At 74.1% G+C, this 112240-nt stretch carries 105 protein-coding genes (1 of these 105 cut by a window edge); 57 read left to right on the top strand and 48 right to left on the bottom strand.

Annotated elements, in window-relative coordinates; translation table 11 throughout:
- Positions 1-498: MBL fold metallo-hydrolase (locus tag ACL03H_RS18030; protein WP_412812427.1), on the top strand; the 498-nt coding region annotated here is incomplete at its 5' end.
- A gap of 106 nt (positions 499-604) precedes the next feature.
- Here the strand turns inward: ACL03H_RS18030 and ACL03H_RS18035 are convergent.
- The 5 genes from ACL03H_RS18035 to ACL03H_RS18055 form a co-directional block, all read right to left on the bottom strand.
- A complete protein-coding gene (locus ACL03H_RS18035) occupies positions 605-1534 on the bottom strand; it encodes a hypothetical protein (protein ID WP_412812428.1) in 930 nt (309 codons plus the stop codon).
- A 93-nt stretch (positions 1535-1627) separates the two neighbouring features.
- Positions 1628-2332 (bottom strand): GntR family transcriptional regulator, encoded by a 705-nt coding sequence (locus tag ACL03H_RS18040; protein ID WP_412812429.1) that lies wholly within the window; start codon positions 2330-2332, stop codon positions 1628-1630.
- An 87-nt stretch (positions 2333-2419) separates the two neighbouring features.
- Positions 2420-3415 carry a hypothetical protein gene (locus tag ACL03H_RS18045; RefSeq protein WP_412812430.1) on the bottom strand — a complete coding sequence of 332 codons (996 nt, stop codon included), beginning with the start codon at positions 3413-3415 and terminating at the stop codon, positions 2420-2422.
- Between the two features lie 52 nt (positions 3416-3467).
- The gene (locus ACL03H_RS18050; RefSeq protein ID WP_412812431.1) at positions 3468-4664 is read right to left on the bottom strand and encodes a CaiB/BaiF CoA transferase family protein; all 1197 of its coding nucleotides are present in this window, start codon (positions 4662-4664) and stop codon (positions 3468-3470) included.
- A 16-nt stretch (positions 4665-4680) separates the two neighbouring features.
- Positions 4681-6066, bottom strand: coding sequence for an MFS transporter (locus ACL03H_RS18055; protein WP_412812432.1), 1386 nt, complete (start codon positions 6064-6066; stop codon positions 4681-4683).
- A gap of 365 nt (positions 6067-6431) precedes the next feature.
- Here ACL03H_RS18055 and ACL03H_RS18060 point away from each other — a divergent pair, with 365 nt between their 5' ends.
- From ACL03H_RS18060 to ACL03H_RS18070, 3 genes are all read left to right on the top strand, one after another.
- Entirely contained in the window at positions 6432-8129 is a 1698-nt protein-coding gene (locus ACL03H_RS18060) for a thiamine pyrophosphate-binding protein (protein ID WP_412812433.1), read from the top strand.
- Between the two features lie 105 nt (positions 8130-8234).
- The gene (locus ACL03H_RS18065; protein WP_412812434.1) at positions 8235-9431 is read left to right on the top strand and encodes a CaiB/BaiF CoA transferase family protein; all 1197 of its coding nucleotides are present in this window, start codon (positions 8235-8237) and stop codon (positions 9429-9431) included.
- Positions 9432-9479: 48 nt separating this feature from the next.
- Positions 9480-10898, top strand: a complete 1419-nt coding sequence (locus ACL03H_RS18070; RefSeq protein ID WP_412812435.1) for a xylulokinase — start codon at positions 9480-9482, stop codon at positions 10896-10898.
- Positions 10899-10902: 4 nt separating this feature from the next.
- Here ACL03H_RS18070 and ACL03H_RS18075 read toward each other — a convergent pair whose 3' ends face one another.
- Positions 10903-11682 (bottom strand): isocitrate lyase/PEP mutase family protein, encoded by a 780-nt coding sequence (locus tag ACL03H_RS18075; RefSeq protein ID WP_412812436.1) that lies wholly within the window; start codon positions 11680-11682, stop codon positions 10903-10905.
- A gap of 154 nt (positions 11683-11836) precedes the next feature.
- Between ACL03H_RS18075 and ACL03H_RS18080 the strand changes: the two genes are divergently transcribed.
- Positions 11837-12391 (top strand): glycerol-3-phosphate responsive antiterminator, encoded by a 555-nt coding sequence (locus ACL03H_RS18080; protein ID WP_412812437.1) that lies wholly within the window; start codon positions 11837-11839, stop codon positions 12389-12391.
- A gap of 1 nt (position 12392) precedes the next feature.
- Here the strand turns inward: ACL03H_RS18080 and ACL03H_RS18085 are convergent, their stop codons facing one another.
- The 5 genes from ACL03H_RS18085 to ACL03H_RS18105 form a co-directional block, all read right to left on the bottom strand.
- The gene (locus ACL03H_RS18085; RefSeq protein WP_412812438.1) at positions 12393-13772 is read right to left on the bottom strand and encodes an FGGY-family carbohydrate kinase; all 1380 of its coding nucleotides are present in this window, start codon (positions 13770-13772) and stop codon (positions 12393-12395) included.
- Positions 13772-15250, bottom strand: a complete 1479-nt coding sequence (locus ACL03H_RS18090) for an FAD-binding oxidoreductase (RefSeq protein WP_412812439.1) — start codon at positions 15248-15250, stop codon at positions 13772-13774. Before ACL03H_RS18090 ends, ACL03H_RS18085 begins: the two co-directional genes overlap by 1 nt.
- Entirely contained in the window at positions 15247-16023 is a 777-nt protein-coding gene (locus ACL03H_RS18095) for an SDR family oxidoreductase (protein WP_412812440.1), read from the bottom strand. Before ACL03H_RS18095 ends, ACL03H_RS18090 begins: the two co-directional genes overlap by 4 nt.
- A 498-nt stretch (positions 16024-16521) precedes the next feature.
- Positions 16522-18567, bottom strand: coding sequence for a hypothetical protein (locus ACL03H_RS18100; RefSeq protein ID WP_412812441.1), 2046 nt, complete (start codon positions 18565-18567; stop codon positions 16522-16524).
- A 42-nt stretch (positions 18568-18609) separates the two neighbouring features.
- Complete coding sequence (locus ACL03H_RS18105) at positions 18610-19851, bottom strand: ATP-grasp domain-containing protein (protein ID WP_412812442.1); 1242 nt, start codon at positions 19849-19851, stop codon at positions 18610-18612.
- Between the two features lie 481 nt (positions 19852-20332).
- On the opposite strand from ACL03H_RS18105, the gene ACL03H_RS18110 reads away from it, so the two are divergent.
- Positions 20333-21292, top strand: coding sequence for an aldo/keto reductase (locus ACL03H_RS18110; RefSeq protein WP_412812443.1), 960 nt, complete (start codon positions 20333-20335; stop codon positions 21290-21292).
- Between the two features lie 104 nt (positions 21293-21396).
- Here ACL03H_RS18110 and ACL03H_RS18115 read toward each other — a convergent pair whose 3' ends face one another.
- From ACL03H_RS18115 to ACL03H_RS18135, 5 genes are all read right to left on the bottom strand, one after another.
- On the bottom strand, positions 21397-21873 hold the full coding sequence (locus tag ACL03H_RS18115) for a nuclear transport factor 2 family protein (protein WP_412812444.1): 477 nt from the start codon (positions 21871-21873) through the stop codon (positions 21397-21399).
- 270 nt (positions 21874-22143) lie between these two features.
- The gene (locus ACL03H_RS18120) at positions 22144-22563 is read right to left on the bottom strand and encodes a pyridoxamine 5'-phosphate oxidase family protein (RefSeq protein ID WP_412812445.1); all 420 of its coding nucleotides are present in this window, start codon (positions 22561-22563) and stop codon (positions 22144-22146) included.
- A gap of 514 nt (positions 22564-23077) precedes the next feature.
- Positions 23078-23566, bottom strand: a complete 489-nt coding sequence (locus ACL03H_RS18125) for a DUF2127 domain-containing protein (protein WP_412812446.1) — start codon at positions 23564-23566, stop codon at positions 23078-23080.
- A 322-nt stretch (positions 23567-23888) separates the two neighbouring features.
- Positions 23889-24782: an LLM class F420-dependent oxidoreductase gene (locus tag ACL03H_RS18130; RefSeq protein ID WP_412812447.1), complete on the bottom strand. Its 894-nt coding sequence runs from the start codon at positions 24780-24782 to the stop codon at positions 23889-23891.
- Between the two features lie 61 nt (positions 24783-24843).
- Complete coding sequence (locus tag ACL03H_RS18135) at positions 24844-25728, bottom strand: oxygenase MpaB family protein (RefSeq protein WP_412812448.1); 885 nt, start codon at positions 25726-25728, stop codon at positions 24844-24846.
- A gap of 473 nt (positions 25729-26201) precedes the next feature.
- Between ACL03H_RS18135 and ACL03H_RS18140 the strand changes: the two genes are divergently transcribed.
- The 6 genes from ACL03H_RS18140 (at position 26202) to ACL03H_RS18165 (ending at position 33086) form a co-directional block, all read left to right on the top strand.
- On the top strand, positions 26202-27434 hold the full coding sequence (locus ACL03H_RS18140; protein ID WP_412812449.1) for a TetR/AcrR family transcriptional regulator: 1233 nt from the start codon (positions 26202-26204) through the stop codon (positions 27432-27434).
- A gap of 249 nt (positions 27435-27683) precedes the next feature.
- Complete coding sequence (locus ACL03H_RS18145; RefSeq protein WP_412812450.1) at positions 27684-29321, top strand: acyl-CoA carboxylase subunit beta; 1638 nt, start codon at positions 27684-27686, stop codon at positions 29319-29321.
- A 9-nt stretch (positions 29322-29330) separates the two neighbouring features.
- The gene (locus ACL03H_RS18150) at positions 29331-29624 is read left to right on the top strand and encodes an acyl-CoA carboxylase epsilon subunit (RefSeq protein WP_412812451.1); all 294 of its coding nucleotides are present in this window, start codon (positions 29331-29333) and stop codon (positions 29622-29624) included.
- A 112-nt stretch (positions 29625-29736) separates the two neighbouring features.
- On the top strand, positions 29737-31503 hold the full coding sequence (locus ACL03H_RS18155; RefSeq protein WP_412812452.1) for an acetyl/propionyl/methylcrotonyl-CoA carboxylase subunit alpha: 1767 nt from the start codon (positions 29737-29739) through the stop codon (positions 31501-31503).
- A gap of 103 nt (positions 31504-31606) precedes the next feature.
- Positions 31607-31801, top strand: a complete 195-nt coding sequence (locus ACL03H_RS18160; RefSeq protein WP_412812453.1) for a hypothetical protein — start codon at positions 31607-31609, stop codon at positions 31799-31801.
- A 262-nt stretch (positions 31802-32063) separates the two neighbouring features.
- On the top strand, positions 32064-33086 hold the full coding sequence (locus tag ACL03H_RS18165) for an Acg family FMN-binding oxidoreductase (protein WP_412812454.1): 1023 nt from the start codon (positions 32064-32066) through the stop codon (positions 33084-33086).
- 25 nt (positions 33087-33111) lie between these two features.
- Here the strand turns inward: ACL03H_RS18165 and ACL03H_RS18170 are convergent, their stop codons facing one another.
- Positions 33112-33696: a TetR/AcrR family transcriptional regulator gene (locus ACL03H_RS18170; protein ID WP_412812455.1), complete on the bottom strand. Its 585-nt coding sequence runs from the start codon at positions 33694-33696 to the stop codon at positions 33112-33114.
- A gap of 135 nt (positions 33697-33831) precedes the next feature.
- Here ACL03H_RS18170 and ACL03H_RS18175 point away from each other — a divergent pair, with 135 nt between their 5' ends.
- Positions 33832-34353: a 2'-5' RNA ligase family protein gene (locus tag ACL03H_RS18175; protein ID WP_412812456.1), complete on the top strand. Its 522-nt coding sequence runs from the start codon at positions 33832-33834 to the stop codon at positions 34351-34353.
- On the opposite strand, the gene ACL03H_RS18180 is transcribed toward ACL03H_RS18175, so the two are convergent.
- On the bottom strand, positions 34347-34889 hold the full coding sequence (locus ACL03H_RS18180; protein ID WP_459561777.1) for a MarR family winged helix-turn-helix transcriptional regulator: 543 nt from the start codon (positions 34887-34889) through the stop codon (positions 34347-34349). The two genes, ACL03H_RS18175 and ACL03H_RS18180, sit on opposite strands and share 7 nt — an antisense overlap.
- 171 nt (positions 34890-35060) lie before the next feature.
- On the opposite strand from ACL03H_RS18180, the gene wrbA reads away from it, so the two are divergent.
- Together wrbA and ACL03H_RS18190 are read left to right on the top strand one after the other, a co-directional pair.
- Positions 35061-35672 carry an NAD(P)H:quinone oxidoreductase gene (wrbA, locus tag ACL03H_RS18185; RefSeq protein ID WP_412812457.1) on the top strand — a complete coding sequence of 204 codons (612 nt, stop codon included), beginning with the start codon at positions 35061-35063 and terminating at the stop codon, positions 35670-35672.
- A 243-nt stretch (positions 35673-35915) separates the two neighbouring features.
- Positions 35916-36872, top strand: a complete 957-nt coding sequence (locus ACL03H_RS18190; protein ID WP_412812458.1) for a ring-cleaving dioxygenase — start codon at positions 35916-35918, stop codon at positions 36870-36872.
- 10 nt (positions 36873-36882) lie between these two features.
- Here ACL03H_RS18190 and ACL03H_RS18195 read toward each other — a convergent pair whose 3' ends face one another.
- Entirely contained in the window at positions 36883-37281 is a 399-nt protein-coding gene (locus tag ACL03H_RS18195; protein WP_412812459.1) for a hypothetical protein, read from the bottom strand.
- A gap of 245 nt (positions 37282-37526) precedes the next feature.
- On the opposite strand from ACL03H_RS18195, the gene ACL03H_RS18200 reads away from it, so the two are divergent.
- On the top strand, positions 37527-38378 hold the full coding sequence (locus ACL03H_RS18200) for a helix-turn-helix domain-containing protein (RefSeq protein WP_412812460.1): 852 nt from the start codon (positions 37527-37529) through the stop codon (positions 38376-38378).
- 77 nt (positions 38379-38455) lie between these two features.
- Here the strand turns inward: ACL03H_RS18200 and ACL03H_RS18205 are convergent, their stop codons facing one another.
- The gene (locus ACL03H_RS18205) at positions 38456-39274 is read right to left on the bottom strand and encodes a hypothetical protein (protein WP_412812461.1); all 819 of its coding nucleotides are present in this window, start codon (positions 39272-39274) and stop codon (positions 38456-38458) included.
- A 456-nt stretch (positions 39275-39730) separates the two neighbouring features.
- Here ACL03H_RS18205 and ACL03H_RS18210 point away from each other — a divergent pair, with 456 nt between their 5' ends.
- The 3 genes from ACL03H_RS18210 to ACL03H_RS18220 all read left to right on the top strand — a co-directional run bounded on the left by ACL03H_RS18210 (position 39731) and on the right by ACL03H_RS18220 (position 41916).
- Positions 39731-39916: a hypothetical protein gene (locus tag ACL03H_RS18210; RefSeq protein WP_412812462.1), complete on the top strand. Its 186-nt coding sequence runs from the start codon at positions 39731-39733 to the stop codon at positions 39914-39916.
- Between the two features lie 147 nt (positions 39917-40063).
- On the top strand, positions 40064-40738 hold the full coding sequence (locus tag ACL03H_RS18215) for a GntR family transcriptional regulator (protein WP_412812463.1): 675 nt from the start codon (positions 40064-40066) through the stop codon (positions 40736-40738).
- 5 nt (positions 40739-40743) lie between these two features.
- Positions 40744-41916 (top strand): MFS transporter, encoded by a 1173-nt coding sequence (locus ACL03H_RS18220; protein WP_412812464.1) that lies wholly within the window; start codon positions 40744-40746, stop codon positions 41914-41916.
- 155 nt (positions 41917-42071) lie between these two features.
- On the opposite strand, the gene ACL03H_RS18225 is transcribed toward ACL03H_RS18220, so the two are convergent.
- The 6 genes from ACL03H_RS18225 to kstD all read right to left on the bottom strand — a co-directional run bounded on the left by ACL03H_RS18225 (position 42072) and on the right by kstD (position 48654).
- Complete coding sequence (locus ACL03H_RS18225; RefSeq protein ID WP_412812465.1) at positions 42072-43286, bottom strand: acetyl-CoA C-acetyltransferase; 1215 nt, start codon at positions 43284-43286, stop codon at positions 42072-42074.
- A gap of 237 nt (positions 43287-43523) precedes the next feature.
- Positions 43524-44393, bottom strand: a complete 870-nt coding sequence (locus ACL03H_RS18230) for a MaoC/PaaZ C-terminal domain-containing protein (protein WP_412812466.1) — start codon at positions 44391-44393, stop codon at positions 43524-43526.
- Between the two features lie 9 nt (positions 44394-44402).
- Complete coding sequence (locus ACL03H_RS18235; protein ID WP_412812467.1) at positions 44403-45455, bottom strand: 2Fe-2S iron-sulfur cluster-binding protein; 1053 nt, start codon at positions 45453-45455, stop codon at positions 44403-44405.
- A 9-nt stretch (positions 45456-45464) separates the two neighbouring features.
- Positions 45465-45794 (bottom strand): hypothetical protein, encoded by a 330-nt coding sequence (locus ACL03H_RS18240; protein WP_412812468.1) that lies wholly within the window; start codon positions 45792-45794, stop codon positions 45465-45467.
- A complete protein-coding gene (locus ACL03H_RS18245) occupies positions 45791-46936 on the bottom strand; it encodes a Rieske 2Fe-2S domain-containing protein (RefSeq protein ID WP_412812469.1) in 1146 nt (381 codons plus the stop codon). Before ACL03H_RS18245 ends, ACL03H_RS18240 begins: the two co-directional genes overlap by 4 nt.
- Positions 46933-48654: a 3-oxosteroid 1-dehydrogenase gene (gene kstD / locus ACL03H_RS18250; RefSeq protein WP_412812470.1), complete on the bottom strand. Its 1722-nt coding sequence runs from the start codon at positions 48652-48654 to the stop codon at positions 46933-46935. The genes ACL03H_RS18245 and kstD overlap by 4 nt, the downstream gene beginning before the upstream one ends.
- Before the next feature lie 133 nt (positions 48655-48787).
- Here kstD and ACL03H_RS18255 point away from each other — a divergent pair, with 133 nt between their 5' ends.
- The 7 genes from ACL03H_RS18255 to hsaB all read left to right on the top strand — a co-directional run bounded on the left by ACL03H_RS18255 (position 48788) and on the right by hsaB (position 55240).
- Entirely contained in the window at positions 48788-50389 is a 1602-nt protein-coding gene (locus tag ACL03H_RS18255; protein ID WP_412812471.1) for an FAD-binding protein, read from the top strand.
- Positions 50376-51164 (top strand): 2-keto-4-pentenoate hydratase, encoded by a 789-nt coding sequence (locus tag ACL03H_RS18260; RefSeq protein ID WP_412812472.1) that lies wholly within the window; start codon positions 50376-50378, stop codon positions 51162-51164. The genes ACL03H_RS18255 and ACL03H_RS18260 overlap by 14 nt, the downstream gene beginning before the upstream one ends.
- A 259-nt stretch (positions 51165-51423) precedes the next feature.
- Positions 51424-51549 carry a hypothetical protein gene (locus ACL03H_RS18265; RefSeq protein WP_412812473.1) on the top strand — a complete coding sequence of 42 codons (126 nt, stop codon included), beginning with the start codon at positions 51424-51426 and terminating at the stop codon, positions 51547-51549.
- A gap of 164 nt (positions 51550-51713) precedes the next feature.
- A complete protein-coding gene (hsaA, locus tag ACL03H_RS18270) occupies positions 51714-52892 on the top strand; it encodes a 3-hydroxy-9,10-secoandrosta-1,3,5(10)-triene-9,17-dione monooxygenase oxygenase subunit (protein ID WP_412812474.1) in 1179 nt (392 codons plus the stop codon).
- A gap of 19 nt (positions 52893-52911) precedes the next feature.
- Entirely contained in the window at positions 52912-53790 is an 879-nt protein-coding gene (gene hsaD, locus ACL03H_RS18275) for a 4,5:9,10-diseco-3-hydroxy-5,9,17-trioxoandrosta-1(10),2-diene-4-oate hydrolase (protein ID WP_412812475.1), read from the top strand.
- Between the two features lie 17 nt (positions 53791-53807).
- Positions 53808-54707, top strand: a complete 900-nt coding sequence (gene hsaC / locus ACL03H_RS18280) for an iron-dependent extradiol dioxygenase HsaC (protein ID WP_412812476.1) — start codon at positions 53808-53810, stop codon at positions 54705-54707.
- Complete coding sequence (gene hsaB, locus ACL03H_RS18285) at positions 54704-55240, top strand: 3-hydroxy-9,10-secoandrosta-1,3,5(10)-triene-9,17-dione monooxygenase reductase subunit (protein WP_412812477.1); 537 nt, start codon at positions 54704-54706, stop codon at positions 55238-55240. The genes hsaC and hsaB overlap by 4 nt, the downstream gene beginning before the upstream one ends.
- A 68-nt stretch (positions 55241-55308) precedes the next feature.
- Here hsaB and ACL03H_RS18290 read toward each other — a convergent pair whose 3' ends face one another.
- Both ACL03H_RS18290 and ACL03H_RS18295 read right to left on the bottom strand, forming a co-directional pair.
- Positions 55309-56874 carry a FadD3 family acyl-CoA ligase gene (locus ACL03H_RS18290; protein ID WP_412812478.1) on the bottom strand — a complete coding sequence of 522 codons (1566 nt, stop codon included), beginning with the start codon at positions 56872-56874 and terminating at the stop codon, positions 55309-55311.
- Between the two features lie 4 nt (positions 56875-56878).
- Positions 56879-58021 (bottom strand): steroid 3-ketoacyl-CoA thiolase, encoded by a 1143-nt coding sequence (locus ACL03H_RS18295; RefSeq protein ID WP_412812479.1) that lies wholly within the window; start codon positions 58019-58021, stop codon positions 56879-56881.
- 228 nt (positions 58022-58249) lie between these two features.
- Here ACL03H_RS18295 and ACL03H_RS18300 point away from each other — a divergent pair, with 228 nt between their 5' ends.
- Entirely contained in the window at positions 58250-59476 is a 1227-nt protein-coding gene (locus ACL03H_RS18300) for a cytochrome P450 (RefSeq protein WP_412812480.1), read from the top strand.
- On the opposite strand, the gene ACL03H_RS18305 is transcribed toward ACL03H_RS18300, so the two are convergent.
- The gene (locus tag ACL03H_RS18305) at positions 59477-59884 is read right to left on the bottom strand and encodes a RidA family protein (RefSeq protein ID WP_412812481.1); all 408 of its coding nucleotides are present in this window, start codon (positions 59882-59884) and stop codon (positions 59477-59479) included.
- A gap of 115 nt (positions 59885-59999) precedes the next feature.
- On the opposite strand from ACL03H_RS18305, the gene ACL03H_RS18310 reads away from it, so the two are divergent.
- Complete coding sequence (locus tag ACL03H_RS18310) at positions 60000-60383, top strand: winged helix-turn-helix transcriptional regulator (RefSeq protein WP_412812482.1); 384 nt, start codon at positions 60000-60002, stop codon at positions 60381-60383.
- Positions 60384-60493: 110 nt separating this feature from the next.
- Here ACL03H_RS18310 and ACL03H_RS18315 read toward each other — a convergent pair whose 3' ends face one another.
- The 5 genes from ACL03H_RS18315 to ACL03H_RS18335 all read right to left on the bottom strand — a co-directional run bounded on the left by ACL03H_RS18315 (position 60494) and on the right by ACL03H_RS18335 (position 65088).
- Positions 60494-60934 carry a nuclear transport factor 2 family protein gene (locus ACL03H_RS18315; protein WP_412812483.1) on the bottom strand — a complete coding sequence of 147 codons (441 nt, stop codon included), beginning with the start codon at positions 60932-60934 and terminating at the stop codon, positions 60494-60496.
- A 75-nt stretch (positions 60935-61009) separates the two neighbouring features.
- Positions 61010-61879 carry a TIGR03619 family F420-dependent LLM class oxidoreductase gene (locus ACL03H_RS18320; protein ID WP_412812484.1) on the bottom strand — a complete coding sequence of 290 codons (870 nt, stop codon included), beginning with the start codon at positions 61877-61879 and terminating at the stop codon, positions 61010-61012.
- Positions 61876-63048: a thiolase domain-containing protein gene (locus tag ACL03H_RS18325; RefSeq protein WP_412812485.1), complete on the bottom strand. Its 1173-nt coding sequence runs from the start codon at positions 63046-63048 to the stop codon at positions 61876-61878. The genes ACL03H_RS18320 and ACL03H_RS18325 overlap by 4 nt, the downstream gene beginning before the upstream one ends.
- Positions 63048-64103 (bottom strand): thiolase domain-containing protein, encoded by a 1056-nt coding sequence (locus tag ACL03H_RS18330; RefSeq protein WP_412812486.1) that lies wholly within the window; start codon positions 64101-64103, stop codon positions 63048-63050. Before ACL03H_RS18330 ends, ACL03H_RS18325 begins: the two co-directional genes overlap by 1 nt.
- A gap of 16 nt (positions 64104-64119) precedes the next feature.
- Complete coding sequence (locus tag ACL03H_RS18335) at positions 64120-65088, bottom strand: Zn-ribbon domain-containing OB-fold protein (RefSeq protein WP_412812487.1); 969 nt, start codon at positions 65086-65088, stop codon at positions 64120-64122.
- 100 nt (positions 65089-65188) lie between these two features.
- On the opposite strand from ACL03H_RS18335, the gene ACL03H_RS18340 reads away from it, so the two are divergent.
- Both ACL03H_RS18340 and ACL03H_RS18345 read left to right on the top strand, forming a co-directional pair.
- Positions 65189-66253 (top strand): LLM class F420-dependent oxidoreductase, encoded by a 1065-nt coding sequence (locus ACL03H_RS18340; RefSeq protein ID WP_412812488.1) that lies wholly within the window; start codon positions 65189-65191, stop codon positions 66251-66253.
- 52 nt (positions 66254-66305) lie between these two features.
- Positions 66306-67832 (top strand): acyl-CoA synthetase, encoded by a 1527-nt coding sequence (locus ACL03H_RS18345; RefSeq protein ID WP_412812489.1) that lies wholly within the window; start codon positions 66306-66308, stop codon positions 67830-67832.
- 135 nt (positions 67833-67967) lie between these two features.
- Here ACL03H_RS18345 and ACL03H_RS18350 read toward each other — a convergent pair whose 3' ends face one another.
- A complete protein-coding gene (locus ACL03H_RS18350) occupies positions 67968-68765 on the bottom strand; it encodes a crotonase/enoyl-CoA hydratase family protein (protein WP_412812490.1) in 798 nt (265 codons plus the stop codon).
- A gap of 85 nt (positions 68766-68850) precedes the next feature.
- On the opposite strand from ACL03H_RS18350, the gene ACL03H_RS18355 reads away from it, so the two are divergent.
- Both ACL03H_RS18355 and ACL03H_RS18360 read left to right on the top strand, forming a co-directional pair.
- On the top strand, positions 68851-70509 hold the full coding sequence (locus ACL03H_RS18355) for an acyl-CoA synthetase (protein ID WP_412812491.1): 1659 nt from the start codon (positions 68851-68853) through the stop codon (positions 70507-70509).
- Entirely contained in the window at positions 70509-71612 is a 1104-nt protein-coding gene (locus ACL03H_RS18360; RefSeq protein ID WP_412812492.1) for an NAD(P)H-dependent flavin oxidoreductase, read from the top strand. The genes ACL03H_RS18355 and ACL03H_RS18360 overlap by 1 nt, the downstream gene beginning before the upstream one ends.
- Before the next feature lie 34 nt (positions 71613-71646).
- On the opposite strand, the gene ACL03H_RS18365 is transcribed toward ACL03H_RS18360, so the two are convergent.
- The 3 genes from ACL03H_RS18365 to ACL03H_RS18375 all read right to left on the bottom strand — a co-directional run bounded on the left by ACL03H_RS18365 (position 71647) and on the right by ACL03H_RS18375 (position 75649).
- Positions 71647-73248, bottom strand: coding sequence for a long-chain-fatty-acid--CoA ligase (locus ACL03H_RS18365; protein WP_412812493.1), 1602 nt, complete (start codon positions 73246-73248; stop codon positions 71647-71649).
- Between the two features lie 70 nt (positions 73249-73318).
- A complete protein-coding gene (locus ACL03H_RS18370) occupies positions 73319-74443 on the bottom strand; it encodes an acyl-CoA dehydrogenase family protein (RefSeq protein WP_412812494.1) in 1125 nt (374 codons plus the stop codon).
- 27 nt (positions 74444-74470) lie between these two features.
- Entirely contained in the window at positions 74471-75649 is a 1179-nt protein-coding gene (locus tag ACL03H_RS18375; protein WP_412812495.1) for an acyl-CoA dehydrogenase family protein, read from the bottom strand.
- A 356-nt stretch (positions 75650-76005) separates the two neighbouring features.
- Between ACL03H_RS18375 and ACL03H_RS18380 the strand changes: the two genes are divergently transcribed.
- The 13 genes from ACL03H_RS18380 (at position 76006) to ACL03H_RS18440 (ending at position 89224) form a co-directional block, all read left to right on the top strand.
- A complete protein-coding gene (locus ACL03H_RS18380; RefSeq protein ID WP_412812496.1) occupies positions 76006-76215 on the top strand; it encodes a ferredoxin in 210 nt (69 codons plus the stop codon).
- 25 nt (positions 76216-76240) lie between these two features.
- Positions 76241-77383, top strand: coding sequence for a Zn-dependent alcohol dehydrogenase (locus ACL03H_RS18385; protein WP_412812497.1), 1143 nt, complete (start codon positions 76241-76243; stop codon positions 77381-77383).
- Between the two features lie 28 nt (positions 77384-77411).
- On the top strand, positions 77412-78293 hold the full coding sequence (locus tag ACL03H_RS18390; protein WP_412812541.1) for a 3-oxoacyl-ACP reductase: 882 nt from the start codon (positions 77412-77414) through the stop codon (positions 78291-78293).
- Positions 78294-78339: 46 nt separating this feature from the next.
- A complete protein-coding gene (locus tag ACL03H_RS18395; protein WP_412812498.1) occupies positions 78340-79848 on the top strand; it encodes an aldehyde dehydrogenase family protein in 1509 nt (502 codons plus the stop codon).
- A gap of 1 nt (position 79849) precedes the next feature.
- On the top strand, positions 79850-80599 hold the full coding sequence (locus tag ACL03H_RS18400; RefSeq protein ID WP_412812499.1) for a glucose 1-dehydrogenase: 750 nt from the start codon (positions 79850-79852) through the stop codon (positions 80597-80599).
- Between the two features lie 78 nt (positions 80600-80677).
- Positions 80678-81472, top strand: coding sequence for an MlaE family ABC transporter permease (locus tag ACL03H_RS18405; RefSeq protein WP_412812500.1), 795 nt, complete (start codon positions 80678-80680; stop codon positions 81470-81472).
- 4 nt (positions 81473-81476) lie between these two features.
- A complete protein-coding gene (locus tag ACL03H_RS18410) occupies positions 81477-82349 on the top strand; it encodes an MlaE family ABC transporter permease (protein WP_412812501.1) in 873 nt (290 codons plus the stop codon).
- Positions 82350-82353: 4 nt separating this feature from the next.
- Complete coding sequence (locus tag ACL03H_RS18415) at positions 82354-83712, top strand: MCE family protein (RefSeq protein WP_412812502.1); 1359 nt, start codon at positions 82354-82356, stop codon at positions 83710-83712.
- On the top strand, positions 83709-84746 hold the full coding sequence (locus tag ACL03H_RS18420; RefSeq protein WP_412812503.1) for an MCE family protein: 1038 nt from the start codon (positions 83709-83711) through the stop codon (positions 84744-84746). Before ACL03H_RS18415 ends, ACL03H_RS18420 begins: the two co-directional genes overlap by 4 nt.
- Positions 84743-85762, top strand: coding sequence for an MCE family protein (locus ACL03H_RS18425; RefSeq protein WP_412812504.1), 1020 nt, complete (start codon positions 84743-84745; stop codon positions 85760-85762). The genes ACL03H_RS18420 and ACL03H_RS18425 overlap by 4 nt, the downstream gene beginning before the upstream one ends.
- Positions 85759-86934: an MCE family protein gene (locus ACL03H_RS18430; protein WP_412812505.1), complete on the top strand. Its 1176-nt coding sequence runs from the start codon at positions 85759-85761 to the stop codon at positions 86932-86934. The genes ACL03H_RS18425 and ACL03H_RS18430 overlap by 4 nt, the downstream gene beginning before the upstream one ends.
- Positions 86934-88058, top strand: coding sequence for an MCE family protein (locus tag ACL03H_RS18435; protein ID WP_412812506.1), 1125 nt, complete (start codon positions 86934-86936; stop codon positions 88056-88058). Before ACL03H_RS18430 ends, ACL03H_RS18435 begins: the two co-directional genes overlap by 1 nt.
- A complete protein-coding gene (locus tag ACL03H_RS18440) occupies positions 88058-89224 on the top strand; it encodes an MCE family protein (RefSeq protein ID WP_412812507.1) in 1167 nt (388 codons plus the stop codon). Before ACL03H_RS18435 ends, ACL03H_RS18440 begins: the two co-directional genes overlap by 1 nt.
- Positions 89225-89370: 146 nt before the next feature.
- Here the strand turns inward: ACL03H_RS18440 and ACL03H_RS18445 are convergent, their stop codons facing one another.
- From ACL03H_RS18445 to ACL03H_RS18460, 4 genes are read right to left on the bottom strand one after another with little or no spacing between them, the layout of a single operon-like run.
- On the bottom strand, positions 89371-90456 hold the full coding sequence (locus tag ACL03H_RS18445) for an acyl-CoA dehydrogenase family protein (protein ID WP_412812508.1): 1086 nt from the start codon (positions 90454-90456) through the stop codon (positions 89371-89373).
- A gap of 15 nt (positions 90457-90471) precedes the next feature.
- Positions 90472-91467, bottom strand: coding sequence for an acyl-CoA dehydrogenase family protein (locus ACL03H_RS18450; RefSeq protein ID WP_412812509.1), 996 nt, complete (start codon positions 91465-91467; stop codon positions 90472-90474).
- Positions 91464-92624, bottom strand: a complete 1161-nt coding sequence (locus ACL03H_RS18455; RefSeq protein WP_412812510.1) for an acyl-CoA dehydrogenase family protein — start codon at positions 92622-92624, stop codon at positions 91464-91466. Before ACL03H_RS18455 ends, ACL03H_RS18450 begins: the two co-directional genes overlap by 4 nt.
- Positions 92625-92637: 13 nt before the next feature.
- The gene (locus ACL03H_RS18460; RefSeq protein ID WP_412812511.1) at positions 92638-93495 is read right to left on the bottom strand and encodes an enoyl-CoA hydratase; all 858 of its coding nucleotides are present in this window, start codon (positions 93493-93495) and stop codon (positions 92638-92640) included.
- 152 nt (positions 93496-93647) lie between these two features.
- Between ACL03H_RS18460 and ACL03H_RS18465 the strand changes: the two genes are divergently transcribed.
- The 3 genes from ACL03H_RS18465 (at position 93648) to ACL03H_RS18475 (ending at position 96380) form a co-directional block, all read left to right on the top strand.
- Complete coding sequence (locus ACL03H_RS18465) at positions 93648-94829, top strand: acyl-CoA dehydrogenase family protein (protein ID WP_412812512.1); 1182 nt, start codon at positions 93648-93650, stop codon at positions 94827-94829.
- Positions 94826-95605, top strand: coding sequence for an SDR family oxidoreductase (locus tag ACL03H_RS18470; RefSeq protein WP_412812513.1), 780 nt, complete (start codon positions 94826-94828; stop codon positions 95603-95605). Before ACL03H_RS18465 ends, ACL03H_RS18470 begins: the two co-directional genes overlap by 4 nt.
- Before the next feature lie 151 nt (positions 95606-95756).
- Entirely contained in the window at positions 95757-96380 is a 624-nt protein-coding gene (locus ACL03H_RS18475) for a TetR/AcrR family transcriptional regulator (RefSeq protein ID WP_412812514.1), read from the top strand.
- Between the two features lie 58 nt (positions 96381-96438).
- Here the strand turns inward: ACL03H_RS18475 and ACL03H_RS18480 are convergent, their stop codons facing one another.
- From ACL03H_RS18480 to ACL03H_RS18495, 4 genes are read right to left on the bottom strand one after another with little or no spacing between them, the layout of a single operon-like run.
- Positions 96439-97500, bottom strand: coding sequence for an NAD(P)H-dependent flavin oxidoreductase (locus ACL03H_RS18480; protein WP_412812542.1), 1062 nt, complete (start codon positions 97498-97500; stop codon positions 96439-96441).
- A 5-nt stretch (positions 97501-97505) separates the two neighbouring features.
- Positions 97506-98252: a CoA-transferase subunit beta gene (locus ACL03H_RS18485; RefSeq protein WP_412812515.1), complete on the bottom strand. Its 747-nt coding sequence runs from the start codon at positions 98250-98252 to the stop codon at positions 97506-97508.
- A complete protein-coding gene (locus ACL03H_RS18490) occupies positions 98249-99115 on the bottom strand; it encodes a CoA transferase subunit A (RefSeq protein ID WP_412812516.1) in 867 nt (288 codons plus the stop codon). Before ACL03H_RS18490 ends, ACL03H_RS18485 begins: the two co-directional genes overlap by 4 nt.
- A 12-nt stretch (positions 99116-99127) precedes the next feature.
- Positions 99128-99874, bottom strand: a complete 747-nt coding sequence (locus ACL03H_RS18495; protein WP_412812517.1) for an enoyl-CoA hydratase family protein — start codon at positions 99872-99874, stop codon at positions 99128-99130.
- Between the two features lie 115 nt (positions 99875-99989).
- Here ACL03H_RS18495 and ACL03H_RS18500 point away from each other — a divergent pair, with 115 nt between their 5' ends.
- The 4 genes from ACL03H_RS18500 to ACL03H_RS18515 all read left to right on the top strand — a co-directional run bounded on the left by ACL03H_RS18500 (position 99990) and on the right by ACL03H_RS18515 (position 104157).
- Positions 99990-100772: an SDR family oxidoreductase gene (locus tag ACL03H_RS18500; protein WP_412812518.1), complete on the top strand. Its 783-nt coding sequence runs from the start codon at positions 99990-99992 to the stop codon at positions 100770-100772.
- 16 nt (positions 100773-100788) lie between these two features.
- Positions 100789-101697: an SDR family oxidoreductase gene (locus ACL03H_RS18505; RefSeq protein WP_412812519.1), complete on the top strand. Its 909-nt coding sequence runs from the start codon at positions 100789-100791 to the stop codon at positions 101695-101697.
- A 20-nt stretch (positions 101698-101717) separates the two neighbouring features.
- A complete protein-coding gene (locus ACL03H_RS18510; protein WP_412812520.1) occupies positions 101718-102884 on the top strand; it encodes an acetyl-CoA C-acetyltransferase in 1167 nt (388 codons plus the stop codon).
- 244 nt (positions 102885-103128) lie between these two features.
- A complete protein-coding gene (locus tag ACL03H_RS18515; protein ID WP_412812521.1) occupies positions 103129-104157 on the top strand; it encodes an MBL fold metallo-hydrolase in 1029 nt (342 codons plus the stop codon).
- Positions 104158-104198: 41 nt separating this feature from the next.
- On the opposite strand, the gene kstR is transcribed toward ACL03H_RS18515, so the two are convergent.
- Positions 104199-104819 (bottom strand): cholesterol catabolism transcriptional regulator KstR, encoded by a 621-nt coding sequence (gene kstR / locus ACL03H_RS18520; protein WP_412812543.1) that lies wholly within the window; start codon positions 104817-104819, stop codon positions 104199-104201.
- A gap of 158 nt (positions 104820-104977) precedes the next feature.
- On the opposite strand from kstR, the gene ACL03H_RS18525 reads away from it, so the two are divergent.
- Genes ACL03H_RS18525 through ACL03H_RS18535 form a run of 3 tightly spaced genes read left to right on the top strand, consistent with a single transcriptional unit; the run spans position 104978 to position 108013 of the window.
- Positions 104978-106219 carry a glycosyltransferase family 4 protein gene (locus ACL03H_RS18525; RefSeq protein ID WP_412812522.1) on the top strand — a complete coding sequence of 414 codons (1242 nt, stop codon included), beginning with the start codon at positions 104978-104980 and terminating at the stop codon, positions 106217-106219.
- Positions 106220-106221: 2 nt separating this feature from the next.
- A complete protein-coding gene (locus ACL03H_RS18530; RefSeq protein WP_412812523.1) occupies positions 106222-106938 on the top strand; it encodes a class I SAM-dependent methyltransferase in 717 nt (238 codons plus the stop codon).
- Positions 106931-108013 carry a prenyltransferase gene (locus tag ACL03H_RS18535; RefSeq protein WP_412812524.1) on the top strand — a complete coding sequence of 361 codons (1083 nt, stop codon included), beginning with the start codon at positions 106931-106933 and terminating at the stop codon, positions 108011-108013. Before ACL03H_RS18530 ends, ACL03H_RS18535 begins: the two co-directional genes overlap by 8 nt.
- 84 nt (positions 108014-108097) lie before the next feature.
- Here the strand turns inward: ACL03H_RS18535 and ACL03H_RS18540 are convergent, their stop codons facing one another.
- Positions 108098-108787: a class I SAM-dependent methyltransferase gene (locus ACL03H_RS18540; RefSeq protein ID WP_412812525.1), complete on the bottom strand. Its 690-nt coding sequence runs from the start codon at positions 108785-108787 to the stop codon at positions 108098-108100.
- A 108-nt stretch (positions 108788-108895) separates the two neighbouring features.
- Between ACL03H_RS18540 and ACL03H_RS18545 the strand changes: the two genes are divergently transcribed.
- Complete coding sequence (locus ACL03H_RS18545; RefSeq protein WP_412812526.1) at positions 108896-111076, top strand: acyl-CoA dehydrogenase family protein; 2181 nt, start codon at positions 108896-108898, stop codon at positions 111074-111076.
- A gap of 146 nt (positions 111077-111222) precedes the next feature.
- On the top strand, positions 111223-112240 hold the 5' portion of the coding sequence (locus ACL03H_RS18550; RefSeq protein ID WP_412812527.1) for an acyl-CoA dehydrogenase family protein. It continues 32 nt past the right edge of the window; the window shows 1018 of its 1050 coding nt (coding positions 1-1018); the start codon lies at positions 111223-111225; its stop codon lies off the right edge, out of view.

Genomic DNA, 112240 nt, shown 5'->3' on the forward strand with positions numbered 1-112240 from the left:
ATCGACCGGATCCGGGAGCTCATCGCCGGGCGCCGGGTGGTGGCCGTGATCGCCACCCACGCCCACGACGACCACGTCCGGCTCGCCCCCGAGCTCGGCGAGCTCGTGGACGCGCCGGTGTTCCTGCACCCCGCGGACGCGCCGGTGTGGCGGCTCACCCACCCCGACCGCGATCCCGACCGCTTCCTGGACGACCGGCAGAGCATCGAGGTCGGCCGCGCCGAGCTCGTCGTCCTGCACACGCCGGGGCACTCGCCGGGCTCGGTGTGCCTGTACTGCCCCGACCTCGGCGCGGTGTTCACCGGGGACACCCTGTTCGCGGGCGGGCCGGGCGCCACCGGGCGTTCGTTCTCGGACTTCCCGACGATCACCCGATCGATCCGCGAGCGCCTGCTCCCGCTGCCCGAGCGCACCCGCGTGCACCCCGGCCACGGCGAGAGCACCACCATCGCCGAGGTGGCCCCGCACCTCGACGAGTGGATCGCGCGCGGCCACTGACCGCGCGTCCGCGCACCGCGGCGCTCCTCTCGCGGGACGGCTCGATCCATGCTGAACGGCCCGTTCATCCGATCCGTCGGACGAACGGGCCGTTCAGCGCTCGGCCTCAGCCGATGGGGGCGTGGGCCCAGCCGACGGCGGTCTTGGCGCCCTGCTCGTTCTCGACCCAGACCTCGCTCTCCAGGTGGCGTTCGCCGTCGTGGTCGATCTCGCCGAGCACGGCGCCGCGCGCGGTGACCACCTCGTCGACGTAGAACGGGCGCACGAACTTCACCGACAGGTGGCCGCCCCCGATCCAGGCGTCGCCGTGGAAGGAGCCGAGCAGCTGGGCGAGATACCCCACCTGCTGCATCGCCTGGGCGACGGTCCGGTCCATCCCGGATCGGCGCGCCCCGGCCGCATCGGTGTGGATGTTGGAGAATCCGCGGCCGCCCCAGGAGAACACGTACATCTGCTCCTGCGAGATGTGCTTGCGCACCGGACGGATCGGCGTTCGCGCCGCCAGGTCCCAGGACGCGCGGGCGGCGGGCTCGACGTCCAGCGCCTCACCGGTGACCAGTCGCGGCGGGGCCGGCGCGGTGCTGCGGCCGACGACGTCCGCGGCGTGCACCCGCATGATCTCGGTGCCCCGGTGCCGGAGCAGCAACCGCCCGTCGGCGCCGCGCGCCTCGGCCTCCATCACCACGTAGCCCTTGCCGCGGCGCACCTCGGTCTCGACGTAGCGACCGCTCAACGTCACCACCTCGCCGAGGGCGACCGGGGAGTGCAGCGAGAGCTCCTCGTGGGTGTGCAGGCCTTGCGCGGTGTTGCCGTCGTAGCGCGCGTAGAACAGGAACAGCAGCTCGTTCGACAGCACGATCGGGCTGACCGCCGGGCGGCCGCGCGCGTCGGTCAGCCGGACGCCGGGATCGTCCTGGGCGAAGGCGTAGTTGTTCACCACGCGCTCGTCGACGACCATCTCGAACGGGCCGAACTCCTCGGGGATCTCGATGTTCTCGAAGGTCGCGGTCTTGGTTCCGGTCCACCACTCGTTCATGTTTCGCTCCTCGATGGGCGTGCGCCACCGCCGCTCCGGGCGTGCGGGAGCGCGATGGGGGGTGTTCTCGGGCGCGGCCTCGGCCGCGCGGGATCAGGCGTCGAGCCGGACGACGAACGGGAATTCCGGCCGGGTCCAGCTCGAGGCGTGCTCGACGGGGCGCCCGGAGCCTTCGTGCGCGGTCCGGTGCGCCTCCACGAGCGGGGCGCGCTGCGGAACTCCCAGCAGCCCCGCCAGCTCCTTGGTCGCGGCGCAGGCCGTGATCTCCTGCTCCGCCCAGCTCACCGCGATGCCGCAGCGCTCGGCGAGCGTGCGGTACAGCGAGCCCTCGATCAGCTCGGTGCGCGCCAGGCCCGGGGCGGCCGCGACGGGGACCCAGGACTCCTGCACGGCGGCGGGCGTCCCGCCGACGGTGCGCAGCCGCACCAGCCGGACGGTCTCGGCCGTCTCGCCGAGTTCGAGCACCCGGGCCACCGCGGCGGGCGGGACCTGCACGAGGCGCCGGATCTCGGTGGTGACGACGTCCTCGGAGACCTCGTCGCCGAAGGGCACCAGCCGGTTCAGCCGCCGGGACCGGGCGCGCTGCGGGGCGACGAAGCTGCCCGCCCCGCGCCTGCGCACCACGAGGCGTTCCCGCACCAGGGCGTCGAGCGCCTGGCGCACCGTCATGCGGCTGACCCGGTAGCGCTCGGCCAGTTCCTTCTCGCTGGGCAGCCTGGCTTCGGGCGGGAGAGCGCCGGCGGTGATCTGGTCGAGCAGATCACCTCGGATGACCTCGTACATCGGGCGCGTGGCCACGGCGGTGAGCTCCTCGGGGTCGTGGGATGACCGGCGCGAACGCAAGCCAGGGTAGCCCGCCCTGATCGCGCCGTTGCGGCTCGTCGCTCAGCTCGCCGGGACCTCGGCCCGCGCCCAGCCGATCGTGCTGAGGGCGCCGTCCGCGCGGCGGACCCACACCTCGACCTCGACGCCGAGCCGATCGTCCGCCAGCTCCCGCACGGCCGTGACGGCACCGCCCACCTCCAGCTGCTCGAAGACCTCGACGGGCCTGATGAACTTCACCCGCAGCCAGCCGCCGGTGAACAGGTCGGCGCCGAAGAAGCGGGTCAGCATCCCGGTGATGAGCCCGCACTGCTGCTGGCCTTGCACGATCGGGATGCGCAGCCCGCCCGCGCGGGCCACCGCCAGGTCGCTGTGGGTGTTGCGGACGTACTCCCCGCAGCGGGAGAACACCGAGGCCTGCTCCTGCGTGATCGTCACGTGCAGGAACGGCAGCGGCGCCCCGGGCCGCAGCGACGGAGTGCCCACGACCGCGGTCGGCGCGTCCTCGTCGAAGGTGCCGTCCACGGTCCCGGAACCGCCCGCGCCGCTGGTGCTGCCGCGCCCGGCGACGTCCCCGGGCCGGGTGCGCAGGATCTCCACGCCCCGGTGGCGCAGGATGCCGCGGCCACCCGCCCCGGTGGCGCTGGCCTCCATCACCACGTAGTCCTGGCCGCGCTTGGTGAACGACTCGACGTAGGTGCCGTCCAGCGTCACCTCCTCGTCGAGGTGCGCCGGCCCGTCGAACCAGAGCTGCTCCTCGGTGTGCAGCCCGACGGTCCGGCTCGCCGCGTACACCGTGGTGAACAGCTGGACGAGGTCGTTGGAGAGCAGTCCCGCGTGCGCGATCCGCCCGCCGAACGGGCTCGGACCGAAGTGCCACGGGTGGTAGTCGTCCTGGGTGAAGGCGTAGCGCTTGATCTTGTGGTCGTCGACCACGAGGGTCACCGGGCCGAGCCGCTCGGGGATCTCCAGGTTCTCCGGGACGGGTTCCTTGAGCCCCGCCTCCGGATCGACCCCGTGCGCCACCACGCGGGGATCGGTCAGGTCTCGCCAGGTCATGCTTCCTCGATTCTCTCGCCGGGGGGCGGGTGCGCCGCCTCGGTCCGGGTGGTCAGATCACGCCCGCGGCGCGCAGCTCGCCCAGCCGCCCGGGACCGAAGCCGAGCAGCCGGGAGTAGACCTCGTCGTTGTCCTCGCCCGGCAGCGGCGGCGCCTTGCGCACGGCGCCGGGGGTCGCGCCGAGCTTGAGCGCCATCCCGGGCAGCACCAGCGTGCCCAGCTCCGGGTGCTCGACCTCGATCATCATGTCCCGCGACCGGATCTGCTCGGAGTCGGTGGCCTGGGCGACCGTGTTGACCGGGGAGCACGGCACCCCGGCCGCGGCCAGCAGCTCGCCGAGTCGCTCCGAGGTGTGCAGCCGGGTGAAACCGCGCACCACGTCGTCCACCGCCTCCACGTTCGCCAGCCGCGAGTCCTGATCGGCGAACCGCGGGTCAGCGGCGAGCTCGGGCCTGCCCATCGCGGCGGCGAGCCGGGGGAACAGCGCGTCCGTCCCCGCGTGCAGGTACACGTGCCCGTCGGCGGTGGGGTAGGCGTTGGCGGGCACCGTGATGTGGTCCCGGTTGCCGGTGCGCCCGGTCTCCTCGCCGAGCATCCGCCACGCCGTCGGCAGCGTGCCCATGCAGGAGAACAGCGCGTCCAGGCAGGCGATGTCCACGTGCTGTCCGAGGCCGGTCCGGGCGCGGGCCGCCAGCGCCATCATCGCGCCCATCACGCCGTGGAACGCGGCGATGTGGTCGGCCACGAACGCCCCGGCCATCGTCGGCGGACCGTCCGGGGAGCCCGTCGTGCTCATCAGTCCCGAGGCGGCCTGCGCGATCGCGTCGAACAGGGCGCGGTCCCGGTCGGGACCCGTCTGACCGAAGCCGGAGATCGAGACCAGCACGGTGCGCGGGTTGAGCTCGTGCAGCCGCTCCCAGCCGATCCCGATCTTGTCCAGGGTGCCGGGCCGGAAGTTCTCCACGACCACGTCGCTGCCGCGCACCAGCTCCTCCAGCACCGCCAGCGCCTCCGGGTGCCGGGTGTCGAGGGTGATGCCGTGCTTGCTGCGGTTGTAGTTCAGCGTGTAGAGGCTGTGCCCCCGGTGGTGCGGGACGTGGCGGCGGGAGTCCTCCCCGCCCGGCCGCTCCACCTTGATCACCTCGGCGCCCATGTCGCCGAGGATCTGGCAGCACAGCGGGCCGGCGATGAACCGCGACAGGTCCAGCACGCGCAGTCCGCTCAGCGGTGGCGCCTGCTCCTCGGTCATGCTCGTTCCTCCCTCGTCAACCGCGGGCGGCGGCGCGGTGCTCGGTGTCGGGGGCGTCCAGGTCGCGATCCTTGGTCTCCGGGGCCAACCACGCGCAGATCAGCGCGATCAGCACGAACCCGCCGGTGATCGCGGCGACCGGCCACGGATCGCCGCCGGTGGCGATGAGCAGCGCGGTCGAGGCCGCGGGCCACACCCCGATCAGGATTCCCGGCAGCTGCGCGGCCAGCGAGATGCCGGTGTAGCGGACCTTGGTGCCGAACAGCTCGGCGAAGAACGCGGGCTCCACCCCGTACATCGGCCCGACCGAGAGCACGTAGAACCCGACGTAGACGACGTACATCAGCGCGACCGAACCGGTGTCCAGGGCCCAGAAGAACGGGAAGACCAGGACCAGCCCGGCCACCGCGCCGAAGGCGAACACCGAGCGGCGGCCCCAGCGGTCGGCGGCGAGTCCGGAGGCGGCGTAGCCGAACAGCGCGAGCACGGCGGCGACGGTCCCGGCCAGCAGCACCTCGGTCTCGGGCAGGTCGGTGTAGTTCGTGGCGTAGGCCAGCCCGATGGTGAGGATCAGGTACCCGGCGAACACCTCGCCCAGCCGCATCCCCATCGCCAGCAGCAGCGGCCTGCGGAAGCTCCGCAGCACCTGGCCGAGCGGCAGCGGCTCGGCCTTGGCGGAATCCTGCTCCAGGCTGCGCTGGGCGGCCTGGAAGGACGGCGTCTCGGTGAGCTTGAGCCGGATGAACATGCCGAGCGCGATGAGCACCCCGCTGAGCAGGAACGGAACGCGCCATCCCCAGGACATCAGCTGCTCCTCGGGCAGCGTGGAGACCCAGGCGAAGATCGCCGTGCTCAGCACCAGCCCGACCGCGTTGCCGATCTGCGGGAAGGTGCCGTAGAGGCCGCGCTTGCCCGGCGGGGCGAACTCGACGGCGACCAGCGAGGCACCACCCCACTCGCCGCCGACGCCGAGGCCCTGCACGAGGCGGCACAGCACCAGCAGCACCGGTGCCCAGATCCCGATCATCGCGGTGGTGGGCAGCAGTCCGATCAGGAAGGTCGCGGTGCCCATCATGAGCAGCGTCGTGACCAGCGCGGCCTTGCGGCCGATGCGGTCGCCGAGGTGGCCGAACACGATGCCGCCCACGGGCCGGGCGAAGAACCCCACTCCGAACACGGCGAACGCGGACAGCGTGCCGAGCAGCGGATCGTCGCCGGGGAAGAACAACCGGCCGAAGACCAGCGCCGAGGCCGTCCCGAAGATGAAGTAGTCGTACCACTCCACGGCGGTCCCGACGAGGCTCGCGAACGCCGCGCGCCGGGCCAGGCCGCGCCGCCCGGGCTCGGTGCCGGTGGCGCCGTCCGGGGTGGGCGGTGGGGTGGGTTCAGGGGGACTGACCATGTGCTGACTCCGTTGTCGCTGCGGTTCGAGGCGCTCGGGCGGTGCGGCTGCCGAGCCGGGGGAGGCGTCGGCGCATCGTCGGCGTGCGCCGGAGTACTCGATGGTGCACCGGAGAAGGCCGGAATAAAAGACTAGACAACTAGTCATTGAAGCGTATGGTGAGGACCCGGCGCCCAGCGCTGGTCGACGGACCCGACCCGGCGCGGACCGGGCGGAACCGGACCGAGAACACCCCGACGCGGCGGGACGATCCGCGATCCAGATCGAATCGGGCCGAGCCGGAGCACCCGGCGGCCCTCGATTCCCAGCGAACCCGCCTCCTGCCCCGGCGGAGCCGCGCAACGCGAAGTGGAAGGGATGCACGGATGTCGGAGAAGCTCACCGGTGGCCGACTGGTCGTGAGGATGCTCGAATCGCTCGGCGTCACCCACGTCTTCGGGGTGGTCGGGGGTCAGACCCTCGCGATCACCGACGCGATCATCGACACCCCGTCGATCGAGTTCGTGCACACCCGGCACGAGGGCGCGGCCGCGGTCATGGCCGACGCGCACGGCCGCCTCACCGGGCGGCCCGCGGTCGCCATCGCCACCACCGGGCCGGGGGCGACGAACCTGCTCACCGGAGTCGGCGGCGCGTTCCGCGACTCCAGCCCGGCGATCATCATCACGTGCAACAACAACGGCGAGAACATCCACAAGGACGACGCCCAGAACGCCGACCACGTGCAGATCTTCGCGCCGTTCACCAAGTTCTCCCGGCTCGTCGCGCACGGCTCCTCGATCAAGCAGGCGATGGAGGAGGCCTACGTCAACGCGATGACCGGCAACCCGGGCCCGGTGCACCTCGACTTCGCCCGCGACACCATCGAGCAGCCGCTGGCCGAGGTGCCGGAGGTGCCTGCGGTGCACCCGGTGCGGTCCTGGGTGGGGGAGCGGCCGGTCGCCGCCCCGGAGCGGGTCCGCGCCGTGGCCGAGCGGCTGCTCGCGGCCGAGCGACCGGTGATCTGGCTGGGCAACGGCGGCAACCGCTCGCGCGGCGGGGACGACGTGCTGGCCCTGGCCGAAGCGCTGAACATCCCGGTGATCACCACCTTCAACGGCATCGGCGCCGTGCCCACCTCGCACCCGCTGGTGTTCGGCGCGCTGTCCAGGATGGGGACCAGCCTCAGCTCGCGGGTGGTGGCCGAATCGGACCTGGTGCTCGCGCTGGGCAACAGCCTCAACGCGGTGTCGACCGGCCGCTGGCGGCTGCGGCTGCCCGAGGTGGTGCAGGTGGACGTGGACCCGGCGATGATCGGGCGCTACTACGCGGAGAGCACCACCGGCGTCGTCGGCGACCTCACCGCGTTCAGCCGCGACCTGCTCTCCGCCACCGCCGACCGCGCCGAGCAGGCCCGCGCGGGCCGCGCGGGATGGGTCGCGGGACTCCAGGACGCCGATCGGGACTGGTGGGCCCTGTCGGAATCCCGCGACCCGGTGACCCCGGGCGCCGTGGCACCGCCGGTGGTGGTGCGGGCGCTGCGCGAGGTCACCCCCGCCGACGCCGTGCTCATCCCCGACGCGGGCAACCCCGGGGTCTGGTCGTTCCTGTGGGAGATGGACCGCCCGCACCGCTACCTCAAGCCGGTCGGTTTCGGGAACATGGGCTTCGCGCTGCCCGCCGCCATCGCCTCGGTCGCGGTGGAGCCGCAGCGGCCGGTGCTGGCGCTGATCGGCGACGGGTCCCTGGGCATGAGCCTCGGCGAGCTGGAGACGCTGGCCCGCGCCGGCGGACCCGTGGTGCTGGTGGTGCTCAACGACTCCAGCTACGGCAACATCCGCCAGGAGCAGGAGCTGCACTTCGACGGCCGCACCACCGGGGTCGACTTCGAGGACGTCGACTTCGCGCAGGTGGCGCGGGGGATGGGCGTGCGGGCGGAGCGGGTCACCGAGGTCGGCGCGCTCACCGCGGCCGCGAAGGACGCCTTCGCCGCCGGGGTGCCGTTCCTGCTGGACGTGGTGCTCGACCGGGAGGCGAACGCCTGGACCTACCCCGCGTTCGCCCCGCACCGGCCGCAGGGCTGACCGGACCACCGCTCGCGAGGCGGCAGGATGGGCCAGGCCACCGCGCAGCCGGTGGCCCAACCCGCCGGGCAACGCGGCCCGGCGGCACGGAAGGGGAGGGCACAGATGTCATCCGGATCACCCGGTCCGCTGGACGGGGTCAAGGTCCTCGACCTGTCCCGGTTCATCGCGGGACCGATCTGCGCGCAGGTCCTCGCCGACTTCGGCGCGGAGGTCGTGAAGGTCGAGCGCCCCGGTGGTGAGGACGCGCGCCAGCACGAGCCCTACTACCGGGACGAGAGCGTCTACACGATGCTCTACAACCGCAACAAGCACGGCGCGACCCTCGACACCCGCCACCCCGAGGCGCTGGCGGTGTTGGAGGACCTGGTGCGCTGGGCCGACGTGGTGGTGGAGAACTACCGGCCCGGCACCATGGAGCGGATGGGTCTCGGTTACGAGCGCCTGGTGGAGCTGAAGCCGGACGTGATCCTGGTGTCGGTCTCCGGCTTCGGCCAGACCGGCCCGCTCGCGGAGCGGGCGCTGTTCGACGCGATCTCGCAGGCCTCCTCCGGGCTGATGTCGATCACCGGCGAGCCGGACGGGAAGCCGACGCTGACCGGGACCTACATCGCCGACTACGTCACCGGCTACCAGGCGGCCATCGGCGCTTTCGCCGCGCTGGCGCACAAGCAGCGGACCGGTGAGGGGCAGCAGGTCGACGTGGCCTCGCTGGACTCGATGTTCGCCACCCTCGGCACCCGGCTGATCGCGCACCTGATGCTGGACCTGGACATGCCGCGCAGCGGTTCGCGGGACCTGCTGACGGCGCCGGTCAACGTCTACCGGGCCACCGACGGCGACATGTACGTGCAGGCGGGCACCAACGGCCTGTTCCCCAAGCTGTGCCGGACGATCGGGCGCGCCGACCTGCTGGAGGTGCCGGAGTACCGCACGGTCGCCGGGCGGATGGCCGATCAGGAGGTGCTGGAGCGGGCGGTCGCGGAGTGGACCGCGACGCGCGGCTGCGCGGAGATCGCCGAGGTGCTCGGCGAGGCGGGCATCCCCTGCGCGAAGGTCGAGACGGTGGCCGAGGTCGCCGCGTCCCCGCAGATCGCCGCCCGCGAGATGATCGTGGACGTGGAGCACCCGGAGCTCGGTGCGCTCCGGCTGCCGGGCAACCCGGTCAAGATGGACCGGAGCCCGCCTACCCACCGCAAGGCCCCGCCCCGGGTGGGGGAGGACAACGAGCACGTCTACCGCGACATCCTCGGCCGCAGCGAGGCCGAGCTGGCGAGGCTGCGGGACAGCGGTGCGATCTGAACCCGGGCGGCGACCCGAGCCCGGTCCGGTGGCCATGAGCGGGTGCCGATGAGCGCCGGGGTCGTCGCCGTCGACGTCGGGACCTCCGCGATCCGCGCCGCGCTGGTCGACGCTCGCGGCGCCGTCCGCGCCCGCGCCCGGGTGGAGCGGCCCCCGGGCGGCGGCGAGCTGTTCGACGCGGAGCGGCTGTGGGCGGACGTGCTCACCGCGCTCGGTGGCGTGGAGCCGTCGCGGGAGGTCGGGGCGCTGGTGGTCTCCGCCCACCTGGGCGTGGTCGCCGTCGACGAGCGGCTGCGCCCGGTGGATCCCGCGGGCGGCTGGTCCGACCCGCGGGGGCTGGCCCAGCTGCGCTCCGTCGACGAGGAGCTCCGCCGCGGCGTGCTGCGCGCGGCGCGGCGCCCCGCGCTCACCGGCGGGGCCCTCGCCCGCGCGTTGGCGCTGCGGAGCGATCCCGGCCTGGCGAGCCGGGTCCGGCACCTGCTGGCGCCGAAGGACTTCCTGGTCGCCAGGCTGACCGGCGAGATCGCCACGGACGCGGTGCACGCGGCCTACACCTCGCTCTCCGACGTCCTCGGGCGGCGGTGGAACGCGGCGGCCGCGGCGGCCCTGGGCGTCGACCCGGACTGGTTGCCCCGGCAGGCGCGGCCCACCGAGGTCGTCGGCCGGGTGCACCGCGCGGCCGCCGAGGCCAGCGGCCTGCCCGCCGGAACGCCCGTGCTCGCGGGTGGACCGGACGGGTCGATCGGCATCGGCCTGCTGCTCGGATCGGACACCGGCGCCGTCGCCGACGTCGCGGGCACCACGGATGTGGTGGGACGGCTGCTGGCCGATCCCGGCACCGCACCGGCGGAGGCGCTGCTGAACCCGGCACTGCTCGGCGAGCGCTGGGTCGCCGGGGGCGCCACCGGGATGACCGGTGGCGCGGTGGCGGGCTGGCGCCGCCTCGTGGGCGGGGTCGAGGAGGACGCGCTCGCCGCGATCGATCCCGGCTGCGCGGGCCTGCTGGTTCTCCCGTCCACCACGGGCAGCCGGTTCCCCCGGTGGCGTCCCGGCGACCGGGGCGCAGTGCTGGGCCAGCGGCCCGAGCACACCGCTGCCCACCTGGTGCGCGCCGCGCAGGAGGGCGCGGCGTTCGCGGTCCGCGAGGGCGTCGATCTGCTGGACCCGGCCGGGACGCTGCCGATCGTGCTGGCGGGTGGGCTCACCCGCTCTCCCTCGGCGGCACGGCTGCGCGCCGACGTCCTGGATCGCACGACCCTGGTCTGCTCCGATCCCGACGTCACCCTGCTCGGCGCGGCGGCCCTCGGGCTGGTCGGCACCGGTGCGGCGACCGGCCTGGACGAGGCGCGCGCCCTCCTCGGCTGCGAGCTGCGCGCGGTCGAGCCCGATCCGGACCGGGCGGAGCGCTACCGCGAGCTGCGCACCGCCTGGCACGCCGCCCGCGAAGCCGCCGCGCTCCCCGGATGAGCGCTCAGTTCAGCTGGCGGGTCCCCTCGGGCAGACCGCCTCCGGCGTAGACGTCCTCGGCCAGCCGGGCCAGGGCGGTGAGGGCGACGTTCTGGCTCCACGGTCCGTAGGAGACCCGGGAGACGCCGAGGCGGCGCGCGGTCTCCAGGGGGACCGAGCCCGGGACGCCGATGAGGTTCACCTTGCGCTCGCCGAGTTCCGCGACGAGGCGGGAGATCTGGTCCTCGGAGAGCTTCCCCGGCACGAAGAAGTTCGACGCCCCGGCCTCCAGGTAGGCCCGGCCCCGGGTGATCGCGTCGTCGAGCACGGCCTCGGGATCGCGCTCGCCCGCCCGCAGGAAGGCGTCGGTGCGCGCGTTGAGCACGAAGTCCACGCCCGCCGAGCGGGCGGCGGAGACGGCCGCCTCCACGGCCCGCACCGAGTCCTCCAGCGGCTTCATCTGGTCCTCGAGGTTCGCCCCGACGGCGCCGACGTCGATCGCGCGGGCGACCGTGCCGCCGGGATCGCCGTAGCCCGCCTCCAGGTCCGCGGTCACCGGCAGGTCCCCGGCGACCCGCACGATCAATCCGACCTCGGCGATCATCTCGTCGCGGGGGATGCGCTCCCCGTCGGGGTAGCCGCGCGCGGCGGCGATGCCGTGGCTCGGCGTGGCCAGCGCCGTGGTCCCCGGCGTCTCGGCCACCACCTTCGCGGTGATCGCGTCCCACGCGTTGACGACGAGCAGCAGTTCCGGTGCCGCGTGCAGCTCCTGGAGCCGCGCGGCCTTCTCAGCGGTCGATGCCATGCGGATCAACTTATTGCCCGATCCGCCCGACCGCACCTCCCGGGCGTCAGCGCCCGCGAGACCGTCCGGGGCGGCGGGTGCGCCCGGTTGCGTCGCGGTGGCCCCGGCGGAGGAGGTGCGCCCCGCGGCCGGGTCCGTGTGCGATAGTGCCGCCGTGCGTGATGTCCTGCTGGATTCCCCCGTCGTGGCGAGCGTGAAGGACGAGGCGGGGATGCGCGCGGTCGTCGACGCCGAACCCGCCGTGGTCTTCCTCCTCTTCGGCTCGATCCTCACCCTGCCGGACCTCGTGGACCGGCTGCGCGCGGCGGGCAAGGTCGTGCTGGTCAACGTGGACATGGTCGAGGGCCTGGAGGGCCGGGACGTCGCCGCGGACTTCGTCGCCGAGCGCACCCGCGCCCACGGCGTCCTCAGCGGCAAGGCGCCGATCGTCAAGGCGGCGAAGGCGCGGGGCCTGCTCGCGGTGCACCGGTCCTTCCTGGTCGACTCCTTCTCCTACCGGGCCCTCGGCAGGCAGCTGGCGATCTCCCGCCCGGACTTCGTCGAGATCCTGCCCGGCTGCGTGCCCCGGGTGATCAGCTGGCTGCGGGAGGACACCGAGGTGCCGATCATCGCGGGCGGCCTCGTCTGCGACAAGGAGGACGTGCTCGCCGCGCTCGGGGCGGGGGCGATCGCGATCGCCACGTCCAACGCGGACGTCTGGGCGATGTAGCTCACCGGCCGGTGGTCGCCAGCCAGGCGAACAGCGGGTCGGTGTGGGTGCGCAACCGCCGGTGCACCTCGCCGAGTTCCCGGTACCGCTCGTGCGCCGCCGGATCCGGGCGGAACTCCTCGCCGGGGTGGACCATCGCCGCCACCGCCTCGTCGAACCCGCCGAACGACCCGAGCCCCGCGCCCGCGCAGATCGCCGCGCCGAGCGCCGCGCCGCCCGGCGCGCGCCGGGCCGGCCGGGCGAAGGCGTCGGCGATCACCTGCACGAGCACGTCCGACTCCGCCCCGCCGCCGGAGACCAGCACCCGCTCGAACCCGGTGCCCAGCTCGGCGGCCATGTCCCGCACGTTGGCGCAGGTGGTGAGCGCGATCGCCTCCAGCACCGCGCGGTACAGGTGGAACGGCCCCTGCCTGCCGTCGAACCCGAGGAAGGCGCCCTTGCGGAACGGCTTGTCCACCGGGGCCAGCCAGTCCAGCACCGCGATCAGCCCGTCGGACCCGGCGGGCACCCCGGCCGCCCCCTCGTTGAGCCGGTCCTCGGAGCCGAGCAGGTCGCGCAACCAGCTCACCGTCCACATGCCGCGCCGGATGCCGTGGCTCTCGTAGAGGTACTCGTGCGGGCGGCAGGCGAAGTTGGTCCAGAACGCCTCCGCGTCGCGGACGCCGTGCGCCCCCGCCGTCATGCCCGCGATGTAGGTGCCCATCGACAGCAGTGCGGTGCGGTCGTCGCCGAGGCCGCTGCCCAGCGCCTCGACCGCCTTGTCGTTGGCCGTGGCGAACACCGGCAGCCCCTCCGGCAGCCCGGTGCGCGCGGCGGCGTCGGCCGTGACGGTGCCGAGCTGATCGCCCGGCAGCACCAGGTCGAACAGCATCCGGCGCGGGATGCCGGGATCGTCGACCCAGTCCCAGCTGCCGAGGTCGATCGGCCACTCGCCCCGGTAGTTCGCCGCCGTGTCGCGGAACTGCCCGGTCAGCCGAGCGGTGATGTAGCCGGAGGAGGTGGTGACGTGGCGGACCGCCGGGTCGACGTGCTCGTAGGGGCGCGAAACGCGCTCGTCCATCCAGCTCAGCACCGGCTGCGCGAGGGTCCCGTCGGCGCGCAGCAGCGCCCGGCAGGACCGGATCGTGCACAGCCCGACGCCGCGGATCTCGCCCGGCTCGCCGTCGAAGTCGCGCAACGCGGCGCGGGTGGCCGCGCCGATCGAGTCCCACAGGTCGTCGTCCGGGTGCTCGACCACGCCGGGGCGCGGGGAGTCGCTGGGCCGCAACGGGACCCGCGCCCGGGCGTGCACCGCGCCGCGCTCGTCGAACACGGCGACCTTGGTGCTCTGCGAGCCGTTGTCGATGCCCAGGAGGTAGCCGGTTCCGCGGCTCCTGGCCATCACCGGGCTCCGAGGGGGAAGACGGTGCCCGGGTTCATGATCCCGCGCGGGTCGTAGGCGTCCTTGAGCCCGCGCAGCACGGGGTAGGCGCTGCCGTGCTCCCGCTCGGTCCACGGCGCCCGGTACTTCCCGATGCCGTGGTGGTGCACCATCGATCCGCCGCGGGCCAGCGTCTCCTCGACGATGATCGCGTTGAGCGGGAGGTGGTACTTGCGGATCTCCTCGCGCGGCTCGCAGTTGATCCGGTAGTCGTAGACGAAGTACATGTTGGTGCCGGTCTGGTAGCTGTGCGAGGAGTGCCCCCCGAGCGTGGTGAGGTCCTCGAAGTGCGGGTACTCCCGCGTGATCCGGTCGATCACGGCGTCGTAGATGTCGGCGATGGCCGACCAGTTCGCCGAGATCTCCGTGGTGTAGCCGAGCCGTCCCTCCGCCAGCATCGCCTCCTGCTCGGCGCGGATCTTGTCCGGCCCCCAGTTCAGGTCGCCGAACCACTCGCGGATCAGGCTCGGGTCGACCCGCTCGTGCTCGTGCCGCTGGACGAGCCGGTCGATCTCGGTGCTCGTGGCCTCGGCGATCGCCGCCGGTCCTTCGGCGAGGAGGACCGCGACGCACTTCCCCTTCGCGAAGTGGGAGAAGTGCTGGGCGGCGTCCTGCTCCGAGTAGACCCGCGCCACCGAGGGTCGGTAGCCAGCGGTGATGATCTCGCGCAGCAGCTCGATCCCGGTGCGCACGTCGTCGAGCAGGTAGCCGTGGAACCTGTGGTTCTCCGGCTGGTACCGGAACAGCTTCACGGTGACCTCGGTGACGAAGCACAGCGCGCCCTCGTTGCCGATCACGACGTGCCGGATGTCCGGCCCGGCGGCGCGGCGCGGCACGTCCTTGATCCGGGAGATCGAGCCGTCCGGGAACACCGCCTCCAACCCGGTGACCAGGTCCTCGATCCCGCCGTAGAGCGTGGAGAACTGCCCGATCGAGCGGGTGGCGACGAGACCCCCGAGCTGCGCCAGCGGCTTCGACTGCGGCGAATGCCCCGTGGTGAGGCCGTGTTCGCGCACCCGCTCCTCCAGCGCGGCCAGCGGCACCCCGCACTGCGCGGTGGCCTGCATGTCGATCGGGTCGACGCGCACGATCTCGTCCATGCCGGAGCCGTCCAGCACGACGGTGCGCTCGTGGGTGGTCTCCAGCCCGCCCTCGGTGCCGGTGCCTCCGGTGCGCGGGACGACGTGCACGGCGTGCTCGGCGCAGAACGACAGCACCTCGGAAACCTGCCCCGCGTCGGCGGCGCGGACGACGGCCAGCGGGAACGGCCCGTCGTAGATGCCGTGCACCGCGGTGTACTTCTTGAAGCGGTCCACGCTGGCTTCCCGCAGCAGCCGCTCATCCGTGTCCACCCGCTCCGCGCCCGCGATCTCGCGCAACCGGTCGATGATGGCGCCCTCGTCCATGCGGTCCTCCGTGCTCTCGGTCTTCCGGTTCATCGGGTCAGGTAGCCGCCGTCCACGCTCAGCACGTGCCCGTTGACGTAGTCGGAGGCGCGGCTGGCCAGGAACACCACCGCGCCCATCAGGTCGCCCAGCTCGCCCCAGCGGCCCGCGGGGATGTGCTCCAGGACGCGGCGGTTCCGCTCCGGGTCCGCCCTGGTCCGCTCGGTGAGCGGGGTGGCGAAGTACCCCGGGGCGATCGCGTTGCACTGGACGTTGTGGCCGCCGAGCTCGTCGCAGTACGCCTTCGTGAAGCCGACGATCCCGTGCTTGGTCGCGGCGTAGGCGGGCGAGCTCTGCCCGCCGAGGAACGAGAACAGCGACGCGATGTTGATGATCTTCCCGTGCCCCTGCCGCACCATCCGCCGCCCTGCGCACCAGCCGAGCTCGAACGGGGCGGTGAGGTTCAGCGCGACCACCGGGTCCCACTCGTCGCGGCCGAACTCGGCTGCCGGGGCGAGCCGGGAGATGCCCGCCGAGTTCACCAGGACGTCCACCGAGCCGAAGGCGTCCACGCAGGACCGCACGACGCGGTCCGGGGCGTCCGGCTCGGTCAGGTCGATCTCCTGGGTCTCCAGGCGGGTACCGGCGTCCTCGACCAGCCGCCGGGTCTCGCCGCCGTCATCGGTCACGGTCGGCGCGAACACGTTGGCGCCCGCCTTCGCCAGCGCCGCGGTGAAGGCTCGGCCGAGGCCGGTGTTGCCCCCGGTGACGATGGCGTTCCGGCCGCGCAGCGAGAACAGGTCGAGGGAGAAGTCCGCGATGTCCAACGAAGATCCCTTCCACGGGGAGGACCGGTGCCCGGCTGCGGAGCCGGGGGAGTCGCGGGAGCGGGACCCCGGCGGCCCGCTCCCGGAACGCCGCGACGGGGGAGGACGCCGCGTGCCGCGCCGTTCCCGCGTCCCCGCACCTGCCGCCACCTCGTCCCCTCCTCCCGGGCGCAAAAAAAGAGAACAGTCCCCCGGGTTGAATCGGGTTACTGTTCTCTGGGTCTCTGAGCAACGTCGTGTTCAGTTGTGCTGGAGGCGGAGCGTAGCCGCGGATTTCGAGGGGTGTCAAGGCGGCCCGAGCTGGGCCTTCCCCCTCCCCGCGGCACTCCCGGACCGGCCGGGAAGCGGCCTCGGGCAACGAGGTCCGCGCTCCGCCCGGCCGGGATCGCCTTCTCCGCGCGGATCGAGTTCGACAGGTGCGGCGGTACCCGAGATCCGCTCGAACGGGAGACGGCCCGCCGGGCGGAGCGGTCGGCTCCGGCCCGGCTGCCGGAGCGGCTACGCGGTGTTCGGCGATCCGGTGTTCGGCGGCTCGGCGGCCTGCAGCGCGCCGGGGTGCAACCGGTCGTGGCCCCAGCTCCGCTCCAGGTAACCGATGATCCGCTCGACGTCCTCGGCCGGAACGCGCTCCGGCTCACCGCGCTCCAGCGGATCGACGTGGAAGATGTAGACCCGCGAGGCGAACTGGTCGAACGGGAGGGACGCCTCCCCGAACCGCTCGCCGTGACCGGCGGTGGAGACCACCACCCCGTCACCCCAGTCCTGCCCGCTGTCGTTGTTGGGGTTGAAGAAGTACACCCGCACGACGTCCTGCGGGTCCGGGGCGACCCGCAGGATCGTGATCGCGTGCCAGCCGATGTAGCGCGCCGCGCTGTCGGTGACCGCGATCCCGGCCGGTTGCGGGTGGATCAGCGGCCGGCCGCCGTTGTACCCGGGGTGGTAGCCCGCGTAGAACTGGCGCAGGAACTCGTCCAGGTCCACCAGGTTCCCGGTGTCCACGTCCACGTTGATCCAGAACCCGCGCGCGGCCCACCAGCCGTGGAACTCCGGGTTGACCCACCGGTGCGGGTCGCCGGGGCGGTCCGCGCAGCGGCGGCCCATCTCGGCGTAGATCCGGTCGAGGTGCGGCACCACGACCAGGGACACCGGGTCCAGGTCGACCGGCAGCGTCTTGGCCACCCCGCCCGAGCTGTCGTTGGAGGACAGCGGGCTGCCCTCGAAGTGCATGATGATCTCGTCGTCCCTGGCCGCCCACACCAGGATCTGCAACAGGTAGTCCGGGTCGTTGTAGGCCCACATCGACAGCGCCCGCGCGGACTGGCAGGTCGGGTTGTCGCCCTGCCCGACACCGAGCGGCTGGCCGAGCATCGAGATCACCCCGGCGGTGAGCCGGGCCTCCGGGCCGGGCTGGTCGCCGAAGACCGCCGTCAGCCGGTCCCGCGCGGTGGGGCAGAGCTCCAGCGAGAGCTGGCGCCACAGCGCGGGCACCACCGGTGCCTCGTGCAGCACGCCTCGGTCCAGCAGCAGCGCGAGACCGTAGACGCTCTGCGCGGTCTGCGGGTGCACGGCGTCCTCGATCAGCCGGTGCACGACCTCCCGGTAGCGCAGCAGGCAGGTGCGGCCGATGTCGGACAACCCCAGCGCCTCCGCGATGAGGTAGTCGCTGCCGTCCAGCAGGAACCGCAGGAGTTCGGCGTGGTAGGGCGAGACCAGCCCGGTGTCGTGCATCGCCCGGGCGAACCCGGTCGCCTCGTACTGCAGCCCGCTGGTGTCCATCGCCTCCAGCCGCGCGCGGAACGCGGGGATCCCCGGATCGTCCCGGCACGCCTCGGTCGTGCCGAACAGGCTGGTGATCAGCCGGTCCAGGCCCTGACCCGAGGTGGCGCCGAAGTCCACGTCCGGGTCGCTGCGGTAGATGGAGATCCGGGTGATCAGCGACTGCACCTGGTCGACCTGGATCGGCCGCTGGCGCAGGATCCGCCAGATCTCGTCCACCAGCTCACCCAGCACGCTGTCGTAGCCGATGCCGTCGGCGAGGTACTGGAACAGGTCGCGGATGAGCTGCGCGTTGCGGCCCTGCCGGTTGCGCTCCGCCTCGTTCGGTGGGGTGAACAGCAGGTCCAGGTTCGTCGCCAGCACCTGCGAGAGGAACTGGTGGGCGTCGTCGGCGGTGAACGTCGGGTGGGCGTACTCGCCGCGCGCGATGGCGAGCAGCCGCAACTCGCTGGTCGCCTCCAGCACGAGGGTGTCGGCGTTCTCGCAGCGGAGCCCGGGGCCGGCCAGCCCCGGGATCAGGATCTCGGGGGAGGCCCAGTCGGTGCCGTCGAACAGCCCGGCCTCGTCCAGCGCCCGCGCGCGGGCCTGGACGGCTGCCGGGCCGCCCGGCTGCCGCAGCACTCTTCGCAGTGCTTCCAGGACCCGGCGCAACTTCGCCGGTTTGCCGAAGTCGCGGGTCTCGGCCAGGGTGCGGACGGCGTCGTCGAGCGAGTCGACGCGCCGGTCCAGCGTCGTCGGGGCCCCCGGGGCGTCGGCGGTCGGTTTCAAGGGTCTCTCCCCCTGCTAGGTCTTCCGCGTCCGCGGAACACCTCAGACGTAGAAGTCGAGCTCTTCCTGCTTCTTCAGCAGGTCGCGCATCCGGTGCGGGTCGTCACCGAAGAAGTACACCAGGCCCCAGTGGGTGCCGAACGCGGTCCTCTTGGTGACGGTCTCCTCCCGCGGTGCCGAGAGGTCGTGGGACTCATAGTAGTCGTCGTCCTCGGTCTCCTCCGGCAGGCTCAGCTCGCTGACGACCCGGCGGCGGGGGTACACCCCGAAGCACCCGGCCACGCCCGAGGCGTCCACGACCTCCCGCGGGAAGAACGCATCGATCTCCGCCTCGGTCGTCTTCGGGTCGAAGGCCAGCGCGAGACCCTGGTAGGCGTTGAACCCGTAGGCGCGCTCCAGCAGCTCGAACACCTTGAACCCCGGGGGTCGGTAGGCGACCTCGCCGAAGTACATCTCGCCGTCGCTGGTGACGAAGTACTCGGGGTGCACGAAGCCGAACTCGATGTCGAAGGCCTTGATCAGCCTCTCGACCTGCTCGGTGATCTGCGGACGGAACCGCTCCAGCGCGGGCGTCGCCGGGACGAACACCGAGTACCCGAGGGTGACGTACTCGGAGATGTTCAGGAACTTGATCTTCCCGTCGTGGATCCACGCCTCGACCGCGAACTCCCAGCCGTCCAGGTGCGATTCCATCAGGACGGGGAATTCCTCGTCCGGGATGGCGTCGATCTCGTCCGGGGTGCGGATGACGCGGTGCCCGAGGCATCCCGCCTTGTCGAAGGCCTTGACGTGGATGGGGTCGTTCGGATCGCCGTCGAGCTTGAGCAGCGTCTGGTTGACCCGCTTGAGGAACCGGATCACGTCGTCCCGGTCGTGCGCTTCCTCGAAGATCCCCACCCGGATGCCGCCGAGCTGGGCCCGGCGCTTCATCAGGGCCTTGTCGCGCAGCAGCATCGACTGGCCCAGCAGCCGGGGGTTGTCCAGCAGCACGGAGTTGATCGCCCCGGCCCACTCGACGGTCTCCTCGAACAGCGGGATCGCGACGTCGACACCGCGGTCCTGCAGCAGTTCGGCGATCTCCATCGAGCGGTCGTTGAGCCGCTCGAAGTTCCAGCGCACGTAGGGGATGTCGTGCTCGGTGCAGTACTCCTCCGCCCACTCCGGGGCTACGACGACGTACCGGCGGTCGAACCTGTCGAGGGCCTCCACCGCGTTGAGGCTCCAACCGAGGAGCGCTACGTATCCCTTGCTCGGATCCTTGGGGGCAGATTCGGGCTTCGGCATGGACCGCCCCTTCAACTGGGTCGTGGAGTTCCCGGTTTCGTCGTGCACCTCACAGTAGCCCGGATCTCCTTGTCGCCCGGCGCGCGAAAGAGCTCCCGGCTTGGGCCGTTCGGCGGAGGGCTGTGCGGCTTTCGGATCAGCGTACGTTGGCGCCATCGGAGACCGGCGGTGCGGTCGGGTCCCCGCGGGTGGAGGCGGCGGCCGTGGCCCGGTGACCAGGCCGGATCTTCGCGGTGACCTGCGACGCGACTGATGCGGAAGATCCATCCGGGGGAGCCGCGGGGCCGGGCGGCCGTTCCGCGAGCGGGGGTCCGGGAGCTGGGGGGTTCTTCGCGGGTGGCGAGACCGAAGGGAATCACCCAGGGTGATCGCGGTGCGACGCCGGCCGGGAGCTCCGGACCTCCGCCACCCCGGTGTCGTCCGGCGGCGCGGGGTGGTGCGCCCCCGGAATGCCGGTCCCGGCGCGCGCGTTGATCAGGAGATGGCCGAACTCCGCGCGCTCGGTTCTTCCGGGCTCTCCGTGTCCCCCCTCTGCCTCGGCGGCAACGTCTTCGGCTGGACCGCCGACGAGGCGAGCTCGTTCGACGTGCTCGACGCCTACGTCGCCGGAGGTGGCAACTTCATCGACACGGCCGACTCGTACATGCACCGCTTCCCCGAGCAGGGCAACGAGCCGGGGCAGTCCGAGACCATCATCGGCGACTGGCTGGCCGCCCGCGGCAACCGCGACGACGTGGTGCTCGCGACCAAGGTCGGGGACCACCCCCGGCACCGCGGGCTCGAACCCGCCACGATCAGGGCCGCGGCGGAGGAGTCGCTGCGGCGGCTGCGCACCGATCACATCGACGTCTACTACCTGCACTTCGACCGGGACGAGTCCATCCCGGTCGGCGACATCGTCGCCGCCCTCGACGGTCTCGTCCGGGCCGGGAAGGTGCGCGCCATCGCGGCGTCCAACATGAGCCCCGAGCGGATCTCCGCGTCGCTGGCCTTCTCCGACCGGGAGGGCCTGGCCCGCTACGTCGCGCTGCAACCGCACTACAACCTCGTCTCGCGCGAGACCTACGAGGGCGCGCGGCTGGAGATCGCGCGGCGCGAGGGGTTGGCGTGCGTGCCGTACTTCGCGCTCGCCTCGGGTTTCCTGACGGGCAAGTACCGGGCGGGGCGGCACCAGGACGCCGTGCGCAACGTTCCCGGGCTGGCAGGCGGCCACGGGGAGACCGAGCGCGGCGCGCGGGTGCTCGGGGCCGTCGAGCGGGTCGCGGCGGAGCGCGGCGCGGAGATGGCCACCGTGGCGCTGGCCTGGCTCGCGCAGCAGCCCACGGTGGTCTCGCCGATCGCCTCCGCGCGCTCCGTCGAGCAGCTGCCCGCGCTGCTGGCCGCGCAGGACCTGCTGCTGGCGGACGACGAGCTGCGCCTCCTGGCGGAGGCCTCCGCCTGAGGCCCGGCGCCGGGGTCGTCAGCCCGCGGGCGCGCAGCGATCCCCGACGTCCTCCTCGGGCGGGTCGATTCCGCGACCACCAGTAGAACGAGTTCTACTGGTGGTCAACCTCGGGTCCACCGATCGGCGGTGAGTTGGAAGCCCGGCAGGTCGCCCAGGCGCACCACGTACTCGTAGGTGCGGGTGAACCCCGTGTGCCGGATGCGCCAGCGGCCGTCCGCGCCGCGCTCGTACCGGTCCTCGTAGAACGCGGCGCCCCGGACCATCGTGCTGTCGTGCTCGGTGGCGATCACGGTGTCGGTGAAGGCCCAGATTCCGGTGGCGGTGTCGCCGTCGAGGTGGATCTCCGGCTGCTGCGCCGAATGGGCGGTGATGATGCTCGGGGGGAGCGACTCGCGCAGGAAGCCGACGATCGCGTCGCGGCCGGTGCGCAGCACGGGTCCGCCGCGCACGGCCGTGCCGTACTCGGCGGTGGCGTCGGCGGTGAGCGCGTCGCCGATCTCGTCCCACAGCTTGAGGTCGACGCAGCGGAGGTAGCGGTGCTTGAGGCGCTTGATCTCTTCGAGTGCCGCGATGTCCATCCTGGCAGTCTCGCCAGTTCGATCGGCCATGACAAGAACTCGTTCCAGTTCTGCGCGGTGGCCCGCTTCCCGCGCGAGCCGCGCGCCGGGCTCGGCATCCGCCGCGCGGGGCGCGCGGAGCGCCGCTGGACGGGGGAAGGGCCTCCGGCCTGGCGACGGGCGCTCCGCACGCCGTCTTCGCGGCGGCGTCGGGTGTCGAGGACGGGATTCCGCGACGCGGTCACCCGACCCCGGGAGACGGGGAGATCGAGTTGATCGTCCGGCGGCCGTTCAGATCGCCGGACCGCGGGTGATCCGGCTGGGGTGCAGGACGAGGCGGCGGAGGTCCTCGACCTCCCACATCGCCTTCGCGGCCGCGCGCTGGTCGACCTGGCTCTCGTCCCAGTACCGGTCGGTCAGCCGGTCCGCGAGCTCCTTCGCGCCCTCGCGGTGAACGGTCACGTTCGCCTCGACGGACACCCATCCCTCGGTCTCACCGGCCGGTTTCACCACCACGAGCGTGGCGCGCGGGTCCTGCTCCAGTCGTCGGAGCCGGTGGGCGCCCGCCACCGAGAACAGTTGCGCGGTCCCCTCGTCGGTCACCTCGAACCACACCGGTCGGGGAGCGGGCAGCCGACCGGGCGCGGGGGAGACCGTGAGCAGGCCGAGCAGCGGTCGGTCGAGGATCGCGCGATCGGAATCGGTGAGCACGGGAGACCTCCTGCGGGTTCAACGGGTGATGAGGTCCGCCGGGTGATCGCGGAGTCCGCCCGGCGGGTTCCACCATTCTGGTCGCGGACGGGTCCTCCGCCCATCCGCAAGGCTGCGCGACGCCCGGCCCTCCGTCCAGCCCGGAGATCGCGAGGGCGTTGACGATCGCGTCGCCCGCGCGCGGCACCGGCACCGACGTCGCGGTCACACGGCCGCGCGCCTTCACGGCGACGACGCGCTCCTGCTCGTGGCATCGGAGCGCTCGGCCGGAACTGGCGGCCCCCGTCGCGCGCGCGTCCCCGGCGGCAGGCACGAGAACGTCGCTCCCGCCTCCCGCCGGGTCGAGGACGTCACCGGGGAGAGCCCGCGCCGACGACGTCGTTCCGGTCCGCTGGGGCCGACGCGGGGGCTCCCCGCCGCGCGTCCCGGTCTTGCCGACGAGGCCACCTCGGCGTGCGGTTCGATCGCGGTCGCGCCGTCGTCGGGACCCGCTCGCGGCGGTGCGCTCCTCGCTTCAGGGGGATGATCGCCTGCGGGCGCGCAGCGCGACGTACTCGCGGCAGACCAGGACGATGATCGTGACGTCGAGGGCCGCGAACAGGACGAGCAGCACCGAGCTGCTCTCCGCGGCGCGCAGGAGCTCGACGACGACGAGCGCGAGGAGCGCCACGATCGCCACCGGGTAGAGCGGTACCACCTCCCGCCACAGCGCCACCACCAGCGCCAGCTTGATCACGCCGTGCACGAGCAGGTACGCGATGGCGAAGGTGCGGGTGGCGCCGTGGGCGAAGTGCTGGGAGGCGAGGTCGAATCGCGCCGCGAGCGCGCCGGAGGGCGACCCCAGCAGGTCCCGGGTGACCACCGCGTGCGCGAGGCGGGTGACGGCGGCCGGGGGGAGCCAGGCGAGCACGATCCCCGCGAGCAGCTGGCCCGCGCCGTCGAGGCCCTTCAGCGCGATCGCTGCCCGGAACAGCCGGTCGGTCCACGTGCGTCGCCTGGTCACCGGCCCATGGTGCCGCGTCGGGCGGCACCGCACCGCCCGGATCGGCGCGCACCGGCGCGGAGCCGTTCGGCGGGGCCGAGCTGCCGCCGCCGAGGGCGGGGAGGCGAGCGCCGGCGCGGGTGCGCTCAGCGCACCGGGCGACGGCTCCGCTCACCGCTGGCGGGTGCGCCGAGCGCGCACCCGCTCTCCGCCTCCGGCTGGGAACCGGTGCCACGGTCGCGATCCCGGCGAGCGAACGGTGGCGGACCAGCTCCGGTTCCCGGTCGTGGACGCCCGCGCCGGGCTTCCTCCCGCACGAGCCGGGAGGCCGCCCGGCGGTGGGTCAGCTCAGGCCGAGGGCCGAGGCGAGTTCGCGGAGGGCGGGCACGGGATCGTCGGAGTGGTCGTCCCCGACGACCTGGATGACGACGTGGTCGGCGCCGGCGTCCAGGTGCCGCCGGACGTGCGCGGCGACCGCCTCGGCACCGCCCATGGCGACCATGCCCTCCGCCAGCCGGTCGGAGCCGCCGACGACGACGTCGGTCTCGTCGAAGCCCTGCCGCAGCCAGGAGTTCCGGTAGTTCGGCAGCTGCGAGTACATGTGCAGGTGCTGGTGCGCCCGTCGCAGGCCGGTCTCCCGATCGGTGGTGAGCGCGACGGCCTGTTCGCTGACGACCCACTTGTCGGGCCCGAGCTGCTCGCGGGTGCTCGCGGTCTGCTCGGGCGTGACCAGGTACGGGTGCGCCCCGTCGGCGCCGGAGGCGGACAGCTCGATCATCTTCGGCCCCAGCGCGGCGAGCAGCCTGGCCGGGCGCTGCTCGCAGGGCTCGATCGCGGCCGGGACCGCGTCCATGGTCCGCAGGTACTCCCGCATCGTGCTCAGCGGCTTGGTGTAGGAGCCGGCGTAGCTGCGCTCCACCAGCGGTGCGTGGCTGACGCCGAGCCCGAGGACGAACCGCCCCGGGTGCAGCGCCCCGAGCGTGCGGGCGGCCGACTCGGCGGCCGGAGCGCTGCGGGCGTGGATGTTCGCGATGCCGGTGCCGACCACCAGCCGGTCGGTGCCGCCCAGCAGCGCGGCGGCCTGGGTGAAGGCCTCCTTGCCGCCCGCCTCGCCGTAGAACAGCGAGCCGTATCCGAGCTGCTCGATCTCGCGGGCGCGGGCGATCACATCGTTGATCGGCCACAGGTCGCTGGTCCACCAGACCCCGACGCGGGAGCTGAAGCTGATGTTCGACATGGCTTCGAGGTTACCGGCGTCACCCGGACGCCCGCGTGATCGAACTCGTCGACGGCGGCGGTCAGCCGCTGCGGCGGAGCCACCGGGGGTCGATGTCGGCCGGTTCCGGTGCGCCGAGGTCCGCCGGGGTGTAACCGGACGGGTAGTTCGGGTAGGTGAGGTTCTTGCCGTCCTGAGTGAGCCGGGATCGCCTGCGCTCGGGCATCCAGCGCTCCACCAGGGCGCGGGCCCGGAGCGCGCCGTGCGCGGCTCGGGTCACCCACGGCGGGGCGGCGCGGAAGCCGAAGGCGGTGAGCATCCGCTCGTCGAGCATCGCCCGCACGCCCAGCGCCACCGCCGGGCGCAGCGGCCTCGGGAACCAGGAGCAGAACAGCTCCATGGTGTAGCGGCCGATCGCGTGGTTGTCGTCGCTGTAGCGGAAGTGCTCGCGCTCGTAGTCCTCCTTGAAGCGCCGGAAGTCCGCGAAGGTGGGCGGGACGTCCTTGATCCCCATCCGCTTGCCGACGGCGACGAAGTAGTGGAAGGCGGCCTCCCGCTCGTGCGGGTGCAGCGGCCGCCAGCCGAACCGGTCGATCCAGTCCACCGGGTCGTGGACGAAGGTGGACAGCACGTAGAGCATGTCGTCGTTGGAGATCGCGTAGCGGCCGTGCGCGCGGTTCACCACCCGCAGCGCCTGCCTGCCGCGCTCGGAGTCGTAACCGTGCTCGGCGATCTCGGCCATGAGCAGCGCGGTGTCGTCGTAGCGCTGCTGCGGGCGCTTCTCGAACTCGCCGGTCGCGGCCAGCAGCGCCGAGATGCTGGGCACGCAGTAGGTGCGGAACAGCGCGAACTCCAGCGCGCGCTGGTAGTCGAAGGGGAACTCGAAGCCGGTGGAGATGCGATAGATCTCGTGGTGATCGGTCACGGGGTCCAGCGCCGCGATGCGGCGCAGCCAGGTGCGGGTCATGGTCCTACCTCCTCGCGGCCCGGCGGCGGCCGGGCCTCCTCACCGTGCGACGACGCGGCGGTGCCGCGCATGACGGCGCCGCGCATGACGGGGTCGTGCTGGTCCCGAGCGGGAAACGACGCGGCAGCTCGCTGCCCGCAGGCGCGCACGACGGCTCGGCGGCACCGAGCGCCCCATCCTGGCTCGACCCCGGCGCTCGGCCCGCCCCGGCCCCCGCCGCACCGGTCCCTCGGTCGCGGCCATCGAGCGAGTGCCTCCGGGTGGACCGGGCGGCGGGCGGCACTTCCCGGCGCGGCGGGAGGCACCGGGCGAGCCGCGCCGACTCCGCCGCCCCGATCTCGCGGCGGTGGCGTTCGGGGAGGGTGACCGGGCGTGCGCGGCGCGCGACCGAGGCGGGACGCGCGGCCGCTTATCCTGTGCCGACACCGCCGCGCCGGACGCGGGCGGAACGAGGACGCCGGGAGGTCGTGCCAGTGGTCGGGACGAAGCCTGGGGCCCACGCCAAACCGAGGCCGGAGGTGAAACCGGGGGCGGCCCGGCCGCACAACCGGCGAGAGCTGATCATCGAGGCGGCTTCCCGGCTGTTCTTCGAGCGCGGCTACGCCCGCGTGAGCGTCAGCGACATCGCCGAGGCCGTGGGCGTCGGCCCCTCCGCGCTGTACCGGCACTTCAAGGGCAAGCAGCTGCTGCTGCGCCGGGTCGTGCTCACCCACCTGGAGCCGTTCGAGGCGGTGCTCGCCGCCCGGTCCGGCGACCTCGACGCGGTGGTGCGGGAGCTGGCCGCTACGGCGTTGGACCACCGGGAGCTGGGGGTGCTCTGGCAGCGGGAGGCCCGGCACCTGCCCGCTGAGGAGCGCGACGAGCTCAAGACGCAGCTGCGGGTCGTCGCGGGCGGGCTCGCCGACCTCGCTCGGGCCTGGCACCCGGAGCTGTCGGAGGAGGACGTGCGGTTCCGCGGCTGGTGCCTGTTCAGCGCGTTGACCAGTCCCTCCTATCACCGGGTGGAGCTGCCGCGCGCCCAGTTCGAGGAGCTGCTGCGGGACGTGATCGGCACGATCGCCGGCCTGCCGCCGCTGCTGTCCGGGCGCGGCGCGGCGATCCCGGACGCGGATGCCCTGCTGCTGGAGCGCGGCGGCACCTCCCGGCGGCGGCAGCTGCTCTCGGCGGCCACCCGGCTGTTCGCCGAGCGCGGCTACGCGGCCGTGACCACCGAGGAGATCGGCGCCGAGGTCGGCATCGCCGGGCCCAGCGTCTACAACCACTTCGCCAGCAAGCAGGAACTGCTGGACGCGGTGATCACCCGGGGTTCGGCCTGGCTGGAGATCGACCTGGGCCGCACCCTGGTGCGCACCCCGGACGCGGCGGAGGCGCTGCGGGCGCTGCTGTGGTCCTACATCACCTTCGCGCTCGACCACGGCGGGTTCATCGACATCCTGGTGGGTGAGGTCGGACACCTGCCGGACCACGAGCGGCACCGGGCGCGGCAGACCCAGCACGAGTACGTGACCGAGTGGGTGGCGCTGCTGCGCGAGGTGCGTCCCGAGCTGGACGCGGCCACCGCCCGGGTGCTGGTGCAGGCGACGTTGACGCTGGCCAACGACATGGCCCGGACCGGGACGGTGCGCGCCCCGGAGGCGGTGCGCCAGGTCGGCGCGGCCCTCATGCTCACCAGCGGCCCCGCTGGCGGTTCGTCGCCAGTCGACTAGGAAGCGTTCACTTATCGCGATGTCGACCCCGTGTTCCTGGGGTTTTTACCGGCAGATCGAAGGTACGGCGCGCTCACTTGTTGGTTGACCGGCCGGGGCTCTCCGGATTAACCTCCGGCCGAGGGATCGCGTGCGACCGGCGTCGGCGCAGGCGCGGCGGGTCCCGGTCGGGCGCGGCCCGGTCCCGGTGGGCCGTCCGCGCGCGGCGTCAATGTCGTCCCCGAGCGAGGAATGGCGGTCGCAGGAGCGATGAGCAGCGCGACGGAACCGGTGGGCGTGCCGCCGGCGGAGGAGCCGGACATCCGCACGACGGCCGGCCGGCTGGCCGACCTGTACCGGCGCAACCACGAGGCGGTGCACGCGGGCTCCGACCGCGCGATCGAGCGCCAGCACGCCAAGGGCAAGCTGACCGCGCGCGAGCGCATCGACCTGCTGCTGGACCCCGGTTCGTTCGTGGAGCTCGACGAGCACGCCCGGCACCGCTCGACCAACTTCGGCCTGGAGGCCGACCGGCCCTACGGGGACGGCGTGGTCACCGGGTACGGCACCGTCGACGGGCGCAAGATCTGCGTGTTCTCGCAGGACTTCACGGTCTTCGGCGGTTCGCTGGGCGAGGTCTTCGGGGAGAAGATCGTCAAGGTGATGGACCTGGCGCTCAAGATCGGGTGCCCGCTGGTGGGCATCAACGACTCCGGTGGCGCGCGGATCCAGGAGGGCGTGGCCGCGCTCGGCCTCTACGCGGAGATCTTCAAGCGCAACACCCACGCCTCCGGCGTCATCCCGCAGATCTCGCTGGTGATGGGGCCGTGCGCGGGCGGTGCGGTGTACTCGCCCGCCATCACCGACTTCACGGTGATGGTCGACCAGACCTCGCACATGTTCATCACCGGCCCCGACGTGATCAAGACGGTCACCGGCGAGGAGGTGACCTTCGAGGAGCTCGGCGGCGCCCGCACGCACAACTCGCGTTCCGGCAACGCGCACTACCTGGCCTCCGACGAGAAGGACGCGATCGACTACGTCAAGGAACTGCTGTCGTTCCTGCCCTCGAACAACCTCTCCGACGCCCCCGCGTTCGAGGCCGGGCAGGAGGCCGGGTCCATCGCCGAGAACGTCGGTGAAGCCGACCTCGAACTCGACACCCTCGTCCCGGACTCCCCGAACCAGCCCTACGACGTGCACGAGGTGCTGGCCCGGGTGCTCGACGACGGCGAGTTCCTGGAGGTCTCCGCGCTGTTCGCGCCGAACATCGTCGTCGGCTACGGCCGGGTCGAGGGCCGCAGCGTCGGCGTGGTCGCCAACCAGCCCACCCAGATGGCGGGCACCCTCGACATCGAGGCCAGCGAGAAGGCCGCCCGCTTCGTGCGGACCTGCGACGCCTTCAACATCCCGGTGCTGACCTTCGTCGACGTGCCCGGTTTCCTGCCGGGCACCGACCAGGAGTGGAACGGCATCATCCGGCGCGGCGCCAAGCTGCTCTACGCCTACGCCGAGGCCACGGTCCCGCTGGTGACCGTGATCATCCGCAAGGCCTACGGCGGCGCCTACGACGTGATGGGGTCCAAGCACCTGGGCGCCGACATCAACCTGGCCTGGCCGACCGCGCAGATCGCGGTGATGGGCGCGCAGGGAGCGGCGAACATCCTGCACCGCCGCACCCTCGCCGAGGCCGCCGAGAAGGGCGAGGACGTCGAGGCGCTGCGCGCGCGGTTGCAGCAGGAGTACGAGGACGCCCTCTGCAACCCGTACGTCGCCGCCGAGCGCGGCTACGTGGACTCGGTGATCCCGCCCTCGCACACCCGCGGCTACCTGGCGCGATCGCTGCGGATGCTGGCCGACAAGCGCGAGTCCCTGCCCGCCAAGAAGCACGGCAACATCCCGCTGTAAGGAGCCGTCATGAGCAGCTCGCCCGAGGGCGCTCCGGAGCTGACCGCCGTGCCCGGCGAGGCCGACGGCACCGGAGCCGACGTGCGCCCGGTGCTGCGGGTCGTGCGCGGGGCGCCGACCGACGCGGAGCTCGCCGCGCTCACCGCGACGCTGGCCGCGCTGGCCACCGCCGGCCCGGCGCCCGCGGCGGAGGAGCCGGTCTCGCGCTGGTCCTCCCGGGACGACCGGCTGCGTCGCGGACCGGCGCAGTCCGCACCGCGACCCGGCCCGGGTGCGTGGCGCTATTCGACGCGGCCGCGCTGATGCGCACCGCCCGGGGCACCGCCGCGAGCGGTGCGCCACGACCGACCCGGCGATCTCCCGCAGCGGGATCCGCCGGAACACGACCACTGCGGACAGGGATGGTGCGAACACCATGGGGTTGAAGAAGGTTCTGGTGGCCAACCGCGGCGAGATCGCGGTGCGAGTGGTGCGGGCGTGCCGGGACGCCGGCATCACCTCGGTGGCCGTCTACGCGGAACCGGACGCCGACGCGCTGTTCGTGCGCCTGGCCGACGAGGCGTTCGCGCTCGGCGGCGCCACCGCCGCCGAGTCCTACCTCGACATCGAGAAGGTCGTCTCGGCCGCGGTGCGCTCGGGCGCGGACGCGGTGCACCCCGGTTACGGCTTCCTGTCCGAGAACGCCGACTTCGCCCAGGCCGTGCTGGACGCGGGCCTGGTGTGGATCGGGCCGACCCCGCAGGCGATCCGCGACCTCGGCGACAAGGTGACCGCCCGGCGCATCGCGCTCGCCGCGGGAGCGCCGCTGGTGCCGGGCACCGAGGACCCCGTCGCCGACGCCGACGAAGTGGTGGCCTTCGCCCGCGAGAACGGCCTGCCGGTGGCGATCAAGGCCGCCTTCGGCGGTGGCGGTCGCGGCCTGAAGGTGGCCCGCACGATGGAGGAGATCCCGGAGCTGTTCGACTCCGCGGTCCGCGAGGCCGTGTCGGCCTTCGGGCGCGGCGAGTGCTTCGTCGAGCGCTACCTGGACCGCCCCCGGCACGTGGAGGCCCAGGTGCTCGCCGACGAGCACGGCAAGGTGATCGTGGTCGGCACCCGGGACTGCTCCCTGCAGCGCAGGCACCAGAAGCTGGTGGAGGAGGCGCCCGCGCCGTTCCTCAGCCCCGAGCAGCGCGAGCAGATCCACACCGCCGCCCGCGCGATCTGCGCCCAGGCCGGGTACCACGGAGCGGGGACCGTGGAATTCCTGGTCGGCCTCGACGGCACGATCTCCTTCCTGGAGGTCAACACCCGGCTCCAGGTCGAGCACCCGGTCTCCGAGGAGACCACCGGACTCGACCTCGTCGCCGAGCAGTTCCGCATCGCCGCCGGAGAGCACCTGCGTCTGGACGAGGACCCGACGCCGGTCGGGCACTCCATCGAGTTCCGGATCAACGGTGAGGACCCGGGCCGCGGCTTCCTGCCGGCGCCGGGCACGGTCACCCGCTTCCACGCCCCGGCCGGCCCGGGCGTCCGGGTGGACGCGGGAGTGGAGACCGGCAGCGTCATCGGCGGCCAGTTCGACTCGCTGCTGGCCAAGGTGATCGTGACCGGCGCCGACCGCGCCCAGGCGATCGCCCGCTCCCGGCGAGTGCTCGCGGAGATGGAGGTCGACGGCCTGGCCACCGTGCTGCCGTTCCACCGCGCCGTGCTGCGCGACCCCGCCTACGTGGCCGAGTCCGGCGCCGAGTCGTTCACCGTGCACACCCGCTGGATCGAGACCGAGTTCGACAACCGGCTGGAGCCCCACGCGGGAGCGGCCCCGCCGGAGGAGGACGAGGCGCCGCGCCGGACCGTGGTGGTGGAGGTCGACGGTCGGCGGATCGAGGTCTCGCTGCCCGCGGATCTGGGCGGCGGCGCCGCGACCGCCCCGGCGGCGAAGAAGAAGCCGCGCAAGCGCGCCGGCGGGGCCGGGGCGACGGTCTCCGGCAACGCGGTCACCGCGCCCATGCAGGGAACGCTGATCAAGCTGGCCGTGGAGGAGGGCCAGCAGGTCGCCAGCGGGGAGCTGATCGGCGTGCTGGAGGCGATGAAGATGGAGAACCCCGTCACCGCGCACAAGGACGGCACGATCAAGGGCCTCACCGCCGCTCCCGGGGACTCCGTGGCGCAGGGCGCGTCGCTGTGCACGATCGAGGACTGACCGGGTCGCTGGACTCCGCCGCGGACGGTGCCCGTCGCCGGGCACCGTCCGCCCGCCCGGTTCCGCGTGCCGAAGACCAGGAGTGACCGCCGAGGGAGGAACGATGGACTCGTTGTGCACCTGCCTGTGCCGCCAGGCCGGCCACCACGGCATCTGCCAGGAGACGCCGGAGCACGGGCTGCGGCTGCTCGCCCCGCAGCTCACGATGACCTCGACCGGTGAGGTCTGCCGCGCCTGCTACCAGGCTGCCACGGCCCGGCTGCCCGGCCCGCACCGCCGGATCCCGCAGCCCGCCTGAGCGCGCCCCGCCGAACCGGCGGCCGGTGCGGGTGGCTCCGCTGGCGGCGCTCCGCGCACCGCGCGAGGGGACGGCGGCGGAGCGGCTTCGCTGCCGACCTTCGCGGCGCGGCACCGATCGAGAACCGGCCTCGGCCCGGGCCGCGGATCTCCGGAAACCCCGGCATCGGGGACTTTGTCCCATGTCACCGGCCCGGCCGTGCGCTGCATCGTGACTCGGGAGGGCGACTGGTGGCTGCGCCCGGCCAGGAAGGGACGAGGTCATGCGGGGCGCGCTGGGTTTTCCGCCGGCGCTGGGACTGGCGGCGGAGCAGGTGCATCAGGTGGTGCGGCTCGCGGGTCGAGCGCCGTCGCTGCACAACCGGCAACCCTGGTTGTTCCGGGTGGCTCCGGACGTGATCGGCCTCTACGCCGACCCGAGCCGCCGGATGCCCGGCACCGATCCGGAGGACCGCGAGCTGCGCCTGGGGTGCGGCGCGGCGCTGCTCAACCTTCGCCTGGCCTTGGAGCACGTCGGAGTGCGCCCGCTGGTGACCCTGCTGCCGCGCTCCGCGGAACCGGCGCTGCTGGCCGAGGTCCGGCGCGGGGGCTCCGTCCGGGTGGGAGCGGAGCAGTCGTCGCTGCTGCGCGCGATCACCACCCGGCGCACCAACCGCCACCCGTTCCTGCCCACCCCGGTGCCGAAGGTGCACCGCAACGAGCTCGTCAGCTCGGTGACCTCCGAGCACGGCTGGCTGCACGTGATCGATCGGCCGCAGCGCGCGGAGCTGCTCGGCCTGGTCCGCCGGGCGCACCAGGAGCAGCTGACCAACGAGGCGTTCCGCGCCGAGATGGCGGCCTGGACCGGTCTGGGCGAGGGCGCGCCGGAGGGAGTGCAGGCCTCCTCGGCGGGTCCGGCCTCCGAGGAGCAGGACGAGTGGGTGCTGCGGGACTTCTCCGGGGGCCGGGGTCGGCCGCGGGTGCCGGGCAAGGACTTCGAGGACGATCCGCTGACCGTGGTGCTGTGCTCCTACGGTTCGGGCAAGCAGTCCGATCTGGAGGCGGGGGAGGCCCTGCAGCGGTTGCTGCTCACCGCGACGTCGCTGGGGCTGGCCGCCTCGATGCTCTCCCAGGTGATCGAGGTGCGCCGCACCCGGGCGGAGCTGCGCGCGATGCTCGGCGGCACGCTGGAACCGCAGGCGGTGCTGCGCATCGGCTACGGCAGCCCCGTGGCCCCCACCCCGCGCCGGGATCCCGCGGACCTGTTGCTCACGGACCCGGTCGAGGTCACGGCTCCCCATCGCTGAACCCGCGGGTGCGCCCGTTGGCGGGTCAGCCGACGCGGGCGGCGAGGCCGTCGAGGACGAGCGCGAGACCGAATTCGAAGTGGTGGTCCGCGGCCTCGGTGGCCGGGTGGGCGGTGTCGCGCGCGTGGCCGAGCACCAGGTCCAGCACCGAGCGGCGCTCCTGCCCGGTGAGCCCGGTGCCGTCGAGGGCGGCGAGCTCGTGCTCGTGCTTGGCGGTCCGTTGCGGTCCGAGCACCGTCCGGGTCCCGGCAAGCTCCAGCGTCCAGGGGTGCTTGCGGTGCAGCTCCCGGTTCTGCCGCGCCACGTGGTCGAGGCGCGCTCGCCAGCCGGTGAGCTCCGGTCCGGGCCGCGCCGTCTCGCCGAAGACCGCGTCCAGCATCAGGTCGATCAGGTCGTCCTTGCCGGGGACGTAGGTGTAGAGCGACATGGTGCCCGCCCCGAGCCGTTCGGCGACGCCCCGCATGGACAGCGCGGCGAGCCCCTCGGCGTCGGCGAGCGCGATCCCCGCTCGCACGATCTCGTCCGCGCCGAGGCCGGGTTTGCGGGAGCGGGGCTGCGGGACCTTCCACAGCAGTGCCAACGTCTTCGCGGGGTCCCGCTTCCTGACCACGATGCAACCGCTCCTGTCCCGACGTCGGATCCTCGGGGCCGCCGTCTGCCGGGGCCGGATCGGCCACCCAGCCTAGCCAAGCGGTTCGGGCGGACCGGACGAACCCGATCAACGGGGATCGGGTAGGAAGGAACCATGCCCGCCCTCGGTACCACCGCGGTCGTCCTGCCGGTGCCCGGAGCCGATCCGCTGCTGCGCTCGGTCGCCGCGCGCTTCCCCGGTGCGGTGCGGGAAGGTTTCCCCGCCCACATCACGATCCTCTACCCGTTCCTCCCGGCGTCCGAAGTGGACGAAGAGGTGGTGGCCGAGCTGGCGGCGATCCTCGCGCGGTGTCGGCCGCAGCGGGTCGCGTTCACCGCGTCGACCGATCCGCGCCACCTGGCGGAGGGGTTCGTCGCGCTGCGCCCGGAGCCGGACGGGGAGCTCCGCGGGCTCACCGCGGAGGTCGGCGGCCGCTGGGGGCTGCGCCCCTACGGCGGCGCGTACGGCGAGGCGGAACCGCACCTCACCGTCGCGCTCGAGGTCGCCCCGGAGCGGGCCCGAGCGATCGTCGCGGATCTCGTCCCGCCGCCGCCCGCGGAGTTGGCCGAGGCGTGGCTGGTGCGCTTCGACGACGGCTGGTCGCTGCGGGCCCGGTTGCCGCTGCTCGGTCAGTAGAGCCCGTCCTCGCCGTTGGCGGCGCGCAGGGTGCGCATCGCCTCGGCGAGGGCTTCGGACCGCTCCAGCCCGAGCGGGGAGAGCACGCGCCGGCGCAGTATCTCCGCGCAGGCCTCGCGGGCGCGCCGGGCGACGTCCAGCCCGTGCTCGGTGAGCACCGCGTAGGTGACGCGCCGGTCGGTGTCGCAGGGTTCGCGCACGATCAGATCGGCGGCGGCGAGCCGATCGGCGACCTTGGTGAACCCGCCGCTGCTGAGCGCGGCTTCCCGGGCCAGCCGGGTCATGGGCATCTTGTGCTCGGGGGAGCGCACCAGGCGCAGCAGGATGTCGAAGGAACCGGGAGCGAGTCCGAAGCGCTCACCGATCTCGCCCATCAACCGGTCCTGGGTGAGGTGGTAACCCTCGATGACGAGGCCCCACCAGGTGACGATCTCGTCGTCGTCGGTGGCGGGGTCGGGCCGGACTTCGAGCCCCGTGGCTCCGCCCGATCCGGGGTCGCCCGCCCGCACCGCGTTCATGGCGCTGTGGCCGCTCACCTGTACTCCTTTCCCAACATCCTCTTGCCCGATCAGTCTACCCCTCATCTATCTCGCGGGCGAATATCTTGCATGGAAACTAAATTCGGGCTACCATCCGGGCAGTGGAGCTGAGAGCTCCGGATCGAGAAGACGGCCGGGCGAGCGCCCGGCATCGCGAAGGAGTTGTTCATGGCCGACCCCGTCAAGCTCAGCGTCGTCTACTACTCGTCGACCGGCACGATCAGCGAGATCGCCGCCGCCCTGGTCGCCGAGGCGGAGAGCGCCGGAGCCGAGGTGCGCCTGCGGAAGGCGGCCGAGCTGGCGCCCGACGCGGCGATCGACTCGAACCCGGCTTGGCGCGCCCACCTGGAGGCGACGAAGTCGGTGCCGGAGGTGAGCGCTGAGGACATCGTGTGGTCCGATGCGGTCATCTTCGGTTCGCCCACGCGCTACGGCAACATCGCCGCTCAGCTCAAGCAGTTCATCGACACCCTCGGCGGCGAGTGGGCGCAGGGCAAGCTGGCCGACAAGGTCTACAGCGGCTTCACCTCCAGCGCCACCAAGCACGGCGGGCAGGAGTCCACCCTGCTGGCGCTCTACAACACGATCCACCACTTCGGCGGCATCATCGTGAGCCCCGGTTACACCGACGGCTCCAAGTTCGTCGACGGGAACCCCTACGGCACCAGCCACGTGGACGGCCAGGGCCAGTTCAAGGTGGACGACGAGACCCGCACCGCCGCCGCCGTGCAGGCGCGGCGCGTCGTCAAGATCGCTCAGCAGCTGAAGGCGGGTGCCTGAGCGACCCCCGGACGCCGGCGGGGCGAGGGCCGCACCCCCGTCCCGCCGGCACCCCCGCCCCGGCCCCCTCCGGGGGCTGGGGCGGGGAATCCCGTCCTCCTCCTCCGCGGGCCCGGGGGGCTCTCGCGGAGGGGGTCGACGGTGTGGGCAGAATGCCCGCAGCCTCGCGCGGGACAGCACCAGGGTCGTGCTCGGTGGCGTCGTCGGGGGGATGGTTTTTCCCTTTGCACCACGGAGGAATTGATGAGCATCGCGACCAGCGGGCTGCACCACGTCACGGCGATCGCGGGCGACCCGCAGCGCAACGCGGACTTCTACCTGCGGGCGCTGGGCCTGCGGTTGGTGAAGACGACGGCGAACTTCGACGATCCCGGCACCTACCACCTCTACTACGGCGACGCGGCGGGGCGGCCCGGATCGTTGATCACCTTCTTCCCGCGGCCGGACGCCGAGAGCGGGCGGCACGGCACCGGCCAGGCCACCTGCACCGCGTTCTCCGTGCCCGAGGGCTCGATCGGCTGGTGGCGGCGGCACCTCGCCGAGCAGGGGATCGAATCGGAACCCGTGCAGGAGCGCGACGGTGAGGAGGTGCTCGGCCTGCGCGACCCGGACGGGCTGCGCCTGGAGCTCGTCGCGCACCCCCAGCCCGACCCGCGCGAGCCGTGGGACGGCCTGGTCCCCGCCGAGCACGCGGTGCGCGGACTGCACTCGGTCGCGCTGTCGGTCACCGAGGAGGACGCGACCGCCGAGATGCTGCGCGGCCTCGGGATCGATTTCACCGCGCAGCAGGGCGAACGCCTCCGCTTCGCGGCGGGGGACGGCGGTCCCGGCACCCTCGTCGACGTGGTGGTCGCTCCCCGGGAGCCGGAGGGGCTGGTCGCCGCGGGCACCGTGCACCACGTCGCGTGGCGGGCGCCGGACGAGGCCGCCCAGCTCGCGTGGCGCGAGGAGCTGGTCGGCGGCGGCGTGGACGTCACCGAGATCCGGGACCGGCAGTACTTCCGCTCGATCTACTTCCGCGAGCCCGGCGGCACCCTGCTGGAGATCGCCACCGACGAACCCGGTTTCACCGCCGACGAACCGCTGCTGGAGCTGGGGCGCGCGCTGAAGCTCCCGCCGTGGCTGGAACCGGATCGCGAGCAGATTCGGCGCGCGCTGCCCCGGCTCGACCTGCCCGCCGAGAACAACCCGGGCGCGTAGCCCCGGGCGGTCAGGGCCTCGGGCCGACCGTGATCGAGGAGCTGACCTCGCAGTGCGCGTCCCCCGTGCCCTGGCAGCGCGCCCCGCTCGACGGCCCCTCCGGAGCACCGGACCGCGTGGAGATCTCCGCGTCGCCGTGCCCGGTGCTCCGGGAGGAGGCCTCGCGCTGCTCCGGCGCCGGGGCGGCGGGAGGCGCGATCGCCGGCGCGGCGGGCCAGAGCAGCGCCAGCGCGGCGGCGATTCCCGCGGTGCACACCGCTGACCGGAGCCGAAGCGGCCGGGCCTGCGCGGGGGCGTCACCCGAGATGGTGACGGGGCCGCTGATCGTCCCGATCTGCGTCGAGCGGCGCACGTCGCCCGCGATCTCGTTGTGAGCCTCGGTGCGGGCGCACCGGTGCTGCTCGTCCATGAGGCCACCTCCCGGAGCGGAAGCGCGCGCGTCCGCGGCTCGGAGGCTAGTCCGCCGGAGGGAGCGGTGGGAGCCCTTTTCCGCGATCATCGCGCGCGTTCGCGGGAGCGCCCGCCCGCCCGCGGCGGATTCCGCTCGCCGAGCCGGGCTGGTATGCGCCCGGCGGCGATCGCGGGAACGGTGCCCGCACAGGGTAGGAGTGCCACGGCCTGCCTGCCTCCGGCGCGTCCGCGTAGCTTCGGGGCATGGATGGTGAGAACCCGCTCGGCGAGTTCCTCCGCGCCCGCCGGGCGCTGGTGCGGCCGGAGGACTGGGGCCTGCCCTCGGCCGGACGGCGCCGCGTGGCGGGGCTGCGCCGGGAGGAACTGGCGATGCTGGCGGGAGTGAGCGCCGACTACTACGTGCGCCTGGAGCAGGGTCGCGAACGCAACCCGTCGCCGCAGGTCGCGGACGCGCTCGCCCACGCGCTGAACCTGGACGGCGAGGCGGCGGCGCACCTGCACCGCCTCGCCCGACCCGGCAGCGTCCGGCCCGCGGTGCGGACCGAGCGGGTGAACCCGAACCTGGCCCGGCTGATGGACGCGTGGCCCGGCACCCCGGCGGTCGTGCTCGGCCGGTACCTGGAGGTGCTGGCGTGCAACGCGCTGGGCGGGGCCCTGTTCGACGGCCACCTCCACGACCGCGACCTGGTTCGCCTGGTGTTCCTGGACCCGGGAGCGCGGGACTTCTACCCGGAGTGGGAGCGGGTCGCGGCCAACACCGTCGCCGGGCTGCACGCGGCGGCCGGAGTCGACCGGGACGACCCGGGGCTGGTGGCGCTGGTGGGAGAGCTGTCGCTGCGCAGCCCGGACTTCCGCCGGTTGTGGGCGCGGCACGACATCCGGTTCAAGTCGCACGAGCTCAAGCGCCTGCGGCACCCCCAGGTCGGCGAGCTGGAGCTGAGCTACCAGACCTTCACGGTCAACAGCGCGCCCGGCCAGCAGCTCGTGGTCTACCAGGCCGAACCCGGCAGCCCTTCGGCTGAGGCGCTGTCGCTGCTCGGCAGCCTCGCGAGCCCCGCGGCCGACCGTCCGGACATCGCCGCCCCCGACCGCTGATCCCGGGGGCGGAGCGGCGCGGGCCGCGACCCCGCACCGGCGGTGGCGGAGGACCGCACGAGTCGCGGCCGTCGCGCTCAGCCGGCGTTGTCGGGACCGCTGGCCCGGGTGGCGGCCCGCGCCGCCGCGGTCACCCAGGGGCGGGAGGTCGAGGCGGAGTTGAGGTTGGCGTACACCGCCGAGACTCCGATGAGGTACCGGTGGTCCGAGCTGACGCGCCCGGCCTTGACGGCGCTCGCGTAGTCGCCGGAGCAGGTCTGCTCGGCCACGCCCGAACCCGGGCACCAGATCCCGAAGTCCCAGGACCCGCCCTCGGCCAGGTTCGCTCGCACCCCCTCCACGGCGGTCGCGGAGCTGAGCGGCATCACCTGCACCGAGACCAGCACCTGCTCGTCCGCCGACGCGGTGTCGCTGTCGACGAGGTAGACCCCGACCATCGCGGCGGAGCAGCCGTAGGCGTCCAGCGCCGCCCGCACGTCCGGGCTCATCCCGGCGGACTGCCCGCAGGGCTTGCCGCCGGATGAGACGAGCGCGTACTCCGTCCCTTGGTCCGTGGTGAAACCGCTGGCCAGCAGGGCGGAGGCGGTGAACGGCGTGGGATCGGAGGCGCTGTCGTCGAGATCCGCGGGGTCGTCCGGCTCGGGCTCGGAGGAGTCGGGCGAGGTGGTCTCCTCGCTCGCGGTGGTCGTCTCGTCCTCGGTGGTGGTGGTTTCCCCGGCAGCGGTGGGAGCGCTGGAGGTCGGACCGGAGGGGGCGAGGAACTCGCGGACCTGCGTGAAGTTGGAGAACCCCAGGAATCCGAGCACGGTGATGACCGAGGCCGCCACCGCCATGATCGCGCCGAAGGAGAGCTCCTCGGGCCTCGCGCCCTTCTCGTCCTCGCGCCCGTCCACCACGTCGCCCCCCGTCCACCGCGGATTCCGGCCCGCGCCCCGGCAGCGGCGGCCCGGAACCCCACCGCCCGCACCGCACTTCCACGCGCGGCGCGAGCTGCCCGGATCCCGGCGCCGCACCCCCGCGCTGATCATCACCTGCCGCCCCGTCCGGAATCCCGCAGGAACGCGGCTTCCCGCGTGATCGCCCGGCGTCGTGCACCGGTCCTGACATCGCGTGCACCACCGCTGCAACGCCTGACCAGCGGCAACGGTGGGGATGCGCGATTTCTTGAGAATTCGCGCCTCCCGGTCGAGGGGTGAGGGGGCTCCGGGGTGCTCGGACCCGGCCGGTCGTGGGGCCGGTCCCGGAGGCCGGGCGGGGCGGGCGGGGTTGAGCGCGCGGGGAGGAGCGGGCAGCGCTGTGTAGGGTTCCGCCGGGGCGGCGCCGCGGTCGCCCGGGAGGGGAGGAGCGAGCCGATGAGCACCCGGAGCATGACGTTGTTCCTGATCAGGACGCTCGTGGTCCTCGTCCTGGTGGCGGGGCTGGCGACCTACGTCGGCTGGTCCTGGCCGACCGGCATCGCGGTGGGCCTCATCGCCCTGGCCGCCGCCGCGCAGGGCGGCGTGCTGTTCTGGCAGCGGCGGAAGAACGCCTCGCACTAGCGAGGCTGGAGCCTATAACCTCGCCCTGGCTCAGTTGCCCCACCCGCTCGCTCCGCCCCTCGCCGGAGCTGTCGCTAAGCTCACCACCTGCTCCGATTCGTCGAGTCCCGCCGATGTGCGAGGCTATGAGCGATCGGAGGGCGGGGCATGGACGAACCGGCCGCGGCGCGGATGACCAAGAGCGAGTTCGCCTACGCGAGCGTGCGCGAGCAGATCCTCTCCGGGGAGCTCCCGCCGGGATCGGTGCTCAACCAGGCCGTCCTGGCGCGCACCATCGGCATCAGCACCACACCGCTGCGGGAGGCGCTGCGCAGGCTCATGTCCGAACGCCTGGTGGAGCTCGACGCGCACCGCGACGCCCGCGTCACCGAGCTCAGCGGTGAAGAGGTCCGCGACCTCCTGGAGATGCGCCGGACGCTGGACCCGATGGCGGCCGCGCTGGCCGCCGAGCGGCGCACCAGGGACGACATCGCTGAGATCCGCCGCTCCGTCGAGCAGCAGCGCGCCCTGCCCGACTCGCCGTCGCGGCGGCAGCTCGCCGAACAGCGCCGGTTCCACGCCGCGATCTACCGCGCCTCGCACAACGACCTGCTCGTGGAGGCGCTGGAAGGGCTGTGGGACAAGGCCGACCGCTACCGGATGCACGCGCTGCGGGAGGGCCGGAGCACGGCGGAGCGGGAGAGGCGGGACGAGGAGCACCGGCTGCTGGCCGAGCACGTCATCGCGGGCGATGCCCAGGCCGCGGCGGAGCTGATGCGCGAGCACGTCGACGAGAGCCTCAGCGCGCGCTCGGCGCGCACCCTCTCCCGGTTCCGGGGCTGAGCCGGATGCGGCTGGATCGCCGGACCTGGGTGCTGCTCGCCCACGCGGTGCTCACCCAGCTCGTCACCTTCGTGCTGCGCCCGGCCACCTCCTACCGCGCGCTGGAGCTGGACGTGCCCGCGTCCTGGCTCGGCGTGCTCTCGGGCAGCTTCGCGCTCGTGCCGCTGCTGCTGGCGTTACCGGCCGGGCACGTCGTGGACCGGCTGGGGGAGCGGCGGGTGATGGTCGCCGGGGGCGTGCTGCTGTGCGCCTCGGGCGCGTCGTTCCTGGTGCTGGGGGACTCCGTGCCGGGGCTGGTGATCGGCAACGTCCTGCTGGGCACGGGGCACCTGTGCTCGGTGATCGGGCAGCAGGCGCTGGTGGCGAACACGGCGTCCGCCGGCAGGCTCGACGCGGCCTTCGGCTACTACACCTTCGCCGCCTCGCTGGGGCAGGCCGCCGGCCCGCTGGTGCTCGTCGTGTTCGGCGGTGCGGCGGCGATCCCGGACACCACGCCGATCTTCTGGGGCGCGACCGCGTTCGCCGCCGCGTTGCTGGTGTGCTCGTTCGGCATCACGCGCGGCACCCCGGCCCCGGCGACCGGTGGCGCGGCCGCCGGTGGGGTGCGGAGCCTGCTGCGGTTGCCGGGGTTGCTGCCCGCGCTGTGCACGAGCTGCGTCGTGCTGGCGGCGGTGGACCTGTCCGTGGTCTACCTGCCCGCGCTGGGCGCGGAGCGCGGCATCGCCTCCGGCGTCGTCGGCGGGCTGCTCGGGCTGCGGGCGGCGGCCTCGATGGTGTCCCGGTTCTTCCTGGGGCGCAGCACCCGGCTCCTGGGCCGCCGGCGCCTGCTGATGCTGAGCATCACGGCCGCGGCGGCCGGTCTCGCGACGACCGCCGCGCCGGTGCCGGTGTGGGTGCTGGCGGTGGCGGTGCTCGTCGCCGGGCTCGGGCTCGGCGTGGGGCAGCCGCTGACGATGTCCTGGCTGGCCGAGTCGACGCCGCCGGGGTTGCGCGGGCGGGCGATGTCCCTGCGGCTCACCGGGAATCGCGCCGGTCAGGTCGTGCTGCCCGGCGCGATCGGCCTGGTCGCCAGCGGGGTCGGCGCGGCCGGGGTGCTGTTCGCGACGGCGCTCGGGCTCACCGGGACGGCGCTGCTGGCCCGGGGCCTCCCGCTCGATTCCCCCGGCGACCGGCGGTGATCCCGCCGCGATCGGGGCCGGGCCTCGCGGACGTCGGTGGCGCGCGGGAAGTCGCTCGACGTGAACGGCCCGGTGCTCGGTCCCGCACCCGCGCGGGCGGAGCCCGGCAATCGCGCTGAGCCGGAGTCGGCGCACCTCGGGCGCGCGGCGGCCGCTCAGCCGTCGACGCGCTCGAACACGGCGGCCAGGCCCTGCCCGCCGCCGATGCACATGGTCTCCAGGCCGTAGCGGGCGTCCCTGCGGTGCAGCTCGCGGGCCAGGGTGCCGAGGATCCGGGCGCCGGTGGCGCCCACGGGGTGTCCCAGCGAGATGCCGGAACCGCGCACGTTGAGCCGTTCGAAGTCGCCCTCGCCGAAGTCCCACTCGCGGGTGCAGGCCAGCACCTGCGCGGCGAACGCCTCGTTGAGCTCCACCAGGTCCACATCGGACATCGTGAGCCCGGCCCGCCGCAACGCCTTCGCCGAGGCGGGAACCGGGCCGATGCCCATCGTCGCCGGGTCCACACCGGCGACCCCGTGCGAGACCAGCCGGACCAGCGGCCGCAGGCCGAGCTCAGCGGCGCGCTCGGGATGGGTGACGACGCAGACGGCGGCGGCGTCGTTCTGCCCGCTCGCGTTGCCCGCGGTCACGGTCGCCTCCGGGTCCAGCGAGCCGAGGACCGGGCGCAGCGCCGCCAGCGATTCCGGGGTGGTGTCGGGGCGCGGGTGCTCGTCGGTGTCGACGACGACGTCACCCTTCTTGGAGGGCACCGTCACCGGCACGATCTCCTCGGCGAACAGCCCGGCCCGCTGGGCCGCCGCGGCCCGCTGCTGCGAGGTCGCCGCGAGCTGGTCCTGCTCCTCGCGGCTGATCCCGTACTCCCGGCGCAGGTTCTCGGCCGTCTCCAGCATCCCGCCGGGCACCGGGTGGTGCTTCCCCCCTGGCGTGGAGCGGCCCCGGGTCAGGGAGTCGTGCAGCATCACGCCCGCGCCCCCCGCGCCCCAGCGCATGTCGGTGGCGTAGAAGACCGCGCCGCTCATGCTCTCCGCGCCACCGGCGATGATGAGTTCTTCGGCCCCGGAGCCGACCTCCAGCGCCGCCTGGATGACCGCCTGGAGTCCGGAGCCGCAGCGCCGGTCGACCTGCATCCCGGGCACCGTGATCGGCAGTCCCGCGTCGAGGGCCACCACCCGGCCGATCGCCGGGGCCTCCGCGCTGGGGTAGCAGTGCCCGAGCACCACGTCGTCGACGGCCTCCGGGGGCAGCCCGGTGCGCTCCAGCAGCGCGGTGAGCGCGGTGGTGGCGAGGTCGGCGGCGGGAACCCGGGCGAGCGCACCGCCGAAGCGGCCGATCGGGGTCCGCACGGGCTCGCAGATGACGGCCTCGCGCATGGCGGGTGCACTCCTCCTGGACGTGGGCTGTCGAACGTCGGGCGCGGTGGCTCCCGCAGCCGGACACTCTTCTCCGTCGCCCGCGAGCCCGTCAAGGCGCCGCCCGGGCAGCGGGGGAGCGCGGCCCGCGCCCGGGGCTGCCGGGCCTGCCTCCGCGCACCCGGCCCTAGTGCTGCTGCCGGTCAGCAGCGTTCGGAGGCGTGCTGTCCCCCGGGAACCGCGCCACCGGCGCGCGGATCAGGCCGTCGTGCTGACGAGGACGTCGGTGAGCACCGGGGTGCCCTCCCGCTCCGGGACCGAGGTGGTCGCCACCCACCGGCCGCCGCCCTCGTCCCAGATCCGGGTGCGCAGGGTCTCGCCGGGGAAGACGATCCCCGCGAACCGCGCCGCGCAGGAGGACATCCGCGCCACCTCGCCGCCCAGCACCGCGTCGGCGATCGCCTTGCACACCACGCCGTAGGTGCACAGCCCGTGCAGGATCGGGCGCGGGAACCCGGCCGCGGCCGCGAACGCCGGATCGGCGTGCAGCGGGTTCCGGTCCCCGCAGAGCCGGTACAGCAGCGCCTGCTGCGGCAGCGTCGGGGAGTCGACGACGAGATCGGGGGCGCGTTCCGGCGCCGGCACCCGTTCCCCGGAGCCGCGCGGGCCGCCGAACCCGCCCTCGCCGCGGGCGAAGATGGCGGAGCGGGCGGTGGACAGCGGCGCGCCGGACTCGTCGACCAGCGCCGTCTCCTGCACGAGCACGGCTGATTCGCCCTTGTCCCGCACCTCGACGATCCGGGTCGTCGCGCGGGCCCGCCCGGCCGGGGGCAGCGGCCGGTGCGCGGTGACCTCCTGGCTCCCGTGCAGCACCTTCGCCAGGTCGAGGTCCACGCCGGGGAAGCACAACCGGGGCGGCGGCCCGGAGGCCCGCAGGTTCGGCGCCACCACGGCGAACGAGGGCAGCACCCGGAGGTCCTGCTCGGTGGCGTAGCGCAGCTCGCCCGGGTCCTCCGGCGGGTTCCCGGCACCGAGCGCCAGGTGGTAGAGCAGCACGTCGTCGGAGGTCCAGGCGACGTCCTGGTCGGCGACGACCGCGCCGAGGGCGAGGTCCGGATCGATGGGCATGGCGTCCCCTCACTCGTAGCTGATGCGGATCTCGTCGGTGACCGGCAGCGACTGGCAGGCCAGCACGATGCCCTCGTCGAGGTCCTCCTGCTCCAGGACGTCGTTGCGCAGCATCGCGACCTCCCCCGCGCGGATCCGGCAGGCGCAGGCGCTGCACGCGCCCTGACGGCAGGAGTAGGGCGCGTCGAGACCGCGCTCCAGCAGCAGGTCCAGCAGGCGTTGCCGCCGGGGCCAGTCGAGGCGGTGCTTCTCCCCGTCGAGCTCGACCTCCGCGATCGCCCGCCCGACCGCCTCCGGAACGGGTTCGGGCGCGGTGAACGGATCGCCCTCCAGCGAGACGAACCGCTCCACGTGCAGCCGGCTCCGGGGGAGGCCGAGGCGTTCGAGCGCGCGGACCGCGGCGTCCATGAACGGGCCGGGCCCGCAGACGAAGGCCTCGCGGCCGGTGAACGGCTCGGTGAGCCCGCGCAGCGCGGCGGTGTCCGGCAGGCCCTGCACCGACTCCAGCCAGTGCACGACCGAGAGCCGCTCCGGGTGGCGGTCGGCGAGCTCGCGCAACTCCCGCGCGAAGATCACCGAGCTCTCGTCCCGGTTCGCGTACACCAGCACCAGCCGCCCGCTGCCCGCCGCCAGCACCGAGCGCGCGATCGACATGATCGGCGTGATCCCGCTGCCCGCGGCCAGCAGCAGCAGGTCCTCGTCCAGCGAGCGCGGCGTGAACCCACCGTCCGGTGCCAGCACCTCCAGCACCGACCCCGGCACCACGTGCTCGCACAGCCAGTTCGAGCCGCGTCCCCCCGGCACCCGCTTCACCGTGACCCGCGGGCCGTCGCCGAGGTGCGGGGAGCTCGACAGCGAGTAGCACCGCGCGACCGGGTCCGGCTCGCACGGAACCCGCACGGTGAGGAACTGGCCCGGCCGGTACGGGAGGACGCCGTCCTCGGGCAGCGCGAAGACCAGCGAGCGGGCCTCCGCGGACTCCTCGACGACCCGCTGCACGGTGAGCCGGTGCACGACCGGGGCGCCTCCGTCCGGGGCGGGAGGTTCGGCGGGATCGGGCATGGCGCGCTCCTAGTCCGGCTCCTCGGTGGCGTGCAGCATCGCCTCGCCGATGCTGCGCTCCAGATCCGGGCAGCCCGCGACGCGCGCGGTGCCGCCGTCCTCGGCCGCGCCCGTCAGCTCGGGGCAGCGCCGCACCGCCTCCCGCGACCACTGCGCGCTGGTGTGCGCGGGGCTGTTCTTCTTCGCCAGCACCCTGCCGCCGCACCGGGCGCACTCCACCGGGCGCAGCCCGCCCTCCAGCTGTTCCCGGCGGTCGGCGGCGGTGCTCTCCCGCAGCCGTTCGCGCAGCAGCGGCCGGTCGGCGAAGGCGGGCGCCTTCGCCCAGCGCGCGCCGCTCATCGGTCCCGCGCCGCACGGGCCAGGTTCTCGGCGACCTCCCGCTCCCAGGCGATGTTCGCCCGGGTGGTGTCCACTTCGAACTCGAATCGCCCGGTCATGTCCTCGGTGAGGTCGGCGACGTCCACGTAGAACTGCTCGTACCAGCGCCGGAGCTGGTAGACCGGACCGTCCTCCTCGCACAGCAGCGGGTTGTCGATGCGGGTCTTGTTCCGCCAGATCTCCACGTCCTGCAGGAAACCCGCGCCGGTGCTCCTGGCGACCTTGGCCGCCATCGCGTCCGCCTGCTCGTCGGTGAGCCCCGGCAGCTTCTTGGCCAGCACGCCCCACTGCAGCACGAAGGAGTTCTCGCTCACCGGGTAGTGGCAGTTGATCAGGATGGTCTCGATCTCGGTGCCCTGGTGCCGGTTCTCCAGCCGGTCGATCATGTAGGAGGGTCCGTAGTAGGAGGCCTCCGACCGGCCGAGGTTGTCCTGCCCCGCGTAGTTGCCGGAGCCGACGTCCGGGCGCCCCTTGGTGTTCAGGTACTGCGTCGCGACGTGCCCGTCGAAGACGTTCTTGAAGTAGGTCGGGAAGGCGTGGTGCACGTAGAAGAAGTGCGCCATGTCCACGACGTTGTCCACGATCTCGCGGCAGTGCGACCCCTCGACGAGCACCGAGTCCCAGGTCCAGTCGCTCCACTCCGGCGAGCCGACCTCCGGCAGCTCGGGGATCACCACGTCCGGCGGCGGTGGGTTGCCCTCCGGGTCGTGCCAGACGAACAGCTGCCCGTTGCGCTCCAGGGGAAGCCAGGACCGGGTGCGCGCCCGCAGCGGGATCCGCCTGGCGTAGGGGATGCCGACGCAGCGGCCCTGCCCGGACCAGCGCCAGTCGTGGAACGGGCAGGCCACCGCGTCGCCCTTCACGCTGCCCTGGCTGAGGTCGCCGCCCATGTGCCTGCAGTAGGCGTCGAGCACGTGCAGCTCGCCGTCGCCGGACTGGAAGACCACCAGCTTGCCGCCGAACGCCTCCACCGCGTGCGGGGTGCCGTCCTTGAAGGGCTCGGCCAGTCCCAGGCAGTGCCAGCCGCGGGCGAACCGGGTCGGCGGGGTGCCGACGTCGATGGTCCGCACCTCGGGCTCGCCGTCGTTCGCCGTCGTGGTCATCGCCGCCTCCTCCGTGAGCTCGGTGCGTGGTCGTCGGGATCCGGTCGCCCGGCCATGTGCCGCGCGGCCAGGTAGCCGAAGGTCATGGCGGGGCCGAGCGTGGCGCCCGGCCCGGCGTAGGTGCGGCCCATCACCGCCGCGCTGGCGTTGCCCGCCGCGTACAGCCCGGGGATCGCCTCCCCCGCTTCGCCGAGCACCCGCGCGTGCTCGTCGATCCGGAGCCCGCCCTTGGTGCCCAGGTCGCCGGGCACGATGCGCACCGCGTAGAACGGCGCGACCTCCAGCGGGGCCAGGCACGGGTGCGGCCGGTTCACCGGGTCCCCGTAGTAGCGGTCGTAGGCGCTGCGGCCCCGGTGGAAGTCCGGGTCGTCCCCGGCGCGGGCGTGCCCGTTGAACCGCTCCACGGTGGCCCGGAGGGCCCCGGCGGGGAGCCCGGTCGCGGTGGCGAGCTCCGCCAGGGAGCCCGCCCGGTGCACCGCCCCGGCGTCGTACCAACGGCGGGGGATCGGCTTGCGCGGTTCGAGCCCGGCGAAGACGTAGCGGTTGCGGTAGCGCTGGTCGGCGATGAGCCAGGTCGGCATGTTGCGTGCGGGTCCGTCGCCCGGGCCGTACATCGCCCGCACCGCGTCGACGTAGGGCGCAGCCTCGTTGACGAAGCGCTCCCCGTCGCCGTTGACCAGGATGCAGCCGGGGAGCGTGCGCTCGGCGAGGCAGAACCACGGGCCGCCGGTGAGCGGGATCGTCGGGCCCCACCACGCGTCGTCCATCAGGTCGACCGCCGCCCCGAGCCGCTGTCCCGCTCGGATCCCGTCGCCGGTGTTGGCGGCGGCCCCGACGGTCCAGCCGGTGCCGATCGGTTCGCGCTGGTGCTCCGCGCGCATCGCCGCGTGGTGCTCGAAGCCGCCCGCCGCCAGCAGCACGCCGCGCCGCGCTCGCAGCAGCACCGGTGCCCCGCCGCGCTCCACCACGGCGCCGCGCACCCGGCCGTCCTCGTCCTGGACGAGCTCGGTCAGCGGGGTGCTCAGCAGGAGGGGCACGTCGAGCTCGGCGAGCCCCGCCCGCAACCCGGCGGCGAGCGCCTGGCCGCGCACCAGCAACCTCCTGCGCGCCATCCGGGCCAACGCCCAGCGGGTGCCGACCCGCAGCGCGCGCAGGGCGCCGCGCGGGTGCCGCGCCACGAGGTTGAGCCAGCGGAAGTCGGCCTGGGTGACCACGAAGTTCGGCGGCGCCTTGGTGAAGTCCGGCTCCAGCCGCGCGAGCTCGTCGCCGAGCACCCGGCCGTCGAGCGGCGCGGGCTCGATCGAGCGCCCGCCCGGCTTGCCGCCGGGAGCCTCGGGGTAGTAGTCGGAGTAGCCGGGTACCCAGCGCATCCGCAGCGGGGTGTTCGCCAGCACCGTCGCCAGCATCTCCGGCCCGGCGGCCAGGAACGCCCGCCGCAGCCGCGCGGGGGCCGAGTCGCCGATGATGTGGTCGAGGTAGGCAGCCGCCTCCTCGGGCGTGTCGCGGACCCCGGCGCGGCGGAGCACGTCGTTGCCGGGCACCCACACCCCGCCGCCGGAGCGCGCCGTGGAGCCGCCGAAGCGGTCCGCCTTCTCCACGACCGCGGTGCGCAGACCCGCGCGGGCGGCGGTGATGGCGGCGGTCAGCCCGGCGGCCCCGCTGCCCGCCACCACGACGTCGAACTCCTCCGGCTCGGGCGCCGGGACGGCTGCGCTCATGCCGCCTCCCTCGTTCGGAATACTGAAACAGGTTATAGTTCTGAGCGCGAAGGCGCTACGGTGATGTCTGCGATGCTGGGAAGGAGCCCGCGAGGGCCACGTGGAGAACCTGTTCCATTCGGAGGGTGCCGTGATGGAAGAGCTGAGCGCGGACGTGGTGGTCGTGGGATTCGGCGTCGCGGGCGCCTGCGCCGCGATCGAGGCGGCCCGGGACGGAGCCGAGGTCGTGCTGCTGGACCGGTTCGAGGGCGGCGGGGCGAGCAGGCTCTCCGGCGGCATCGTCTACGCGGGCGGCGGCACCGTGGTGCAGCGCGCGGCCGGGGTCGAGGACTCGGTCGAGGACATGTACGCCTACCTGCGGATGGAGGCCGGGGACGCGGTCTCGCCCGAGACGCTGCGCCGCTTCTGCGAGCGGAGCCCGGCGATGATCGAGTGGCTGGAGCAGCAGGGCGTCCCGTTCGACAGCTCGTTGTGCCCCTACAAGACCTCGTATCCCAGCGATCGGCACTACCTGTACTACTCCGGCAGCGAGGCCGCCGGCGGGTACCGGGACGTGGCCCGCCCCGCGCCGCGCGGCCACCGGGTGCACGGGCGCGGGAGCTCCGGCGGCGTCCTGTTCGCCGCGCTGGCGGCCGCCGTGCACGACAGCGGGGTGCGGGTGCTGGGGCAGACCCGGGCGGAGGAGCTGCTGACCGGGGAGGACGGCCGGGTGCGCGGGGTGGCGTGCGAGACGCTGGCCGGGGCCTCCAGGAGGGCGCGGGGCGCGCACCGGCACCTCGGCGACCTGGCCGCGAAACCGGGCATCTACCTGCCCGCGCTGAGCAGGCGGCTGCACGCGCGCGCCGAGCGCATCGAGCGCGAGCACGCGCGCCCGCTGCGGGTGCTGGCCCGGCGCGGCGTCGTGCTGGCCGCCGGGGGTTTCGTGGCCAACCGCGCGATGCTGCGCGAACACGCCCCCGCCCACCGGCACGGGTTACCGCTGGGCACCCGGGGTGATGACGGCAGCGGCCTCCGGCTGGGCACGTCGGTCGGCGGCGTCGCGGCGAAGCTCGACCGCGTCTCGGCCTGGCGGTTCCTCACTCCGCCCAGCGCGTTCCTCGGCGGGCTGCTCGTCGACGAGCGCGGCGCGCGGATCGGCGACGAGTCGCGCTACGGCGCGGCGCTGGGCGCGGCCATGATCGCCGAGCACGGCGGGCGCGGCTGGCTGCTCATCGACTCCCGGCTGCGCCGGGAGGCGCGACGGCAGCTGCGCGCCCAGGCCGTCTGGTTCCAGCGGATGCAGGCGCGCCACCTGCTGCGCCGCCGCTCGGTCAGCGCCCCCACGCTCGCCGGGGTCGCCGAGCTCGCCGGGGTCGACCCGGCCGGGCTGGAGTCCACGGTGCGAGCTCATCGGAGCGCGCCACCGGGCCGGGACCCGGCGGGCAAACCGGCGGAGTTCGTCCACCCGCTGCGCACCCCGCCGTACAGCCTGCTGGACGTCTCGGTCCGGCCCTCGGTCGCCTACCCGTGCCCGATGCTCACCCTCGGCGGGCTCGTGGTCGACGAGCGGAGCGGGGCCGTGCTCGACGCCGATCGCGTCCCCGTTCCCGGGTTGTACGCGGCCGGGCGCTCGGCGGCGGGGGTGTGCTCGAACTCCTACGTCAGCGGGTTGTCGCTGGCGGACTGCGTGTTCTCCGGCAGGCGGGCGGGCAAGCGGCTCGCGATGCGGGACGGAGGTCGCCGTGCTCACGAGTGACCAGCGCGAGGAGCTGGCCGGACGGCTGCGGCGCGCCGAGCGGGACCGGGTGCCGATCCCGCCGCTGGTGGAGGCGCATCCCGGCCTGACCGCCGCCGACGCCTACTCGATCCAGCTCGCCAACGTGCGCCGCCGGACCGCCCGCGTCGTCGGGCACAAGGTGGGCCTGTCGTCGCCGGTGATGCAGGCGATGATGGGCGTGGACGAGCCCGACTACGGGCACCTGCTCGCCGACATGCGGTTGCGCGAGGACGAGCCCGTGGAGGTCGCCCGCTACTGCGCGCCCCGGGTGGAGGTGGAGGTCGGGTTCCTGCTCGGCGCCGATCTGCCCGGCGAGACCTGCGCGGAGCGGGAAGTGCTCGCCGCGACCGAGGCGCTGGTGCCCGCGATCGAGCTCATCGACAGCCGCATCGCGGACTGGCGGATCGGACTGGCCGACACCATCGCCGACAACGCCTCCTCGGCGGGATTCCTGCTGGGCGCCGAGCGGATCCCGCCGGGCTCGGTCGACCCGCGCGCCATCGACGCGGTGCTGCGGCGCGGGGACGAGGTCCTCGCGCGGGGGCGTTCGGACGCGGTGCTGGGCAACCCGGTGGTCGCGGTGGCGTGGCTCGCCCGCGAGGTCGCCGCCTTCGGCGTGCGGCTGCGCGCCGGGCACGTCGTGCTGCCCGGTTCCTGCACCCGCGCGGTGGACGTGCGCGCCGGACAGCGCTTCCAGGCCGAGTTCAGCACCGCCGGGCGGCCGCTCGGCTCGGTGTCCGCGGCGTTCCGGTGAGGCGACGCTCCGAAGGGACGGGGAGGAGTCGGCATGACCAGTCCTGGCAAGGCGACTGCCGCGATCGTGGGTTCCGGCACCATCGGCGACCTGCTGTGCGAGCTGGCGCGTTCCCGGTCCTGGAACCGCGCTGGATGACCGGCGTCGATCCGGCCAGCGCCGAGCCGCGCCGGGCCGCCGAGCTCGGCGCGCGCACCAGCGCGGACGGGCTGGAGACCCTGCTCCGGCAGGACGAGCGGCCCGACTCCGGCGCTGCGGCGTGGACGCGGCGGCGCTGCTGGCGCGGGCGGGTCAGCGCGAGCTCGTCGGCGGCCAGGAGGGCCAGCTCGTCGCGCTCGCGCTGGAGCTGCGCGCGGAGGGCGGCACCCTCCGCAGTGGCAGTTGACGACCGCAGCCTCGACACGAATGAGAACATGTTCTAGTGTTGTGCTTCGCCGATTGGTCGGTCAGTCCGCGAATCTCGGGGATCATTCGCCGTGATTCCCAGTACGACTGTGGAACGGGTTCCAGAGCGCATCCGGTGGCGGGTGCGGGAACGGGAGCGCTGGGATGAGCGAGCAGGACGGTCGGCGGATCATCGAGGCGGTGCGGCAGCTGCTCCCGGACCTGCGGGAGCGCGCGCAGCAGGCCGAGGACGCCCGCCGGATCCCGCCGGAGACCATCGCGGACCTGCGGCGCACCGGGTTCTTCCGACTGCTGCAGCCCGCCCGTCGCGGCGGGTTCGAGGCCGATCCCGTCGACTTCTACACCGCGGTCTCGCTGCTCGGCAGCGCCTGCGGGTCGACCGGCTGGGTCGCCTCCATCCTCGGCGTGCACCCGTGGCACCTCGCGCTGTTCCCGGACCAGGCGCAGGACGAGGTGTGGGGCGAGGACCCGGACACCCTGGTCTCCTCCTCCTACGCGCCGATGGGTGAGGCGGTGCTCGTCGACGGCGGCTACCGGCTGTCCGGCAGGTGGAGCTTCTCCTCCGGCTGCGACCACTCGTCCTGGGCGTTCGTCGGCGGGCCGGTGCGGGACCGGGCGGGCGCGGCGGTGGACTTCTGCACCTTCCTGCTGCCGCTCGGCGACTACCGGATCGAGGACGTCTGGGACACCGTCGGCCTGCGCGGCAGCGGCAGCAACGACCTGCTCGTGGACGAGGTCTTCGTGCCCGCGCACCGCGCCCTGAGCTTCCTGGCCATGTCGGAGGTCCGGTGCCCCGGACACGAGATCAACACCAACCCGATCTACCGGCTGCCCTGGGGCACCGTGCACCCCACCACGATCACCGCACCCATCATCGGCATGGCGCGGGGCGCCTACGACGCGCACGTCGAGCACCAGGGCAAGCGGGTGCGCGCGGCCTACGCGGGCGAGAGCGCCAAGGAGGACCCGTTCGCGAAGGTGCGCATTGCCGAGGCCGCCAGCGAGATCGACGCCGCCTGGCTCCAGCTGACCCGCAACCTGAGCGAGGAGCTGGAGCTGCTGCGGGCGGGGGAGGAGGTGCCGATGGCGATGCGGCTGCGCGCTCGCCGCGACCAGGTCCGCGGCACCACCCGGGCGATCGGGGCGATCGACCGGCTCTTCGAGAACTCCGGTGGCCGCGCGCTCGCCGCGGGCACCCCGATCCAGCGCTTCTGGAGGGACGCCCACGCGGGCCGGGTGCACGCGGCCAACGACCCCGAACGCGCGTACACCATGTTCGGCACCGGCGAGTTCGGCCTGCCCGTGCGGGATTCGATGGTCTGACCGGACCCGAGGAGGACTGATGGGACGAGCCGCCACCCCGGCCGCGGGGCCGGAGCCGGCCGGGAGCACCGTCGAGCTGCCGTCCGGCCTGCGGCTGCACTACCACGAGGCGGGCGCCGAGCACGCCGAGACGGTGGTCATGCTGCACGGCGGCGGGCCGGGCGCGGCCGCGTGGAGCAACTTCGGACCGAACGTCGAGGTCTTCGCGGAGCGGTTCCGCACGATCGCCGTCGATCAGCCCGGGTTCGGCCGTTCCAGCAAGCCCACCGAGCACGGCCAGTACTTCGCCCACAGCGCCGCTGCGCTGCGCGAGCTGTTCGACGCGCTCGGCCTGGACCGAGCGCACCTGCTGGGCAACTCGCTCGGTGGCGGGACGGCGGTGCGCTTCGCGTTGGACCACCCGGAGCGGGCCGGGCGCCTGGTGCTGATGGCGCCGGGCGGGCTGAGCCTGAACCTGTTCGCCCCGGACCCCACCGAGGGCGTCCGGCTGCTCTCCGAGTTCGGCGCCCCGCCGGGGCCGAGCCGGGAGAAGCTGGCCGCGTTCCTGCGGACGATGGTGCACGACCGCTCGCTCATCACCGAGGAGCTGCTGGACCAGCGCTACGCGGCCGCCGCCGCCCCCGAGTCGCTGGCCGCGATGCGGGCGATGGGGGAGTCCTTCCGCCGGCTGGAGACCGTCGAGCGGGGAATGCTGTGGCGGGAGGCCCACCGGCTGCGGCAGCGGGTGCTGCTGGTGTGGGGCCGCGAGGACCGGGTGAACCCGCTCGACGGCGCGCTGCTGGCGCTCAAGCTGATCCCGCGCGCGCAGCTGCACGTCTTCGGCGGCTGCGGGCACTGGGCCCAGCTGGAGAAGTCCGCCGAGTTCAACCGGATCACCCAGGACTTCCTGCTGGGCTGACGGAACGAGGGAGCGCGATGGGCATCCGTTCGCTGGGATACCTGCGGATCGAGGCGACCGACGTGTCGGCGTGGCGGGTCTTCGGCACCAAGGTCCTCGGCATGATCGAGGGCGACGGGCCGGACCCGGAAGCGGTCTACCTCCGGATGGACGACTTCCCCGCCCGGCTGGTGATCGAGCCCGGCGAGCACGACCGGCTCGTCCGGACCGGCTGGGAGGCCGCGAACGAGGCGGAGCTGCGCGAGGTGGCGCGCGACCTGGAGGCCGCCGGAGTCCCGTGGGAGGAGGGCGACGCCGCCGTCCTCGCCGATCGCCGGGTGACCGGTCTGATCCGCTTCGACGATCCCTCCGGCAACACCCAGGAGGTCTTCCACGGCGCGGCGCTGCGGCACCGGCGGGTCGTCAGCCCCTACGGCCACCGGTTCGTCACCGGGGAGCAGGGGCTCGGGCACGTGGTGCTGTCCACCCACGACGACGCGGCCGCGCTGCACTTCTACCGGGACGTGCTGGGCTTCCGGCTGCGGGACTCGATGCGGCTGGCCCCGGAGCTGGTGGGCAGGCCCGCTGACGGGGCACCGGCGTGGTTGCGGTTCTTCGGCTGCAATCCGCGCCATCACAGCCTCGCGTTCCTGCCGATGCCCACGCCCAGCGGGATCGTGCACCTCATGGTGGAGGTCGCCGACGTCGACGACGTGGGCCTGGCGCTGGACCGCGCGCTGCGGAGGGGGGTGCCGATGTCGGCGACGCTCGGCAGGCACGTCAACGACCTGATGCTGTCGTTCTACGTGCGGTCGCCGGGCGGGTTCGACGTCGAGTTCGGCTGCGAGGGCAGGCAGGTCGCCGACGAGGACTGGGTCGCGCGGGAGAGCACCGCGGTGAGCCTCTGGGGCCACGACTTCAGCATCGGCGCGCGATGACCGGCGGGGCGCGGGCCGAGTTCGGCCAGGCGGGGTTCCGCCGGGTGCTCGGCCGGTTCTGCACCGGGGTCACGGTGGTCGCCGGGATGGACGGGACGCGGCCGGTCGGGTTCACCTGCCAGTCCTTCGCGGCGCTGTCGCTGGAACCACCGCTGGTGCTGTTCTGCCCCGGGCGGAGCTCGCGGACGTGGCCGCTGCTGGCGGCGTCGGGGCGGTTCTGCGTCAACGTGCTCGCCGACGGGCAGGAGGCGGTGAGCACCGCGTTCGGCCGCGGCGGAGCCGACAAGTTCGCCGAGGTCGGCTGGCGCCCCGGACCGTCCGGAGCACCGGTGCTCGACGACGTCCTCGCCTGGGCGGACTGCACCGTCGAGACCGTCCACGAGGCGGGTGACCACCACATCGTCGTGGGCCGCGTGCACTCCCTCGGCGAGGGCGATCGGCGCCGTCCCCTGCTGTTCTACCGGGGGACCTACGCCGCCGTCGCGGATCCCCCGCACCCGCTCACCTGGCCCCGCCAGGACGACTGGCTCTGAGCCGTGCCGCCGGCGAGCTCAGGGTGCTCGCCGCGGACCGCGTCCGGCCGGGGCGCGGAGCCGGACGATCAACGCAGGTCGCGCTTGCGGACCTTGCCGGTGGGGGTGCGGGGGAGCGCGGCGCGGAAGTGGACGTGGCGGGGGACCTTGTAGTTGGCCAGGCGCTCGCGGCAGAACTCCAGCACCTCGCGCTCGGTGAGCTCGTGGCCGGGCCGCGCGACCAGGTACGCCGCGCCCACCTCGCCCAGCCGCCGGTCGGGAACGCCCACCACCGCCGCCTCCGCGACTCCGGGAAGCCGGGCGATCGCCTGCTCCACCTCCGCCGGGTGGACGTTGAACCCGCCGCAGACGTACATGTCCGTCGCCCGGCCGGTGATGGTGAGCGAGCCCCGCCGGTCGACCCGCCCGAGATCGCCGGTGCGCAGCCAGCCGTCCGCGTCCACGGCCGCGGCCGTTCGAGCGGGCTCGTCGCGGTAGCCGAGCATCGTGTTCGGCCCGCGCAGCAGCACCTCCCCGACCTCGCCGGCCGGCAGCGCGCGGCCCCGCGCGTCGGCGATGCGCAGCTCGAATCCCGCGGCGGGACGGCCGCAGGTGGTCGCGACGGTCTCGTCGTCGTCGTCCGCGCGGCACATGGTGGCCACCACCGCCTCGGTCAGGCCGTAGGCCGTGAGCACGGTGCGGAAGGTGAGCTCCCGCCGCATCCGCTCCACCAGGGCGACCGGTACCGAGGCCGCACCGGTCACGGCGAGCCGCAGGCTGGAGAGGTCGTGCTCGCCGCGCGCCGGATCGTCCAAGATGGACTGGTACAGCGTCGGCGGCCCGGGCAGCACCGTGATCCGCTCGCGGCGCACCAGCTCCAGCGCCGCGCCCGCGTCGAACACGGGCATCGGCACGAGCACCGCCGCCCGCAGCAGGCACACCAGGATGCCCGCCTTGTAGCCGAAGCTGTGGAAGAACGGGTTCACCACCAGGTAGCGGTCCGCGCGGGAGACCTCGCCGCGCTCGGCCCAGGCCTCGGCGACCGCGAGCGATTGGCGGTGCGCGCTGAGCACGCCCTTACTGCGCCCGGTGGTGCCGGAGGTGTAGAGCAGGTCGCTGACATCGGTGGGGCGCACCTTCGCGGCCAGCTCGTCCACCCGCGCGGGAACGGGCGAGACGACCGCCGCGCCCCACTCGGTGCAGCCGGGCACCGGTGGCTCCGACCGTTCCACCGGGAGCCGGAGCACCGTGCGCGGCACCGCTTTCCGGTCCGAGCGCAGTTCGGCGATCCGGTCGCGGCCGAGGAAGTTCCCGGCCACCACGAGGGCGCGGGCGCCGCTGCGGCGCAGCACGTCGGCGGTCTCGGTCGCGGTGAAGCGGGTGCTGATCGGCACCAGCACCGCCCCGAGGTGCAGCGCGGCGAGCGCGGTGACGACCCAGTGGTGGGTGTTGGGGGCGTTGAGCGCCACCCGGTCACCGGGGCGCACGCCCTCGGTCAGCAGGAAGCCCGCCACCGCGCGCACCCGGTCGCGCAGCTCGCGGTAGCTCAACCGCACCTCGGCCTCGCCGGAGGGGTCCACCACCGCGGGCTCGGCGCCGTGCAGCTCGGCCGCGCGCTCCAGCGCGGCGGGCACGGTCCGGGGCCCGGCCTCCACGGCGTCAGATCCGCTCGATGACGGTCCCGGTGGACAGGGCCCCGCCGGCGCACATCGTGATCAGCGCGGTCGTGCCGTCCCGGCGCTCCAGCTCGTGCAGCGCGGTGGTGAGCAGCCGCGCCCCGGTGCTGCCGACCGGGTGGCCGAGCGCGATGGCCCCGCCGTTGACGTTGACCCGGTCCCAGTCCGGCCCGTGCACCGATCCCCAGGACAGCACCACCGAGGCGAAGGCCTCGTTCACCTCGAACAGGTCGATGTCCTGGATCGTCATCCCGCTGCGCTCCAGCACCCGCTCGGTGGCCTGCACCGGGCCGTCGAGGTGGTAGTAGGGCTCGGCGCCGACGAGGCACTGCGCGACGATCCGGGCGCGCGGGCGCAGGCCCAGCGCGGCGGCCCGGTCGGCGTCGGCGAGCAGCACGGCCGCCGCGCCGTCGGAGATCTGCGAGGCGGTACCGGCGGTGTGCAGGCCCCCGTCGAGAACGGGTTCCAGCGCCGCGAGGGCCTCCTCGCTGGTGTCCCGCGGGCCCTGATCCCGGGTGATCAGCTGCTCGCCCCCGGGGCGCGGGGCCCGCACCGGGAGGATCTCGCGGTCGAACCGGCCCTCGTCCCGCGCGACTCGGGCGCGCTGCTGGGAGCGGAGCCCGAAGCGGTCGATCTCCGCCCGGCCGAGGCCCCGGCGGGCGGCGATCCGGTCGGCCGCGAGGTACTGGTTCGGCAGGTCGACGTCCCAGGAGTCCGGTCGGGGCCCGCCGATGCCGGTGCCGAGGTTGGCGCCGAGCGGGACCCGGCTCATCGCCTCGACGCCGCAGGCCAGCCCGAGGTCGATCGCGTTCGTGCTGATCAGCCCGGCGACGAGGTGGGCCGACTGCTGGGCCGAGCCGCACTGCGCGTCGATCGTGGTGCACCCGGTCGTCGCGGGCAGCCCGGCGTGCAGCCACGCGGTGCGGGTCACGTTGCCCGCCTGCTCTCCCGCCTGGGTGACGCAGCCGCCGATGACCTGCTCGACCAGTTCGGGAGCGAGCTCCTGGCGCTCCAGCAGGCCGCGCTGCGCGGCCCCGAGCACCTCGGCGGGGTGCAGGCCGGCGAGCCAGCCTCGCCGCTTGCCGATCGGCGTGCGCGCCGCGTCCACGATCACCGGATCGCCCACGGTCCGTCCTCCCGTCCGCGCGAACAACAGGAGATCAAGGTAGAACGTGTTCTCGATTGGAGCAAGGGGTGGGCGAGGCGGTGTGCGGGCGGCCGGAAAGTGGGTCCGATCGGGCGTGGTTCGAGTGGGTAACCGGGGTTTACTTGGCGCGAGCGCTGTGGTTCGGTTCATATAGAACAAGTTCTTTTTATTGATCTCGTGGCTCCGCGCGGACCGCAGGAGGTTGCCGTGGTCTCCCCCCGCATCCCGGCCGGGTTCGACTTCACCGACCCCGACCTCTACGCAGAACGCATGCCGATGGAGGAGTTCGCCGAACTGCGGCGCACCGCCCCGGTCTGGTGGAACCCGGTGCCCCGGGGGCGGACCGGGTACGACGACGAGGGCTACTGGGTGGTCAGCAGGCACGCCGACGTCAAGGAGGTCTCGCGCCGCAGCGACGTGTTCTCCGCCCGGGAGAACACCGCCATCACCCGGTTCAGCGAGGACATGGGCCGCGAGCAGATCGAGATGCAACGGCTGATCCTGCTCAACATGGACCCGCCCGAGCACACCAAGCTGCGCGGCATCGTCTCCCGGGGCTTCACCCCGCGCGCCGTGCACGGACTGCGCGACGCCCTCGCCGAGCGCGCCGAGCGCATCGTGCGCACCGCGTTGGAGGACGGCTCCGGTGACTTCGTCGCCGACGTGGCCCGCGAGCTGCCGCTGCAGGCGATCGCGGAGCTGCTGGGCATCCCGCAGGACCACCGCGGGGACATCTTCGAGTGGTCCAACCAGATGATCGCCTACGACGACCCCGAGTACTCCATCGATCCGGCGTCGGCCGCCGCGGAGCTGCTCGGCTACAGCATGGGCATGGCCGAGCAGCGCCGCGGCTGTCCGATGGACGACATCGCCACCACGCTCGTGCAGGCCGACGTCGACGGGCACGCGCTCAGCGATGACGAGTTCGGCTTCTTCGTGCTGCTGCTGGCGGTGGCGGGCAACGAGACCACCCGCAACGCCATCACGCACGGGATGCGGGCGCTGCTGGACAACCCCGGGCAGTGGGAGCTGTTCAAGGCGGAGCGGCCCGCCACCGCCGCCGACGAGATCGTGCGCTGGGCGACACCGGTGATGTCCTTCCAGCGCACCGCGCTCGCCGGCACCGAGCTGCGCGGGGTGCCCATCGCGCGGGGCGAGCGGGTGGCGATGTTCTACAGCTCGGCGAACTTCGACCCCGAGGTCTTCGCGGAGCCGGAGCGCTTCGACATCACCAGGGACCCTAACCCGCACGTGGGCTTCGGCGGCACCGGCGCGCACCACTGCATCGGGGCCAACCTGGCGCGGCTGGAGATCGACCTGATCTTCAACGCCGTCGCCGACCACATGCCGGGCATCACCAAGGCCGCCGAACCCCGCAGGCTGCGCTCCGGCTGGCTCAACGGGATCAAGGAGTTCCAGGTCCGCTACCGGTGATCAGTCCAGCACGGCGGTGGCCTCCAGCTCGACGAGCATGTCCGGTTCGGCGAGGGCGGCCACGCCGATGCCGGTGAACGGCGGCAGGGCGGTCGCGCCGAGCCGCGCGGCGGCCCGGTCCCGGCCCTCGACGAACAGCGCGTACTTGTCCGGGGTCCAGTCGACCAGGTAGGCGGTCAGCTTCGCCACGTCCGCGAACGTCGCTCCCGCCGCCGCCAGCGCGGTACCGACGTTGAGGTAGCACCGCTCGACCTGGGCGGCGAGATCCCCCGCTCCGATCGGGCCCCCGTCGGCGTTCCGGGCGACCTGCCCGGCGATGAAGACCAGCTTGGAGCCGCTGGCGATCGAGACCTGCCGGTACAGGTCGACCTGGGGCAGCCCGTCGGGATTCACCAGTTCGATGGTCATGTCGGGGGTCCTCCTCGTCCGGACCGGACGATCCGGTCTCTTGTGGTTACTGGCACACCGTAGGAGAGTGGGCGGTGACGTGGAAGAACGCACTTCCCAGTGACCGAGGAACCAGATGGTGACCAAGCAGCTCGCGGGCACTCCCGACGACGCGGACCTGACCCGGGCGGATTCGCTCGCGCGGGAGATCTTCTCCGACATCGCCAACAAGTGGGCGCTCCTGATCATCGACGCGCTGGGGGAGCGGACCCTGCGCTTCACCGAGCTGCGGGCGGAGATCGAGGGCATCAGCCACAAGATGCTCACCCAGAACCTGCGGATGCTGGAGCGCAACGGCCTGGTGGAGCGCACCGCGCACCCCACCATCCCGCCGCGTGTCGAGTACGCCCTCACCGAGCCCGGCCGCGACCTCCGCAAGACCGTCCACTGGATGTGCGACTGGACCCACCAGCACTTCGCGCACATCGAGGAATCCCGCAAGCGCTTCGGCGGTGGCTGAGCGTCCGTGCCGCGGCCTGCGCCGGGGCGCCGGTGGCGGTGCAGCGCGTCGCGGCGGCCGCGCCGCTGACCGGACGCCGATCAAGGGCCGTGCACCGGCGGTGTCGCGCCTCAGGGCCGGTGCAGGGTCTTCATGGCGCGGTCGAACTCCCAGAAGGCGCGCACGGAGCGGAGCAGGCCGTGCTCGTCGATCTGGTAGACGAACACGCCCTCGGCGTCCATGACGGAGCCGTCGGCCAGGTGGGTGCGGATGAAGCCCGTGTTGGCCACCTCGTGTCCGGCGGCGAACGAGTCGAGGACGTGGAACACGAGGCGATCGGCGGTGGAGATCACCGAATCCCAGAACGCCTCGATCCCCGCCCGGCCGCGGTGCCCGAGCCCGGTGGGGTCCAGCGGGGAGACGCCCACCGGGTCCTGGACCACGGCGTCCGGGGCGAACAGCGCCAGCCACTCCTCCTTGGCGCCGCGCACCACCGCGTCCATCGAGGCGCGCGCCGCCCGGCGGGCGGGGTGCTCGGCGGTGGTGGCGATCCACACGACGTCGGGGTGCACGACGACCTCCCTGCTCGGGGGATGACCGGTGCGGTCACCGCGCTGAGAACGAGCGGACGAGCCGCCCGTCCGGGCTCACATCCGGGTGATGACCTTCTCGGCGAAGCGGGCGACCGAGTCGCGCTTGGTGGGGAGGTCGGCGTCGAAGGGGTGGCCGTCCAGCACCCAGGGGACGACGATCGCGTCGGTGACCCCTACCTCGGCCTGCTCCCGGTAGCCGTCCGCGCCGAAGCGGTCCACGCACACCGCCTGGATCTCGAAGGGCTCGTCCTGCCGCCCGAACTCGGCGCGCAGCTCGCCGAGGCGGGCCACCGTCGCCCGGATCTCGTCCAGCCGCATCATCGCCGAGGACCAGCCGTCCCCGCGCAGCGCGGCCCGGCGCAGCGCGCGCTCGGTGTGCCCGCCCACGTAGATGGGCACCGGCCGGCCGGGAGCGGGCGAGACCCGCAGCCGGTCGAAGTCGAAGAACTCGCCGTGGTGCTCGACCATCCCGCCGCCGAGGATCAGCCGCAGCACGTCGATCGCCTCGTCCACCCTCGGGCCGCGCCGCTCGAACGGGGCCCCGCACCACTCGAACTCCTCCGGCGTCCAGCCGATCCCCACGCCGAGGCCGAAGCGGTCCCCGGTGATCGCGGCCACCGAGGCCACCTGCCGGGACAGCAGCACCGGGTTGCGCGGGCCCAGCTTGAGCACCGACGTGTAGAACCGGAGCCGCTCGGTCACCGCGCCCATCGCGGCGGCCGCGACGAGCGGATCCGTCCACGGCGTGTGCTCGTCCCACATCCGCGAGCCGTCCGCCGTGTACGGGTAGGCGGCGGCGACGTCCTCGGAGTAGAACAGCGAATCCGGCAGCGCGATCGCGTCGAAACCGGCCTCCTCGGCCATCCGCGCCAGTTCGGTGAGCTGGTCCAGCGGGCTCATCGCGACGGACAACGTGAACTTCATCGACCCTCCCCCGGCCGGCCGGAGCCGACGACCCACATCGAGAAGTACTGCGAGCCACCACCGTAGGCGTGCCCGAGCGCCAGGCGCGCGCCGTCCACCTGGTGCTCTCCCGCCCGGTTCATCACCTGCATCGCGGCCTCGGCGAACCGCAGCATCCCGGAGGCGCCGATGGGATTCGACGAGAGCACGCCGCCCGAGGGGTTCACCGGCAGCCGACCGCCGATCGCGGTCTCGCCCGCCTCGGTGAGCCGCCAGCCGGCGCCCTCCTCGGCGAATCCCAGGTTCTCCAGCCACATCGGCTCGAACCAGGAGAACGGCACGTAGATCTCCGCGACGTCGATCTCCGCGAGCGGGTCGACGATCCCCGCCTGCTTCCACAGCGCGGCCGCCGCGTCCCGGCCCGCCCGCGGGTTGACCTGATCCCGTCCGGCGAAGGTGGTCGGCTCGGTGCGCATCGCCGTCGCGTGGATCCACGCCACCGGCCGCCCCGCCGCGCGCGCCGCCGCCTCGTCCCCGAGCACGATCGCGCAAGCTCCGTCCGACGACGGGCAGGTCTCGTCGTAGCGGATCGGGTCCCACAGCATCTGCGAGGCCAGCACCGACTCCACCGTGAGGTCGGACTGGCGCACGTGCGCCCAGGGGTTCGCGCTGCCGTTGCGCCGGTCCTTCACCGCGACCATCGCGCCGACGTGCTCCGGTGCCCCGGAGCGGCGGATGTAGGAGCGCACGTGCGGGGCGAAGTAGCCGCCCGCGCCCGCCCCGACCGGCATGCTGAACGGGGGCGTGATCGACAGCGCCCACATCGCGTTGGACTCGGACTGCTTCTCGAAGGACACCGCCAGCACCCGGCGGTGCACCCCGCCCCGCACCAGGCTCGCCGCCACGTTCGCCGTGGAACCGCCGACCGAGCCGGCGGTGTGCACCCGCAGCAGCGGTTTCCCGGTCGCGCCCAAGGCATCGGCGAGCATCAGCTCCGGCATCATGACGCCCTCGAACAGGTCGGGCGCCTTGCCGACGACCACCGCGTCCACGTCGTCCCAGCCGAGCTCGGCGTCCGCCAGCGCCCGGTCCACCGCTTCCCGGCACAGCCCCGCCATCGACACGTCCGTGCGGCGGCTGGCGTGCCGGGTCTGACCGGTCCCGAGCACGGCGGCGATCTGCTTGCCCATCAGGCCTCCATCACGCACACGAGGTTCTGCTGGAGCGCGGGACCGCTGGTGGCGTGCCCGAGCACCTTCGTCGCCGACCCGGACCACACGTGCCGGGCCGCCTCCCCGATCCGGGAGAGCCCGGCCGAGAACATCGGGTTGCCGCACAGCGCCCCGCCGGAGGGGTTGATCCGCACCGACTCGTCCAACCCGATCGCCCGGCGCAGCAGGAGCTCCTGGTGGGTGAACGGCGCGTGCAGCTCCGCCACCCGCACGCCGTCGGCGCCCGCCGCCCGCGCGGCGTCCGATGTGGAGGGTGAGGCCGTCAGATCGCGCCCGCCGAGCTGCGCCGACTCCACCCGGTGCTCCATCCCGGTGATCCAGGCCGGGCGCGCGGAGAGCTGCCGGGCGCGCTCCGCGCTCGCCAGCAGGACCGCCGAGGCGCCGTCGGTGATCGGCGCGCAGTCGTGCGCGCGCAGCGGATCCGCCAAGTAGGGCCGGGCCAGCAGCTCCGCCACCTCGATCCGCCCGCGGCGCTGCGCGTCGGGGTTCCGCTCGGCGTCGGCGCGGGAGCGCGCGGCCACCTCGGCGAGGTCCTCCTCGGTGAACAGCCCGGCCTCCAGGCCCAGCCTCGCCTGCAACCCCGCCACCGCCACCGAGTCCGGCCACAGCGGCGCGACGAAGTACGGATCCAGTTGCAGCGCGAGGGTGCGCCGCAGGTCCCCGGCCGAGGACTTGCCGAACCCGTAGACCAGCGCGGTGTCCACCTCGCCGGTGCGGATCTTCACCCAGGCCTCGTAGCAGGCCCAGGCCGCGTCCATCTCGACGTGCGACTCGTTGATCGGGGGGAAGGCGCCGATCGCGTCGATCGCCGCGATGAACGAGAACGCCCGGCCCGCCAGGTAGTCCGAGGATCCCGAGCACCAGAACCCGACGTCCTCCTTCGCCAGCCCCGCCTCGCCGAGCAGCCGCTCGAAGACCGGCACCAGCATCTCGACGCCGTTGCTGGTGCCGGAGGTGGCGCGGACGTTCGGCGCCTGGGCGAATCCGACCACGGCGACGTCGCTCTCGGACATCCTCGCTCCCTCTCGGTCACAGGTGGTGCGCGTAGGACTCGAACGGCGCGTCGGGCTCGCCGGACGGGCGGAAGTGGTCGATGTTCTGCAACGTGGTGTCCCACTCCGCGCGCGGTTTCCACTCCGCCCGCACCCGCATCCCCATCCGGACCTCGTCGGCCGCGCAGCCCAGCACCAGGTGCAGGAAGGCGATGTCGGCGCCGTCCAGCAGCACGTAGGCCGCGACGTACGGGGGCTGGATGCGCTGGCCGAGGAACGGGACGTTGACGATGCAGAAGGTGGTCACGATCCCGGTGTCGGGCAGCTCCACCTCCTCCGCCGTGGGAACCCCGTCGGTGGGGCAGGCGCCGCGCGGCGGGATGTAGACCTTGGCGCAGGCGGGGCAGCGCTGGCCCAGCAGCCTGCCCTCGGCCAGCCCGCGCAGGTACCGGCTCTCCTCGGGGGAGGCGGAGTGCCGGTAGTGCAGGTGGATCGGCGCGGTCAGCGAGGTGACCGGATCCGGGTTCGCGGGACCCGCCGGGGGATCGGGCTCGTCCCGGTCCTCCTCGGGCACGAAGCGGGCGATGTCCCGGATGGTCCCGGCGGGTTCGGCGACCCAGCGGGCGCGGACCCGCATCCCGGTCCGCATCCGCTCCGGCGAGCCCGCGTCCACGGCGTGCAGCAGCGAGGTGTCCGCGCCGTCCAGGCGGATCAGCGCCCAGGCGAACGCGCGGGCCAGCGGCTGGCCCTCCAGGGGAGCGGGGTTCCAGGTCCAGCTGACCACGGTGCCGGTGGAACCGACGTCCACCAGCTCGTCGAGCGGCTGGAACGTGCCGGGGTCGTGCTCGACGGCGGGGACGTGCACCCGGCCGTCCGAGCCGCGAACCCCGGTGATCCGCCGCTGCCGGAGCCCGGCGGCGAAGCGGCCCAGCACGGCTCCCAGCGAGCGGGTGTAGTCGAAACCGACTTCCAGCGGTGCGCTGAGCGGTTCGGAGGTCTCAGTCACGCCGTTGAGTGAAACATGTTCTCGTCAAAGCGGCAACGCGCGGAGCACGATGGGAGGAGGCGCGGCCACCCGGCCGCGGCAGGACGGGAGGAGGTCCGCCGTGCGGATCGGACTGCAGCTCGGCTACTGGGGCGCGGCGCCCCCGGACCGCGCGGGGGAGCTCGTCGCCGCGGCGGAGTCCGCCGGCTTCGACGGCGTTTTCGCCGCCGAGTCCTGGGGATCCGACGCCTTCACCCCGCTGGCCTGGTGGGGCGCGAGCACCGAGCGGGTGCGGCTCGGCACGTCGGTGGCGCAGCTGTCCGCCCGCTCGCCGGCCTCGTGCGCGATGCACGCGCTCACCCTCGACCACCTCTCCGGCGGGCGCTGCGTGCTCGGGCTCGGCGTCTCCGGGCCGCAGGTGGTGGAGGGCTGGTACGGCGGCCCGTTCGCGAAACCCCTGGCGCGGACCAGGGAATACGTCTCGATCGTGCGTCAGGTGCTGGCTCGGGAGGCGCCCGTGCGCAACGACGGCCCGCACCACCCGCTGCCCTACGGCGGGCCCGGGTCGCTCGGGCTCGGCAAGCCGCTGCGCCCGATCACCCACCCGCTGCGCGCGGACCTGCCGATCTGGCTGGGCGCCGAGGGGCCGCGCAACGTCGCGCAGACCGCGGAGATCGCCGACGGTTGGATCGCGGTGTACTTCTCGCCCCGGGTCGCCCCGCTCTACGAGGAATGGCTCGCCGACGGGTTCGCGCGGCCCGGGGCGCGCCGCGACCGCGCCGGCTTCGAGGTCGCCGCCACCTGTCAGGTCGTGGTCACCGAGCACGCCGCCGCCGCGAAGGAGCAGGTCAAGCCCTCGCTGGCGCTCTACGTCGGAGGGATGGGCGCGGCGTCGATGAACTTCCACGCCGACCTGTTCCGGCGGATGGGCTACGGCGAGGCGGTCGAGGAGATCACCGCGCACTTCCTCGCCGGGCGCCGCGCGGACGCCGTGGCGGCGGTTCCGGACGAGCTCGTCGACGAGGTCGCCATCATCGGCGACCGGGAGCAGGTGCGGGCGGGCGTGCGCGCCTGGCGGCGGGCGGGGGTGGACACCCTGCTCGTCGGTTGCCGGGACGTGGCCGCGGTGCGCTCCGTGGCGGACGCCGTGCTCGGTGCGGGGGACGAGGCCTTGCCGTCTTGCTGAAACACGTTCTAGCTTGGTGGTGACCGCAGGAGCCTGGGAACGGGAGTGCGACGTGACCCCCATCGGACTGTGGAACATCGCGGCGGACCAACCCGACCGCACCGCGCTGGTCGCCCCGGACGGCTCGGAGGTCGGCTACGGGCGGCTGGCCGCCGAGGCCGACCGGATCGGCCGCGGCTGGCAGGCGCTGGGCCTGGAACCCGGCGACAGCGTCGTGCTGCTGCTGCCGAACGGGGTGGAACTGCTCGCCGCCTACTTCGCCGCCGTGCAGACCGGGCTCTACGTGGTCACCGCCAACTGGCACCTGGTCGGCGCGGAGATCGGCTACGTCCTGCGGGACAGCGGCGCCGAGGCGTTCGTGGCCCACGAACGCTTCGCCGCCGCCGCCTCGGAAGCCGCCGACGAGGCGGAGCTGGGCGCCGAGCGCCGCTTCGCGGTCGGGGCGGTGCCCGGCTTCCGCCCGCTGGACCAGCTCGGCGCGGACGAACCGGCCGCGCGCCCCGAGGTCCGCACCGCCGGGTCGCCGATGCTCTACACCTCCGGGACCACCGGGCGCCCCAAGGGCGTGCGGCGCGCGCTCACCGGTGCGGACCCCGACGAGGTGCCGGTGCACTCCCGGTGGTTCTTCGGCATCTTCGGCCTGGAGCCGTTCGACGGCCACGTGCACCTGTGCGGCTCGCCGCTCTACCACACGGCGGTGCTCAACTTCGCGAGCATCTCGTTGCAGCTCGGGCACCGCGTGGTGCTCGTGGACCGCTGGGACCCGGAGCTGATGCTGGCGCTGATCGAGCGGCAGCGGGTGACGCACACGCACATGGTCCCCACCCAGTTCCACCGGCTGCTCGCGCTGCCCGAGGAGGTCCGGGCCCGCTACGACGTCTCCTCGCTGCGCGCGGCGATTCACGGGGCGGCCCCCTGCCCGATCGAGGTGAAGCGGCGGATGCTCGACTGGTGGGGTCCGGTCGTGACCGAGTACTACGCGGCCACCGAGGGCGGCGGCACGGTCATCCCCGCGCGGGAGTGGCTGGCCAAGCCCGGCTCCGTCGGCCGCGCCTGGCCCGGCTCGGTGGTGCGGGTGCTCGACGACGCGGGCGCGGAGGTGCCGCCGGGGCGCGAGGGCCAGGTCTACATGCGGATGGGCAGCTCGAACTTCGAGTACCACCAGGATCCGGAGAAGACCCGTCGCGCCCGGGTCGGTGACCTGTTCACGCTCGGGGACGTGGGCTACCTCGACGACGACGGCTACCTGTACCTGTGCGACCGCAAGAGCGACATGATCATTTCGGGCGGCGTGAACATCTACCCGGCGGAGGTCGAGAACGCGCTCTCGGTGCATCCGAAGGTCGCCGACATCGCGGTCTTCGGCGTCCCGCACGCGGACTGGGGTGAGCAGGTCAAGGCCGTGGTGCAGCCGGCGGAGGGTTGCTCGGGCGGGCCGGAGCTCACCGCCGAGCTCCTGGAGTTCGCCGCCGGGCGGCTGGCGAAGTTCAAGCTGCCGCGCGCGGTGGAGTACGCCGCGGAGCTGCCCCGCGATCCCAACGGCAAGCTCTACAAGCGCAAGCTGAAGGAATCCTCCTGATCGGCCCCGCGCGGTGCGGGCGGGTGGCGGAGCCTCGGCGGTCCGCCGGCCTCGGCTCCCCGCCCGGCGGGTGCGCTTCCGCGCCAGCGGCTCCACCGCTGCGGAGGCGGGGATCGACGAGTGCGGCGCTCCCGGTCAGGCGCCGCGGAAGTCGGGGGTGCGCCGCTCGGCGAAGGCGCGGGGGCCTTCCTTCGCGTCCGCGCTGCGGAAGACCTCCAGGCCGAGGGCGGTGTCGACCTGGAAGGCCTCGTCCTCGGGCATTCCCTCGGTCTCGCGCATGGTGCGCAGGACGGCGCGCACGGCCAGCGGTCCGTTGGCCGCGACCGCATCGGCCAGCTCCAGCGCGGTGCTCAGCGCCTCGCCGTCGGGTACGACCCGGCCGATCAGGCCGATCCGCGCGGCCTCCTCGGCGCTGAGGTGCCTGCCGGTCAGCAGGATCTCGGCGGCGAGGGCGTAGGGGATCTGGCGCGGCAGCCGCACCGCCGAGCCGCCCAGCGGGAACAGGCCCCACCGGCACTCCGAGACGCCGAACCGCGCCCCCCGCCCGGCGACGCGGATGTCGGTGGCCTGCAGGATCTCGGTGCCGCCCGCGATCGCGGGTCCCTCCACGGCGGCGATGAGCGGCTTGGTGAGCCGGCGCCCCTTGAGCAGCGGTTCGATCACCGACAGATCGCGGCCGCCGGTGGTGTCGCCGGGGTGGCTGGTGGTCATCGCCTTGAGGTCGGCGCCCGCGCAGAACGCGCCGCCCGCCCCGGTGAGCACGCAGGCGCGGATCCCGTCGTCGCCGTCCACCTCGTCCCACGCCTCCTTCATGATCGACATCATCTCGGCGGAGAGCGCGTTGCGGGCGTGCGGGCGGTTCATCGTCACCACCAGCACCGCCCCGCGTCGTTCGACGAGGCAGTCCAGGGCGGAGTCGGGCGCGGTGGACATCGGGTTCCCTCCCGGAATCTGTTGCGGGGCAACGTGAACCGATCGGCCGTTGTCGAGAACAATAACATGTTCTACTTTCGATCGGGTGGCGCACAACATCGCGGATCTCTTCGAGCACGCCGTCGACCTGACACCCGAGCGCGTCGCCGTGATCTGCGGCGAGCACCGGGTCACCTTCGCCGAACTGGAAGACCGGTCCAACCGGCTCGCCCACCACTGGGCGAGCCGGGGGCTGGGCCGGGGCTCGCACGTCGGCGTCCACACCCGGAACCGGATCGAAGCGCTGGAGGCGATGCTCGCCGCCTACAAGCTCCGCGCGGTCGCGGTCAACGTCAACTACCGGTACGTGGCGGCCGAGCTGCGCTACCTCTTCGAGGACGCCGACCTCGCCGCCCTGGTGCACGAGCGCCGCTACGGCGACCGGGTCGCCGAGGCGCTGCCCGCGGGCGTGCGCGAGGTGCTCGTCCTCGACGACGGCAGCGAGCTGGACTGCGCCGGACACGGCGCGACCCCCTACGAGGCGGCGCTCGCGAACTCCTCGCCCGAGCGGGACTTCCCGACCCGTTCCGGGGACGACCTCTTCCTGCTCTACACCGGGGGCACCACCGGGAACCCGAAAGGCGTGATGTGGCGCCACGAGGACGTCTGGCGGACCCTCGGCGGCGGCATCGACTTCATGACCGGCGAGGCCGTGACCGACGAGTGGCAGCAGGCCACCGAGGGCGCGGCCGGCGGTGGGCTGGTGCGATTGCCGGCGGCGCCGTTCATCCACGGGGCCGCGCAGTGGGCCGCCTTCGGCAACCTGTTCGCGTGCAGCACCGTGGTGATCCTGCCCGAGTTCGACCCGGACGAGGTGTGGCGGGCGATCGAGACCCACGGCGTGCACGTCCTGGCCATCACCGGGGACGCGATGGCGCGCCCGCTCATCGAGGCCTACCACCGGGGCGGCTACGACGCGGGCGCGTTGGTGGCGATCTCCAGCAGCGCCGCGCTGTTCTCGCCCGCGGTGCAGGAGCAGTACCTCGACGCGCTGCCGAACGTGGTGCTCACCGATTCCATCGGCAGCTCCGAGACGGGTTTCAGCGGAATCGGGGTGCTCAGCAAGGACGGTCGGCGCACCGGCGGACCCCGGGTGCGCGCCGACTCCGCGACGGCGATCATCGGCGCGGACGGGCGGCCGCTGCCGCGCGGCTCCCGGGAGGTCGGGCTGCTGGCCCGCTCCGGGCACGTCCCGCTCGGCTACTACAAGGACCCGGACAAGACCGGTTCGGTGTTCGTCGAGGTCGACGGCACCCGCTACGTGGTGCCGGGCGACTACGCCCGCTACGAGGACGACGGCACCGTGACGATGCTCGGCCGCGGCTCGACGTCGGTGAACACCGGGGGCGAGAAGGTCTACCCGGAGGAGGTCGAGGGCGCGCTCAAGGCGCATCCCGACGTCTTCGACGCCCTGGTGTTCGGCGTCCCCGACGAGCGGCTCGGCCAGTGCGTCGCGGCGGTGGTGCAGACCCGCGACGGCGCCGCCCCGGCCTGGGGCGAACTGGAGGCGCACGCCCGCGAGCTGATCGCGGGTTACAAGGTGCCGCGCAAGCTGTGGCTGGCCGAGCGGGTGCACCGCTCGCCCAGCGGCAAACCCGATTACCGCTGGGCCGCCCGGTACGCCGGGCGGCACGAGCCCGACGCCGTGCGCGCCGGAGCCGCCCAGCGCCCCGCCGCGTCCGACGCGGCAGAGAGGACCACCTGATGCGCACCGCCCTCTGCGACCGGCTCGGCATCGAACACCCGATCGTCGGCTTCACGCCGTCCGAGCACGTCGCGGCCGCGATCAGCCGCGCGGGCGGGCTGGGGGTGCTCGGCGCCGTGCGGTTCAACGACGCCGAGGAGCTCGACGCCGTCCTGGACTGGATGGACGAGCGCACCGGCGGCAGGCCCTACGGCGTGGACGTGGTGATGCCGTCGACCGTGCCGACCGAGGGCTCCGGCGTGGATCTCGCCGCGATGGTCCCCGAGCAGCACCGGGAATTCGTGCGCGGAACCCTGAGCAGGCTCGGCGTACCGGAGCTGCCCGCCGGGGAGGGGCGCCGGGACGCGGTGCTGGGCTGGCTGCACTCGGTGGCCCGCTCGCACGTGGACGTCGCGCTGCGGCATCCGATCGCGCTGATCGCCAACGCGCTCGGTTCCCCGCCGCCGGACGTCATCGGCCGCGCCCACGAGCAGGGCGTGCTGGTCGCCGCGCTGGCGGGCAAGGCCGAGCACGCCCGCAGGCACGTCGAGCAAGGCGTGGACCTCGTCGTGGCGCAGGGCCACGAGGCGGGCGGGCACACCGGCGAGATCGCCACGATGGTGCTGGTGCCGGAGGTCGTGGACGCGGTGGGGGAGCGGGTCCCGGTGCTGGCCGCCGGCGGCATCGGCTCCGGGCCCCAGGTGGCGGCCGCGCTCGCCCTGGGCGCGAGCGGGGCGTGGATGGGCTCCTACTGGCTGGCCACCCGGGAATACGCGATGACCACCGGTGACTCGGCGGTGCAGCGGGCGCTGCTGGCGGCGGGGTCCTCGGACACCGTGCGCACCCGCATCTACACCGGCAAGCCCGCCCGGCTGCTCAGGACCCGCTGGACCGAGGCGTGGAGCGAACCGGACGCTCCCGCCCCGCTGCCGATGCCCCTGCAGAACATCCTGGTCAGCGAGGCGCACCAGCGCATCAGCCGCGCCGACGACCCGGAGGTGGTGGCGATGCCGGTGGGGCAGGTCGTGGGGCGGATGAACGAGGTGCGCGGCGTCGACGAGGTGATGTCGGACCTGGTGAGCGACCTGCACGCGACGGTGGCGCGGTTGGCGGACCTGAGCTGACACCGGTGCCGCGCCGCTCCCGCGCGGGACCGGGCTAGTCCAGCGCGGCGGCGCGATCCGGGGTGAGCCGTTCGTAGACCGCCTCCGGGCCGGGCCGCCACCACACCGGGTCCGCGCAGTCCCAGCGCTGCGCGGCCAGGTCCCGCTTGCGCACCTTGTGGGTCTCGGTCCGCGGGAGCTCCGCGGTGATCCGCACGAACCTCGGCAGCTGCTTCGGGCCCAGATCCGGTTGCGCCGCGAGGAAATCGCCCAGCTCCGGTTCCGCGCCCGCCACCGGCACGACCGCGGCCATCACCTGATCGCCGACCTCCCGGCCCGGCACCGAGTACACCGCGGCCTGCGCGATGCCGGGGTGGCGCAGCAGGATCCGCTCGATCGGCGCGGTGCCCAGGTTCTCCCCGTCCACCCGCAGCCAGTCGTCGGAGCGGCCCGCGAAGTAGCAGAACCCGGCCGCGTCCGCGTAGGCGAGGTCACCGCTCCAGTACATCCCGCCGCGCAGCCGCGACTGCTCGGCTCCGGCGTCGCCGTAGTAACCGGCGAAGGCACCGGCGCCCTCGGTGTTGACCAGCTCGCCGATCGCCTGCGCCGGGTTCAGCAGCCGGCCGCCGGCGTCGAACTCGGCGGGCGGGCAGGGGTGTCCGGTCTCCGGATCGAGCACCCGCACTCCCGGCGCGGGCCTGCCCAGCGAGCCGGGCGGCGCGTCCGGACCGCGCGAGATCGCGACTCCGCCCTCGGTGGAGCCGAAGCCGTCGACCACCCGGCAGCCGAAGCGCTCGGCGAAGCGCGCCAGGTCCCGCTCGGCGCCCTCGTTCCCGTAGACCACCCGCAGCGGGTTGTCCGCGTCGTCCGGGCGCTCCGGCGTCGCCAGCACGTAGGACAGCGGCTTGCCCACGTAGTTCGCGTAGGTCGCGCCGAACCGGCGCGCGTCGGGCAGGAAGCCGGAGGCGGAGAACCGCCGTCGCAGCGCGACCGCCGCACCCGCCGCCAGGCCCACCGCCCACCCGGCGAACAGCGCGTTCGAGTGGAACAGCGGCATCGACACGTACACCACGTCCCGCCCGCCGAGGCCGAAGCGCCGCGCCAGCATCCGGCCCGGCACGGCGACCTTGCGGTGCGTGCAGCGCACCGCCTTCGGCTCGCCACCGGTGCCGGAGGTGAACAGCAGCGCCAGCAGGTCGTCCGGGCTCGCGGGCACCGGTTCCGGGGGCGCGCCGCGGTGCGCGCGCAGCAGCGCGGGCCACTCGGGGCCGTCCACCAGCAGCACCCGGCCGCGCGCGGCGCCCAGGTCCAGGCCGTCGAGCAGCGGCGCGTACCGCCGCTCCGCGATCACCCACTGGCAGTCGGCCAGCCGCACGTCGCGGGCCAGCGCCTCGCCGCGCCGGCCGGGGTTGAGCCCGACCACCACCGCGCCGGACAACGCGGCCGCCCCGAGCAGGGCGGGGAACTCCGGCACGTTGTCGAGCAGCACCCCGAGGTGCCAGGGCCCCTCGCGGCGCAGCGAGCGCAGCGCCGAGGCGAGTTCGGCGCAGTCGCGCACGTGCCGCGCCCAGGACCGCTGCCACCGCTCGAAGCGCAGCCCGGGGCCGTCATCGGCGGCCCGGGCCAGCAGCAGTTCGGTCACCGTCGGATCGGCCATCCCGCGCTCCCGCGTCGATCAACTGGGGTGAACGGCCCGTTCGCCCGATCCCGCTGGACGAACGGGCCGTTCAGTCGAGGTCCGCTTCGCCGGCGGCGAGGGCGGCCCCGATCCGGCGGAGCTGGGAGGTGGCGCCGCCGAGGGCGAACTCGTGGCGCTTGGCCGCCACGAAGTACCGGTGCAGCGGGTGCGCCACGTCGATGCCCACCCCGCCGTGCACGTGCACCGCGGTGTGCGCGACCCGGTGCCCGGCCTCGGCCGCCCAGAACTTCGCGGTCGCGATCTCGGTCTCGCAGCCCAGGTTCTCGGCCGCGCGCCAGGCCGCCTGCCAGGTCGTGAGCCGCAGCGACTCCACGTCGACGTAGCCGTCCGCGAGCCGTTGCGAGACGGCCTGGAAGGAACCGATCGGGCGGTCGAACTGCACGCGCTGCCCAGCGTGCCCGGCGGTGAGCTCCAACGCCCGCTCCAGCACGCCGAGCTGCTCGGCGCAGCCCCCGAGGGCCAGCCGCCCGGCGAGCCACCCGGCCACGTCCTCGGTTCCGTCGCCGAGCGCCCGGTCGGCGTCCACGGCCACCTCGTCGAGCTCCAGCAGCGCCTCGGAGTCCCCGTCGACCACCCGTTGCCGGTGCACCGCCACGCCTCCGGCGTCGGCGTCCACCACGAAGACCCGCGTTCCCCCCGGTGTCGCGGCGGGCACCAGGAAGGCGTCCGCGACCGGCCCGGCCGGTACCGCCGTCTTCTCGCCGACCAGAACCCACCTGTCGTCCCGGTGCTCCGCGCGGGTCGCGGGGACGGCCGGGCGCGGGTCGGCTCCCTCGGCGAACGCGGGCGCGAGCACCACGTCCCCGCTCGCGGCGGGACCGGCCCAGCGCTCCCGCACGCGCGTGTCGCCGAACCGCAGCACCGCGCCCGCGCAGGCGACCACCGAGGCCAGGTACGGCACCGGTGCGACGGCCCGGCCGAGCTCGACGAGGACCCCGCACTGCTCCAGCACCCCGCACCCGCCGCCGCCGAGCTCCTCGGGCAGCGCGGCGCCGAGCACCCCGGCGCCGGCCAGCGCCGACCACAGCGCGCGGTCGAACCGGTCCGGGCCGCCCTCGACTTCCCGCAGGCGCTCGGCGGTCGCGTGGTCCGCGAGGACGTCGCGGGTCAGCTCGGCCAGGACGCGCTGCCGCTCGGCGGGGGCGAAATCCATCGTGGACCTCCGTGGGTGGGATCGGGATCAGCGGCGGGCCGGCGGCAGGCCGAGCCCCGCGGTCGAGACGATGTCGCGCTGCACCTCGTTGGTGCCGCCGCCGAAGGTGAGGATCAGCGCGGCGCGGTGCATCCGCTCGATCCGCCCGCGCAGCGCCGCGCCCGGGGAACCGGTGCGCACGTGCGCGGTGGGGCCCAGCACCTCCATCAGCAACCGGTAGGCCTCGACGGCCAGCTCCGTGCCGTAGACCTTCGTGGCCGAGGCCGTGGCGGGTGCCGGTTCCCGCTCGGCGGCCCAGGCGATCTTCCAGTTCATCAGCTTCAGCACCTCGGCTCCCGCGTGCACCCGCGCGAGGTGCGTGCGCACCCACTCCTGGTCCAGCACCCGGCCCCCGCCGGGCAGCTCGGTGGCGGCCGCCCACTCCCGGACCCGCGCCAGGGCGGAGCGGATCGGCGCGGCGGAGGTGAGCGCGACCCGCTCGTGGTTGAGCTGGTTGGTGATCAGCGGCCAGCCCGCGTTCTCCGCGCCGACCAGCGCCGTGGCGGGCACCCGCACGTCCTCGTAGTAGGTGGCGCTGGTGGTCGGACCCGCGACGGTGCGGACCGGGGTCCAGGAGAAGCCCGGCGAGCTCGTCGGCACGATGAGCACGCTGAGTCCCCGGTGCTTGCGCGCCTCCGGATCGGTGCGGCAGGCGAGCCAGACGTGGTCGGCGTACTGCACCAGGCTGGTCCACATCTTCCGCCCGTTGATCACGTAGTCGTCCCCGTCGCGGACGGCGCTGGTGCGCAGCGAGGCGAGGTCGGTCCCGGCCTCCGGTTCGGAGTAGCCGATGCAGAAGTGCAGCTCGCCGGAGGCGATGCCGGGCAGGAAGTGCGCCCGCTGCTCCGGGCTGCCGTAGCGCATGATCGTGGGAGCGATGCTGTTGAGCGTCAGGAACGGCACCGGCACGCCGGCGACGGCGGCCTCGTCGGTGAAGATGAGCTGCTCCAGCACGGTTCCGCCGTGGCCGCCGTGCTCGCGCGGCCAGCCGAGCGCCAGCCAGCCGTCGGATCCGAGCCGCCGCACGATCCGCTTGTACGCCTCGCCGTCGCCGTAGTCGCCGCCCTCGGAGAGCTCCGCGCGGAGCTCGTCGGTCATGAGCCCCGCGAAGTAGTCGCGCAGCCGCTCCCGCAGCCGGTGCTCGTCGGGGGTGAAGCCGATGTGCATGGGGCCTCCTGCCGCGGCCGTTCCGGTGCGAATGTGGAACGTGTTTCATTCGACCATAGATCGAGTCCTGGCGATCGGTCGACCACTCGTGTGCACCAAAGTTCACCCCCGAGGCGGGCTCCTCTCGCTTTCGGTGAGCTGGCTCGTTGGGATAGCGTGAAACGAGTTCTATTCGGAAGTGTCGGAGTCTGGCCGGGGTCGGGTCGAGCGCGGCCGGGTCGGGTGCGGAAGCGGTTCAGTTCGACACCGCTCGGATGGAGCAGTCGCGCGGGAGGTGTCCGCTCGTTGCTCCCAGGTGTCCGGTGCTCCCGCCCGCCCGGTCCTCGTCCCGGGTGCCACGAGCGCGGAGGGAAGCGATGGAGATCGGTGTGCGGTCCGAGCTGTGCGAGGCCAACGGCGTGTGCGCCGCGCTGGCCCCGGAGGTCTTCGAGCTCGACGACGACGAGCTGCTGCACGTCCGTCGGCCGGTGTCGGCCGAGGAGGTGGAACACGTTTCTGAAGCGGTCGAGAGTTGCCCCAAGGGTGCCCTGTTCTGGATGAACGAAGTGAACAACGACGACGCTTGAAGCGAATAGGAACACGTTCTATTCTGTGTCGCACGCAGCAGTCGTCGCGGGCGGCCCCGGACTCGGTGAGGAGAAGCCGGTGAAGGCAGCGGTGCTCAAGGAGATCGGCGACGCCCGGCTCGACGTCCGCTCGGACGCGGGGGTGGTCGCTCCCGGTCCGAACGACGTCCACGTCCGGATCAGGGCGGCCGGCATCTGCCACAGCGACGTGTCCGCGATGAACGGCACGCTGCCCGCGCTGGCGCCCGGGGTGATGGGCCACGAGGGCGCGGGCGAGGTGCTGGCGGTGGGGGACGGGGTCGCGGACCTCGCGCCCGGTGACCGGGTGACCGTCACGTTCGTCCCGCCCTGCGGCGGCTGCCGGGACTGCCTCAACGGGCAACCGCACCTGTGCGCGGTGCACACCATCGCCGCGTTCACCTCGCCCCGGTTCGAGGTCGGCGCCGAGCCGGTGTTCGGCTTCGCCGGGTGCGGCACCTTCGCCGAGGAGCTGGTGCTGCCCCGGGACGGTGCGATCAAGATCGATGCCGACGTGCCGTTCGAGATCGCGGCGCTGCTGGGTTGCGGGGTGCTGACCGGGGTCGGGGCGGTGCTCAACACCGCCCGGGTCGAGCCGGGCTCCACGGCGGTCGTCATCGGCTGCGGCGGAGTGGGCATCTCGGTGATCCAGGGGCTGCGGCTGGCCGGCGCCGCGCAGATCGTCGCGGTCGACCCGATCACCGCCAAGCACGCCGACGCCGAGCGGTTCGGCGCCACCCGCACCACCACTCCGGACGGGCTCGACGAGCTCAAGCAGGAGCTCACCGGCGGTGCCGGGTTCGACTACGCCATCGAGGTCGTCGGGCGCTCGGGCACCATCCGCGCCGCCTACGACGCCACCAGGCGCGGCGGCAGCGTCGTCATCGTCGGCGCGGGTGGACCGGAGGAGAAGGTCGAGTTCACCGCGCAGGAGCTGTTCATCAACGAGCGCAAGATCCTGCCCTCGTTCTACGGCTCGGCCGACCCGCGCCGCGACATCGACCGGATGGTGCGGTTGTGGCGCGCGGGCCGCCTCGACCTGGAAGGCATGATCAGCCGCCGGCTGCCGCTGACCGAGATCAACGACGGGCTGGCGGCGTTGCGGGACGGGAACTCCGCGCTCGTGCGCCAGATCGTCACCTTCGACTGAGGAGTCCACCGTGGACGATCCCGTGCAGCTGGACCTCACCGGGAAGGTCGCCGTGGTCACCGGTGCCGGGGCCGGGCTGGGCCGGGCGGAGGCGCTGGCGCTGGCGGCGGCCGGGGCGGACGTGGTGGTCAACGACGTGTCCGAGGCGGCCGGTTCGGTGGCCGCCGAGATCCGCGACTTCGGGGGCCGGGCTGCCGCGGTGCGCGGTGACGTCGGGGACGGCGAGGTCGCCGACGAGCTGCTCGCGGCGGCGCTGGGGCACTTCGGCGGGTTGCACGTGGTGGTGAACAACGCGGGCGTGCTGCGCGACCGGATGGTGTTCACCATGAGCGACCAGGAGTGGGACGAGGTCGTGCGGGTCCACCTGCGCGGCCACTTCCTGCTCTGCCGCGCGGCCGCCGCGCACTGGCGCGCCCGGGCGAAGGAGACCGGGGCCGAGGTGTACGGGCGGATCGTCAACACCGCCTCGGAGGCCTTCCTGCTCGGCTCCGCGGGGCAGCCGAACTACGCCGCCGCCAAGGCGGGCATCGCGGCGCTGACCGTCTCCACCGCCCGCGCGCTGGCCCGCTACGGGGTGCGCGCGAACGCGATCTGCCCGCGCGCGCGGACCGCGATGACCGAGTCCGCGTTCGGTCCCGCGCCGGAGGGGGAGGTGGATCCGCTCTCCACCGAGCACGTCGCGCCGTTCGTCGCCTACCTCGCCGCGCCCGCCGCCGAGGCGATCAGCGGGCAGGTCTTCGTGGTGCACGGCGGTCAGGTCGCGCTGATGGCGCCGCCCACCGTCGAGCGCCGGTTCGAGGCCGAGGGCGCGACCTGGACCGTCGAAGAACTGCACCGCAGCGTCGGCGCGCACTTCGCCGCGCGCGACGGAGGGATGTTCACCAGCACCGACCTGCTCTCGCCGACCTAGCGCCCGGTGCCGGGCCGAGCCGCACCGACCAGGAGGAGTGACAACGATGTCGCTGACCGTGCAGCAGCACCGCGAGCAGGTCGGGCTGGAGGACGGCTCGCTGTTCGTCGAGGGGCGGTGGCAGCAGGCCCGCTCCGGCGAGACCTGGACCCACCACCACCCGGCCACGCAGGAGGCGATCGGGCGGTTCCCGGTCGCGGGTCCGGAGGACGTCGACGAGGCGGTGCGCGCCGCGCGGCGCGCGTTCGACGAGAGCGACTGGCCGCGGTGGCGCGCCGGGCAGCGGGTGAAGCTGCTGCACCGCTGCGCGGAGGCCCTGCGCGAGCACGCCGAGGAGCTGCGCGGCCTGCAGGCGCTGGACAACGGGGTGCCGCTGTCCTTCGGCACCGTCTACGCGGGCTCGGTCGACGTGGCCGCGGACGTGTTCGACCACCACGCCGGCTGGATCGACAAGGCGGGGGGCGAGACGTTGCCGCCCTACCAGGGCGGTGATCACCTGGCGCTGACCGTGCGCGAGCCGGTCGGCGTGGTCGCGGCGATCCTGCCGTGGAACGCGCCGTTCCTGCTGTTCGCGCAGAAGGTGGCGCCGGCCCTGGCCGCCGGGTGCACCGTGGTGCTCAAGCCCTCCGAGCACGCGACCTTCGCCGTGCTGCGGATGGTGCGGCTGCTGGCCGAGGCGGGCGTGCCCGGTGGCGTGCTCAACGTGGTGACCGGGACCGGCGAGACCACCGGTGAGCCGCTGATCAACCACCCCGGCGTGGACAAGATCAGTTTCACCGGCAGCCGCGAGGTCGGCAGGCGCATCGTCGAGGCCGCCGCGCCGACGATGAAGCGGGTGTCGCTGGAGCTCGGCGGCAAGAGCCCCGCGCTGGTGTTCGCCGACGCCGACGCCGGGATGGCCGGGATGACCGCGATGGGCATGGTGACCCTCGGGCTGTCCGGGCAGGCCTGCGTGGCGCACACCAGGGCGCTGGTGCACCGGGACGTCTACGACGAATTCCTCGACGCGGCCGGGATGATCGCGGACTCGGTCACCTACGGCGACCCGTTCGACCCGGGCGTGCTGGCCAGCCCGCTGATCAACGAGCGGCAGCTCGGCCGGGTGCTGGACCTGGTCCACCAGGGCGAGCGGGAGGGCGCCCGGCTGGTCACCGGCGGGGTTCGCGCCGACGGAGAGCTGGCGGCCGGGAACTTCGTCACCCCGGCGATCTTCGCGGAGGTGGACAACGCGATGGCCATCGCGCGCCAGGAGGTCTTCGGGCCGGTGCTGTCGGTGATCCCGTTCGAGGACGAGGACGAGGCGGTCCGGCTGGCCAACGACACCGAGTACGGGCTGGGCGCGGGCGTGTTCACCACCGACGTCCAGCGCGCCTTCCGGGTCGCGCGCCGGATCCGCGCGGGCACGGTCGGCATCAACGGATTCCAGGTGGAGCCGCACCTGCCCTTCGGCGGCTACAAGCAGTCCGGCCTCGGCCGCGAGGGCGGGCGCGGCGCGTTCGAGGCCTACACCGAGCTCAAGTCGGTCCTGCTGCCCCTGTCCGGGGAGATGATGTGAGGTGGCCCGGCTGAACGGCAAGGTCGCGATCATCACCGGTGCGGCCGGCGGGCAGGGCGCCGCCGCCGCGCGGCGCTTCGTCGCCGAGGGCGCCCGGGTCCTGCTGGCCGACGTCGCCGACGAGACCGGGGCCGCGGTGGCGGCCGAGCTCGGAGCGGCGGCGCGGTACCGGCACCTCGACGTCGGCACCGCGGCGGACTGGGCGGCGGCCGTGCGGGTGGCGGAGCAGGAGTTCGGACCGGTCTCGGTGCTCGTGAACAACGCCGGGATCCTGCACCTGGCGCCGATCGCCGAGACCGATCCCGCCGACTACGAGCGGGTGCTGCGCACCAACCAGCTCGGCACCTTCCTCGGGATGCGCGCGGTGCTGAGCTCCATGCCCGGGGGCGGGTCCATCGTGAACGTGTCCTCGGTGGAGGGACTCGCGGGGATGCCCGGCACGATCGCCTACTCGGCCAGCAAGTTCGCCATCCGCGGCATGACCAAGGTGGCCGCCCTGGAGCTGGGAGCGCGCGGGATCCGGGTGAACTCGGTGCACCCGGGTGTGATCGACACCGACATGGTGCGCGCCGCGGCGGGCACCGCGCTGCACGGGTTCGCGAAGTCGCGCCTGGCGCTGGGCAGGCTCGGCCGCGCCGAGGAGATCGCCGAGCTGGTGCTGTTCCTGGCCTCCGACGAGAGCTCCTACTGCACCGGCGCGGAATTCGTCGCCGACGGCGGGGCGACCGCCGCGCATTCCCTTGCCCCGTAGGAACATCCGGGCACGTCTTCGAGGTGGTGGAGCGATGGTCATCGCGGCCGGCGCACCCGACCGGACCGGGAGCGCGCGATGAGCTCGCCGGGCGCGAGCCACCGCGTCCCGGCCGGTGCGGCCTTCGCCGAGGCCGGGCGGATCGCCACGCTGTCCTGGGAGGTGCTGCGCGCGATCCCGAAGCGGCCCTTCCAGTTCCGGGAGTGGGTGCAGCAGGCGTGGCTGTTCGCCGCCGTGACGATCCTGCCCACCGCGCTGGTGGCGATCCCGTTCGGCGCGGTGATCGCGATGCAGCTCGGCTCGCTGACCCAGCAGATCGGTGCGCAGTCCTTCACCGGCGCGGCCAGCGCGCTGTCCATCCTGCAGCAGGCCAGCCCGCTCATCACCGCGCTGCTGGTGGCCGGGGCCGGTGGCTCGGCGGTGTGCGCCGACATCGGCGCCCGCACCATCCGCGAGGAGATCGACGCGATGGAGGTGCTGGGCGTCCCGGTGATCCACCGGCTGATCGTGCCGAGGGTGCTGGGCGCGGTGTTCGTGTCGGTGCTGCTCAACGGGCTGGTCAGCGTGGTGGGCGTGGCGGGCGGCTACTTCTTCAACGTGGTGCTCCAGGGCGGCACCCCGGGTGCCTACCTGGCCAGCTTCAACGCGCTCGCGCAGCTGCCGGACCTGTACGTCAGCGAGCTCAAGGCGCTGATCTACGGCTTCGTGGCCGGGGTCGTGGCGGCCTATCGAGGGTTGAACCCGGCCGGCGGGCCGAAGGGCGTCGGGGACGCGGTGAACCAGGCCGTCGTGATCACCTTCCTGCTGCTGTTCGCGATCAACCTCGTGCTCACCGGCCTGTACCTGCAACTCGTTCCGCCGAAGGAGTTGTGAGCCGATGGCCGCCACCACCGAGCAGCACCTGCCACCGCCGACCGCGTGGCGGCGCAGGTGGTCGGCGCTGTTCTCCCGTCCCGGTGACGCGCTGGCCGACCTGGGCGGGCAGCTGTCGTTCTTCCTGCGGGCGGTGGCGCTGGCCCCGCTGACGTTGCGGAAGTACCCCCGGGAGACCGGGCGGCTGCTGACCGAGGTGATGTTCGGCAGCGGAGCGCTCGCCGTCATCGGCGGCACCCTCGGCGTGATGATCGGGATGACGGTGTGCACCGGGGCGATCGTGGGCCTGCAGGGCTACTCGTCGCTGGACCAGCTGGGGACCTCCGCGCTCACCGGGTTCATCGCCGCCTACTTCGACACCCGGGAGGTCGCGCCGCTGTCGGCGGGACTGGCGCTGTCGGCGACGGTCGGGTGCGGATTCACCGCGCAGCTCGGGGCGATGCGGATCTCCGACGAGATCGACGCGCTGGAGGTGATGGGGGTGCGCACGGTCCCGTACCTGGTGACCAGCCGGGTGCTCGCCGGGTTGGCCGCGGTGGTGCCGCTGTACGTGGTCGGACTGCTGGGCTCCTACTTCGCCTCGCGGCAGATCACGGTGTGGTTCTACGGGCAGTCGGCGGGCACCTACGACCACTACTTCCACCTGTTCCTGCCGCCGCAGGACGTGCTGTGGTCGTTCGGGAAGGTGCTCGCGTTCAGCCTCGTGGTGATCCTGACGCACTGCTACTACGGCTACACCGCGCGCGGTGGCCCGGCGGGTGTCGGTGTCGCGGTCGGGCGGGCCGTGCGGACCTCGATCGTGCTGGTCGCGGTGCTGGACTTCTTCCTGAGCCTGGCGATCTGGGGCTCGACCACCACCGTCCGGATCGCGGGGTAGCGGCGTGGGCGGACGCGGGCGCGGCGGCGGGCGACGCCGGAACCAGGCGCTGGGACTGGTGTTCCTGCTGTTCTCGGGACTGTTCGTCGCCGCGATGATCGGCTTCTACCGGCAGTCGTTCACCCCGGTGGTGCCCGTGGTGCTGCACACCGACCGGGCGGGCAACGAGATGCGGGCGGGCGCCGACGTGAAGGCGCGCGGGGTGGTCGTCGGCCGGGTGAGCTCGGTGGAACCGGGACCGGGCCGGGCGACCCTGCACCTGGCGCTGCGGCCCGAGCTGGTGGAGCTCATCCCGGCGGACACCTCGGCGCGGCTGCTGCCGAAGACCCTGTTCGGCGAGCGCTACGTGGCGCTGGCCTTCCCGGTCGCGGCGGGATCCGGCCCGCACCTGACCAGCGGAGCGGTGATCCCGCAGGACCGCAGCGCGGCGGCGATCGAGATCGAGCGGGTGCTCGACGACCTGCTGCCGCTGCTGCAGGCGGTGCGACCGCAGCAGCTGGCGACCACCCTGGACGCCGTCGCCGGGACCCTGCGGGGGCGCGGCGAGCAGCTGGGCGGGACGATCCGTCGGCTCGACGACTACCTGGGCCGGTTCAACCCCGCGCTGCCCCGGCTGGAGTCGGTGCTCGGCCGCGTCGACGAGGTCGCCCGCACCTACCACGAGGCGGTGCCCGACCTGCTCAGCGCGCTGCGGGACGTCACCACCACGAGCGGCACCCTCGTCGAGCGCGAGGACCAGTTGCGGCAGGTCTGGAACGCCACCCGGGTGACCGCCGTGAACGCGAGCGCCTTCCTGGAGGCCAACCAGGACAACCTGATCCGGCTCAGCGCCGAGTCGCGGCCGGTGCTGGAGCTGCTCGGCCGGTACGCCCCGCAGTACACCTGCGTGCTCGACCAGCTGGCCGCCAGCATCCCCCTCGCCGAGCGCGCCTTCGGCGAGGGCGACGCGAACCCGATGCAGAAGGTGACCATCGAGGTCACCGGCAGCCGCGGCGAGTACCTGCCCGGCGTGGACGAACCCCGCTACGAGGACACCCGGGGCCCGCGCTGCTACCCGTGGGTGGAACCGCCGGACCGCTTCCCGCAGTACCCGCCGGGCGGGCCGCTGCGGGACGGGTCCTCGCACCCGCCGCCCCCGCGCGGGCCGGGGGAGCAACCTCCCGCCGACGCCCCGGCCCCGACCTCGCCCCAGTCGGCCGGCACCACCTCGGGCGGGCCGCTGGCGGCGAACTCGCCCGCCGAGCGGGAGCTCGTCGCCGCGCTGCTCGCTCCCGGGCTGGGCCGCGCACCGGCGCGGGTGCCGGGCTGGAGCAGCGTGCTCGTCGGCCCCGTCTTCCGGGGAGCGGAGGTGATCGTGCGATGAGAGCGGGGCTCACCGGACCGCTGATCAAGCTGGCGGCGTTCACGCTCGTCACCGCCCTGCTCACCGGGGCGCTGGCGATGACCATCGCCGTCGGCGGCGGCGGGTCCACCACCGGTTACGCCGCCGAGTTCGACGACGTCTCGGGGCTCGGCGAGGGCGACGAGGTGCGCATCGCCGGGGTGCGGGTGGGTGCGGTCACCTCGCTGGAGGTGGTCGACGACCGCCGCGCGCTGGCCCGCTTCGAGGTCGACGCGGAGCGGCGGCTGCCCGTCGACACCGTCGCCGCCGTGAAGTACCGCGACCTCGCCGGGCAGCGCTACCTCGCGCTGGACGCGGCGCTGGAGCCCGGCGAACCGCTGCTCGCGGCGGACGCGACGCTGCCGGTCGCCCAGACCCGGCCCGCGCTGGACCTGACCGCGCTGTTCAACGGCTTCCAGCCGTTGCTGCGCGCCCTCGACCCCGCCGACGTCAACGCGCTCTCCGGCGAGCTGATCCAGGTGCTGCAGGGCGAGGGCGGGACCGTGCGGAGCGTCCTCGCGCACACCGCCTCGCTCACCGGCACCCTCGCGGAGAAGGACGAGGTGATCGGCCAGGTCATCGGCAACCTCAACGCCGTGCTCGGGCAGGTCGCCGTCCGCGGCCCGCAGCTGGGCGGGCTCGTCGACGCGCTGCAACGGCTCGTCACCGGTCTCGCCGAGCAGCGCCGGCCGATCGGGGAGGCCGTCGCCGCGCTCGACGAGCTCACCGGCACCACCGCCGGGTTGCTGTCCGAGGCCCGCCCGCCGCTGCGCGAGGACGTCGCCGCGCTCGGCGACCTCGCCGCGAACGTGCGGGCGGAGTCGCCTCGGCTGGAGCACGACCTGCGGACGCTGCCGGAGCGGCTGGACTCGCTGACCCGCACGGTCAGCTACGGGAGCTGGTTCAACTTCTACCTGTGCCGGCTCACCGGCACCGTGGGCATCTCCGGCCTGGACGTCCGGGCGCAGGTGCTGCCGCTGCCCCCGACCGAGCTGCCGGAGAGGTGCCGCCCATGAGCACCGCGTTGCGCGACCGGGACCAGGCCGCCGTGGGCGTCGTCGCCCTCGCGCTGCTCACCGCGGTGACGCTGCTCGCCTTCTTCGCCCACGACCTGCCGCTGCTGGGCCGTGGCACCAGCTATTCGGCCCGGTTCACCGAATCCGCCGGGCTCGCCCCCGGCGACGAGGTGGAGCTGGCCGGGGTGCGGGTCGGGGAGGTCACCGACGTCGGTCTGGACGGGGACCGGGTGCTGGTGCGGTTCCGGGTGCGGGACGTGCGGATCGGCGACCGCAGCCGGGTCTCCATCGAGATCAAGACGCTGCTCGGCGCGAAGAACCTGGCGCTGCGCCCGGACGGCGCCGGGGAGCAGGAGCCGGGCGAACCGATCCCGGCCTCCCGCACGGACGTGCCGTTCGACATCCCCGACGCGCTCGACCAGCTCGCCCGCAGCGCCGAGCAGCTCGACCCCGCGCGGCTCGGCCGCAGCTTCGCGGTGCTCGCCGAGAGCCTGCGCGGCGCCCCCGAGCACCTCGGCGGTGCGGTCGACGGGCTCTCCGCGCTGTCGCGCACCATCGCCTCCCGGGACGCGGAGCTGGCCGAGGTGGTGCACCGCGCCGCCGACGTCAGCGGCGTCGTCGCGCGGCGCGACGACCAGGTGGCGAAGCTGATCGACGACGGGAGCCTGCTGCTGGCGGAGCTCCAGCGGCGCCGCGAGGCGATCTCCTCGCTGCTGCGCGGCACCGAGGCCGTCTCGGCCCAGCTGCGCGGGCTCATCGCCGACAACCAGCAGCGGTTGAACCCGGCGCTCGCCGAACTCGCCCAGGTCACCGAGATGTTGCGGCGCAACCAGAACCAGCTGGGCGCCACCATCGCCGCGCTGGAGCCCTACGTCACCGGGTTCAACAACACGGTCGGCAACGGCCGCTGGTTCGACGGCTACCTGTGCGGACTGCTGCCGCCCTCGGTGAGCGCCGGGCCGGTGGGGATCAACCCGGAGGGCTGCGACCTGAGCCGCCCCGGAGGTGGACCATGACCGGACGTCCCGCCCCCACCGCGCTGCTCGCCTGCGGTTGCGCGCTGGTGCTGCTGCTCAGCGGCGCCCTGTGGTGGGTGCTGCGGGAGCCGGGCACCCGGATCACCGCGCACTTCGACCGGGCCGTGGGCCTCTACCAGCACTCCGCCGTGCGGGTGCTGGGCGTGGAGGTAGGCCACGTCGCCTCCGTCGTCCCGGCGGGCGGGCACGTCCGCGTCGAGCTGGTGGTGGACCGCGAGGTGCGGATCCCGGCCGACGCCGAGGCCGTGCTGGTCGCGCCGAGCCTCGTCAGCGACCGCTACGTGCAGCTCACCCCGGCCTACTCCGGCGGGCCGGAGCTGCCCGCCGGGGCGGTGCTCGGCGAGGACCGCACGATGGTGCCTGCCGATCTCGACGACCTCTACCGCAGCGCCAACGCGCTGACGCGGGCGCTCGGCCCGGACGGGGCGAACCGCGACGGCGCGCTCGCGGACCTGCTGGACGTGAGCGCGGCGAGCCTGGACGGCAACGGGGCGAAGCTGAACGAGACGATCCGCCGCCTCGGTGACCTCTCCGGCGCGCTGCGGCACTCGCAGGGGGACCTGTTCACCACGGTCGACCGGCTCAACGAGTTCACCGCCGTGCTGGCCGCGAACGACGCGCAGGTGCGGGACTTCCAGGGGCGGCTGGCCGACGTCTCCGGCTTCCTGGCCGACGAGCGGCGGCAGACCGCCGCCTCGCTGAGCGCGCTGGCGACGGCCCTCACCGAGCTGGAGGCGTTCGTGCGGGACAACCGGGAGCTGGTGGCGTCCAACGTGGACGGATTGGCGGACGTCACCCGGGTGTTGGTGGACCAGCGCGCGGCGCTGGGCGAGGTGCTCGACATCGCGCCCACCGGGATGAGCAACTTCCTCAACGCCTACGACTCCGCGTCCGGTTCGGTCGCGGTGCGCGCCAACCTCAACGAGCTCACCAACCCGCCGGTGCTCGTGGTGTGCGCGTTGCTGGAGCACGCCACCCCGGCGCAGATCCCACCGCGGCTGCGGAAGTCCTGCGACGGGCTGGCCGGGCTGCTGGACGGGACGCTGCGGCTGCCCTCGGCGGCGGAGGCCGTCCAGCACCTCGGCCAGGGCGAGCCACCCCCGCTGCCGCTGCCGCTGACCGGCGCGATGCCGGGGACGGGGGGCCCGTGATGCGCCGGGCCCGGTGGACCTGCTGCGCGCTGGTGCCGCTGCTGCTCACCGGCTGCGGAGCCTCGCTCCAGGACGTCCCGCTGCCCGGCGGCGCGGACCTCGGCGAGCGCCCCTACGAGGTGCGGGTGCGGTTCACCGACGTGCTCGACCTGGTGCCGCAGGCGGGGGTGAAGGTCAACGACGTGCCCGTGGGCGCGGTGCGCGGCGTCGAGCTCGCGCCGGACAACGCCACGGCGGTGGTGACCCTGGTGGTCAACGGCGGCGTGGAGCTGCCGGCCAACGCCGACGCGCGGCTGCGCCAGTCCAGCCTGCTGGGGGAGAAGTTCGTCGAACTGGCCCCGCCCGCCGCCGGGCCCGCGCGGGGGAGGCTGCGCGACGGCGCCGAGATCCCGCTGGAGCGCACCAACCGCAACCCGCAGGTGGAGGAGGTGCTGGGGGCGCTGTCGCTGCTGCTCGACGGCGGCGGCCTGGGCAAGCTCAACGGGATCGTCGACGAGCTGAACCGCGCGCTGGCCGGCAACGAGCCGCGGACCCGCTCCCTGCTGTCCAGGGTGGACGAAGCGGTCACCCGGCTGGACGGGCAGAAGCGGGACATCACCCGCGCGCTGGACGGGCTGAACCGGCTCGCCGCGGACCTGCGGGCGCAGACCGGTGACCTCGTCACCGGCCTGGACGGGCTCGCCCCCGGGTTGCGGGTGGTCGAGCGCCAGCGCGGGCAGCTCGTGGGGATGCTGCGTTCGCTGGACCGGTTCTCCCAGGTCTCGGTGGACGTGGTGAACGCGAGCGGGCAGGACCTGGTCGCGGACCTGCGGGCGCTGGAGCCCACGCTGCGCGAGCTCGCCCGTGCCGGGACGGACCTGCCGAAGGCGATCGGCTACCTGGCCAGCTACCCGTTCCCGGAGAACGCGATGGTCCCGCTCAAGGGCGATTTCGTGAACGTGGACGTGGATCTGGACCTCGACCTGACCAGCGTGCTGGGCAACCTCGCGAACAGCTCGGGGCCGCTGCTGCCGATCCCGGGGCTCTCGGCCAGCACGCCCCTGCCCGCGCTGCCACTGCCACCCGCGCCGCCCACGGCGGGACGACCGGGCGGGCTGCTCGACGGACTGCTGGGAGGTTCCTGATGCTGGCCAGGCCGATCCAGATCAGGCTCGGGTTGTTCCTGCTCATCGCGGTGCTCGGGATCGGGTTCACCGGCGCCCGCTACGCGGGTCTGGACCGGCTGGTCGGCGGTGGCGGTTACGCGGTGGTCGTGCGGCTGCCCGAGTCCGGCGGAGTCTTCGTCAACTCCGAGGTCACCTACCGCGGGGTCGCGGTCGGCCGGGTCACCGGGCTGCGGCTCACCGAGCGCGGCGCGGCCGCCGACCTGCACATCGACGACACCGCCCCGCCGATCCCCGCCGACACCCGGGCCGCCGTGGCGAACCGCTCGGCGGTGGGCGAGCAGTACCTCGACCTGCGCCCGGAGCACCAGCGCGGCCCGGTGCTCGCGGACGGTTCGGTGATCCCCGCCGAGCGCGCCGAACTCCCACCCCCGCCGGAATCGGTGCTGCTGAACCTGGACCGGCTGGTCGCCGACGTGCCGCTGGACTCGCTGCGCACCGTCGTCGAGGAGTCCGGCACCGCGTTCCGGGGCAGCGGCCCGCACCTGCGGCGGCTGCTGGACAGCACCGGTTCGCTCGTCGAGGCCGCCGACCGGAGCCTGCCGCAGACCACCTCGCTGCTGGAGAACGCCGACGTGGTGCTGCGGACCCAGCAGGAGCAGGGCGCGGAGATCACCGAGTTCGGCGCCGGCCTGCGCGAGGTGGCCGCGCAGCTGAGGAGCTCCGATCCCGACCTGCGGCGGCTCATCGACGCCGCGCCCCCGGCGGCCGGGCAGCTGGACGCGCTGCTGCGCACCAGCGGCGGCGGGCTCGCCGCGACCACCGCGAACCTGCTCACCACGGTGCGCCTGATGCACGTGCGCACCCCGGCGCTGGAGAACGTCCTGGTGGCGATGCCGATGCTGGCGAGCGCCAGCCACAGCGCGCAGGACGGCGACGGCCGCGGGCACCTGGGCGTGGTGCTCAACTTCTTCAACCCGCTGGCCTGCGAGAAGGGCTACGAGGGCACCGTGCGCCGACCCGGCAGCGACATCACCCCGGTCCCGGCCAACCGGGACCTGCACTGCGCCGAGCCGCCCGGCAGCGAGATCAACGTGCGCGGTTCCGCGAACGTACCCCGAGCGCCGCTCCCGGACGCGGTCGCCGTGCCGGAGCAGCCGGAGCCGCTCCCGTTCCCGCTGCGCTAGCCGGGCGCGCGCCCGCCGCGTGGCCCCGGACGTCCGGCCCGCACCGGCCCGCGACGAGGCTCCCGGGTCCGGAGGGGGTGGGGGATCGCGTGCTGCGGCGGCGTCGCCGGGCACGCCGGGGCGACGGCGCTCCGGTGGGCAGCGGGTCAGTCCAGGAGCCGTTCCAGGCGTTCGCGGTGCCGGCGGGGAGTGCCGAAGAGGTGGGCGGAGCCGTGGGCCCGCTTGAGGTGCAGGTGGGCCTCGTGCTCCCAGGTGATGCCGAGCGCGCCGTGCAGCTGGACCCCCTCGGCGGCGACGTCCTGGTAGGTCTCGCAGCACAGCGACTTCGCCATCGCCGCCCACTCCGGCCCCCGCTCGTCGCGGACGGCGACCGCCCACGCCGCCGCCTGAGCGAGGGAGCGCGCGGTTTCCACCGCCGCGAGCAGGTCCGCCAGCCGGTGCTTGATCGCCTGGAAGGAGCCGATGGGGCGGCCGAACTGCTCGCGCGCCCCGACGTGACCCACGATCTCGTGGAGCCACCGGTCGGCAGCGCCCACGCACTCCGCGGACAGCAGCACGGCGGCCGCGTCGAGACAGCGCTCCAGCACCGGCCCGGCGGCACCGCTGATCCGCCGCGCCGGGGCCTCGGTGAGCACCAGCCGGGCCAGCGGCCGGGTCGGGTCCAGCGGGGTCTCCGGGCGCATCGACCCGGCCCCCGCCGCCAGCTCGAACAACCCCGGCCCCTCGTCGGCGGCGGCCACGACCAGCACCAGGTCCGCCAGGTGGCCGTCGAGCACGAAGGTCTTCTCCCCGGTCAGCAGCCACTCGGCGCCATCCGGTGCGGCCTCGGTCGCGCAACCGGCCGTGCTCCACCACTGCCGGGCTTCCGCCCAGGCCAGCGCGGGAATCCGCTCCCCGGCGGCGATCCCGGGCAGCGACCCGGCCGGATCACCGGCGGCCAGCAGCGCCTCGGCCGCCAGCGCGGTGCCGATGAACGGGACCGGCACCAGCCTGCGGCCCAGCTCCTCGGCGACCACGCAGCTCTCCAGCAAGCTCGCCCCGCTGCCGCCGAACTCCTCGGGCACGGCGAGCCCGGCCGCGCCGATCTCGCCCGCCAGCCGCCGCCACAGCGCGGCGTCGTGGCCGGAACCGGGCTTCTCCGGCGGTGGGACGCGCGGACCGCCCGCGCGGTCGACCAGGCCGCGCACGGCGGCTCGCAGGTCCTGCTGCTGCTCGGTGAACGCGAAGCGCACGAGGTCCTCCCGGGGTCACGGTCCGATCGGGGCGGTGCGCCCGGCCGCCAGCGCGGCGGCGATCCGGTGCCGGTGGAACCGGTCGTTCCCCCAGGCGGAGTTCAGCGCCGCGGCCTTGAGCAGCCACAGGTGCAGGTCGTGCTCGGCGGTGTAGCCGATCGCGCCGTGCACCTGCAACGCGGTCCGGGCCGCGAGCCGCGCGGCCTCGGCGGACGCGGTCTTCGCCACCGAGACGTCGCGGTCGGCGTGCTCCGCGCCGGAATCCAGCGCCAGGCAGGCACCCCGCACCAGCGGCCGGGCGAACTCCAGCCGCAGCGCGACGTCCGCCAGCGCGTGCTTGACCGCCTGGAACGAGCCGATCGGGCGGCCGAACTGGTGGCGCTCGCGGACGTGGCGCAGCGCGAGGTCCAGCAGCCGCCGCCCGATGCCGAGCAGTTGCGCCGCGCAGCCGAGCACCCCGGCGTCGAAGGCCGCCGCCACCCGCGCGCCCGGGATCGGCGGGCCCGCCGGGGCGACCGCCCGCAACGCGCGGGTCGGATCGAGGGAGCGCTCCGGCTCCCCGGTCGGCCGCGCCACCACCGCGACCCCGTCCGCGCACCGGAAGACCACGTCAGCCGCGGTCGCGTCGAGCGCGAGCGGGACGGGGCCGGGAAACGCCACCGAGGCCACCACCCGGCCCGCCGCCAGTTCCGCGGGCCACGGCTGCCCCGCGTCCGCGAGCAGCGCGGGCACCGCCGCGAGCGACTCCACCACCGGGCCCGGAAGCCCCGCGTAGCCGAGTTCTTCCAGGCACACCGCCAGTTCCACCGCGCCCAGGCCCTGCCCGCCCTGGTGCTCGGGCACCACCACCCCGCACGCGCCCATCCCGGCCAGCCGCGCCCACACCGCGCGCCACGGTTCCGGATCGCCCCGCGCCCAGGCGCGCGCGATCTCGGCTGTTCCGGCCGCGTCCAGCAGGGCCCGCAGGGTCTCGGCCACGTCCTGCTGCTCGGTGGTGCGGGCGAACCTCATCGCGGCTCCCGGGGCAGGCCGAGCAGCCGCTCGGCGATGATGTCGCGCTGGATCTCGTTGGTGCCCGCGTAGATCGGCCCGGCCAGCGAGAACAGGTAGCCCTCCGCCCACGCCCCGCCCCCGGCCGCCCCGGGGGAGTCGGCCGCGAGCTCGCCGCCCGGCCCCAGCAGCTCCAGCGCCGCCTCGTGCAGCCGCACGTCCAGCTCCGACCAGAACACCTTCGTCAGGCTCGCCTCCGGCCCGACGGCCCCGCCGTCGAGCACCCGCGCGACCGTTCCGAAGGTGGCCAGCCGGTAGGCCTGCGCGCTCACCCAGGCGTCCACCACCCGCCCGGCGACGTCCTCCTCCGCGCCGCGCTCCGACCAGGCCCGCACCAGCCGCCCGGCGGCGGCGAGGAAGCGCCCGGGGCTGCGCAGCGAGAGCCCGCGCTCGCTGCTCGCGGTGCTCATGGCCACCCGCCAGCCCGCGCCGGGTTCGCCGAGCACGTCCTCGTCGGGCACGAACACCTCGTCCAGGAAGACCTCCGCGAACGCCGGTTTCCCGTCCAAGCGCGGGATCGGGCGCACCAGCACGCCTTCGGCGTCCAGCGGGAACAGGAAGTAGGTCAACCCGCGGTGACGGCGCGCATCCGGATCGCTGCGGAACAACCCGAACGCACGGTCGGCGAACGCGGCCCGCGAGCTCCACGTCTTCTGCCCGCACAGCCGCCAGCCGCCCGGGACCCGGCGGGCGCGGCTGCGCAGCGCGGCGAGGTCGCTGCCCGCCTCGGGCTCCGACCAGGCCTGCGCCCACACCTCGTGCCCTGAGGCCATCGGCGGGAGGTAGCGCCGCCGCTGCTCGGGCGTGCCGTGCTCGAACATCGTCGGCGCCAGCAGGAAGATGCCGTTCTGCCCGACCCGGCCGGGAGCCCCGGCGGCGTGGTACTCCTCCTCGAACAGCAGCCACCGCACCAGCGAGGCGTCCCGGCCGCCGTACTCGGCGGGCCAGGACACCACCGACAGCCCCGCCGCGTGCAGCTCCCGCTCCCAGTCGCGGTGCGCGGCGAACCCGCGCCCGGTCTCCAGCGAGGGCAGCGGTGCGGCGGGCACGTGGGCGCGCAGCCACGCCCGCACCTCGTCCCGGAACGCCAGGTCCTCGGCGGTGAAGTTCAGGTCCACGGTGCCCTCCCGGTCAGCGCCCGGACTCCTCGGCGGCCCGCTTCATGCCCTTGGCGTCCATCCCGCGCAGCGAGTCCGAGCCGACCTCGGCGTTGTGCGCGTGCGCCAGGTGATGCAGGCCGAACGCGGAGTCGAGGCCGCTGTGCCTGCCCATCAGGTCCTCGGCCTGGTTCACCGCCTTCTTCGCCAGCGCCAGGCCGAACCGGGGCATCTCGGCGACCTGCCCGGCCAGCTCCAGCGCTGCGGCGTCGAGCTCGGCGCGAGGCACCACCCGGTTGACCATCCCGATCTCGCGGGCCCGCCGCGCGTCGAGCCGGTCGCCGGTGAACAGCATCTCCTTGGCCGCGCGAGGACCGAGCACCCACGGGTGCGCGAAGTACTCCACGCCGGGAATCCCCATCCGCACCACCGGATCCGCGAAGAAGGCGTCCTCGGCGGCGACGATGAGATCGCACACCCAGGCCAGCATCAGCCCGCCCGCCACGCACGCTCCCCGCACCCCGGCGATCACCGGTTTCGGCATCTCCCGCCAGCGGCGGCACATGCCCAGGTAGACCTCCTGCTCCCGCGCGAAGCGCGATTCGCCGCCGTCCTTGCCGACGTGGCCCCACCACAACCCGGCGCGGCGCTCGAAGTCCACGTCCGCGTCGCGGCCGGGCGACCCGATGTCGTGCCCGGCGGAGAAGTGGTCCCCGGCCCCGGTGAGCACGATCGCGCCCACGTCGTCGTCGGCGCACGCGCGGTAGAAGGCGTCGTCGAGCGCGTAGGTCATCGCGGAGTTCTGCGCGTTGCGGTACCGGGGCCGGTTCATGGTCACCACGGCGGTCCGCCCGGACCGCTCGTAGCGCACCACCGGTTCCTGTTCGGCCATCATCTGCTCCTCGCGTTCCGGGAACGTGCGCTGCCCGCCGAGATCGAGGCTAACCGAAGCTAGCAAGTGCTTGGTAGGGTTGAGTTCTTCGCCGGGTGGCGGGGAGAGCGGTGATCCGGTGACCGGAGTCCGGTGCGGCGGAGGAGGCTCCCGTGGATCTGTCCGACAGCGCGCGGGAGGCGGCGTTCCGCCGCGAGGTCCGGGAGTGGCTCGGCGATCACCTCACCGGGGACTTCGCCGCGGCCCGGGGGCTCGGCGGCCCCGGCCGCGAGCACGAGGCGTTCGAGCTGCGGCTGGCCTGGGACCGCCGGCTCGCCGAGGGCGGCTGGACCTGCCTCGGGTGGCCCGAGGAGTTCGGCGGCCGCGGCGCGACCCTGGCCGAGCAGGTCGTCTTCCACGAGGAGTACGCCCGCGCCCGCGCTCCCGTGCGCGTCGGCCACGTCGGTGAGGAGCTGCTCGGGCCCACGATCATCGCCTTCGGCACCGAGCGGCAGCGGCGGCGGTTCCTGCCGCCGATCGTCGGGGTCCGCGAGCTCTGGTGCCAGGGCTACTCCGAGCCGGGCGCGGGCTCGGACCTGGCGGGCGTGTCCACCCGGGCGCGCCGGGACGGCCCGGACTGGGTGCTGGACGGCCAGAAGACGTGGACCTCGCTGGCGCACGTGGCCGACTGGTGCTTCGCGCTCGTCCGCACCGATCCCGGCGGCCACCGCCATCGCGGACTGTCCTACCTGCTGGTGCCGATGGACCAGCCGGGCGTCGAGGTGCGGCCGATCGTGCAGCTCACCGGCACCTCCGAGTTCAACGAGGTCTTCTTCGACGGGGCCCGCACCCGGGCCGAGCACGTGGTGGGCGAGGTCGGCGGCGGTTGGCGGGTCGCGATGGGCACCCTCGGCTTCGAACGCGGCGTCGGGACCATCGACCAGCAGGTCGTGTTCCGCCGCGAGCTGGAGCGGATCACCGAGCTCGCCCGCGCCACCGGCGCGCTGGAGGACCCGCTGCTGCGGGACAAGATCACCCGGGCCCGGATCGGGCTGGAGGTGATGCGGCTGCACGCGCTGCGCACGCTCTCCAGTGCCGCCGAGGGGACCGCCGGGCCGGAGGCCTCGATCGCGAAGCTGCACTGGGCGACCTTCCACCGGGGGCTCGGCGAGCTCGCCGTCGAGGTCGCCGGGGCCGGCGGCCTGATCGCGGAGGGCCCGCCCTACGAGCTCGACGAGCGGCAGCGGCTGTTCCTGTTCACCCGCGCGGACACCATCTACGGCGGATCCAACGAGATCCAGCGCACGATCATCGCCGAGCGCGTGCTCGGCCTGCCCGGGGAGGCCCGCCCGTGACCGCACCCGTGGAACCCGCCCCGCACGACCTGCTGCGCGGGCGGACCGTGCTGGTCACCGCCGCGGCGGGAACCGGCATCGGCTTCGCCACCGCCCGCCGCGCGCTGCGCGAGGGCGCCCGGGTCGTGCTCAGCGACGCGCACCCCCGGCGGCTGGCGCGGGCCCGCGACGAGCTCGCCGCCCTGCCCGGTGCGCGGGTGCACGCGGTGCCCTGCGACGTCACCGACGAGGACCAGGTGCGCGCGCTGTTCGCCACCGCCGCGGCCGAGTGCGGCCGGGTCGACGTGGTGGTGAACAACGCCGGGCTCGGCGGGACCGCTGCGGTCCAGGACATGACCGACGAGCAGTGGGGCCGCGTCCTCGACGTCACCCTCACCGGCACCTTCCGCTGCACCCGGGCGGCGGTGCGGCTGTTCCGGGAGCAGGGCAGCGGCGGGGTCGTGGTGAACAACGCCTCGGTGGTCGGCTGGCGCGCCCAGGCGGGCCAGGCGCACTACGCGGCGGCGAAGGCGGGCGTGATGGCGCTGACCCGCTGCGCCGCGCTGGACGCCGCCGAGCTCGGGGTGCGGATCAACGCGGTGGCGCCGAGCCTGGTGACGCACCCGCACCTGGCCAAGGTGACCACGCCCGAGCTGCTGGCGGAGCTGGAGTCCCGCGAGGCGTTCGGCCGCTCCGCCGAACCCTGGGAGGTCGCCAACGTCATCGTGTTCCTCGCCTCCGAGTACTCGACCTACCTGACGGGCGAGATCGTCTCCGTCAGCAGCAGGCACCCGTGACCTGGTCGCCCGGCACCGGTCTTCCTCACGGGGTCGTGAGCGTCCACTCGCGGGCCGGGCGACCGCCGGGGATCCCGTCCGCGGCCCGGGGACGAGCCGGGGCGTGGACGGGCGGCGAGAGGCGAGGTGTCCGTTCTGGGAGGATGGCGGCATGGCAACCACCAAGCGCTCGTCCGGGCGCGCACCGGGCGGGACCGGGGTGTCGCGGCGGTCCGAGCTGCTCGCGATCGCCGCGGACCTGTTCGCGGAGCGCGGCTTCGCGGTCACCACGGTGCGCGAGATCGCCGATGCCGCGGGCATCCTCTCCGGCAGCCTCTACCACCACTTCGACTCCAAGGAGTCCATGGTGGACGAGATCCTGCGCGAGTTCCTGGACTTCCAGCAGCAGGTGCACCGGGAGGTGCTGCGGGAGGGCTCCGATCCGCGCACCGCGATCGCGGAGCTGATCCGCCGCTCCTTCGAGGCGATGGACCGCTACCGCGCGGCGGTCACCATCTACCAGAACGAGGCCAAGCACCTCGCCCACCTGGAACGCTTCAGCTACCTGCGCCGCGCGGCCAACGACTTCGAGCGCACCTGGATGAAGGTGCTGCAACAGGGCCAGGACAGCGGGGTCTTCCGCGCCGACCTCAACATCAAGATCACCTACCGGTTCGTCCGGGACGCGGTGTGGACCACGGTGCACTGGTACAACCCGCGCGGCAGGCTCAACGCCCAGGTCATCGCCGAGGAGCACGTCGCGCTGCTCTGCGACGGCATCATGGCCGAGCGGTGATCGCCCACCCGCCGCTCGCGATGCCGGGCCGACCGGTCGGGGCCTCCCGGGGCCGGGGTCAGGAACGGGGGTTGGCCGCTCCGGGGGCCGAACCGAGGACGCGGGCGGCGTCCTCGACGATTCCGGTGATCAGCTCCGCGCAGCTCGGCAGCCGCTCGATGGCGCCGACCGCCTGCCCGGCTGGCAGCACCCCGGCCTCCGCGTCGCCGCCGACGAGCGCGGCTCTGATCAGCATCGGGGTGTTCGCGGCCAGCAGCACCGCGTCCCAGGGCAGCCGACGGGCCCGGCGCATCGCGAGCCCGTCGGCCACCAGCTCCCGCCAGCTCGCGCCGCTCATCGCCCGGTACGCCGCGGCGCGCCGCACCGCGCCCGGCAACCGCCGCGGCAGGCCGGTGGACTCGGCGCGCTCGGTCAGGGCGCTGCGCAGCATCCGGTGCGGCAGCCCGTCGATCCGCGCGGTCACCACGGCGTCCCGAGCGTCCGCCGCCAAGTAGCGGCGCTTGACCTCCTCGGGCACCGCGCTGTCGCTGGTGAGCAGGAACCGGGTGCCCATCCCGATCCCGGCGGCTCCGAAGCACAGCGCGGCGGCCAACCCGCGCCCGTCGAAGAACCCGCCCGCCGCGATCACCGGGATGTCCACCGCGTCCACGACCTGCGGCAGCAGCACCGTGGTGGCCACGGCCCCGGTGTGCCCGCCGCCCTCGGCGCCCTGCACCAGCACCGCGTCCGCGCCCTGCGCGCGCACCTTCTCGGCGTGCCGGACCGCGCCCACCGAGGGGATGACCACGATCCCCGCGTCCTTGAGCCTGCCGATGAGCCGTTCCCCCGGGGAGAGCGCGAAGGAGGCGACCCGCACGCCCTCCCGGATCAGCAGGTCGACGCGCTGCCCCGCGTCGGGTGCGTCGGCGCGGAGATTCACCCCGAACGGCGCCTCGGTGCGCTCCCGGACCTCGCGGATCGCCGCGGCCAGCTCCTCCAGGCGCATCGTGGCCGCCCCGAGGATCCCCAGACCGCCCGCCTCGGCGGTCGCCGCGACCAGCCGGGGGCCGGCGACCCAGCCCATCCCGGTCTGCACCACGGGGTGCCGCACCCCGGTCAACCGGCACAGGGCGGTCTCCAGCCCGGTCACGACGGCACCTCCCGCTCGCGCAGGCCGTCCGGGTCGAGCTCGGTGCGGATCAGCGCCAGCTCCCGCGCGGTCGGCGTCCGGGTCCGCTCGACCGCGGAGGTGTCCAGTTCGAAGCCGGTCGCCTCCCGCACCTGCCGCACCGACACCCCGGGGTGCGTCGAGCGCAGCCGCATCGCCCCGCCGGGGCCGGCGAAGTCCAGCACGGCCAGATCGGTCACCACCACCCGCACGTCGTGGAACCTCCCGGCGGCGCCGGTGGCCCGGTCGTGGCCGACGCCGCAGACCAGGTCCACCGACTCGACGAAGACCCGCTTCCCGTGCCGGGGGACCCAGTAGTTCGTGACGTGGTTGACCGAGTTGCCCGGCGCTCCGCGCACCCCGATCAGCTGCACCCGCGGCCGGTCCCACGGGCCGATCCGGGAGATGTTCTGGTTGCCGTACCGGTCGACCTGGGTGGCGCCCATCATCACCCGGCGCCGCCCGCCCGCGAGCAGGTCGAGCACGTTTCGGTAGGGCATCCAGCCCTCGACGACCGGATCGCCCGCGCGGCCCAGCGGCGGCGGATCGGCCAGCAGCAGCGCCTCGCCGTCGGTGAGCAGCAGGTCCGGAGCGGTGGTGCGCTTGGCCAGCCGGGCCCCGAGCGCCGGGATGACCCCGAACGGCGAGGCCAGCACCTCCCCGGCGTCGCTCCAGCTGTCGGCGCAGGCCGCGGCGCAGACCTCCGCGCGGCTCGCAACAGTCATGATCCGCTCACCTCCCGCGCCGCGTCCACCGCGGCCTGGTAGGACCGCTCGTCGCCGTCGAGGAACCGCGCGCGGAACTCCCGCCAGCTCGCCGCGTCGGCCGCGCTGGCCGCGTAGCGCCGCTGGAACGCCTCGTCCCGCTCGTAGTCCGGGGCGCAGGCGGTGAAGTGCGCGCCGCGCGGGGTCTCGGCCACCGCGTCGGTGTGCGCGCGGTTCAGCAGCAGCGACTGCACCGGCCCGGCCCGCAGCAGTTCGCCGGTGGGCACCACGCGCTCGCAGCTGACGTAGGCGCGGTCGGCCGCCGCGCACAGCAGGTCGTCGAAGTAGGGGTCCGGCCCCAGGTACTGCGCGTTGCCGTGCCGGTCCGCGCGGTTGAGGTGCACCAGGGCGGCGTCCAGCCGCAGGGCCGGCATCGCGATCAGCTCCTCGCCGTCCGGGTAGGGCGAGCGCACCGTGCGCAACTCCGGGTTCAGCGCGGGCACGTCGGAACCGAGCCCGGCCCTGGTCGGGTGGAACGGCACCCGCGCGGCCGCCGCGCGCAGCCCGGCCAGCACCATGCCCTCGTCGTACTCGGAGACCGCGGGCCCGCCGCGCTGGCGCGCCGCGCGGAAGTGCGGGTCCAGCGGGATGGAGTCCAGCGACACGAAGCCGTGCACCACCCGCCGGAGCTTGCCCGCCGCCGCCAGCAGCCCCACGTCCGGTCCCCCGTAGGAGACCACGGTCAGGTCGGTGAGGTCGGAGCGCAGGATCGCGCGCACCAGCGCCATCGGCTTGCGCCGGGAGCCCCAGCCGCCGATGCCGATGGTCATCCCGTCCGCCAACCGCGCCACGACGTCGTCCGGGGTCACCAGTTTGTCCAGCACCGCACGCCCCTCTCAGCCCTGCTCGCGCCCGAACCGGCCGCGCGCCCGGGCGGCCGCCCCGCTGAGGTTGAGCTCGAAGGTGAAGCCCTGCTCGAACCGGTAGCTGCGGTGCACGTCGACCGGGTCGATGCCGTTGAGCGATTCCTTCGCCTTGCGCACCACCAGCGGGTCCTTGGCCGCGATCTCCGCCGCCAGCTCCATCGCAGCCGTGCCCAGCCGCTCGGGAGCGACGACCTCCCAGACCGAGCCGAAGCGCTCCAAGTCCCGCGCGGTCGCGGTCCGCCCGGTGTAGAACATGGCCCGCGCGCAGTGCTGCGGCACCAGCCGCAGCAGGTGGGTGGCGGCGCCGAGCGCGCCCCGGTCCACCTCGGGCAGCCCGAAGGTGGCGTCCTCGGAGGCGAGCAGGACGTCGGCGTTGCCGACCAGCCCGATGCCGCCGCCGAGGCAGAACCCGTGCACGGCGGCGATCACCGGCACCGGGCAGTCGTAGACGCTGCGGAACGCCTCGTAGCAGCCGCGGTTGACTTCCAGCAGCTTCTGGTGGCCGGGGTCGGCGGCGAGTTCCTTGATGTCGACCCCGGCGTTGAAGCCGCGCCCCTCCGCCCGCAGCACGAGCACCCGGGTGGCCTCGTCGGCACCGGCGCGGCGGATCGCGCTCGCGAGGTCCAGCCAACCCCGCGCGGGAAGCGCGTTCACCGGTGGGTGGTCCACGGTCAGCACCGCGATTCCGCCGTCGTGGCAACGAATTCGGATCGTCATGGCATCACCAAACCTAGCACTTGTTAGGTTTGGTTGGTACGGTAGCAACCGCGGTGAAGTCCCCGCCAGGGGCGGAGATTCCCGGTCCGGCCGGGCTGAGCGTTCGGAGGCCGCCGTGGGAGTGGAGATCGACCTGTCCGGCCGGGTGGCGCTGGTGACCGGGGGCACCCGGGGCATCGGCGCGGGGATCGCGGGCGTGCTGCTGCGCGCGGGCGCCGAGGTGTGGGTCTGCTCCCGGACCCCGCCGGAGCGGTTGCCGGAGGGCGGTGGCAGGCGGGCGGAGTTCCGGACCGCCGACGTGCGCGATCCGGAGCAGGTGGACCGGCTGATCGGCGAGGTGGCCGAGCGCTGGGGCGGTCTGGACCTGGTGGTGAACAACGCGGGCGGCGCGCCGCCGGCGGACACCACCACCGCTTCGCCCCGGTTCCACGCCAAGATCGTCGAGCTGAACCTGCTGGCGCCGCTGCTGGTCTGCCAGCGGGCGTGGCCGGGGCTGCGGCGGCGCGGCGGCTCGGTGATCATGATCAGCAGCGCCGCCGCGCACCGCCCCGCACCCACCGCCGCCGCCTACGCGGCGGCCAAGGCGGGGCTGGAGAGCCTGACCCGCACCCTCGCCCTGGAGTTCGCCCCGGAGGTGCGGGTGAACGCGATCGCGGTCGGCCTCGCCCGCACCGACGGCGTCGCCGCGCGGTTCGGCGCCGCGGCTGCCGACAGCGGTTTCGCTCGCGGAATCCCGCTGGGCCGCCCGGCCGAGGCGGAGGACGTCGGGCACGCCTGCGCGTTCCTGGCCTCGCCGCTGGCGGAGTACCTGACCGGGGACGTGCTCGCCGTCCACGGTGGCGGCGAACCGCACCCGCACCTGACCCGGCTGGCCGCGGAGTCCCGCGCGCGGCCCTGACGAGGAGGAGGCGGCAGTGGCCGGAATCTGCGAGGGCAGGGTGGTCGTCGTGACCGGCGCCGCCCGCGGCCTGGGACGCGCGCACGCGCTGGAGTTCGCCCGGCAGGGCGCGAAGGTGGTGGTCAACGATCTCGGCACCGCCGCGGACGGCGGCGGCGGGGGAGACGCCGGGCCCGCCGCCGCGGTGGTGGAGGAGATCCGCGCGCTGGGCGGCGAGGCGATCGCCGACGGCTCCGACGTGGCCGACTGGGCGCAAGCGCGGCGCCTGGTGGACGCGGCCGCGGCGACGTTCGGGCGGCTGGACGTGCTCGTGAACAACGCCGGTTTCGCGCGGGACCGGATGCTGGCGAACCTCTCCGAGCGGGAGTGGGACGACGTGGTGCGGGTGCACCTCAAGGGTCACGCCGCGACCACCCGGCACGCGGCCGCGCACTGGCGCGAGCGGGCGAAGGCGGGGGAGCGGGTGGACGCCCGGCTGATCGGCACCTGTTCCGGCGCGGGCCTGCTGGGCAGCGTCGGGCAGAGCAACTACGCCGCCGCGAAGGCGGGGATCGCCGCGCTGACCGTGAACGCCGCCGCCGAGCTCGCCCGCTACGGGGTCACCGCGAACGCGATCGCCCCGGCCGCGCGCACCCGGATGACCGAGGACGTCTTCGCCGCCGACATGGCCCGCCCGGACGGCGGTTTCGACGCGATGGCTCCGGAGAACGTCGCGCCGCTGGTGGTCTGGCTGGGCAGCCCGGAGTCCGCCGGGGTCACCGGCCGGGTCTTCGAGGTCGCGGGTGGTGCGATCCGCGTGATGACCGCCTGGCGGCACGGCGCGGGCGACGACGCCGGGCGCCGCCGCGATCCCGCCGAGCTCGGCCCCGTGGTCCGGGCGCTGCTCGATCGCGAGCCCGACCCCGAACCCGTGTACGGCACGTGACCAGCGGGAAGTGAGGGAGCATGAGCGAGGCGTACGTCGTGGACGCGCTGCGCACCCCGGTGGGAAGGCGCGGCGGCGGTCTCAGCGGCATCCACCCGGCCGACCTGTCCGCGCACGTGCTGCGGGCGCTGGTCGAGCGCACCGGACTGGACCCCGGCGCGGTCGACGACGTGATCTGGGGCTGCGTGGACGCGGTGGGCGCGCAGGCGGGCAACATCGCGCGCACCGGCTGGCTCGCGGCGGGCTACCCGGAGCACGTGCCGGGGGTGACCGTGGACCGGCAGTGCGGGTCCTCGCAGCAGGCGGTGCACTTCGCCGCGCAGGCGGTGCTCAGCGGCACCGCCGAGCTGGTGATCGCGGGCGGGGTGGCCAACATGAGCGCCATCCCGATCGGCAGCGCGCTGCGCGCGGCCGACGGGCTGGCCTTCCCCGTCGCCTACGGTCCGGGCTCCGGCTCGGCGGGCTGGCAGCGCCGCTACGGCGACGCGGAGATCACCCAGTTCCGGGGCGCGGAGCTCATCGCGCGGGAGCGGGGTCTGTCCCGGGAGGCGCTGGAGGAGTTCGCGCTCACCAGCCACCGGCGCGCGATCGCCGCGATCGACGGGGGCCGCTTCGACGCCGAGGTGGTGCCGGTCGCCGGGATCGAGCGGGACGAGGGGCCGCGGCGGGACACCAGCCGGGAGAAGCTGGCCGGGCTGCGCGCCCTGCGGCCCGGCGGCGTGCTCACCGCCGGGGTGTCCAGCCAGCTCTCCGACGGCGCCTCGGCGCTGCTGGTGGCCTCCGAGCGGGCGGTCTCCGAGCACGGCTGGAGGCCCCGGGCGCGGATCCACCACCTCGGCGTGCGCGGCGACGATCCGGTGCGGATGCTCTCCGCCCCCATCGCGGCCACCCGGCACGCGCTGGAGCGGACCGGGCTGAGCCCGGCGGACCTGGACGTGGTGGAGATCAACGAGGCGTTCGCGAGCGTGGTCCTGGCCTGGCTCCAGGAGATCGACGTCGACCCGGACAGGGTGAACCCCAACGGCGGCGCGATCGCGCTGGGGCACCCGCTCGGCGCGACCGGGACGAAGCTGATGGCGACGCTGCTGGGCGAGCTGGAGCGCACCGGTGGGCGCTACGGGTTGCAGACCATGTGCGAGGGTGGCGGCACCGCCAACGTGACGATCGTCGAGCGGCTCGGGAGCTAGCCGTCGCGGCGGTTCGCCACGCCCGGCCGCGCACCGGGGCGAGGTGCCGGTCTCCGTGCGGGCGCCCCGGCGCCGGGTTCCGGACGCGGCCCAGGTCAACCGGCCTCCGGGGCCCGGCCGCCGCGTTCGAGCGCGGGACGGTGGCCGGGGTTGGCAGGTGTGTTCTAGAACGCACGTCACCCTCTGAGGACATTTCACGTTTACCTTGCCAGGAGCAGGGTGTGCGATCCGGGAGGTTCGGTTGGTGGACGTGGACGTGGCCGCGCGGCACGAGTGGATCCGTCCGGGCGCGTTCGAAGTCGCGCCCGGGGTGCACCGGATCCCGCTGCCGATGCCCGGCGACGGCCTGCGCGCGGTGAACGTGTACGCCGTCGACGACGGGGACGGGCTGGTGCTCGTCGACGCCGGCTGGGCCAGGCCGGAGGCCAGGGAGGCGCTCGAAGCGGCGCTCGGCGACCTGGGCCGCGGGCTCGGCGACGTGCGCCGCTTCCTCGTGACCCACCTGCACCAGGACCACTACACCCTGGCCGTGCGGCTGCGCGCCGAGTTCGGCACCCCGATCGCGCTCGGCGAGGGCGAGCGCCCCTCGCTGGAGGCGCTGCTGTCCGGTACCCACGACCGGCAGCTGGGCAAGCTGGAGCGCGGCGGGGCGGCGGAGCTCGCCGCGATGGTGCGCTCGGCCGTGGCGGCCGACGGGGGGAAGCCGGAGCCGAACTACGAGGCGCCCGACGAGTGGCTGGCCGACGGCGACGAGATCGACCTCGGGACGCGCACCCTGCGAGTGGTGAGCACTCCCGGGCACACCCGGGGCCACGTGGTGTTCGCGGACGCCGCGCACTCGCTGCTGTTCGCCGGGGACCACGTGCTGCCGCACATCACGCCCTCCATCGGGCTGGAGGCCGCGCGCACCCCGCTGCCGCTCGGCGACTACCTGGACTCGCTGCGCCGGGTGCGGGAGCTGCCGGACCTGCGGCTGCTGCCCGCGCACGGCCCCGCGACCCCGAGCGCGCACGCGCGGGTCGAGGAACTGCTGGAGCATCACGAGCAGCGGCTGGACCGCACCGCCGAGGCGCTGGAGCCCGGTGTGGAGACGGCCTTCGAGGTGGCGGGCAGGCTCGGCTGGACCCGCCGGGAGCGGAACTTCGCGGACCTGGACGTGTTCAACCAGGTGCTCGCCGTGGGGGAGACCGCGGCGCACCTCAACGTCCTGGTCGCCCGCGATCGGGCCAGCCGCTCCGCGGTGGACGGCGTCGACCGGTACCGGTCGATCTGATGGGCCGGCCACCCCGCTTCCCGGAGCGGCCGGCCCCGCGCTCAGCGCAGCAGCAGCCGCACCGTGAGCTCCAGCCGGTTGGCCACGTCGGTGGCCGAGGCGCGGCGGGTCACCCAGGCGACCAGGTTGGACAGCCACACGTCCGCGATCACGCGGGCGATCGCGCGCTGCTCCTCGGTGGGCTCGGCGTCGCCGACCACCATGGCTCCGCTGAACAGGCGCTCGGTCAGCGCGCCGACGACGTCCACCTCGGCGGCCGCCGAGGTGTCGGCGAACATGAACGCGCGCGTCATCGCCTCGGTCAGCTGCGGGTGGCGCTGCATCGTGCGGGTGGTGCGCGAGAGCACGTGCAGCACCCGGTCGTAGGGCGTCTCGCCCGGGATCTTGGTGCGATCCATCCGCTCCAGCGAGCGTTCGAACTCGCGGGCCAGGCCCGTCACCAGCAGGTGAATCTTGGACGGGAAGTAGCGGTAGAGCGTCCCCAGCGCCACGTCGGCGCGCTCGGCGACCGCGCGCATCTGCACGGCCTCGTACCCGCCCTTGCCGGCCAGCGCGATGGTGGCGTCGATGATGCGCTTGCGGCGCGCGTTCTGCGCCGCCGAGCCGCCCTGGTCGTCGGCCAGCAGGCCGCCGGCGTTCCCGGTGGAGCCGCGTCGCGGCATCGCGTTCATGAGGTCGGTCCTCTCCACGTCCGTCGATCGCGCGGGAGTGCCCGCGCGGGCACCGCTCCCCTCGGCGGGTCTGCGCTGACCCCATGCCTTAATGAGAACATGTTCCAGTCTACCCGTTGCGCTCGGCGGCGGCCCTGCGAGGTGAAATCGTGCGAGTAGCGCTGCTGTCGTACCGGAGCAAGCCGCACTGCGGCGGTCAGGGCGTCTACGTCCGGAACCTGAGCCGCGAGCTGGTCGCCCGAGGGCACCGCGTGGAGGTCTTCTCCGGACCGCCCTACCCGGACCTCGACCCCGGCGTCGAGCTCACGGAGGTGCCCAGCCTGGACCTCTACCGGGACGAGGACCCGTTCCGCACCCCGCACTGGCGGGAGTACCGGGACCTCACCGACGTGCTGGAGGTCGCGGGCATGTGGTCGGCGGGCTTCCCGGAACCGCTCACCTTCAGCCTGCGCGCGGCGAAGCTGCTGCGCGCCCGCGCCGCCGACTTCGACGTCGTGCACGACAACCAGTGCCTCGGTTACGGGCTGCTCGGCATCCGGCGGTCCGGGTTGCCGCTGGTGGCGACCGTGCACCACCCGATCACCCACGACCGCCGCCTGGAGCTGGCCGCCGCGACCGGCTGGCGGCGCCTCGGCGTGCGCCGCTGGTACGGCTTCCTGACGATGCAGGGTCGCGTCGCGCGCCGGATCCCGCGGCTGCTCACCGTCTCGGAGTCCTCGGCGCGCGACATCGTGCAGGACTTCGACGTGGCCGCCGACCGGCTGCGGGTGGTTCCGCTCGGGGTGGACCACGAGGTGTTCCGGCCCGTCGAGTCCCCCCGGGTTCCGGGGCGGATCGTGGCGATGGCCAGCGCCGACACCCCGCTCAAGGGCGTCGGCACCCTGCTGGAGGCGGTGGCGAAGCTGCGCACCGAGCGCGAGGTCGAGCTGGTGCTGGTCGCCGCTCCCACCCCCGGCGGTCCCACCGAGCGGCTGATCGACGAGCTGGGCATCGCGGGCGCGGTCCGCACCGTCAGCGGGATCAGCGACGAGGAGCTGGCCGGGCTGGTGGCCTCGGCCGAGATCGCCTGCGTGCCCTCGCTCTACGAGGGGTTCTCGCTGCCCACCGTCGAGGCGATGTCCTGCGGAACCCCGCTGGTGGCCAGCCGGGCGGGCGCGATCCCCGAGGTCGCGGGCCCCGACGGGGAGTGCGCGGACCTGGTCCCGCCCGGCGACGCCGAGGCGCTGGCCGGGGCGCTCGGCGCGCTGCTCGACGACCCCGGGCGCGGGCGGCGGATGGGCGAGAACGGCAGGCGTCGCGTGTTGGAGAAGTACAGCTGGGCGTCGGTGGCCGCGGCCACGGCCGAGTGCTATGCCGAAGCGGAGGCGGAAATGGCGGGGAAGCAGTGCTGACGGTGAACTTCGACCTGCTCGGCGTGCGAGCGGGGCAGCGCGTCCTGGACCTCGGGTGCGGTGCCGGCAGGCACTCCTTCGAGTACCTGCGGCGCGGTGCGGACGTGGTGGCCTTCGACCAGGACGCCGAGGCGCTGGCCGAGGTCGAGACGATGTTCGGCGCGATGGCCGCGGCCGGGGAGGTTCCCGAGGGCGGCCGGGCGCGCACCGTGAGCGGGGACGCGCTGGGCCTGCCGTTCCCGGACGACCACTTCGACCAGGTGATCGCCTCGGAGATCATGGAGCACATCCCCGAGGACGAGAAGGCGATGCGCGAGCTCGTGCGCGTGGTGCGGCCCGGCGGCCGGGTCGTGGTCACCGTCCCGCGCGCGTGGCCGGAGCGGATCTGCTGGGCGCTGTCCGACGAGTACCACCAGGTCGAGGGCGGCCACGTGCGGATCTACGGGCGCGAGCAGCTCATCGGACGGCTGCGCGCCGCGGGGTTGCGCGAGGTGCACCACCACCACGCCCACGCGCTGCACTCGCCGTACTGGTGGCTCAAGTGCGCGGTCGGCGTGGACGACGCCGAGCACCCGCTGCCGAAGCTGTACCACAAGCTGCTGGTGTGGGACCTGATGAAGCGGCCGTGGCTGACCCGCACCGCCGAGGAGCTGCTGGACCCGGTGTTGGGCAAGAGCCTCGCGGTCTACCTCTACAAGCCGGTGGCCGCCGGTGCCTGAGCTGCCCGAGGTCGACGGGGTGCTCTCGCGGGCCGCCGTCCTGGAGACCGCCCGGTCGATCGCGGCCGAGCAGGAGGCTTCCGGGGCGGTGCCCTGGTTCGCCGGTGGTCACGTGGACCCGTGGGACCACGTCGAGTCGGCGATGGCGCTGTCGGCGGCCGGGCTGCTGCCCGCGGCCGAGCGCGCCTACGAGTGGCTGCGCCGCGGCCAGCGCGCCGACGGCTCCTGGCCGATGCAGTTCCGGGACGGGGTGGTGGAGGACGCCGGTGCGGACACGAACTTCTGCGCCTACCCGGCCGTCGGCGTCTGGCACCACTACCTGATCACCGGGGACGCCGGTTTCGCCGAGCGGATGTGGCCGGTGGTGCGGCGCGCCGTGGACTTCGTGCTCGGTCTGCAGCGCCCCCGCGGCGAGGTCGTCTGGGCCCGGGGCGCCGGTGGTGAGGCCGCGGAGGAGGCGCTGCTGGCGGGCAGTTCCAGCATCCACCACAGCCTCGTGTGCGCCCTGGAACTGGCCGAGCACCTCGGCGTCGCGCAACCGGACTGGGAGGTCGCGCTCGGGCGGCTCGCGCACGCGCTGCGCCACCACCCGGAGGCCTTCGCGGAGAAGGACCGCTACGCGATGGATTGGTACTACCCGGTGCTCGGCGGGCCGTTGCGGGACGAGGCGGGCCGGGAGCGGATCCTGCGGCGCTGGGCGGACTTCTTCGTCGACGGCCTCGGGTCGCGCTGCGTGGACGACCACCCGTGGGTGACCGGCGCGGAGACCTGCGAACTGGCGTTGAGCCTGGACCTGCTCGGTCTGCGCGACCGGGCGGAGGAGGCGCTGGCCTCGATCCAGCACTTGCGCGAGGAGGACGGGTCCTACTGGACCGGCCTGGTCTACACCGACGGCAAGCGGTGGCCGGTGGAGCGCACCACCTGGACGGGGGCGGCGGTGGTGCTCGCGGCCGACTCGCTGTCGGGGGCCACTCCCGGCAGCGGGATCTTCCGGGTCGCCCGCCCGTCCTCGGGTCTCGCGGTCGACCACACCTGCGGCTGCTCGCCCTCCCTGACGGGGCCCGCTCGGGACTGAGCGCCGCCGCTCGTCGCCGTCCCGGCGCCGGGCGTCGCCGGGGAGCCGGGATCACCGCTGCCGGGACGGCGCGAGGCGGTCCGCTCAGAGCGCGCCGGGCTCACCCGCGGTGCGCCGCAGGACCCGCAGCGAACCGGTGGCGCCGACCTCGTGGAACTGCCCGGTTTCCAGTGCCCGGCGGTAGATCCGGTGCGGGGCCTGGCCGCCGTCGGCCGGGTCCGGGAACACGTCGTGGATGACCAGCGCCCCGCCCGGCTCCACCCAGGGCGCCCAGCCCTCGTAGTCGGTGCTCGCGGCCTCGTCGGTGTGCCCGCCGTCGATGAAGGCGAAGCGCAGCGGGGTGCGCCAGAAGCCCGACACCGCGCGGGAGGAGCCGACGACGGCGACGACCTCGTCCTCCAGCCCGGCCGCGGCGAGGGTGCGCCGGAACTCCCCGAGGGTGTCCAGCCGCCCGGCGCGGGGGTCGACCAGATCCGGGTCGTGGTACTCCCAGCCCGGCTGGTGCTCCTCGGAACCCCGGTGGTGGTCCACGGTGACGATCCGGCCGCCGGTGGCGCGGGCCGCCGCGCCCAGGTAGATCGTCGACTTCCCGCAGTAGGAGCCGATCTCCACGGCCACCCCGGTGCCGAGGAACTCCAGGGCGGCGCGGTGCAGCGCCTCGCCCTCGTCGGCGGGCATGAAACCGATCGCCCGCTCGGCCTGCTCCCGCAGCTCGGGGGTGAGCGCGTCCTGCTCGGCGGGGCGATCTGCGGGCGGCGGTGCGGTCGGGGTCACGTGGGTCCTCTCGGGTTCCGGCTGTCGAGCCGAGCCTACGCACGATTGCCCCCAGCTGGGTAGAACGTGTTCTATTGGGATCGCGTGTCGTCCGACGGGGAGGCGAAGATGCCGATCGCGATCACCGAAGTGCAGCGGGACCTGCGGGAGTCGATCCGGTCCTGGGCCGCCGGTTCCGGTACCGCCGAGGTCCGCGCGCGCGAGGAACCCGGCGGGCCCGGGCGACCGGGCCGGGCCTGGGCGGGGCTGGCCGAGCTGGGCGTGTTCGGCATCGCGCTGCCCGCGGACGTCGGCGGCGGGGGAGCCGGGGTGGCCGAGCTCGCCGCCGCGCTGGAACCGGCGGCGGAGGCACTGGTCCCGGGTCCGGTGCTGGCGACCTGCGCGGCGGGGGTGCTGCTGGCCCGCGCGGGCGGTGATCCCGCGCCGCTGCGCGCGATCGCGGCCGGGGAAGCCGTGGTGGCGGTGGCGGGCGAGCCGGGCTCGCTGGTGGCGACCGAGGCCGAGGGCGGGTTGCTCGTCTCGGGCGCGGTCGACCCGGTGCCCGGGGCGCCGGAGGCCACCCACCTGCTGCTCGCGGCGCGCGGCCCGCGCGGCGGGGAGACGTGGTTCCTGGTGGCGGCCGACGACCCCGCCGTGCGCGTCGGAACCCGGCGCGCGCTGGACTTCTCCCGCTCGCTGGGCCGGATCGAGCTCACCGAGCTGCTGGTCCCGCCCGCCGCCCAGCGGTCCCGGCTGCGCACGGCCGAGGTCCGCGAGCTCCTGGTGACGCTGGGGGCGGCCGAGGCCTCCGGGATCGCCGCGTGGTGCCTGCGCACCGCCGTCGGCCACGCCCGCACCAGGGAGCAGTTCGGTCAGGTCATCGGCGCGTTCCAGGCGGTCAAGCACCTGTGCGCGCGGATGCTCTGCGGGGCGGAGCAGGCGGCCGCGCTGGCTTGGGACGCGGCCCGGGTGCTGGACGAGGACCCCGCGCAGCACCCGCTCGCGGCGGCCGCCGCCGGGGCGGTCGCGCTGGACGCGGCGGTCGAGGCGGCCAAGGACTGCGTGCAGGTGCTCGGCGGAACCGGCTTCGCCTGGGAGCACGACGCCCACCTGTACCTGCGCCGCGCCCTCGCCCTGCGGCAGTGGCTCGGCGGCGCCGCGGCCTGGCGGCTGCGGGCGGCCGATCTCGCCCTCGGCGGGGCCCGCCGCGCGCTCGGCGTCGGCGACGTGCTGCCGCCCGAGGTGGCCGAACGGCGTCCCGAAGTGCGCGAGCTCGTCGCGGAGATCGCGGCGCTGCCGGAGCAGCGGCGGCGGGAGCGGCTCTGCGACACGGGATTCCTCGCCCCGCACTGGCCGGAGCCCCACGGGCTCTCCGCCGAACCGGGGTTGCAGCTGCTCATCGACGAGGAGCTGCGCGCGGCCGGGGTGGCCAGACCCGACCTGATCGTCGGCGGCTGGGCGGTGCCGACGCTGCTCGCGCACGGCACGCCCGCGCAGCGGGAGCGGTTCGTCCGGCCCACCGCGCTCGGCGAGCTGACCTGGTGCCAGCTGTTCAGCGAGCCCGGCGCGGGATCCGACCTCGCCGGGCTGCGCACCCGGGCGGAGCGGGTGGACGGCGGCTGGCGGCTGCGCGGGCAGAAGGTGTGGACCTCGATGGCGCGGGAGGCGGACTGGGCGATCTGCCTGGCCCGCACCGATCCGGAGGCGCCGAAGCACCGGGGCATCACCTACTTCCTCGTCGAGATGGCCTCCCCGGGCATCGAGGTCCGGCCGCTGCGGGAGATCACCGGCGAGGCGGTGTTCAACGAGGTCTTCCTGGACGGCGTCTTCGTGCCGGACGAGCAGGTGGTGGGCGAACCGGGCCAGGGCTGGCGGCTGGCGCGCACCACGTTGTCGAACGAGCGGGTGGCGATGGGTGGCGGGTCGGCGCTGGGGCAGGACGTGGAGGCGCTGCTCGCGCTGGCCCGGCGGTGCCCGGACTCCCGGGGCGCGCGGGAGCGGATCGGCGGGCGGGTCGCGGCGGGGCTGTCGGTCTCGCTGCTGCGCTGGCGCGCCACGCTGCTCAGCCTGGACGGCCGCGACCCGGGAGCGCAGTCCAGCGTGGAGAAGCTGGTCGGGGTGCACCACCGCCAGGAGGTCGCCGAGGCCGCGCTGGAACTGCTGGGCCCCGAGGGCGCGGCCGCCGACGGGACGGCCACCGAGCCGGCGCGGCAGTTCCTGCTCAGCCGCTGCCTGAGCATCGCGGGCGGCACCACGCAGGTCCTGCGCACCGTCGCGGCCGAACGCGTGCTGGGACTGCCGCGCGCCTGACGTCGCCCGCCGGACCTTGCGGTGAGCGCGGATCGCGGCTAGAAATAGAACAAGTTCCATTCATGTTTGGTGCGGGCTGAATCGGGGTCGATGTGGAGTTCGCGCTCGATGACACGCTTTCGCCCCTGCGAGATCTGGCCGCCGAGGTGCTCTCGCGGGAGCAGGCCCGCGCGCGGGAGACCGGTCCCCGCTCCGGCGGTGGAACAGGTTCTTTCGACTCCATCGGCAAGGCGCTGGGCGCGGCCGGGCTGCTCTCGCTGGCCGTGCCGGAACGGCTCGGCGGCGCCGGGCTGGGCCCGCTGGCGACCTGCGTGCTGCTCACCGAGCTGGGCAGGCGCGCCGTTCCCGGCCCGATCCCGGCCACCCTCGCCTCCGGCGTGCTCCCGATCGCCCGGCACGGCACGGAGGCCCAGCAGGACCGGCTGCTGTCCGGTGTGGACGACGGGCGGGTGCTCACCGCCGCGCTCACCGAACCCTCCGCCCCGCTGACCGCCGCCCCCGCCACCCGCGCCCGGCGGGACGGGGACGCGCTGGTGATCACGGGCACCAAGACCGGCGTGCCGCACGCCGGGCTCGCGCGGGACCTCCTGATCCCGGTCTCGCTGGCCGGTGGCGGCACCGCAGTGGCCGTGGTCGCCTCCGACGCGGACGGTCTGACCCGCGAGCCCGCACCGCCCTCGGGATCCGGGGCCGCGGTGCTGCGCCTCGCCGAGGTGCGCGGCGAGGCGCTCGGCGCGCCCGGAGATCCCGAGGTGCTGGCCGATCTGCTGCGCTGCGCGACGGCGGGGCTGTGCGCGCTCGGCGACGGCGCGCTGGCGGGCGCGCTCGCGCTCACCGCCGAGCACGTGCGCACCCGCGAGCAGTTCGGCAGGCCGCTGGCCGCGTTCCAATCGGTCGCCGGACAGCTGGCGGACGTCTACGTCGCGTCCCGCACCGCGCACCTGGCCACCACCGCCGCGTGCTGGCGCCTGGACGAGGGCTTGGACGCCGCCGACGACCTCGCGGTCGCCGCGCTGTGGCTGACCGAGCAGGCCCCGCCCGCCGTGCACACCTGCCACCACCTGCACGGCGGGATCGGACTGGACATCAGCTACCCGCTGCACCGGCACCTCTCGATGATCAAGGACGTGGCCCGGGGGCTGGGCGGCGCCGGGCGCGCGGTGG

It is taken from the genome of Saccharopolyspora antibiotica (assembly GCF_047200635.1).
Lineage (GTDB): Bacteria > Actinomycetota > Actinomycetes > Mycobacteriales > Pseudonocardiaceae > Saccharopolyspora_C.

Excerpts from the sequence above, each read along its gene's own strand:
- ACL03H_RS18035 (WP_412812428.1), bottom strand. The coding sequence starts at position 1,534 with ATGAACGAGTGGTGGACCGGAACCAAGACCGCGACCTTCGAGAACATC.
- ACL03H_RS18045 (WP_412812430.1), bottom strand. The coding sequence starts at position 3,415 with ATGACCTGGCGAGACCTGACCGATCCCCGCGTGGTGGCGCACGGGGTC.
- ACL03H_RS18050 (WP_412812431.1), bottom strand. The coding sequence starts at position 4,664 with ATGACCGAGGAGCAGGCGCCACCGCTGAGCGGACTGCGCGTGCTGGAC.
- ACL03H_RS18055 (WP_412812432.1), bottom strand. The coding sequence starts at position 6,066 with ATGGTCAGTCCCCCTGAACCCACCCCACCGCCCACCCCGGACGGCGCC.
- ACL03H_RS18060 (WP_412812433.1), top strand. The coding sequence starts at position 6,432 with ATGTCGGAGAAGCTCACCGGTGGCCGACTGGTCGTGAGGATGCTCGAA.
- ACL03H_RS18065 (WP_412812434.1), top strand. The coding sequence starts at position 8,235 with ATGTCATCCGGATCACCCGGTCCGCTGGACGGGGTCAAGGTCCTCGAC.
- ACL03H_RS18070 (WP_412812435.1), top strand. The coding sequence starts at position 9,480 with ATGAGCGCCGGGGTCGTCGCCGTCGACGTCGGGACCTCCGCGATCCGC.
- ACL03H_RS18075 (WP_412812436.1), bottom strand. The coding sequence starts at position 11,682 with ATGGCATCGACCGCTGAGAAGGCCGCGCGGCTCCAGGAGCTGCACGCG.
- ACL03H_RS18085 (WP_412812438.1), bottom strand. The coding sequence starts at position 13,772 with ATGGCCAGGAGCCGCGGAACCGGCTACCTCCTGGGCATCGACAACGGC.
- ACL03H_RS18090 (WP_412812439.1), bottom strand. The coding sequence starts at position 15,250 with ATGAACCGGAAGACCGAGAGCACGGAGGACCGCATGGACGAGGGCGCC.
- ACL03H_RS18105 (WP_412812442.1), bottom strand. The coding sequence starts at position 19,851 with ATGCCGAAGCCCGAATCTGCCCCCAAGGATCCGAGCAAGGGATACGTA.
- ACL03H_RS18110 (WP_412812443.1), top strand. The coding sequence starts at position 20,333 with ATGGCCGAACTCCGCGCGCTCGGTTCTTCCGGGCTCTCCGTGTCCCCC.
- ACL03H_RS18115 (WP_412812444.1), bottom strand. The coding sequence starts at position 21,873 with ATGGACATCGCGGCACTCGAAGAGATCAAGCGCCTCAAGCACCGCTAC.
- ACL03H_RS18130 (WP_412812447.1), bottom strand. The coding sequence starts at position 24,782 with ATGTCGAACATCAGCTTCAGCTCCCGCGTCGGGGTCTGGTGGACCAGC.
- ACL03H_RS18135 (WP_412812448.1), bottom strand. The coding sequence starts at position 25,728 with ATGACCCGCACCTGGCTGCGCCGCATCGCGGCGCTGGACCCCGTGACC.
- ACL03H_RS18145 (WP_412812450.1), top strand. The coding sequence starts at position 27,684 with ATGAGCAGCGCGACGGAACCGGTGGGCGTGCCGCCGGCGGAGGAGCCG.
- ACL03H_RS18150 (WP_412812451.1), top strand. The coding sequence starts at position 29,331 with ATGAGCAGCTCGCCCGAGGGCGCTCCGGAGCTGACCGCCGTGCCCGGC.
- ACL03H_RS18155 (WP_412812452.1), top strand. The coding sequence starts at position 29,737 with ATGGGGTTGAAGAAGGTTCTGGTGGCCAACCGCGGCGAGATCGCGGTG.
- ACL03H_RS18160 (WP_412812453.1), top strand. The coding sequence starts at position 31,607 with ATGGACTCGTTGTGCACCTGCCTGTGCCGCCAGGCCGGCCACCACGGC.
- ACL03H_RS18165 (WP_412812454.1), top strand. The coding sequence starts at position 32,064 with ATGCGGGGCGCGCTGGGTTTTCCGCCGGCGCTGGGACTGGCGGCGGAG.
- ACL03H_RS18175 (WP_412812456.1), top strand. The coding sequence starts at position 33,832 with ATGCCCGCCCTCGGTACCACCGCGGTCGTCCTGCCGGTGCCCGGAGCC.
- wrbA (WP_412812457.1), top strand. The coding sequence starts at position 35,061 with ATGGCCGACCCCGTCAAGCTCAGCGTCGTCTACTACTCGTCGACCGGC.
- ACL03H_RS18190 (WP_412812458.1), top strand. The coding sequence starts at position 35,916 with ATGAGCATCGCGACCAGCGGGCTGCACCACGTCACGGCGATCGCGGGC.
- ACL03H_RS18195 (WP_412812459.1), bottom strand. The coding sequence starts at position 37,281 with ATGGACGAGCAGCACCGGTGCGCCCGCACCGAGGCTCACAACGAGATC.
- ACL03H_RS18200 (WP_412812460.1), top strand. The coding sequence starts at position 37,527 with ATGGATGGTGAGAACCCGCTCGGCGAGTTCCTCCGCGCCCGCCGGGCG.
- ACL03H_RS18210 (WP_412812462.1), top strand. The coding sequence starts at position 39,731 with ATGAGCACCCGGAGCATGACGTTGTTCCTGATCAGGACGCTCGTGGTC.
- ACL03H_RS18215 (WP_412812463.1), top strand. The coding sequence starts at position 40,064 with ATGGACGAACCGGCCGCGGCGCGGATGACCAAGAGCGAGTTCGCCTAC.
- ACL03H_RS18220 (WP_412812464.1), top strand. The coding sequence starts at position 40,744 with ATGCGGCTGGATCGCCGGACCTGGGTGCTGCTCGCCCACGCGGTGCTC.
- ACL03H_RS18225 (WP_412812465.1), bottom strand. The coding sequence starts at position 43,286 with ATGCGCGAGGCCGTCATCTGCGAGCCCGTGCGGACCCCGATCGGCCGC.
- ACL03H_RS18230 (WP_412812466.1), bottom strand. The coding sequence starts at position 44,393 with ATGCCCATCGATCCGGACCTCGCCCTCGGCGCGGTCGTCGCCGACCAG.
- ACL03H_RS18235 (WP_412812467.1), bottom strand. The coding sequence starts at position 45,455 with ATGCCCGATCCCGCCGAACCTCCCGCCCCGGACGGAGGCGCCCCGGTC.
- ACL03H_RS18240 (WP_412812468.1), bottom strand. The coding sequence starts at position 45,794 with ATGAGCGGCGCGCGCTGGGCGAAGGCGCCCGCCTTCGCCGACCGGCCG.
- ACL03H_RS18245 (WP_412812469.1), bottom strand. The coding sequence starts at position 46,936 with ATGACCACGACGGCGAACGACGGCGAGCCCGAGGTGCGGACCATCGAC.
- kstD (WP_412812470.1), bottom strand. The coding sequence starts at position 48,654 with ATGAGCGCAGCCGTCCCGGCGCCCGAGCCGGAGGAGTTCGACGTCGTG.
- ACL03H_RS18255 (WP_412812471.1), top strand. The coding sequence starts at position 48,788 with ATGGAAGAGCTGAGCGCGGACGTGGTGGTCGTGGGATTCGGCGTCGCG.
- hsaA (WP_412812474.1), top strand. The coding sequence starts at position 51,714 with ATGAGCGAGCAGGACGGTCGGCGGATCATCGAGGCGGTGCGGCAGCTG.
- hsaD (WP_412812475.1), top strand. The coding sequence starts at position 52,912 with ATGGGACGAGCCGCCACCCCGGCCGCGGGGCCGGAGCCGGCCGGGAGC.
- hsaC (WP_412812476.1), top strand. The coding sequence starts at position 53,808 with ATGGGCATCCGTTCGCTGGGATACCTGCGGATCGAGGCGACCGACGTG.
- hsaB (WP_412812477.1), top strand. The coding sequence starts at position 54,704 with ATGACCGGCGGGGCGCGGGCCGAGTTCGGCCAGGCGGGGTTCCGCCGG.
- ACL03H_RS18305 (WP_412812481.1), bottom strand. The coding sequence starts at position 59,884 with ATGACCATCGAACTGGTGAATCCCGACGGGCTGCCCCAGGTCGACCTG.
- ACL03H_RS18310 (WP_412812482.1), top strand. The coding sequence starts at position 60,000 with ATGGTGACCAAGCAGCTCGCGGGCACTCCCGACGACGCGGACCTGACC.
- ACL03H_RS18320 (WP_412812484.1), bottom strand. The coding sequence starts at position 61,879 with ATGAAGTTCACGTTGTCCGTCGCGATGAGCCCGCTGGACCAGCTCACC.
- ACL03H_RS18325 (WP_412812485.1), bottom strand. The coding sequence starts at position 63,048 with ATGGGCAAGCAGATCGCCGCCGTGCTCGGGACCGGTCAGACCCGGCAC.
- ACL03H_RS18330 (WP_412812486.1), bottom strand. The coding sequence starts at position 64,103 with ATGTCCGAGAGCGACGTCGCCGTGGTCGGATTCGCCCAGGCGCCGAAC.
- ACL03H_RS18350 (WP_412812490.1), bottom strand. The coding sequence starts at position 68,765 with ATGTCCACCGCGCCCGACTCCGCCCTGGACTGCCTCGTCGAACGACGC.
- ACL03H_RS18360 (WP_412812492.1), top strand. The coding sequence starts at position 70,509 with ATGCGCACCGCCCTCTGCGACCGGCTCGGCATCGAACACCCGATCGTC.
- ACL03H_RS18365 (WP_412812493.1), bottom strand. The coding sequence starts at position 73,248 with ATGGCCGATCCGACGGTGACCGAACTGCTGCTGGCCCGGGCCGCCGAT.
- ACL03H_RS18370 (WP_412812494.1), bottom strand. The coding sequence starts at position 74,443 with ATGGATTTCGCCCCCGCCGAGCGGCAGCGCGTCCTGGCCGAGCTGACC.
- ACL03H_RS18375 (WP_412812495.1), bottom strand. The coding sequence starts at position 75,649 with ATGCACATCGGCTTCACCCCCGACGAGCACCGGCTGCGGGAGCGGCTG.
- ACL03H_RS18380 (WP_412812496.1), top strand. The coding sequence starts at position 76,006 with ATGGAGATCGGTGTGCGGTCCGAGCTGTGCGAGGCCAACGGCGTGTGC.
- ACL03H_RS18395 (WP_412812498.1), top strand. The coding sequence starts at position 78,340 with ATGTCGCTGACCGTGCAGCAGCACCGCGAGCAGGTCGGGCTGGAGGAC.
- ACL03H_RS18405 (WP_412812500.1), top strand. The coding sequence starts at position 80,678 with ATGAGCTCGCCGGGCGCGAGCCACCGCGTCCCGGCCGGTGCGGCCTTC.
- ACL03H_RS18410 (WP_412812501.1), top strand. The coding sequence starts at position 81,477 with ATGGCCGCCACCACCGAGCAGCACCTGCCACCGCCGACCGCGTGGCGG.
- ACL03H_RS18420 (WP_412812503.1), top strand. The coding sequence starts at position 83,709 with ATGAGAGCGGGGCTCACCGGACCGCTGATCAAGCTGGCGGCGTTCACG.
- ACL03H_RS18425 (WP_412812504.1), top strand. The coding sequence starts at position 84,743 with ATGAGCACCGCGTTGCGCGACCGGGACCAGGCCGCCGTGGGCGTCGTC.
- ACL03H_RS18430 (WP_412812505.1), top strand. The coding sequence starts at position 85,759 with ATGACCGGACGTCCCGCCCCCACCGCGCTGCTCGCCTGCGGTTGCGCG.
- ACL03H_RS18435 (WP_412812506.1), top strand. The coding sequence starts at position 86,934 with ATGCGCCGGGCCCGGTGGACCTGCTGCGCGCTGGTGCCGCTGCTGCTC.
- ACL03H_RS18440 (WP_412812507.1), top strand. The coding sequence starts at position 88,058 with ATGCTGGCCAGGCCGATCCAGATCAGGCTCGGGTTGTTCCTGCTCATC.
- ACL03H_RS18450 (WP_412812509.1), bottom strand. The coding sequence starts at position 91,467 with ATGAGGTTCGCCCGCACCACCGAGCAGCAGGACGTGGCCGAGACCCTG.
- ACL03H_RS18460 (WP_412812511.1), bottom strand. The coding sequence starts at position 93,495 with ATGGCCGAACAGGAACCGGTGGTGCGCTACGAGCGGTCCGGGCGGACC.
- ACL03H_RS18475 (WP_412812514.1), top strand. The coding sequence starts at position 95,757 with ATGGCAACCACCAAGCGCTCGTCCGGGCGCGCACCGGGCGGGACCGGG.
- ACL03H_RS18485 (WP_412812515.1), bottom strand. The coding sequence starts at position 98,252 with ATGACTGTTGCGAGCCGCGCGGAGGTCTGCGCCGCGGCCTGCGCCGAC.
- ACL03H_RS18495 (WP_412812517.1), bottom strand. The coding sequence starts at position 99,874 with ATGACGATCCGAATTCGTTGCCACGACGGCGGAATCGCGGTGCTGACC.
- ACL03H_RS18510 (WP_412812520.1), top strand. The coding sequence starts at position 101,718 with ATGAGCGAGGCGTACGTCGTGGACGCGCTGCGCACCCCGGTGGGAAGG.
- kstR (WP_412812543.1), bottom strand. The coding sequence starts at position 104,819 with ATGCCGCGACGCGGCTCCACCGGGAACGCCGGCGGCCTGCTGGCCGAC.
- ACL03H_RS18545 (WP_412812526.1), top strand. The coding sequence starts at position 108,896 with ATGCCGATCGCGATCACCGAAGTGCAGCGGGACCTGCGGGAGTCGATC.